At 43.5% G+C, this 115,343-nt stretch carries 92 protein-coding genes, 1 tRNA gene and 1 other RNA gene (1 of these 94 running past the window's edge); 84 read left to right on the top strand and 10 right to left on the bottom strand.

Annotated elements, in window-relative coordinates; all coding sequences use genetic code 11:
* The 32 genes from recA to HMPREF1195_RS08570 form a co-directional block, all read left to right on the top strand.
* Window positions 1-770 carry the 3' portion of a recombinase RecA gene (recA, locus tag HMPREF1195_RS08720; RefSeq protein ID WP_023919893.1) on the top strand. 376 nt of this gene lie to the left of the window's left edge, so only the last 770 of its 1,146 coding nucleotides appear in the window; its start codon lies beyond the left edge, outside the window; it ends in the stop codon at window positions 768-770.
* An 87-nt stretch (window positions 771-857) separates the two neighbouring features.
* Window positions 858-1,256: a transcriptional regulator Spx gene (gene spx, locus HMPREF1195_RS08715; RefSeq protein ID WP_003009108.1), complete on the top strand. Its 399-nt coding sequence runs from the start codon at window positions 858-860 to the stop codon at window positions 1,254-1,256.
* Between the two features lie 135 nt (window positions 1,257-1,391).
* Entirely contained in the window at window positions 1,392-1,988 is a 597-nt protein-coding gene (locus HMPREF1195_RS08710) for an SP0191 family lipoprotein (protein ID WP_023919891.1), read from the top strand.
* A 124-nt stretch (window positions 1,989-2,112) separates the two neighbouring features.
* Window positions 2,113-2,379 carry an IreB family regulatory phosphoprotein gene (locus tag HMPREF1195_RS08705; RefSeq protein WP_003002070.1) on the top strand — a complete coding sequence of 89 codons (267 nt, stop codon included), beginning with the start codon at window positions 2,113-2,115 and terminating at the stop codon, window positions 2,377-2,379.
* Window positions 2,379-2,798, top strand: coding sequence for a Holliday junction resolvase RuvX (gene ruvX / locus HMPREF1195_RS08700; RefSeq protein ID WP_023919889.1), 420 nt, complete (start codon window positions 2,379-2,381; stop codon window positions 2,796-2,798). The genes HMPREF1195_RS08705 and ruvX overlap by 1 nt, the downstream gene beginning before the upstream one ends.
* A 22-nt stretch (window positions 2,799-2,820) precedes the next feature.
* Window positions 2,821-3,126: a DUF1292 domain-containing protein gene (locus HMPREF1195_RS08695; protein ID WP_003001941.1), complete on the top strand. Its 306-nt coding sequence runs from the start codon at window positions 2,821-2,823 to the stop codon at window positions 3,124-3,126.
* A gap of 209 nt (window positions 3,127-3,335) precedes the next feature.
* The gene (locus tag HMPREF1195_RS08690; protein WP_023919887.1) at window positions 3,336-4,568 is read left to right on the top strand and encodes a bifunctional folylpolyglutamate synthase/dihydrofolate synthase; all 1,233 of its coding nucleotides are present in this window, start codon (window positions 3,336-3,338) and stop codon (window positions 4,566-4,568) included.
* A 76-nt stretch (window positions 4,569-4,644) separates the two neighbouring features.
* Window positions 4,645-5,055, top strand: coding sequence for an SP_0198 family lipoprotein (locus HMPREF1195_RS08685; RefSeq protein ID WP_023919885.1), 411 nt, complete (start codon window positions 4,645-4,647; stop codon window positions 5,053-5,055).
* 276 nt (window positions 5,056-5,331) lie between these two features.
* Window positions 5,332-6,867 carry a cardiolipin synthase gene (gene cls / locus HMPREF1195_RS08680; protein WP_023919883.1) on the top strand — a complete coding sequence of 512 codons (1,536 nt, stop codon included), beginning with the start codon at window positions 5,332-5,334 and terminating at the stop codon, window positions 6,865-6,867.
* A gap of 167 nt (window positions 6,868-7,034) precedes the next feature.
* Entirely contained in the window at window positions 7,035-8,873 is a 1,839-nt protein-coding gene (locus tag HMPREF1195_RS08675) for an MFS transporter (RefSeq protein ID WP_023919881.1), read from the top strand.
* A gap of 122 nt (window positions 8,874-8,995) precedes the next feature.
* On the top strand, window positions 8,996-11,206 hold the full coding sequence (gene nrdD, locus HMPREF1195_RS08670; RefSeq protein ID WP_023919879.1) for an anaerobic ribonucleoside-triphosphate reductase: 2,211 nt from the start codon (window positions 8,996-8,998) through the stop codon (window positions 11,204-11,206).
* A gap of 11 nt (window positions 11,207-11,217) precedes the next feature.
* Window positions 11,218-11,358, top strand: a complete 141-nt coding sequence (locus HMPREF1195_RS11170; protein ID WP_003002079.1) for a hypothetical protein — start codon at window positions 11,218-11,220, stop codon at window positions 11,356-11,358.
* A 320-nt stretch (window positions 11,359-11,678) separates the two neighbouring features.
* On the top strand, window positions 11,679-12,179 hold the full coding sequence (locus HMPREF1195_RS08665) for a GNAT family N-acetyltransferase (protein WP_023919877.1): 501 nt from the start codon (window positions 11,679-11,681) through the stop codon (window positions 12,177-12,179).
* A 4-nt stretch (window positions 12,180-12,183) separates the two neighbouring features.
* Window positions 12,184-12,789 (top strand): anaerobic ribonucleoside-triphosphate reductase activating protein, encoded by a 606-nt coding sequence (nrdG, locus tag HMPREF1195_RS08660; RefSeq protein WP_023919875.1) that lies wholly within the window; start codon window positions 12,184-12,186, stop codon window positions 12,787-12,789.
* Window positions 12,790-12,976: 187 nt separating this feature from the next.
* Window positions 12,977-14,446, top strand: coding sequence for an LCP family glycopolymer transferase CpsA (gene cpsA / locus HMPREF1195_RS08655; RefSeq protein ID WP_023919873.1), 1,470 nt, complete (start codon window positions 12,977-12,979; stop codon window positions 14,444-14,446).
* The gene (gene cps4B / locus HMPREF1195_RS08650; RefSeq protein ID WP_023919871.1) at window positions 14,443-15,174 is read left to right on the top strand and encodes a capsular polysaccharide biosynthesis protein Cps4B; all 732 of its coding nucleotides are present in this window, start codon (window positions 14,443-14,445) and stop codon (window positions 15,172-15,174) included. Before cpsA ends, cps4B begins: the two co-directional genes overlap by 4 nt.
* A gap of 44 nt (window positions 15,175-15,218) precedes the next feature.
* A complete protein-coding gene (locus HMPREF1195_RS08645) occupies window positions 15,219-15,914 on the top strand; it encodes a Wzz/FepE/Etk N-terminal domain-containing protein (protein ID WP_023919869.1) in 696 nt (231 codons plus the stop codon).
* Window positions 15,915-15,926: 12 nt separating this feature from the next.
* A complete protein-coding gene (locus HMPREF1195_RS08640) occupies window positions 15,927-16,619 on the top strand; it encodes a tyrosine-protein kinase (RefSeq protein ID WP_023919867.1) in 693 nt (230 codons plus the stop codon).
* A 19-nt stretch (window positions 16,620-16,638) separates the two neighbouring features.
* The gene (locus tag HMPREF1195_RS08635) at window positions 16,639-18,015 is read left to right on the top strand and encodes a sugar transferase (RefSeq protein ID WP_023919865.1); all 1,377 of its coding nucleotides are present in this window, start codon (window positions 16,639-16,641) and stop codon (window positions 18,013-18,015) included.
* A 3-nt stretch (window positions 18,016-18,018) separates the two neighbouring features.
* The gene (locus tag HMPREF1195_RS08630; RefSeq protein ID WP_023919863.1) at window positions 18,019-18,804 is read left to right on the top strand and encodes a LicD family protein; all 786 of its coding nucleotides are present in this window, start codon (window positions 18,019-18,021) and stop codon (window positions 18,802-18,804) included.
* Window positions 18,805-18,821: 17 nt separating this feature from the next.
* Window positions 18,822-19,547, top strand: a complete 726-nt coding sequence (locus HMPREF1195_RS08625) for a WecB/TagA/CpsF family glycosyltransferase (RefSeq protein ID WP_371106568.1) — start codon at window positions 18,822-18,824, stop codon at window positions 19,545-19,547.
* On the top strand, window positions 19,522-20,607 hold the full coding sequence (locus HMPREF1195_RS08620) for a glycosyltransferase family 4 protein (RefSeq protein ID WP_023919857.1): 1,086 nt from the start codon (window positions 19,522-19,524) through the stop codon (window positions 20,605-20,607). The genes HMPREF1195_RS08625 and HMPREF1195_RS08620 overlap by 26 nt, the downstream gene beginning before the upstream one ends.
* On the top strand, window positions 20,604-21,698 hold the full coding sequence (gene wecB, locus HMPREF1195_RS08615) for a non-hydrolyzing UDP-N-acetylglucosamine 2-epimerase (protein ID WP_023919856.1): 1,095 nt from the start codon (window positions 20,604-20,606) through the stop codon (window positions 21,696-21,698). The genes HMPREF1195_RS08620 and wecB overlap by 4 nt, the downstream gene beginning before the upstream one ends.
* Window positions 21,698-22,663: a glycosyltransferase family 2 protein gene (locus HMPREF1195_RS08610; protein ID WP_023919854.1), complete on the top strand. Its 966-nt coding sequence runs from the start codon at window positions 21,698-21,700 to the stop codon at window positions 22,661-22,663. The genes wecB and HMPREF1195_RS08610 overlap by 1 nt, the downstream gene beginning before the upstream one ends.
* A gap of 23 nt (window positions 22,664-22,686) precedes the next feature.
* Window positions 22,687-23,832 (top strand): hypothetical protein, encoded by a 1,146-nt coding sequence (locus tag HMPREF1195_RS08605; RefSeq protein WP_023919852.1) that lies wholly within the window; start codon window positions 22,687-22,689, stop codon window positions 23,830-23,832.
* Window position 23,833: 1 nt separating this feature from the next.
* A complete protein-coding gene (locus tag HMPREF1195_RS08600) occupies window positions 23,834-24,541 on the top strand; it encodes an IspD/TarI family cytidylyltransferase (protein ID WP_003012971.1) in 708 nt (235 codons plus the stop codon).
* Window position 24,542: 1 nt separating this feature from the next.
* Window positions 24,543-25,568 (top strand): zinc-binding dehydrogenase, encoded by a 1,026-nt coding sequence (locus HMPREF1195_RS08595; protein ID WP_023919850.1) that lies wholly within the window; start codon window positions 24,543-24,545, stop codon window positions 25,566-25,568.
* 6 nt (window positions 25,569-25,574) lie between these two features.
* Complete coding sequence (locus tag HMPREF1195_RS08590; protein WP_023919848.1) at window positions 25,575-26,987, top strand: flippase; 1,413 nt, start codon at window positions 25,575-25,577, stop codon at window positions 26,985-26,987.
* A gap of 11 nt (window positions 26,988-26,998) precedes the next feature.
* Complete coding sequence (gene glf / locus HMPREF1195_RS08585; RefSeq protein ID WP_023919846.1) at window positions 26,999-28,096, top strand: UDP-galactopyranose mutase; 1,098 nt, start codon at window positions 26,999-27,001, stop codon at window positions 28,094-28,096.
* 15 nt (window positions 28,097-28,111) lie between these two features.
* Window positions 28,112-29,164: a glycosyltransferase gene (locus HMPREF1195_RS08580; protein WP_023919844.1), complete on the top strand. Its 1,053-nt coding sequence runs from the start codon at window positions 28,112-28,114 to the stop codon at window positions 29,162-29,164.
* Window positions 29,165-29,308: 144 nt separating this feature from the next.
* The gene (locus tag HMPREF1195_RS08575) at window positions 29,309-32,788 is read left to right on the top strand and encodes a GBS Bsp-like repeat-containing protein (RefSeq protein WP_023919842.1); all 3,480 of its coding nucleotides are present in this window, start codon (window positions 29,309-29,311) and stop codon (window positions 32,786-32,788) included.
* A gap of 139 nt (window positions 32,789-32,927) precedes the next feature.
* The gene (locus tag HMPREF1195_RS08570) at window positions 32,928-35,378 is read left to right on the top strand and encodes a GBS Bsp-like repeat-containing protein (protein WP_023919840.1); all 2,451 of its coding nucleotides are present in this window, start codon (window positions 32,928-32,930) and stop codon (window positions 35,376-35,378) included.
* A 468-nt stretch (window positions 35,379-35,846) separates the two neighbouring features.
* Here HMPREF1195_RS08570 and HMPREF1195_RS08565 read toward each other — a convergent pair whose 3' ends face one another.
* Complete coding sequence (locus tag HMPREF1195_RS08565; protein WP_023919838.1) at window positions 35,847-36,710, bottom strand: RluA family pseudouridine synthase; 864 nt, start codon at window positions 36,708-36,710, stop codon at window positions 35,847-35,849.
* Window positions 36,711-36,813: 103 nt separating this feature from the next.
* On the opposite strand from HMPREF1195_RS08565, the gene pbp2a reads away from it, so the two are divergent.
* Complete coding sequence (gene pbp2a, locus HMPREF1195_RS08560) at window positions 36,814-39,048, top strand: penicillin-binding protein PBP2A (RefSeq protein ID WP_023919836.1); 2,235 nt, start codon at window positions 36,814-36,816, stop codon at window positions 39,046-39,048.
* A 492-nt stretch (window positions 39,049-39,540) separates the two neighbouring features.
* Here the strand turns inward: pbp2a and ypfJ are convergent, their stop codons facing one another.
* A complete protein-coding gene (gene ypfJ / locus HMPREF1195_RS08555) occupies window positions 39,541-40,452 on the bottom strand; it encodes a KPN_02809 family neutral zinc metallopeptidase (RefSeq protein WP_023919834.1) in 912 nt (303 codons plus the stop codon).
* Between the two features lie 144 nt (window positions 40,453-40,596).
* Here ypfJ and rpmG point away from each other — a divergent pair, with 144 nt between their 5' ends.
* From rpmG to nusG, 3 genes are all read left to right on the top strand, one after another.
* Window positions 40,597-40,749 (top strand): 50S ribosomal protein L33, encoded by a 153-nt coding sequence (rpmG, locus tag HMPREF1195_RS10825; RefSeq protein WP_003009043.1) that lies wholly within the window; start codon window positions 40,597-40,599, stop codon window positions 40,747-40,749.
* Window positions 40,750-40,758: 9 nt separating this feature from the next.
* Window positions 40,759-40,935 carry a preprotein translocase subunit SecE gene (gene secE, locus HMPREF1195_RS08550; RefSeq protein ID WP_003002261.1) on the top strand — a complete coding sequence of 59 codons (177 nt, stop codon included), beginning with the start codon at window positions 40,759-40,761 and terminating at the stop codon, window positions 40,933-40,935.
* Between the two features lie 187 nt (window positions 40,936-41,122).
* The gene (nusG, locus tag HMPREF1195_RS08545; protein ID WP_003002077.1) at window positions 41,123-41,659 is read left to right on the top strand and encodes a transcription termination/antitermination protein NusG; all 537 of its coding nucleotides are present in this window, start codon (window positions 41,123-41,125) and stop codon (window positions 41,657-41,659) included.
* 251 nt (window positions 41,660-41,910) lie between these two features.
* On the opposite strand, the gene HMPREF1195_RS08540 is transcribed toward nusG, so the two are convergent.
* Together HMPREF1195_RS08540 and HMPREF1195_RS08535 are read right to left on the bottom strand one after the other, a co-directional pair.
* A complete protein-coding gene (locus HMPREF1195_RS08540) occupies window positions 41,911-42,669 on the bottom strand; it encodes a hypothetical protein (protein ID WP_023919832.1) in 759 nt (252 codons plus the stop codon).
* Window positions 42,670-42,816: 147 nt separating this feature from the next.
* Window positions 42,817-42,887: transfer RNA gene (locus HMPREF1195_RS08535), tRNA-Cys, on the bottom strand.
* A gap of 264 nt (window positions 42,888-43,151) precedes the next feature.
* Here HMPREF1195_RS08535 and rpsB point away from each other — a divergent pair.
* Together rpsB and tsf are read left to right on the top strand one after the other, a co-directional pair.
* Window positions 43,152-43,934: a 30S ribosomal protein S2 gene (rpsB, locus tag HMPREF1195_RS08530; protein WP_003002189.1), complete on the top strand. Its 783-nt coding sequence runs from the start codon at window positions 43,152-43,154 to the stop codon at window positions 43,932-43,934.
* Window positions 43,935-44,016: 82 nt separating this feature from the next.
* Window positions 44,017-45,057: a translation elongation factor Ts gene (gene tsf, locus HMPREF1195_RS08525; protein WP_003001949.1), complete on the top strand. Its 1,041-nt coding sequence runs from the start codon at window positions 44,017-44,019 to the stop codon at window positions 45,055-45,057.
* A gap of 329 nt (window positions 45,058-45,386) precedes the next feature.
* Here the strand turns inward: tsf and HMPREF1195_RS08520 are convergent, their stop codons facing one another.
* Window positions 45,387-45,857, bottom strand: coding sequence for a COG2426 family protein (locus HMPREF1195_RS08520; protein WP_003002130.1), 471 nt, complete (start codon window positions 45,855-45,857; stop codon window positions 45,387-45,389).
* A 154-nt stretch (window positions 45,858-46,011) separates the two neighbouring features.
* Here HMPREF1195_RS08520 and HMPREF1195_RS08515 point away from each other — a divergent pair, with 154 nt between their 5' ends.
* The 12 genes from HMPREF1195_RS08515 (at window position 46,012) to HMPREF1195_RS08460 (ending at window position 65,595) form a co-directional block, all read left to right on the top strand.
* Window positions 46,012-46,533 carry a Dps family protein gene (locus HMPREF1195_RS08515; protein WP_003001978.1) on the top strand — a complete coding sequence of 174 codons (522 nt, stop codon included), beginning with the start codon at window positions 46,012-46,014 and terminating at the stop codon, window positions 46,531-46,533.
* 215 nt (window positions 46,534-46,748) lie between these two features.
* Window positions 46,749-53,576, top strand: coding sequence for an Ig-like domain-containing protein (locus tag HMPREF1195_RS08510; protein ID WP_023919830.1), 6,828 nt, complete (start codon window positions 46,749-46,751; stop codon window positions 53,574-53,576).
* A gap of 103 nt (window positions 53,577-53,679) precedes the next feature.
* Window positions 53,680-57,390, top strand: a complete 3,711-nt coding sequence (locus HMPREF1195_RS08505) for an alpha-L-fucosidase (protein ID WP_023919828.1) — start codon at window positions 53,680-53,682, stop codon at window positions 57,388-57,390.
* A 217-nt stretch (window positions 57,391-57,607) separates the two neighbouring features.
* Complete coding sequence (locus HMPREF1195_RS08500) at window positions 57,608-58,072, top strand: CtsR family transcriptional regulator (RefSeq protein ID WP_003009029.1); 465 nt, start codon at window positions 57,608-57,610, stop codon at window positions 58,070-58,072.
* On the top strand, window positions 58,073-60,502 hold the full coding sequence (locus HMPREF1195_RS08495) for an ATP-dependent Clp protease ATP-binding subunit (RefSeq protein WP_023919826.1): 2,430 nt from the start codon (window positions 58,073-58,075) through the stop codon (window positions 60,500-60,502). It abuts the gene before it with no gap.
* A gap of 9 nt (window positions 60,503-60,511) precedes the next feature.
* Window positions 60,512-61,000 (top strand): hypothetical protein, encoded by a 489-nt coding sequence (locus HMPREF1195_RS08490; protein ID WP_003002175.1) that lies wholly within the window; start codon window positions 60,512-60,514, stop codon window positions 60,998-61,000.
* Window positions 60,978-61,385 carry a DUF4430 domain-containing protein gene (locus HMPREF1195_RS08485; protein WP_023919823.1) on the top strand — a complete coding sequence of 136 codons (408 nt, stop codon included), beginning with the start codon at window positions 60,978-60,980 and terminating at the stop codon, window positions 61,383-61,385. The genes HMPREF1195_RS08490 and HMPREF1195_RS08485 overlap by 23 nt, the downstream gene beginning before the upstream one ends.
* Before the next feature lie 439 nt (window positions 61,386-61,824).
* A complete protein-coding gene (locus HMPREF1195_RS08480) occupies window positions 61,825-62,550 on the top strand; it encodes a hypothetical protein (protein ID WP_023919822.1) in 726 nt (241 codons plus the stop codon).
* A 164-nt stretch (window positions 62,551-62,714) separates the two neighbouring features.
* Window positions 62,715-63,776 carry an AAA family ATPase gene (locus HMPREF1195_RS08475; RefSeq protein ID WP_023919820.1) on the top strand — a complete coding sequence of 354 codons (1,062 nt, stop codon included), beginning with the start codon at window positions 62,715-62,717 and terminating at the stop codon, window positions 63,774-63,776.
* A gap of 10 nt (window positions 63,777-63,786) precedes the next feature.
* Complete coding sequence (locus HMPREF1195_RS08470; RefSeq protein ID WP_023919818.1) at window positions 63,787-64,002, top strand: hypothetical protein; 216 nt, start codon at window positions 63,787-63,789, stop codon at window positions 64,000-64,002.
* Window positions 64,003-64,779 (top strand): NUDIX domain-containing protein, encoded by a 777-nt coding sequence (locus HMPREF1195_RS08465; RefSeq protein ID WP_023919815.1) that lies wholly within the window; start codon window positions 64,003-64,005, stop codon window positions 64,777-64,779.
* Between the two features lie 129 nt (window positions 64,780-64,908).
* Window positions 64,909-65,595: a YoaK family protein gene (locus HMPREF1195_RS08460; RefSeq protein ID WP_023919813.1), complete on the top strand. Its 687-nt coding sequence runs from the start codon at window positions 64,909-64,911 to the stop codon at window positions 65,593-65,595.
* A 191-nt stretch (window positions 65,596-65,786) separates the two neighbouring features.
* Here the strand turns inward: HMPREF1195_RS08460 and dusB are convergent, their stop codons facing one another.
* A complete protein-coding gene (gene dusB / locus HMPREF1195_RS08455; RefSeq protein ID WP_003012894.1) occupies window positions 65,787-66,764 on the bottom strand; it encodes a tRNA dihydrouridine synthase DusB in 978 nt (325 codons plus the stop codon).
* Window positions 66,751-67,623, bottom strand: coding sequence for an Hsp33 family molecular chaperone HslO (gene hslO / locus HMPREF1195_RS08450; protein ID WP_023919811.1), 873 nt, complete (start codon window positions 67,621-67,623; stop codon window positions 66,751-66,753). The genes dusB and hslO overlap by 14 nt, the downstream gene beginning before the upstream one ends.
* 375 nt (window positions 67,624-67,998) lie before the next feature.
* Here hslO and HMPREF1195_RS08445 point away from each other — a divergent pair, with 375 nt between their 5' ends.
* The 17 genes from HMPREF1195_RS08445 (at window position 67,999) to HMPREF1195_RS11395 (ending at window position 86,883) form a co-directional block, all read left to right on the top strand.
* Complete coding sequence (locus HMPREF1195_RS08445) at window positions 67,999-69,291, top strand: adenylosuccinate synthase (protein WP_023919809.1); 1,293 nt, start codon at window positions 67,999-68,001, stop codon at window positions 69,289-69,291.
* A gap of 209 nt (window positions 69,292-69,500) precedes the next feature.
* On the top strand, window positions 69,501-70,145 hold the full coding sequence (locus tag HMPREF1195_RS08440) for an HAD family hydrolase (protein WP_023919807.1): 645 nt from the start codon (window positions 69,501-69,503) through the stop codon (window positions 70,143-70,145).
* A gap of 118 nt (window positions 70,146-70,263) precedes the next feature.
* Window positions 70,264-70,542, top strand: coding sequence for a hypothetical protein (locus HMPREF1195_RS08435; protein ID WP_003009004.1), 279 nt, complete (start codon window positions 70,264-70,266; stop codon window positions 70,540-70,542).
* 145 nt (window positions 70,543-70,687) lie between these two features.
* Window positions 70,688-72,265: an ATP-binding cassette domain-containing protein gene (locus tag HMPREF1195_RS08430; protein WP_003016812.1), complete on the top strand. Its 1,578-nt coding sequence runs from the start codon at window positions 70,688-70,690 to the stop codon at window positions 72,263-72,265.
* Window positions 72,266-72,567: 302 nt separating this feature from the next.
* Window positions 72,568-73,035, top strand: a complete 468-nt coding sequence (gene tadA, locus HMPREF1195_RS08425; protein WP_023919805.1) for a tRNA adenosine(34) deaminase TadA — start codon at window positions 72,568-72,570, stop codon at window positions 73,033-73,035.
* Window positions 73,036-73,068: 33 nt separating this feature from the next.
* An RNA gene (gene ffs, locus HMPREF1195_RS10815) (signal recognition particle sRNA small type) lies at window positions 73,069-73,166 on the top strand.
* A gap of 733 nt (window positions 73,167-73,899) precedes the next feature.
* Window positions 73,900-75,249, top strand: a complete 1,350-nt coding sequence (locus HMPREF1195_RS08420; protein WP_023919803.1) for a glucose-6-phosphate isomerase — start codon at window positions 73,900-73,902, stop codon at window positions 75,247-75,249.
* Between the two features lie 276 nt (window positions 75,250-75,525).
* Window positions 75,526-76,614 carry a hypothetical protein gene (locus HMPREF1195_RS08415; protein WP_023919801.1) on the top strand — a complete coding sequence of 363 codons (1,089 nt, stop codon included), beginning with the start codon at window positions 75,526-75,528 and terminating at the stop codon, window positions 76,612-76,614.
* Between the two features lie 108 nt (window positions 76,615-76,722).
* Window positions 76,723-77,430, top strand: coding sequence for a hypothetical protein (locus HMPREF1195_RS08410; protein ID WP_023919799.1), 708 nt, complete (start codon window positions 76,723-76,725; stop codon window positions 77,428-77,430).
* 5 nt (window positions 77,431-77,435) lie between these two features.
* Window positions 77,436-78,125, top strand: a complete 690-nt coding sequence (locus tag HMPREF1195_RS08405) for a hypothetical protein (RefSeq protein ID WP_023919797.1) — start codon at window positions 77,436-77,438, stop codon at window positions 78,123-78,125.
* A 14-nt stretch (window positions 78,126-78,139) separates the two neighbouring features.
* Entirely contained in the window at window positions 78,140-79,045 is a 906-nt protein-coding gene (locus HMPREF1195_RS08400; protein WP_023919795.1) for a hypothetical protein, read from the top strand.
* A 39-nt stretch (window positions 79,046-79,084) separates the two neighbouring features.
* Window positions 79,085-80,326 (top strand): hypothetical protein, encoded by a 1,242-nt coding sequence (locus HMPREF1195_RS08395; protein ID WP_023919793.1) that lies wholly within the window; start codon window positions 79,085-79,087, stop codon window positions 80,324-80,326.
* A 65-nt stretch (window positions 80,327-80,391) separates the two neighbouring features.
* A complete protein-coding gene (dapD, locus tag HMPREF1195_RS08390) occupies window positions 80,392-81,090 on the top strand; it encodes a 2,3,4,5-tetrahydropyridine-2,6-dicarboxylate N-acetyltransferase (RefSeq protein ID WP_023919791.1) in 699 nt (232 codons plus the stop codon).
* 206 nt (window positions 81,091-81,296) lie between these two features.
* Complete coding sequence (locus tag HMPREF1195_RS08385; protein ID WP_023919789.1) at window positions 81,297-82,430, top strand: N-acetyldiaminopimelate deacetylase; 1,134 nt, start codon at window positions 81,297-81,299, stop codon at window positions 82,428-82,430.
* 109 nt (window positions 82,431-82,539) lie between these two features.
* Complete coding sequence (locus tag HMPREF1195_RS08380; protein WP_023919787.1) at window positions 82,540-83,079, top strand: 5-formyltetrahydrofolate cyclo-ligase; 540 nt, start codon at window positions 82,540-82,542, stop codon at window positions 83,077-83,079.
* Window positions 83,063-83,740: a rhomboid family intramembrane serine protease gene (locus HMPREF1195_RS08375; RefSeq protein ID WP_023919785.1), complete on the top strand. Its 678-nt coding sequence runs from the start codon at window positions 83,063-83,065 to the stop codon at window positions 83,738-83,740. The genes HMPREF1195_RS08380 and HMPREF1195_RS08375 overlap by 17 nt, the downstream gene beginning before the upstream one ends.
* A gap of 416 nt (window positions 83,741-84,156) precedes the next feature.
* The gene (locus HMPREF1195_RS11395; protein ID WP_023919783.1) at window positions 84,157-86,883 is read left to right on the top strand and encodes a C69 family dipeptidase; all 2,727 of its coding nucleotides are present in this window, start codon (window positions 84,157-84,159) and stop codon (window positions 86,881-86,883) included.
* Window positions 86,884-86,947: 64 nt separating this feature from the next.
* On the opposite strand, the gene galU is transcribed toward HMPREF1195_RS11395, so the two are convergent.
* Window positions 86,948-87,856: a UTP--glucose-1-phosphate uridylyltransferase GalU gene (gene galU, locus HMPREF1195_RS08365; RefSeq protein WP_023919781.1), complete on the bottom strand. Its 909-nt coding sequence runs from the start codon at window positions 87,854-87,856 to the stop codon at window positions 86,948-86,950.
* A 45-nt stretch (window positions 87,857-87,901) separates the two neighbouring features.
* Entirely contained in the window at window positions 87,902-88,918 is a 1,017-nt protein-coding gene (locus tag HMPREF1195_RS08360; RefSeq protein ID WP_023919779.1) for an NAD(P)H-dependent glycerol-3-phosphate dehydrogenase, read from the bottom strand.
* Between the two features lie 272 nt (window positions 88,919-89,190).
* Here HMPREF1195_RS08360 and HMPREF1195_RS08355 point away from each other — a divergent pair, with 272 nt between their 5' ends.
* From HMPREF1195_RS08355 to pgfM1, 5 genes are all read left to right on the top strand, one after another.
* A complete protein-coding gene (locus HMPREF1195_RS08355; protein ID WP_003012927.1) occupies window positions 89,191-89,880 on the top strand; it encodes a gamma-glutamyl-gamma-aminobutyrate hydrolase family protein in 690 nt (229 codons plus the stop codon).
* A 114-nt stretch (window positions 89,881-89,994) separates the two neighbouring features.
* Complete coding sequence (locus HMPREF1195_RS08350; RefSeq protein ID WP_023919777.1) at window positions 89,995-91,998, top strand: DUF2079 domain-containing protein; 2,004 nt, start codon at window positions 89,995-89,997, stop codon at window positions 91,996-91,998.
* 162 nt (window positions 91,999-92,160) lie between these two features.
* Window positions 92,161-94,149 carry an Ig-like domain-containing protein gene (locus HMPREF1195_RS11155; RefSeq protein WP_023919775.1) on the top strand — a complete coding sequence of 663 codons (1,989 nt, stop codon included), beginning with the start codon at window positions 92,161-92,163 and terminating at the stop codon, window positions 94,147-94,149.
* A 70-nt stretch (window positions 94,150-94,219) separates the two neighbouring features.
* On the top strand, window positions 94,220-95,179 hold the full coding sequence (gene pgfS / locus HMPREF1195_RS08340; RefSeq protein WP_023919773.1) for a glycosyltransferase PgfS: 960 nt from the start codon (window positions 94,220-94,222) through the stop codon (window positions 95,177-95,179).
* Window positions 95,180-95,196: 17 nt separating this feature from the next.
* Complete coding sequence (gene pgfM1, locus HMPREF1195_RS08335; RefSeq protein ID WP_023919771.1) at window positions 95,197-98,124, top strand: glycosyltransferase PgfM1; 2,928 nt, start codon at window positions 95,197-95,199, stop codon at window positions 98,122-98,124.
* A 92-nt stretch (window positions 98,125-98,216) separates the two neighbouring features.
* Here the strand turns inward: pgfM1 and HMPREF1195_RS08330 are convergent, their stop codons facing one another.
* Entirely contained in the window at window positions 98,217-100,037 is a 1,821-nt protein-coding gene (locus HMPREF1195_RS08330) for an LPXTG cell wall anchor domain-containing protein (protein WP_023919769.1), read from the bottom strand.
* Window positions 100,038-100,475: 438 nt separating this feature from the next.
* On the opposite strand from HMPREF1195_RS08330, the gene HMPREF1195_RS08325 reads away from it, so the two are divergent.
* The 12 genes from HMPREF1195_RS08325 to HMPREF1195_RS08270 form a co-directional block, all read left to right on the top strand.
* Window positions 100,476-100,922 (top strand): dUTP diphosphatase, encoded by a 447-nt coding sequence (locus HMPREF1195_RS08325; RefSeq protein ID WP_023919767.1) that lies wholly within the window; start codon window positions 100,476-100,478, stop codon window positions 100,920-100,922.
* Window positions 100,923-100,931: 9 nt separating this feature from the next.
* A complete protein-coding gene (locus tag HMPREF1195_RS11150; RefSeq protein ID WP_023919765.1) occupies window positions 100,932-101,387 on the top strand; it encodes an isochorismatase family protein in 456 nt (151 codons plus the stop codon).
* Window positions 101,388-101,405: 18 nt separating this feature from the next.
* Window positions 101,406-101,921 (top strand): histidine phosphatase family protein, encoded by a 516-nt coding sequence (locus HMPREF1195_RS11145; RefSeq protein ID WP_023919763.1) that lies wholly within the window; start codon window positions 101,406-101,408, stop codon window positions 101,919-101,921.
* 13 nt (window positions 101,922-101,934) lie between these two features.
* Complete coding sequence (radA, locus tag HMPREF1195_RS08310; protein WP_413470489.1) at window positions 101,935-103,293, top strand: DNA repair protein RadA; 1,359 nt, start codon at window positions 101,935-101,937, stop codon at window positions 103,291-103,293.
* Between the two features lie 290 nt (window positions 103,294-103,583).
* Window positions 103,584-104,078, top strand: coding sequence for a beta-class carbonic anhydrase (locus HMPREF1195_RS08305; protein WP_023919759.1), 495 nt, complete (start codon window positions 103,584-103,586; stop codon window positions 104,076-104,078).
* A gap of 719 nt (window positions 104,079-104,797) precedes the next feature.
* Window positions 104,798-105,664 carry an ABC transporter permease gene (locus tag HMPREF1195_RS08300; RefSeq protein ID WP_023919757.1) on the top strand — a complete coding sequence of 289 codons (867 nt, stop codon included), beginning with the start codon at window positions 104,798-104,800 and terminating at the stop codon, window positions 105,662-105,664.
* Window positions 105,661-106,425 carry an ABC transporter ATP-binding protein gene (locus tag HMPREF1195_RS08295; protein WP_023919755.1) on the top strand — a complete coding sequence of 255 codons (765 nt, stop codon included), beginning with the start codon at window positions 105,661-105,663 and terminating at the stop codon, window positions 106,423-106,425. Before HMPREF1195_RS08300 ends, HMPREF1195_RS08295 begins: the two co-directional genes overlap by 4 nt.
* 914 nt (window positions 106,426-107,339) lie before the next feature.
* Window positions 107,340-107,882, top strand: coding sequence for a hypothetical protein (locus HMPREF1195_RS08290; protein ID WP_023919753.1), 543 nt, complete (start codon window positions 107,340-107,342; stop codon window positions 107,880-107,882).
* A gap of 204 nt (window positions 107,883-108,086) precedes the next feature.
* Complete coding sequence (locus tag HMPREF1195_RS08285; RefSeq protein ID WP_023919751.1) at window positions 108,087-109,748, top strand: ribonuclease J; 1,662 nt, start codon at window positions 108,087-108,089, stop codon at window positions 109,746-109,748.
* Between the two features lie 70 nt (window positions 109,749-109,818).
* Window positions 109,819-110,601: an alpha/beta hydrolase gene (locus tag HMPREF1195_RS08280; RefSeq protein WP_023919749.1), complete on the top strand. Its 783-nt coding sequence runs from the start codon at window positions 109,819-109,821 to the stop codon at window positions 110,599-110,601.
* A 434-nt stretch (window positions 110,602-111,035) separates the two neighbouring features.
* Complete coding sequence (gltX, locus tag HMPREF1195_RS08275; RefSeq protein ID WP_023919747.1) at window positions 111,036-112,493, top strand: glutamate--tRNA ligase; 1,458 nt, start codon at window positions 111,036-111,038, stop codon at window positions 112,491-112,493.
* A 235-nt stretch (window positions 112,494-112,728) separates the two neighbouring features.
* On the top strand, window positions 112,729-115,343 hold a 2,615-nt coding region (locus tag HMPREF1195_RS08270), incomplete at its 3' end, for an accessory Sec-dependent serine-rich glycoprotein adhesin (RefSeq protein ID WP_023919745.1).

Below are 115,343 nucleotides of genomic sequence, written 5' to 3'. Positions count from 1 at the left end.
AACTTCTCTTGTCTCAACCAGACTCAGGAGAACAAGGGCTTGAAATTGCCGGTAAATTGATCGACTCTGGTGCGGTTGATTTGGTGGTTGTCGACTCTGTTGCGGCCTTGGTACCTCGTGCGGAAATCGATGGAGATATCGGGGATAGCCACGTTGGTTTGCAAGCGCGGATGATGAGCCAAGCGATGCGTAAGCTTGGAGCTTCGATCAATAAGACCAAGACCATTGCCATCTTTATCAACCAATTGCGTGAAAAAGTTGGAGTCATGTTTGGGAACCCTGAAACCACACCTGGTGGTCGTGCCCTGAAATTCTATGCTTCGGTTCGTTTAGATGTCCGTGGAAATACCCAAATCAAAGGTACTGGGGACCAAAAAGATACCAACGTTGGTAAGGAAACAAAGATCAAGGTTGTGAAGAACAAGGTAGCTCCTCCGTTTAAAGAAGCCATGGTTGAAATCATGTACGGGGAAGGAATTTCACGTACGGGTGAATTGGTGAAGATTGCAACAGATTTGGATATCATCCAAAAAGCGGGTGCGTGGTACTCATATAATGGCGAAAAAATTGGTCAAGGATCTGAAAATGCTAAGAAATTCTTGGCTGACCACCCAGAAATTTTTGACGAAATCGACCGCAAGGTTCGGGTACATTTTGGTTTGATCCAAGAAGACGAAGCGGTGAAAAGCCTTGATAAAACTGAAGAAGCAACTCCTGTCGTAGAAGAGGTAACTCTAGATTTAGATGACGCGATTGAAATTGAAGATTAATTTTTTTTAAAATAGGTCGCTAGACTGATGGTTTTTATGTTATAATTTAATACGATAGTATTATCGTGTAGCGAAAGGAGTGCATGCATGATTAAAATTTATACAGTGTCAAGTTGCACCAGCTGTAAAAAAGCAAAGACTTGGCTCAACGCTCACCAGCTAACTTATAAAGAACAAAACCTCGGTAAGGAAGGGATCACCAAAGAAGAATTATTGGATATCCTTACAAAGACTGAAAATGGAGTGGCAAGTATTGTCTCTTCAAAAAATCGATACGCTAAAAATCTAGGAGTGGACATCGAAGACTTGAGTGTCAATGAAGTCATTGACATCATCATGGAAACACCTCGTATTCTTAAAAGTCCGATCTTGGTAGATGACAAACGTCTCCAAGTGGGCTACAAAGAAGATGATATTCGTGCCTTCTTGCCACGATCAGTTCGAAATGTAGAAAATGCAGAAGCGCGGATGCGTGCAGCTCTTTAAAGAGATTGAAAATCAGAAACAATTTGTTTCTGATTTTTTCTTTTTAAAAATCGGAATGAAAAGCAGTTTACTGCGCCATTTTACGAAATCTATGATACAATATTTTAGAAAACAATAACTAGTAAGGAATGGAAAATGAAAAGGAAAATCTTCTTATTGGGTGCGCTTGCCTTGTGTTTGACGGGATGCGGTCAAAAAAAGCAAGCGAAAACGCCAACCTCAAGTGAACAAAAGGCAATCCAAGCAAAAGCAGAGCAGCTGCAAAAGGATAATAAGAGTATTCTGCAAAAGGCTGAAGAAAATAAAGTCATCACTAGAACCTTTGTCTTTCCAAAAGATGACAAGGGAACACAACAGACGCAAATCGTCACCTATGTGGGGAATACCTTTAAAAAGTTGGAGACCATCAATGTGACGGCAACCGATGAGGAGTTGAAAAAAGGAATCCAACAGGTTGGAGTCGAAGAAGCGCAAAAGCAATTGAGAGAATCCTTTAACAAGGACGATGCCTTTAAGGAAGCTTTGACAGTGCCAGGTTTCACAGCTGATTTGACCTTGGAAAACGAGAATGAATACAAGGTGACCATCACCTATGACTTTGAAGCGATGGATGTGAAGAAGGCAGAAGGCATGACTTATTTCAAAAACAATCACTTGCCAGAGTTGTTGAAGTTGACACCGAGTCAATTTGCGGACAATCTTATCAATGCTGGAGCCAGTGAGCAAAAATAAAAAAACAGTTTAACTGAAATAGCTCAAAAATGCTTGAAAAAGCTGTAAAATCAAGGGCTTGACCGTTGTGGAAAACTCTTGATTATGGTATAATAGTAATATTCTAAGGAAAGAGGGTGTTCTTGTGGGATTTACAGATGAAACAGTACGTTTTAATCTTGATGATTCAAATCGTAAGGAAATTAGCGAGACCTTGAAAGATGTGTACTTATCACTAGATGAAAAAGGCTACAATCCAATTAATCAAATCGTAGGATACGTACTCAGTGGTGATCCTGCCTATGTACCTCGTTATAATAATGCACGGAACCAAATTCGTAAATATGAACGAGATGAAATCGTTGAAGAATTGGTACGTTATTATTTGAAAGGGCAAGGAATAGACCTCTAATGAGAATTATGGGATTGGATGTTGGCTCAAAGACCGTCGGGGTTGCTGTGAGTGATCCTCTCGGTTTTACAGCTCAGGGTCTTGAAATCATCCAAATCGATGAAGACAAAAAAGAATTCGGTTTGGAGCGCTTGGCCGAATTAGTGGCTCAATACAAGGTAGACCGTTTTGTTGTGGGCTTGCCGAAAAACATGAACAACACCAGCGGACCACGTGTGGAAGCCAGTCAGGCTTATGGCGCCATGATTGCTGAAAAGTTTGGGTTGCCAGTCGACTACCAAGACGAACGGTTGACGACAGTTGCTGCAGAGCGGATGTTGATTGAGCAAGCAGATATTAGCCGTAGCAAACGTAAAAAAGTTATTGATAAGTTAGCAGCGCAGCTTATTTTACAAAATTATTTAGATCGCAATTTTTAGAAAGAAAACGAGGAAGAATAGTATGGCACATGATCATAACCACGACCATGAAGAACGTGAATTAATCACATTGGTGGATGAACAAGGAAATGAAACCTTGTTTGAAATTCTTTTGACCATTGATGGCAAAGAAGAATTTGGAAAGAACTATGTCCTTTTGATCCCTGCAAATGCAGAAGAAGATGAAAACGGCGAAGTTGAAATCCAAGCTTATTCATTTACAGAAAACGAAGACGGAACAGAAGGCGACCTTCAACCAATCCCAGAAGACTCAGATGCAGAATGGGATATGATCGAAGAAGTCTTCAACAGCTTTATGGAGGAGTAAAAACATCCAGTGGATGTTTTTACCCTTGCGCTAGAAACAAAGACCGCAAGTAAGTCCGGGGGACGTTTTTAGCCCAGCTCCTTGAAATACGAGAGAGCTGGTAAGTCTGATGGACTTGCTGTAAAAATGAATGTAAATAAATGACTACAAAAGAAAGGAGCGCAAACGTCAGAAGAGGTTTTGTCGCTTTTTTCTTTTAGGAGGAAGATGTGAATAAGATTGAGCAATGGATGAATAGTCGGATCGGTCTGAATTTTCGATCGGGACTGGATCGTATGGAGCAGGCAGTGAGCCTTTTAGGGAGGCCGGATAAGGCTTATCCGATCCTTCATGTGACAGGAACCAATGGGAAGGGATCCACAATCGCCTTTCTGCGTCAATTGTTGATGGCACACGGAAAGAAGGTTGGGACCTTTACCTCTCCTCATATGATCAGTATCCATGATCGGATTTGTATTGGGGATCAGCCGATTTCAGATGAAGATTTTACTCGGATTGGCCAAGAAGTCCAACAAATGGAGCAGACCTTGCTTCAAACCCAGGATCAACTCTCTTATTTTGAGATTATCTGCCTCATGGCCCTCTTGTATTTTAAGGAACAAGCTGTGGACGTGGTCTTATTGGAAGTTGGTATCGGTGGGCTTCTAGATACCACCAATGTAGTGACGGGAGAAATCGCAGTGATCACTTCGGTTGGTCTCGATCACCAGGAAACACTGGGAGGGACGATTGCGGAAATCGCCCAGCAAAAGGCAGGAATCTTTAAGAAGGGCAAGAAAGCTGTGGTGGGTCCCTTGTCGGATGATGCCATAGCTGTTTGTCAAGAAAAAGCGAAGCAATTGGATGTGGATCTCCATGCCTTCCAGAAAGATTTTGGCTTAGAGCAGGACCGTTTTTGGAATGAACGTGTGGATCTTGTCTGGCCGTCTCTGGGCTTGAAGGGTGATTACCAACGGGAAAATGCTGCAGTAGCTCTGGAGACCTTTCTCCTCTATATGGAAGGCCTAGATCAAGAAGTAGATATGGATCAGGTCAAGCACGCCTTGCAAGAGACGCGGTGGCCGGGCCGTCTAGAGTTGTTTGGCGACCAGGTGTATCTGGATGGCGCCCATAATCCTCATGCTATGTTGCGTTTGATCGAGTTTGCCAATAGCTTAGCAGGAAAGCGCGTGAAGATTTTATTTGGAGCCCTCAAGCGAAAAGATTATAGCGGGATGCTCCAAACGCTTCAAACGGGATTGCCAGAAGCTGAATTGATTTTGACAACCTTCCATTACGGAGAAGTGGTGGCACAAGGCGACCGACAAGACCTGCCCTATGTAGCGGACTACAAGGCCTATATCAAAGAGTTTATGGATCAGAGTTCCCCAGATGAAGTCTTATTTGTCACAGGATCCTTGTATTTTATTGCGGAAGTAAGGGCATTTTTATTAGAGGGGTAAACAATTGACCTAAAGACTTTCTTGGCGTATACTGGTGGTAGATAGTATACGGTTATGGCGAAAGGAGCCGATCTTAATGAAAAAAATCATGTCTATACTGACCTTGGCAGTAGCCCTTTTCCTGACTGCTTGTAGCCAGCAAGAACAAGCGACACAGACTTCGAGCAAACAGACGTCTGCTTCATCACAGACTGTGACTTCTGCGAGTAAAGAACAGAAAGAAGGGGTGTCCATAGATGGAAGCTATCGAGGACAGGACGAGGAAAATACGATCCTCTTAGTTGTGACGGGTCAAAAAGGCACGTTTACGGTGCAAGATGCTGATGGAGAAGAAGAGACCAAAGAGGTCAGCATTGATCCGGTCAATCAATCCATGCGTATCGGGGATGAGCCTTATCGCTATCGGATCGAAGGAGATCAGTTGTCGCTAGAAGATCTGGAGCAAGCAGAGGATGATCAAGGGATTATTGTCCTGACCAAGCAATAAGGGACGAAACAAAAGAGAGTGGGACAGAAATCGGTAATTCGTTAGAATTCGATTTCGTCGTCCCACCTCCGCACAGTTGAGTAGGGCTGTAAAAGCTGATGAAATCAGCGTAGTAGAGCCCACTCAACCACTGCGTCTTGCTCGACAATCCAAAAATAATTGAGAGGCTAGGACTTCTGTCCCACTCTCTTTTTGTTTGTCTAGAAGGGGCTTGGTTGGTCGTTGCAACGGGTAAAAAGAATTGGTATACTAGTAGAAAGAAAAAAGGAGGATGCTGTGACCTTTCGAAAATTACGTCTATTAATGTCCAAATATGGATTTAGTATTTTGTTTATGGGCTTTGAACTATGGGCATCCTTTGCGGCCTTCTTCTGGCTTAATAGATGGTTCCCTCATTGGCTATCTGTTGCAGTCATTGGGCTCTTATATGTGTCGACAATCTTAGCTATTGTTAATCGAAATACCCCGCCTGAAAATAAGGTGACCTGGCTCTTGATTGCCGTCATTCCTGTCTTTGGATCGCTTTTATACCTCATGTTTGGAGAGCGACGTTTGTCCAAAAAGGAAATGATCCAGCTGAAAAATATGGAGTCCATGAAGTTTCGAGAGGACAATAGTCATCAGTTGCGTAAGGAGCTCAAGCAAGAAAGCAAGGCGGTTTATGGCTTGGTCAAGTCGATTTTATCCATGGATCACAATGCGGATCTCTACAATGGGACGGCATCAACCTTTTACCCTCTAGGGGAGGAGATGTATGAGCAACTACTAGAGGATCTGAGAGCGGCGAAAAAATTTATCTTCATCGAGTTTTACATCATTGATGAGGGCTTGATGTGGAACAGTATCCTAGAGATTTTAGAGCAGAAAGTGAAAGAGGGGGTCGAAGTCAAACTCCTTTATGACGATATCGGCTGTATGGCGACCTTGGCTGGGAACTATACCAAACGATTGCGAAAGATGGGGATTGATGCCCATAAGTTTAACAAGGTGATCCCCCGTCTAACAGTGGCTTATAATAACCGAGACCACCGAAAGATTCTGGTCATTGATGGGCAGATCGGCTATACGGGTGGTGTCAATTTGGCAGACGAGTATATCAACCATATTGAGCGGTTTGGTCACTGGAAGGACAGTGCCATCCGTTTAGATGGACGAGCTGTTAAGGCCTTGACGCGACTCTTCCTCATGAACTGGTACATCAACCGTGGGGAAATCGAGGATTTTGACCGCTACCATATTGAAAATAAGGCAGTTGAAGGCGAAGGGCTCTACATTCCCTATGGGAGTGGGCCAAAGCCAATTTACAAGTCGCAGGTCGGAAAGACGGTTTATCAAAATATGATCAATCAAGCGACGGATTACGTCTATATCACGACTCCTTATTTGATCATCGATTATGATTTGACAGAAGATATCCGCAATGCTGCCCTTCGTGGGGTGGATGTTCGCATCGTGACCCCGCATATTCCGGATAAAAAATTGATCCAAATTGTTACGCGTGGGGCTTACTTGGATCTGATGGATGCTGGTGTGAAAATCTATGAGTACACGCCTGGTTTTGTCCATAGCAAGCAAGTCCTGGCAGATGACGAAATGGCGGTTGTAGGGTCGATTAACTTTGATTACCGCAGCCTGGTCCATCACTATGAAAATGCTGTCTGGATGTATCGGACGCCTGCCTTGAAAAAGATTCGGGAGGACTTTGACCATATCTTTGAAGTGTCTCAAGAAATTACAGAGGATACCTTCCGCTTTACATGGCACCAAAGCTTAATCAAGGAAATTATGCAATTGTTCGCACCGATGTTGTAATAGGTGTGGGAATACAGAAGAAAGAGTCAGAAGTTGAGAGATCTGACTCTTTTTCCATAGGACTATGTGGCAAGAGGCTGACAGGGTCAGCAGAATTTGGTATACTAGAGAAGATAATGGGCTTTTTTCTAAAAGGAAAGAGCAAAGATCTAGAAAAAGGAAAAAGAATGAGCAAAAAAGAGCAAGAAATGACTTCGAAAAAATTAGGGATTCATGTGGGAGATAGTTTCCAGGATACACGTGAAATTCGCGAAGTGCTGGATAAATCGATTTTTCGTGAAGAAGAACCGACTCATAGCCAGCAGGCAGAAGTCTTGGAGGAGCCGGTTGCAATGGAGGCATCAGAGGAAATTAGTGATGCCAAGCCAGAAGCAATAGCAGAACCTACACAAGAATTGGAACAGGAAGCGGAGCAACCGCTCAGTCGGATGAGTCGTCGTTCGCGTAAGGCGGGAGTTGAAGCGACAAAAGCGGAAGCATCGAAGGTAGAAGAGAATACGGAAGAGCTAGAAGCAGATGTGGCAGTTGAGCCGATCCGTCGTCAAGCTAAGCGTCCAGTCCCCCTAGCGATTCCTTTTGTGTTGAGTCTCTTGATTAGTTTGCTGCATGTCGGGGTGCCATTTTTAACCCGTTTTGCAACCAATCAACAATCGCAAAACTTGTATGCTGGCTGGGCAATGACCAAGGGGCAAGTACCGTTTGGTGATTTTTACGGAACCAATGGTCTGCTCTATTATGCAATCAACTGGTTGGGAAGTTTAGCTGGTGGACATTGGATCTTGATGATCCTCCAAGCGATTGCCCTCTTCTTTGCGGGTACCTATCTCTATCGGGTTGTGCGCTTGCTGGTGTCTGATAAAGATACAGCGAAGAATGTCCAGTTACTCTTTTATTTCTTGGTGCTAGGCCTTGGTTTTGGAGGAACTTATGTGACTCTCTTTAGTCTTCCAATCCTATTTGCCAGCATGAATTTCATTTTGGCTTATTTGATTGGGCATCGTAAGGATGAAGGCTTTATCCTTTATGGTGCGATTGCAGCTGTGGCTTTCTTGATTGATCCGATGACCAGTGCCTTGTTTTATTTGTTGGCCTTCCTTGGATTAACAGCCTTTAACATCAAGCAGAAGAGATGGGCGCGTGGCTTTTATCAACTGCTAGCAGCTCTCCTTGGTTTTTCACTCGTCTTTTATCCAATTGGCTATATCACCGTTTTGAATCAGACTTTTGGCTATGCCATTAACCAAGTAACCTATGTCTTTAATGCCTTGAATTTTAGCAATGGACAGACCTTCAGTAATGCCATTTATTATGGACTGTTGGCGCTGGCCTTTGGCCTAGTCTCTGCCTTTTTGATGTCTTTTACGAAGCAAAATAGCAGTGCTCGCCGGATCTTCCGCTTTATGGGATGGGCAGGTAGCTTGGTGGTCCTCATTGTGTCGATTGGTCTTCCTGAACAAGGCGCTTACCAATTGTTACCGATGTTGCTATTTGTTCTTCCTTTGTTTGCGATCTGGTTCTCACGAGATGGGGAAGAAAACGATGGGATCGAACGTCGTGGTCGGAAGAAGAAAAACAAGGAAGTTTGGGCCGCTTACTTTACGAGCCAAGTTTTCTTACCGCTAGTAGCCCTTGTCTATCTCTTGGCGAATCCAGTGGTTCAAGATGTCGTGCTTCAGTCTGGTCAATCGAGTGAACGGAGCGCTATTGCCAGCTACATTAAACATCACACCAAGTCGAAAGATACCATCTATGCTTGGGATACGACAGCTACTCTCTATCAAGAAAGCGATCGTTTGGCAGCTTCTGCCTTATTGACCCCAATGTCTTATCTGGGAATTAATGAAAATCGGACCAATGTGATCCAACAAATCGATCGGTCTGAACCGAAGTATATTGTGGTCAACAATCAGGTGGAGTTGACCTCCAATATGAAGGACTTGCTCAAAGAAAATTATCGTCTGGTTGAGAAGAAATACCGTCATTTCAAACTCTATCAACGCTCTTAAGAAAATCAATATCTTGTGTTTTAGAAAGTTTTTTAGAATTTTCACCACAAGATATTGATTTTTATTTTTGGAGTGGTATAATACAACTTGTATGTAAATAAATGAAGAGAGGCATGTTTGGTATGATCACCTTGAGAGAAGAAAAACTGAGAATGGCCCCGGATATTTTTGTTGAAAAACGAGATGGCCGTCGTGTTCAATTCGATGTTGAAAAAATTTATAAAGCCTTGTTGAAGGCGACAGAAGAAGTGACTTCTCTCACTCCCGTGATGGAAGCCAAACTAGAAGCTATTGTCGATCGTGTGATCGCAGAGATCTTGGAACGTTTTCCAAATGGCGTGAAGATCTATGAGATCCAAAATGTTGTCGAACATGAATTGCTTCAAGCCAATGAATATGCGATTGCTGAGAGCTACATTACTTATCGGACGCAGCGGGATTTTGAGCGCTCAAAAGCGACGGATATCAACTTTACGATTGGAAAACTCCTCAACAAGGACCAAGCCGTTGTCAATGAAAATGCCAATAAGGACAGCGATGTCTTTAATACGCAAAGGGACTTGACGGCGGGGATTGTTGGTAAGTCTATTGGGCTCAAAATGTTGCCTAAACACGTAGCCAATGCCCATCAAAAAGGGGATATTCACTACCATGATTTGGACTATAGCCCTTATACACCGATGACCAACTGCTGTTTGATCGATTTTGAGGGCATGCTCAGAAATGGCTTTAAGATTGGGAATGCAGAAGTAGAAAGTCCTAAGTCCATCCAAACTGCAACGGCTCAAATCTCGCAGATTATTGCCAATGTAGCCTCTAGCCAGTATGGCGGTTGCTCAGCAGACCGGATCGATGAAGTCTTGGCTCCTTATGCAGAAAAGAATTATCAGAAGCACTTGAAAGATGCAGAGGAGTGGGTTCTCCCTGAAAAACGCGAGGACTATGCTTGGCAAAAAACGAAAAAAGACATCTATGATGCCATGCAATCGCTGGAATATGAGATCAATACCCTCTTTACCTCAAATGGGCAAACGCCCTTTACTTCGCTTGGCTTTGGTCTTGGAACCAATCGCTTCGAACGGGAAATCCAAAAGGCGATTTTGGAAATCCGGATTAAGGGACTTGGATCAGAACATCGGACAGCTATCTTTCCAAAATTGATCTTTACCCTCAAGCGGGGGCTCAACCTAGAACCTGGAACCCCTAACTATGATATCAAGCAATTGGCCTTGGAATGTGCCACTAAGCGCATGTACCCAGATGTTTTGTCTTATGACAAGATTGTCGAATTAACAGGCTCCTTCAAGGTGCCGATGGGATGTCGTTCTTTCCTTCAAGGTTGGAAGGATGAAAATGGCGTAGAAGTCAATTCTGGCCGGATGAACCTAGGGGTTGTGACGGTCAATCTCCCTCGGATTGCCTTGGAATCGGGCGGAGACAAGGAGAAGTTCTGGCAAATCTTTAATGAACGGATGAACATCGCTGAAGATGCCTTGGTTTACCGGGTGGAACGCACCAAAGAAGCGACACCGGCCAATGCGCCGATTCTCTACCAATATGGGGCTTTCGGGAAACGCTTGGGCAAGTATGACCAGGTAGATCAGCTCTTCCGTCATCGCAGAGCAACCGTTTCTCTTGGCTATATCGGACTCTATGAAGTCGCAACCGTCTTTTATGGTCCAAATTGGGAACACAATCCAGAAGCCAAACAATTCACGATCGATATCATCAAGGATATGAAAGCGCGCGTGGAAGAATGGTCTGACCAGTATGATTACCACTTCTCTATCTATTCGACACCGTCAGAAAGCTTGACAGATCGCTTCTGTCGCCTGGATATGGAGAAATTTGGTAAGGTTCCAGATATCACAGACAAGGAATACTACACCAATAGTTTCCACTACGATGTTCGTAAGAACCCAACGCCATTTGAAAAGTTGGATTTTGAAAAAGTTTATCCTGAAGTTGGAGCTTCTGGTGGCTTTATCCACTATTGTGAATACCCTGTGCTCCAACAAAATCCAAAAGCCCTTGAAGCGGTTTGGGATTATGCCTATGACCGGGTCGGTTATCTCGGTACCAATACGCCGATTGACCGTTGTTACAAGTGTGATTTTGAAGGAGATTTCACACCGACTGAGCGCGGATTTGCTTGTCCAAACTGTGGCAATAGCGATCCTAAGACGGTTGATGTGGTCAAACGGACCTGTGGTTATCTAGGAAACCCTCAAGCTCGTCCGATGGTCAATGGCCGTCATAAGGAAATCGCGGCGCGTGTCAAACACATGAATGGATCCACGATCAAATCAGCTGGACACCAAGTGACAGATTAGAAAAGGACATTATGGGAAAATACCAATTAGATGATAAGGGCAAGGCTCAGGTTCAACGATTCCACGAAAAGCATTCAAAGGGTGGAATCAATAAAAAAGACCGAGTAGCCAGCCTGAGAGAACAATTTTTAAATAAGAACAAGAAAAAATAAAGGTGAGAATTCTCGCTTCATATTGAAGATGGAATTCTCTTTTGAGACTTCCTTGGGTGGGGTACGGACGTCAGCGAACTTCTACGAAGTTCCATGACTAATTATTGAGCCTAGGGTCTCAATAATTCCGGATGCCTGAAACTTGTTGGTTTCAGGCATTTTTCCCACGGCGGAAAGTCTCAGTAGATTCTTGAAAAAGTTTAATAAATAAGCGTCATCTTATTGATTCAGTATTTATTAACTCATTTTATTAAAAATGATTGTTTATGTTGTAAAGTGAGAGTCCGCTCTCGCTTTTCTCGTATGGGGGGGAGGTAAAGATGGAATTACGTAGACCAACTTTAGCAGATAAAGAAACCATTCTAAACATGATGGCAGAGTTCGAAGAGACCCAGTCGGCCCACGACGGCGGCTTTTGGGATGCTGAGAACTTTGATTATGAGGAGTGGCTAGAAACTAACCTTAATAAAGAAATGGGAATAAACTTGCCTGAAAATCGCGTTCCATCAATTCAGTTCGTATTGTTTGATGAATCAGGTCATGCTTTAGGTTTTTTGAATCTACGGCTGAGACTAAACGAGGGATTGCTGAATTATGCTGGTCATATCGGCTACTCCATCCGTCCTTCTGAAAGGGGAAAAGGTTATGCCAAGGAAGCTCTCCATCAAGGTCTGCAAGTGGCTAAAGAAAAGAACATCCATCGTGCTCTGGTAACTTGTAGCACGGAAAATCCGGCCAGTCGAGCGGTTATCTTAGCTAATGGCGGTCAATTTGAAGATGTTCGAAATGGAACGGAGCGTTATTGGATAGAAGTGGAGTAGAAGGATGACATGGAATACACCTAAACCAGGCGAATGGAAGAGTGAGGAACTGAGTCAAGGGCGCATCATTGACTATAAGGCTTTTAACTTTGTCGATGGCGAAGGAGTCCGCAACTCCCTTTATGTGGCCGGCTGCATGTTTCACTGTGAGGGCTGTTACAATGTAGCGACCTGGTCTTTCAAGGCGGGTATCCCCTACACCAAAGAGTTGGAAGAACAGATTATGGCAGATCTTGCCCAGCCTTATGTTCAAGGTTTGACCCTACTTGGGGGGGAACCCTTTCTTAATACCGGCATCCTTCTGCCCTTGGTCAAGCGCGTGAGAAAAGAGTTGCCTGATAAAGATATCTGGTCTTGGACCGGCTACACCTGGGAAGAAATGATGCTAGAGACACCAGACAAGCTAGAGCTTCTCTCACTGATTGATATTCTGGTGGATGGCCGCTATGATAAGAGCAAACGCAACCTCATGTTGCAGTTTCGTGGCTCTTCTAATCAACGGATCATTGATGTTCAAAAATCCCTCAAAGAAGGAAAAGTCGTCATCTGGGACAAGCTCAATGATGGCAAGGAAAGTTTTGAGCAGGTCAAACGGGATGATCTTTTGTAGGATCTTCAAAAAACCGGGTTTTTCACTCGGTTTTTTGGATTCTCTGCATAAGTATACAAGGGATTTTGTCTATTTCAGAAAACGCTTACTTTTCAAATGTCCATAATGGACAAAAAAGTGATAATTAATGCATTTTTTGCTAAAAATATGTTACAATAAATATGATTAGGACTAATTGGAGGTATTTATGTCACAAAGGAGACGGAGTCGTCGTTCAGAGCATAAGTGGGGGCAATTGCGAATCGTTAATTCCGTATTGCTTATTTTTTTGCTTATGACCGCGAGTTGGGCGACCTATACCATGTTGGCCAATAACATCTTGGCTTTTCGCTATGTTAATGTTCTCGTGATGGTACTACTAGCTGTTCTCTTGCTCTTGTCAGCTTGGTTTGTGATCAAAAATCAGGCCAAAAAGACAACTTTGGTCCTGCTTCTTGTCGGCTTATTGGCTAGTTCAGGAGTTTTGTTTGCTAGTCAACAGCTACTAAATCTGACCAGTAATGTCAATGGCCATTCTAACTATACAGAGTTTGAGATGGCTGTCTATGTCAAGAAAGACAGTGACATCAAAGATATCAAAGACATCAAGGAAGTGGTGGCACCAAAGGGCAACAATAATGAAGCCAATCTCACGGCCCTCTTGGACAATATCAAAAAGACCAAGGGTCAGGAAATTTCTGTAGTGGATGCACCGACTTATCTAGATGCCTATAAGAGCCTGCAAGAAGGGAATGCTTCTGCCATGGTGCTCAACAGTACCTTTGAAGATACTATCGCTGCTGAAGATGCCGACTATGCGAAGAAGTTGAAGAAAATCTATTCCTACAAGATTCGAAAAGAAGTGGCAGCAACGAGCAAGGTGTCTGCCAATGCGGATGTCTTTAACATCTATGTCAGCGGGATCGATACCTATGGCCCAGTAACTTCGGTTTCTCGATCAGATGTCAATATCATCATGACCGTCAATCGGAAGACCAAGCAAGTTTTGTTGACAACGACGCCGCGGGATGCCTATGTACCGATTGCAGATGGTGGTAACAACCAAAATGATAAGTTGACCCATGCGGGGATCTACGGTGTGGATGCTTCCATTCATACCCTTGAGAATCTCTATGATATCAAGCTCAACTACTATGTTCGTCTCAATTTCACCTCCTTCCTCAAGTTGATTGACCTTCTAGGGGGAATCGATGTGGAAAATGACCAAGAATTCACGAGCTTGCACGGGAAGTTCCATTTCCCAGTAGGAAAGGTTCATTTGAATTCAGAGCAAGCCCTCGGTTTTGTCCGAGAACGCTACTCTCTTCAAGGTGGCGACAATGACCGTGGGAAAAACCAAGAAAAAGTCATTGCGGCCATTATCAAAAAGTTGACCTCTACTAAGGTCTTAAGCAACTACAATGAGATTATCGGAAACCTCCAAGATTCTGTCCAAACCAATATGCAGTTGCCAACTATGATGAACTTGATCAATACCCAGCTAGAAACGGGTGGTTCTTATGAGGTGACCTCACAAGCGATCACCGGACAAGGACGAAATGATTTGCCATCTTATGCCATGCCTGGTTACAACCTCTATGTCATGGAGTTGGATCAAGCGAGCTTGACTAAGGCTAAGGAAACCATTCAAAAAGTGATGGAAGGAAAAGAAAAATGATTGATATCCACTCGCACATCGTCTTTGATGTGGATGATGGACCAAAGACAAGAGAAGATACGCGTACCTTATTGGAAGAAAGTTATCGCCAAGGGGTACGGACCATTATCTCCACTTCTCATCGTCGCAAGGGAATGTTTGAAACTCCCGAAGAAAAGATTTCTGAGAATTTTCAAGAAGTGAAAAAAATTGCGGCAGAGGTCGCGCCAGATTTAACGATTCATTACGGGGCAGAGATCTACTTTACGAATGATGTCTTAAAAAAACTGGAAGAAAAGATCATTCCACGTTTAGCTGAGACGCGCTTTGCGCTGATTGAATTCAGTATGGGAACACCTTACAAGGAGATTCATACCGCCTTGGACCGTTTGCTCCATCTAGGCGTGACACCGGTGGTGGCCCATATCGAGCGCTACAAGTGCTTGGAGAAAAATGAGGAGCGCGTGCAAGAGATGATTGACATGGGCTGCTACATGCAGATCAATAGTTCGAGTGTTCTCAAGCCTCGCCTCTTTGGGGATGAGCAAAAACAACTGAAAAAACGAGCTCGGTACTTCTTAGAAAAAGACTTGGTCCACTTTGTGGCTAGTGATATGCACAATGTGGATAAACGACCGCCTTACATGGCAGAAGCCTATCGCTTGATCAAGGAAGAATACGGAGAACGACGAGCACAAGCTCTCTTTGTCGACAATCAGCAGCTCTTGTTAGCGGATGAATTAATCTAACCAGGAAACAGGTGGAGAGATCCACATGAAGGAGTAATTAGGAAATGAACAATCAAGAAAATCAAGCAGTGGAAATTGATGTTTTCGCTATGCTGAAGACCCTATGGAAACGCAAGTTTTCGATCGTTTTGGTCGCTCTTGTCTTTGCCATTGCAGCATTTGGCTACAGTGCCTTTTTAGCCAAGAAAGAATACCAAAGTACTAGCCGGATCTACGTGGTCAGTCGTCAAAACCAAGATAACAATGCCTTGACAAACTCTGATTTGCAGGCTGGTTCTTACTTGGTTAAGGACTACCGTGAAATCATTCTTTCTCAAAATGTCTTGAGCCAAGCCATCGAAGAATTGAAACTCGATATGACACCTGCTGAGTTGTCGAAAAAGATCAGTGTATCCGTTCCAACAGATACTCGTATCCTTTCGATCACGGCTAAGGACGGAAATCCAAAAGAAGCAGCTCGTATTGCCAACGGCCTTCGGAATGTAGCAGCTGAAAAGATCATTGCTGTGACCAAGGTATCAGATGTTACGACCTTGGATGAAGCAGAAGTGCCTCAATCACCTTCTTCACCAAATATCCGACGCAATGTCCTTCTTGGCTTTATTGCTGGAGCTGGTTTGATGGTGGTTCTCATGGTCGTAGTAGAAGTCTTGGACGATCGTGTCAAGAGACCAGAAGATATCGAAGAGTTGATGGGCTTAACCTTGCTTGGTATTGTGCCAGATATTAAGAAACTGTAGACTGGGGATCGCATGAATACGTTAGAAATTTCAAAAAATAAATTACAAGAAATTCGGAAGGCAGAAGAGTACTTCAATGCCCTAGCGACGAATATCCAATTGAGTGGGGTGGACTTAAAAGTCATCGCCATCTCATCTGTTCAAGAAAATGAAGGGAAATCAACCACTTCAACCAACTTGGCCGTTGCCTTTGCGCGTGCGGGTTACAAGACCCTCTTGGTCGACTGCGATATCCGGAACTCTGTCATGACAGGGGTTTTCCGTAGCCGGGATAAGATCCAAGGCTTGACCGACTTCTTATCTGGTCGTAGCCAATTGGACCAAATCTTGTATGCGACTGATTTTCCAAATTTGGATATCATCGAGTCTGGACAGGTAGCGCCAAACCCAACAGGTCTCTTGCAAAGCAAGAACTTCACTGTGATGATGGATGCCTTGCGTGAGCATTTTGACTACATCATTGTCGATACGCCTCCAATCGGGGTCGTGATTGATGCGGCCATTATCGCCCAACGCTGTGATGGAACTGTCTTGATCACAGAATCTGGTGCCAATGGACGCAAGGCTGTCCAAAAGGCTAAGGAACAATTAGAACAAACAGGCACCCCTTTCTTAGGAGTCGTGCTCAATAAATTTAACATTAAAGCTGCTGAATATGGTTCGTATGGAGGATACGGATCTTACGGAGAGTACGGGAAAAAGTAAAGAATAGGATTGAGGGGAAATGGGAGAAGAAAGAATTGAACTGGAAAAACTAAATATTGTTCTCTTTCAAAGTTTAGCTGTCCTATTTTCAGCTTACATTGTGAGTCTTTTTAAGGATGCAGAATACACGTCACAGACGATCGCCATTCTCTATCTCTTACATTTTGTAGCTTTCTACATTAGCAATATTGCCTATCGTTTTTACAGCAGGGGCTACTTGGATGAGCTCTTTCAGGTTTTGAAATACAATGTGTTTTTCGCTGTTGGGATCACCTTTACCTCTTTTATGCTCGATGGGGTCTTTTCCATCTCTCGTCGGGGGATGATCTACTTCTTTCTTTTGAATACTTTTTCTGTCTATGTCATGGATCTCTTGCTGAAGAGATACCGGAAGTCTGTTTCACCACGGCGAAAAAGCTCGAGAAAGATTTTCCTGATCACAGCGACCAGTCGGATGGAAAAAGTCTTTGATATTCTGCATTCGCCCAGCCTCTATCATGGGGAATTGATCGGTGTCACTGTCATGGACGATACTGATTTTGCTCATTCAGGTGTACGGGTGGTGCAGCCAGATCAAATGATGAACTTTGTGACCAAGGAAGTGGTGGATGAAGTGTTTATCAATCTGCCAAGTGAGGACTACAATATTAGTGACTTGGTCTCGGAGTTTGAGAGTATGGGGATCGATGTATCGGTCAATCTCAATGCCTTTAACTTCGCGTCCTTAGGTAATAAACGGGTTCGAGAAGTCGGAGGGCTAAGTGTCGTTACTTTCTCAACCAATTTCTACAAGCCGAGTCACGTGTTTGCTAAACGTCTCTTAGACATTGCAGGAGCCCTCTTTGGTCTCTTGATTTGTGGACTAGTGAGTATCGTCTTAGTCCCTCTGATTCGTAAGGATGGCGGACCTGCCTTCTTTGTACAAAAACGGGTCGGAAAGAACGGACGGTATTTCAACTTCTATAAATTCCGCTCCATGCGTGTGGATGCCGAAGAAATTAAGAAAGATCTCATGGCACAAAATACCATGACAGGTGGCATGTTCAAGATGGAAAATGATCCGCGGGTAACGCCAATCGGACGCTTTATCCGTAAGACCAGTCTCGATGAATTGCCACAATTTTACAATGTTCTGATCGGTGATATGAGTCTAGTCGGAACTCGTCCCCCAACGGTTGACGAATACCAAGAATATACGCCAGCCCAAAAACGCCGACTCAGTTTCAAGCCAGGGATTACCGGCCTTTGGCAAGTGAGCGGACGCAGTGAGATTACAGATTTTGACGAAGTGGTCAAGCTCGACGTTGCGTATATGGATGGTTGGACGATCTGGAGAGATATTCAGATCCTGCTCAAGACCGTGAAGGTTGTACTTAGAAAAGAAGGAGCGAAGTAGGCTGTGAGTAAAGTTAGACAGATTCAATTAGGAGAACTATCCTTATTAGAAAAGTATATTGAGATTTGCACAAAACACAATCTTCGATACTATGCTTTAGGGGGCACTTTATTGGGAGCCATTCGTCACAAGGGCTTTATCCCTTGGGATGATGATATGGATTTGGGCATGCCTAGAAAAGACTATGAAAAGTTTCTGGAAATTTGCCAAAACGAATTACCAAGCAATGTCATCTTGAGAATCCATGATGATAATTTAGGCAATACATCGATCATGGATACCTCGCTTCAAATTGAATTTGGTGGGGTTGTGTGTAGTCCTTTTATCGATGTGTTTCCTTTAGATGGTTACCCATCAGATGGCTTCCACTATTTCTTACACACCAATAAAATTAAGTATTATCGTGCCCTTTCCAAAATATCTGTCATCAATCGATTGCACAATCGCGACCGAGGTTTCTTTGAAAATTCAATTGTGAAGGTTTCTAAGATCCTTCACCTAGACAAATTACTAAATACTGAAAAAATCAATCAAAAGTTACAAAATACGATTAAAAAATATGACTTTGAGACAAGTGATCTCGTGGGAAATGTCTTAGGATCCTATCGCGAGAGAGAATTGGCCTACAAAGAGGTATTTGGGGAGCCACAACTCCTTGATTTTGAAACTATTAAAATCAGTGGTCATGCTGATCCGGATGCTTATCTGACAAAGATCTATGGCGATTATATGAAGTTGCCAGAAGAGTCAGAGCAAAAAGGTCACTTTGAATCCACTTGGGGAGAATAAGCTTGAAAAGTTTTACAATGATGGGGGTCAGAATTGACCCTTTAACAATGGCAGAAACCGTTGCTGCTACAGAAAAATTTGTACGAGATAAAAAACCACTCCATTTGATGGGGGTCAACGCAGATAAGCTCAATCAGTGTGCGACAGACGAAGCCATCAAGAAGATAGTTAATGAATCTGAAATCATTAATGCAGACGGTGCTTCTGTTGTTCTCGCAGCGCGCTATTTGGGCTATTCTGTACCAGAGCGCGTGGCAGGCATTGATTTGATGCAGGAATTGCTCCATTTGGCCAATGAAAAAGGCTACTCTGTCTACTTCTTCGGGGCAAAAGAGGAAGTCTTGACAGATATGTTAACTATCTTTAAAAAGGATTATCCGAATCTCCGAGTAGTGGGGCATCGCAATGGCTATTTCTCTGCTGAAGAGGAAGAGGCTATTCAAGAAGATATTCGTGAGAAGAATCCAGATTTTGTCTTTGTCGGCATTACCTCTCCTAAAAAAGAGTACTTGATCCAGAAGTTTATGGACAATGGAGTCAACTCTGTCTTTATGGGAGTGGGAGGAAGCTTTGATGTCCTTTCAGGACATATCAAGCGGGCACCTATGTGGATGCAAAAGGCCAATCTGGAATGGTTATTCCGTGTGGCCAATGAACCAAAACGCCTCTTTAAGCGCTATTTTGTAGGAAATGCCACTTTTATTAAGAGAGTAGTACATGAAAAACGGAAAGCAAAAAAATAATATTCTGCACATTTCGCGGACCATGGATATCGGTGGGGCAGAGCGCATTGTCTATCAGTTGGCGACAGACCTCAAGGATGAATTTGACCAGGTTCATGTTGCGTCTACTGGTGGATTGTGGGAAGAAAAACTAGCAGAGAATGGGATTCAACACCATCGGATTCTAGATGTCGATAGCAAACAGCCAGCTACTGTCCTCAAGATTCTTGCTAGTCTTTCCAAGATCATCAAAGAAAATGAGATCACTATTGTTCACACCCATCACCGGATGGCTGCTTTCTATATTCGTTTGCTGCAGATGCGCCATCCAAAATTGATCCATGTCTATACAGCCCATAATGTTTTCAAGGATAAATTACCACTTTATAAATTCGCCCTAGGAAAGGCTCGAACGGTTGCTGTCAGTCAAGCTGTCCAGGGAAATATCCTTAATGATGTAGGGTCAAAAAACTCTATTGTGATTTATAATGGAGTGAAAATGAAACAAAGTGAGCATACAGTAAATGAAATTACTCAGTGTGACGGTATCAAAATAGGCTGTATCGCTCGCCTGTCCGAACAAAAAGGGTTACCCTATCTGATCCAAGCCATGTCACTTGTGACAAATCCAAGTGTATCCTTGTTTCTTATCGGTGACGGAGAATTAAAAAATGATTTGATAAATCAAACAAAAGAGTTGAATCTGGAAGAAAGAATTCATTTTTTGGGCTACCGTAGTGACGTGGTAGAGTGTATCAATAGCTTTGACTTTTGTGTTCTTCCATCGATCTTTGAAGGATTTGGATTGGTTGCAATCGAGGCCTTTATGAACGGCAAAACGATGATTGCAACAGATATTCCAGGTGTGAACGAAGTGGTGAATTCTGGCAATGGGATCCTCGTCCCAGCTGAGGATCCGCAGGCCTTAGCTCAAGCAATTAAAAAATTGGCAGAGGATCCTGAGAAAAGAGCCTCTTTAGCTGCTCGAGCAAAAAGAGATTATGATAACAAGTTTAGCTATCCGATCTTTTTAGACAACTATCGGAACTTTTACCAATCGATGAGGAAGGGTTCAAAATGAAAAAAGTAATGTTAGTGTTTGGGACGCGTCCAGAAGCCATTAAAATGTGTCCTTTGGTCAATGAACTCAAACAACACGATACCATTGAAACCGTAGTCTGTGTAACAGGGCAGCACAAGGAAATGCTGGACCAAGTGTTAGACGTTTTTCGTGTTGTTCCAGACTATAATCTAGGCATTATGAAGGCCAATCAAACATTATTTACCATCACGACCTCTATCTTGGAAAAAATCCAACCGGTATTAGAAGAGGAAAAACCTGATATTGTCCTCGTCCATGGAGATACCACAACCACCTTTGCAACAGCTTTGGCGGCCTTTTATATGGGCATCAAAGTGGGGCATGTGGAAGCAGGGCTTCGGACTTACAATCTTCAAAGCCCATATCCTGAAGAGTTTAACCGTCAAGCTACTTCCATAGTGGCAGATTACAATTTTGCTCCAACCCAGGTTTCAAAAGAGAATCTTCAAAAAGAAGGTCGGACCAATATTTTCGTTACAGGAAATACTGTTATTGATGCCTTAAAAACTACAGTCCAAGAAGACTACGACCACCCTATATTGGAATGGGCAAAAGGAAGCAAGCTCATCATGTTGACGGCCCATCGTCGCGAAAATCTTGGAGAACCTATGGAGCACATGTTCCGTGCGGTCAACCGGATTTTAGAAGAGTTTGAAGATGTCAAGGTGGTCTATCCTATTCACAAAAATCCAAAAGTCAGAGAATTGGCTAGCAAGATTTTTGGAGAGAATGAGCGAATGAAAATCATTGAGCCCTTGGAAGTGATTGATTTTCATAATTTCATGAACCAAAGCTATATGATCTTGACGGACTCAGGTGGCGTCCAAGAAGAAGCGCCTTCTTTAGGGAAGCCCGTCCTTGTCATGCGCGATACGACAGAGCGCCCAGAAGGTGTGGCTGCAGGGACTTTGAATTTGGTCGGAACAGAAGAAGAAAACATCTATCGCAACTTCAAACTCCTTCTGGAAGATCAAGATGAATACGAAAAGATGAGCCAGGCAAGTAATCCTTATGGGGATGGAACAGCTTGTCAACAGATTGTAGAAATTATCATGAAGGGATTAGCATAATGGAAAAGGTTTCGATTGTCATACCGGTCTATAATGTCGAGGAGTATTTACAGTATAGTGTCGGTAGTCTTAGACAACAGACCTATTCAAATATCGAAATCATCCTGGTCGATGATGGCTCAACTGATCGATCAGGAGAAATTTGCGACCAGTATGCTCAGGAAGATGACCGTATTCGAGTGCTCCATCTTCAAAATGGGGGAATATCTTATGCCCGCAACAACGGTGTAAGAGTGGCAACAGCTGATTGGATCATGCTTCTAGATTCAGATGATTATTATGATCGTAGAACTGTTGAATATTTAATGGGATTGAAAGACCAGTATAATGTTGACCTTGTATCGACCCCGGTCATTGAAGTCAGAAATCATGAGGACAAAGATTTTTCAGGAGATCTAAATGAAAAAAGTTCAAGGAAATTAGATCGTCATACAGCCCTCAAAGAAATGTTCTATGGTCACCACGTTGGGACCCATTCAGGAGGTAAACTCTACAAGAAAGAGATCTTACTCCAACATCCCTATCCAGAAGGAATGATTTATGAAGATTTGGCCATTGCCTATGAGCATATTGCAGCTTGTAAGGAGATTGCTGTAAGCAATCTTAATCTTTATAAATACTATCGAAGAGCGGGTAGTACAGTCAATTCGAAGTATAGCGATCGGCTCTTGGATTTCTACAAGGCCATGGAATGGAACAGAGCCTATGTCGAGAGAGACTATCCTGATGATCCGGAAATGAAAAAAGCGCTCAATACCCGCTATGTCTTTAATGGATTTCATGTGGTTCATGCTATGTTAGGTTCTCATATGTACAAAGAAATCAAAAAAATTCGTCGAGATTATAGTCATTATTTTGGAACGATAGTGCTGGATAAACATATTACAACAAAAAACAAGCTAAAATATGTGCTATTTTTATGTTCTCCAAGATTATATGATATTGTTAGGAAAAAGATAGGATAGTTTAGGTATACCTAGGTAAACAAATGAAAATAAAAATTAAATTATCAGAGTTGTTGTATTTTTTAGCTTTCTTTATTTGGTTGCTCTTTAATTTCATAGCTCAAACAAATTTGGTCAATAAGTACCCTAACATATATAGATATCGGATAGTTGCTATGGTGGCTTGTATCCTTATACTTTTTGTCAAACTAGTATTAGAAAAAACCAAAAGTAGATTTTTATTTTTCTTTCTTTTGATGATTTGTTTGGCACTGGCAATTGGTGTTACAACCCATAAATTATTTGACGGACTAACCATCATTTCGACTATTTTGTTAATTATTTCCATTCAAAATGTGAGCTTTAGAAAAATATTGATTCTCTGGTCAAGTTCAATTTTTATATTTATGCTTTTTGTTTTTATGGGATTAAAAGTAGGATTTATAGAGAATACTTTACGAATTCAATTGGGTGGTAGGCTTCGTTTAAGCCAGGGGTACCAATATGTTAGTCTTGGAGCGAATTATTTATTTCATTTCACTCTAGTTTATCTGTATTTGCGAAGAAATAGAATTACATTTTTTGAAACACTCCTTCTTGGATTGGTGAACTATTATTTTTATGTCAACACAGATACAAAATCGGCTTTTTATCTTTCGATTGTAGCATTAGCATTGGTTTACTTATTTAAAAATAAGGTGATTGATCAAAAAATACTGAATAGAACTGGTCACATTGTCCTAACAGCAGGAATGGTTATCCCGATTCTTTTGACTTATTTTTATAATGCAAATAGCAGATTTCTTCAAACGTTAAACATTGCCTTAACCGGGCGACTAAGTTTAGGAAATAAAGCGATGTCCTTATATGGGGTACATCTATTTGGACAAAGAATTGATTGGGAACTTCAACAGAGAGCAACATCAGTTTTTGATAACTACTTATATGTTGATTCCTCTTTTGTAAATATCTTATTGCACTATGGAGTAATACTATTAATCGTTATTTGGTTCAGTTATTATCGATTAATTAAGAGAGGATATTTCAACACAGTTGAAACACTTGTGTTTGTTGTATTGATTATTCATTCAATGTTTGATCCACAATTTTTTGAATTAATGTATAACCCATTATTGTTATTGATTGGGATTGCTTGGAGTGCGGATAGGTATAAGTATCAGGAGGTTTAAAATGATTTATGCAGGAATTTTAGCAGGTGGGACAGGCTCACGGATGGGGATTACGGATATGCCCAAACAATTTTTGGATTTGGGTGGACGTCCTATTTTAATCCACACGGTTGAGAAGTTCTTATTGGTCCATGAGATTCAAAAGATTGTATTGGGGATTCATCCGGACTGGGTGACCTATACGGAAGATCTGGTAGACAAGTACTTGTCTTCTTATAAGGACCGGATCTTGGTTGTAGAGGGAGGAAGTGACCGCAACTCTACCATCGAAAACATCATCCTGGCTATCGATGAGCTGCAGCCTTTGACAGATGAGGATATTATTGTTACGCATGATTCAGTTCGTCCTTTTGTTAGTCTAAAAACCATCCAAGAAAACATTGAACTAGCTAAGAGCCATGACGTTGTGGATACAGTGGTCGAAGCAACCGATACCATTGTTCAAAGCTTGGACAATACCTTTATCACGGATATCCCTGAGCGTCAATACCTCTATCAGGGTCAAACCCCTCAAACCTTTAAAATGAAAGACTTTCTTGCCTTGTATCATGACTTGAGTGATCAGCAAAAAGAAGTCTTGACAGATGCCTGCAAGATCTTTGTCATCAATGGTAAAAAAGTTGCTCTTGCAAAAGGGGAATATTCTAATATTAAAATTACGACGATTACAGATTTGAAAATTGCACGCGGTATGATTGAGGACAATTAATATGTTGAACCAAATCTTTCAGCTGACCCAGCCGAAAAATATTACCATCAAATACCAAGAAGAAGACATGAGCCGTGGAGACAAGGTGTTAATACGCCCTTATTACATGGCTATTTGTCATGCGGACCAACGTTACTATCAAGGGAAACGGGATCCTAAGGTGCTTAAAAAGAAATTACCCATGGCCCTGATCCATGAGTCGTCTGGTATCGTGGTAGCGGATCCTACGGGAACCTATCAACCAGGACAGATTGTGGCCATGGTTCCCAATCAACCTCCTCATCAAACAGAGGGTGTCTTCTTTGAAAATTATTTGGAGGGGACGCACTTCTTGTCTAGTGGCTTTAATGGTTTTATGCAGGAAGTCGTTGCCTTGCCACTGGATCGTGTAGTGGCTTATCCAGAGGAAGTTCGGGGCCCTGTGACAGCCTTAGCGGAATTTAGTAGTGTTGCCATGCATGCCATTCATCGCTTTGATCTCATTGCCCATCAACGAAGAGAGTCTGTTTTGATTTTAGGAGATGGGAGTCTTTCATATGTGGTTGCGACTTCTTTGCACTATCTTTATCCAGAGCTGAAGATTACAGTTGTTGGGCGTAATAGTGATAAACTACAATTGTTTAATTTCATTCATCAGGCCATTTTAACCAGCGAGTTGACAGACGATCAACGGTTTGATCACGCCTTTGAGTGTACTGGTGGCCAAGGAAGTGAACCGGCCATCAATGACATTATCGATCATATCAAGCCCCAAGGAACTGTGATGTTAATGGGGGTTAGTGATAACCGGGTCGCAGTTAATACAAGAGATGTACTTGAAAAGGGCTTGACTTTTGTAGGATCTTCTCGCTCAGGTCGTGAGGATTTTGAGCGGGCTGTAGAGATGCTGGCTAATCGTCGGGTCCAAAGCCGTTTGAAAAACATTATCCACGTTGATGGAGAAGTTCAAACCATTCCAGATATTCATCGAGCTTTTGCGACGGATTTGATCACACCGTTTAAAACGGTCTTCAAGTGGGGATTGTAGACAGTCATGAAAGTGTTAAAAAATTACGCCTATAATCTCTCCTACCAGTTGCTGGTGATTATCTTACCGATTATTACCACTCCGTATGTGACGCGGGTCTTTAGCTCGAATGACTTGGGGACCTATGGCTATTTCAACTCCATCGTCACCTATTTTATCCTTTTGGCGACCTTGGGAGTGGCTAACTACGGGACCAAGGAGATCTCAGGACACCGCAAAGACATTCAAAAGAATTTCTGGGGGATTTATACCCTCCAGTTAGGAGCGACATTTGTGTCCATCCTACTCTATGTCTTGCTGTGCTTGGCGCTTCCTTCCATGCAAAACCCTGTTGCCTATATCTTAGGGCTCAGTTTGGTTTCAAAGGGACTCGATATCTCCTGGCTTTTTCAGGGGTTAGAGGACTTCCGCAAGATTACGGTTCGGAATATCACGGTCAAACTGGTTGGAGTCATCTCCATCTTCTTGTTTGTCAAATCTGCTAATGATCTGTATCTCTATGTATTCTTACTCACTATCTTTGAGCTCTTAGGTCAGCTCAGTATGTGGCTACCTGCTCAGGAATTCATTGGGAAAGCCCATTTTGATATGGCCTATGCACGGGTGCACTTAAAACCGGTCATTCTGCTCTTTTTACCGCAGATTGCTATTTCCCTCTATGTCACCTTGGACCGGACCATGCTGGGAGCTCTCGCCTCTACAAAGGATGTAGGGATTTACGACCAGGCCTTGAAATTGGTTAATATTTTGCTGACCCTTGTGACGTCTTTAGGAAGTGTCATGCTTCCGCGCGTGGCGAGTCTCTTGGCTTCCGGAGATCACAAGGCTGTTAATAAAATGCACCAAATGTCCTTTTTGATCTATAATTTGGTCATTTTCCCAATCATTGCGGGTATGCTGATCGTCAACGATGACTTTGTTCGATTCTTCTTAGGGAAGGATTTCCAAGATGCTCGCTATGCCATCGCTATCATGATCTTCCGCATGTTCTTCATCGGATGGACCAATATCATGGGGATTCAAATTCTCATCCCACATGATAAGAACAAAGAATTTATGCTGTCGACCACGATTCCTGCTATCGTCAGTGTCGGGTTGAATGTGCTCTTCTTACCTCATTTTGGTTTTATCGGTGCAGCCATTGTATCCGTCTTAACAGAATCCTTGGTATGGCTGATTCAACTGTACTATACCCGTCATTACCTCAAGGAAGTTCCAATTATCGGGTCTATGACAAAAATTATTTTCGCATCTGCTCTGATGTATGGCCTCTTGCTCCTTATAAAACCATTCCTACATTTCACCCCTACCCTGAATGTACTCGTGTATGCGGTGCTTGGTGGGATCATTTATCTGATTGCTATCCTATCTCTGAGAGTGGTAGATGTGAAAGAATTAAAACAAATATTTAAGAAATAATGGAGTCTACTATGTACGATTATCTGATTGTTGGTACTGGTTTGTCTGGAGCCATTTTCGCACATGAAGCTACAAAACGTGGTAAAAAAGTAAAAGTGATTGACAAGCGAGATCACATCGGTGGAAATATCTACTGCGAGGAGGTTGAAGGCATCAACGTCCATAAGTACGGTGCCCACATTTTCCATACCTCCAACAAAAAAGTGTGGGATTATGTCAACCAGTTCGCTGAATTCAACAACTATATCAACTCACCAGTAGCTAACTACAAGGGCAGTCTGTACAATCTTCCCTTCAACATGAATACTTTTTATGCTATGTGGGGCACCAAGACTCCTCAAGAAGTCAAGGACAAGATTGCCGAGCAGACAGCTGACATGAAAGATGTTGAACCGAAGAACTTGGAAGAACAAGCTATCAAATTGATCGGTCCAGATATCTACGAAAAGTTGATTAAGGGCTACACTGAAAAACAATGGGGGCGTTCTGCCACAGATCTTCCACCATTTATCATCAAACGTCTACCAGTTCGTTTGACCTTTGATAATAACTACTTTAATGACCGTTACCAAGGAATTCCAATCGGTGGTTACAACGTCATCATTGAAAATATGTTGGGCGATGTAGAAGTAGAACTTGGTGTTGACTTCTTTGCCAATCGTGAAGAGCTAGAAGCTTCAGCTGATAAAGTTGTCTTTACAGGAATGATTGACCAGTACTTTGACTACAAACACGGTGAGTTGGAGTACCGTAGTCTTCGTTTTGAACACGAAATCTTAGATGAAGAAAATCATCAAGGGAATGCCGTGGTCAACTACACAGAGCGTGAGATTCCTTACACTCGGATCATCGAGCATAAGCACTTTGAGTATGGTACACAACCCAAGACAGTTATCACACGTGAGTACCCAGCTGACTGGAAACGTGGGGATGAACCCTACTACCCAATCAATGATGAAAAGAACAACGCCATGTTTGCCAAGTACCAAGAAGAAGCAGCAAAAAATGACAAAGTCATCTTCTGTGGACGGCTAGCAGACTATAAATACTACGACATGCACGTGGTTATTGAGCGTGCTCTAGAAGTCGTAGCAAATGAGTTTGATTAAGAGAAACGATAATCTATGAAATACTACTTAAAAGAAGAATTCCTGCATGATGTCAACGCAAAGAACGCAGGAAATAAAGCACGCAATGACGTAGAAAGTATTGTGAAAGAAGAAGGCTATCATCCCTTGGTCCTTTCTGTCGACAATTGGTATCAGATGAGTACCCTTGCGGCTCAACGCCATAAGGCAAAGGCTTTTGGTCAAGCCTTGGATCAACTAAAGCAAGGAGATGAGTTGCTGATCCAGTTTCCAATGCTTCACCATAGTTTTTTCTCAACCCATTTGGTTAAAAAAGCACAAAAAAGAGGGATTAAAGTCTATCTCTTGATTCATGACCTAGAAGTGCTTCGCCATGCCAACATGACTTCACTACCTTTAAAACACAGAATTCGGATGTACCTTCAAGAAGCAAGTTTTCTCAAAGCAGCTGATGGGATCATCGCCCACAACCCGGTTATGAAATCTGTGTTGGTGGATAAAGGAATTGCGGAAGATAAGATTGTCAGCCTTGGCATTTTCGACTATTTGATTCCAAATTTCCAAGAGAAAAGTGGCCAAACAAAAGACCAGCCGATGATTGTGGCAGGTAATTTGGCCCAGGAAAAAGCTGGTTATCTCTATGGTCTTCCTGCAGAACCTGCCTATAATCTCTATGGTGTTGGTTTTGATGAAAGTAGAGCTTTAGAGAATGAAACTTACTTTGGATCCTTCCTACCGGATGAGCTTCCTGCAGCCCTTGAGGGTGGTTTTGGGCTTGTCTGGGATGGGGATAGTGCGGAAACCTGTAGTGGTGTCTTTGGCGAGTACCTTCGCTACAACAACTCGCACAAGGCTTCGCTTTATTTAGCATCGGGTTTCCCGCTGGTGGTGTGGAAACAGTCAGCCTTGTCTCACTTTGTGCTTGAGAAGGGCTGTGGGATTGCAGTGGAGTCTCTTCATGACTTGAAGGAGACAATCGACAATCTTTCAGATGCCGATTACCAAGATTTGGTAGACAATGCCAAGCATGTTGGTCAGGAAATCCGAGATGGTCACTATTTAAAGACAGCCTTAAAGCATTTATCATAAGATCAAAAGAAGTCAGACAGACTTCTTTTTTAGTTTTTCAAAAAAATATCACTAATTTTAAAAATTTGCCTTATAAAACTTTTCATCGCTGAAACCGTGTGGTAAAATGATTAACGTATAAAATTTGTATAAAGGGAAGTTTATATGAAAAAGAAAGATCTTATTTTTTATGCCGGAGCGGCAGTCTTGATGGCTGTTTCTGCTCAGGGAGTCCGTGCAGATGAGCTGGTTTCAAACGAGGCCGCTACTACTGAAGGCAACCAAGTCCAAGCTGAAAAAGCGCCAGAAGTAGCCGTTGCTGAAAAGTCGGTAGCACCTGTCGCAAGCAACTATGCAGCACCAGCAAATGTGACTGAACAGTCTGTAGCACCTGCGAGCAAGGTCGCGGCTTCAGAAAGTGGAACCTCATCTGTAGAGAAAGCTACAGAAGTATCGACTACTGAGAAAGAGGAAACTCCTCTTCCGTCTGATGCAGGAAGCACGACCTTCTTTAACACAGGCGCTCACGCTCCTGCTGGTCGCTCAACAGATGTAGCGGTTCAGCCAAAATCATTCGTTGATGTGAGTAGCCATAACGGAGACATTAGTATAGGCGACTACCGTACCCTAGCTAATAAAGGTGTAGGCGGTGTCGTTGTCGTTGTCAAATTGACAGAAGACACTTGGTACAAGAACCCGAATGCGGAGAACCAAATTCGTAATGCACAAGCTGCGGGTCTGCAAGTATCGACCTACCACTTCTCACGCTATACTTCTGAGGAAGCAGCGCGTGCAGAAGCACGGTTCTATATCGCAGCAGCGCAACGCTTGAATCTTCCAAAGAACACCCTCATGGTCAATGACTTTGAGGATGCCAAGATGCAGCCAAACATTAACCGCAACACCCAAGCTTGGGCGGACGAAATGCGTAAAAATGGCTACAGCAACTTGATGTTCTACACCAGTGCTAGCTGGTTGGATGAAAACAATCTTCGCAAGAAAGGTCCTGTCAACACCGCTCAATTTGGCCTTCAAAATTTCTGGGTTGCCCAATACCCTTCTCCAAAATTATCTGTAAATGATGCGAAAAGTTTGCGTTACAATGGGAAAGCTGGCGCCTGGCAGTTCACTTCTCAAGCGGAATTGCTTCCAGGAAAACACCTCTTTGACCACAGTGTAGACTATACCGGTCGCTTTACAGCGAACGCAAAACCTGCAGCGGATCCAACAGAAGGCAGCTTAAGTGGGAAGATTGACATTGTCAATAACGATACTATGACGGGCCGCTTTGACGTTGTCATTTCAAATGTCAAGGCACCAAATGGAGTTCGAACCGTTTCTGTACCGATCTGGTCAGAAACAGGCGGTCAAGATGACCTTGTTTGGTATACAGCCAATCGTCAAGCAAATGGGACCTATACCGTCAATGTAAAAGCAGCGGACCATAAAAACTCAACCGGTCTTTACAATGTCCATCTTTACTATGTTCAGAATAATGGACAAATGACGGGTGTGGGCGGAACAACGACGACAGTAGCCATTGGAAAGAAAAATCAGACACCAGTATCAGCTGATTTGACTATTGCAAAATCAGAAAAAGACGGTACCTTCACCATTACAGCTAAGAACCTTCAAGGCTTCGATGGCTACAAGGAAGTGAAGATTCCATTCTGGTCTCATGCGAATGGCATGAAAGACATCATCTGGTACACTCCAAGTCGTCAAGCAGATGGTTCTTATACCGTAACAGCCAAAGCCAGTGACCACGAAAATGCTGATGGCAAGTATGAAGCACAGGTCTTCTATGTGGATGCCCAAGGTCAAAACAAATTTGTGAAAAAGGCCTTTATCGATTATACGGCGACAAAACCGGCCAATGCTGTCGCAGCTGATCTGACCATTACAAAATCAGAAAAAGACGGCACCTTCACCATCACGGCTAAGAATCTTCAAGGCTTCGATGGCTACAAGGAAGTGAAGATTCCATTCTGGTCTCATGCCAATGGGATGAAAGACATCATCTGGTACACGCCAACTCGTCAAGCAGACGGTTCTTATACTGTAACGGCCAAAGCCAGTGACCACGAAAACGCTGATGGCAAATACGAAGCGCAAGTTTTCTATGTGGATGCTAACGGACAAAACAAGTTTGTCAAGAAAGCCTTTATCGATTACACAGCTTCTAAACCATCTGCTGATCTGACCATTACAAAATCAGAAAAAGACGGCACCTTCACCATCACAGCTAAGAACCTTCAAGGCTTCGATGGCTACAAGGAAGTGAAGATTCCATTCTGGTCTCATGCCAATGGGATGAAGGATATCATCTGGTATACTCCGACTCGTCAAGCAGATGGCTCATATACTGTAACGGCCAAGGCTAGTGACCACGAAAACGCTGATGGCAAGTACGAAGCGCAAGTTTTCTATGTGGATGCTAAAGGCCAAAACAAGTTTGTCAAGAAAGCCTTTATTGATTACAAAAATCAATCTCGTCCAACCGGCACTCTCTTGATCCAAAACAACAATAAGGATACAGGAACATTTGATGTTATCATCAAGGATGTCTACAGCCCTAAAGGGGTGCAGACTGTGCAAGTCCCTACTTGGTCTGATAAGGATGGCCAAGACGATATTCGCTGGTATGAAGCAACACGCCAAGCGAACGGAGATTACAAGGTATCAGTCAAAGCAAGCGATCACAAGAACTCTACTGGTAAGTACCATGTTCACCTTTATTACATTCAAAATGATGGATCTCGGATCGGTATTGGTACCACTACTACAGACGTAGAAGTTAGAAATGCCATGACCAAGACGCAAGCTGCTATCAAGAATGTCAATGCAACGAACGGGACTTATACAGTAGCTGTAGATCAAGCACCTCAGGGACGTCAGATTAAGAATATTCGTGTCGCAGCTTGGTCGAAAGCGCACCAAGAAAATCTTTACTGGTATTCCGCAACGCCGACAGGTATGCACACAGAGATCACTGTCTCTGCCAATAATCACGGTAATGAAGCGGGCAACTATACCACTCACGTCTATGTAGACTACAAAGATGGGGGAGTTGAAGGTTTTAACCTCGGTCAGACAGCCTTGTCTCCACGAAATCAAAAGGTGAATCCACAAACAACCTATTATTCTCAACGGGATCCTCGTTGGGCTGGGAAATATTACGGTGTGAGCAATGTCGATCAGTCAGGTTGTGTGCCAACCTCTCTTGCTATGACCTTTACAGATATCCTAGGTAGAACTATTTTGCCAACAACAGTAGCTGATTATCTCTACAACAATACTGATTCATTCAACAAAGGTGAAGCAGGAACAGATTCTGATGGGATTGTAGCTGCCACTCGTAACTGGGGATTGAAGAGCCAATTGATTAATGGAGCTGGAGGCATTGCAGAAGCCCTCATGGCTGGCAAGCATGTACTTGCTGCAGTAGGTAATAGCCAATTTACTAGTGATCCTTATACTCATGAATTGGTCTTGCATGGTTATGATAATGGAAGAACCTATGTTCGCGATCCATATAATAGCGGCAACAACGGCTGGTACTCTATCAATTATCTTCACTCTATTAAGAGTAAGGACCCGATGGATAACAAGCTTGGAGCACCTTTCTTCTCAATTTTTGCATAAGCTAATCAGAAGGCCAATCTGGCCTTCTGTTTTCTTTAAAAATAGGATTCTTCTCACGATATTGTTTCTTGATCCGGCGGTTTGTGCTATAATACTACTATGTGGGTACAATCCGTATAAAAAATTGTAAGGAAGATACATGAAAAAGAAAGATCTTATTTTTTATGCTGGGACAGCCGTTTTGTTGGCTTTCTCGACACAACAAGTCAAAGCCGATGAGCAACATGCGTCTGATCAAATACCAGAAAATACATCAGCTGTCGTTGCAACAACTTCATCAGAAGCACAGAATACCGTGAGCGAAGGAGTAGTAGTTGAGAAAGGTATTCAGACAGAAAATACCGTTGCAACAGAGGCAGCACCTGTCACACCGACTCTTAGCAATAACCAGTCTTCTGACAAGGGCACTAGCGACAAGGTTGTATCAGAGCAACCAGCACCAGCTGTGGTAGCTAGTCGTGCACCATATGGCGCACGCGCACGAGTGGTAGCAGCAAGAAATGAGAGTGTTCCTCAACAGGAATCTCCAGTTTCTGCAGATTTGACTATTGCAAAATCAGAGTCAGACGGCACCTTCACCATTACGGCTAAGAATCTTCAAGGCTTGGATGGTTATGAAGAAGTGAAGATTCCATTCTGGTCTCATGCCAATGGGATGAAAGACATCATCTGGTACACTCCAAGTCGCCAAGCAGATGGTTCTTATACTGTAACAGCCAAAGCTAGTGACCACGAAAACGCTGATGGCAAATATGAAGCGCAAGTTTTCTATGTGGATGCTAAAGGCCAAAACAAGTTTGTTAAGAAAGCCTTTATCGATTACACAGCTCCTAAACCATCTGCTGATCTGACCATTACAAAATCAGAGTCAGACGGCACCTTTACCATTACAGCTAAGAACCTTCAAGGCTTCGACAGCTACAAGGAAGTGAAGATTCCGTTCTGGTCTCATGCCAATGGGATGAAAGATATCATCTGGTACACTCCGACACGTCAAGCAGACGGTTCATATACTGTAACAGCCAAAGCTAGTGACCACGAAAACGCTGATGGCCAGTATGAAGCGCAAGTTTTCTATGTGGATGCCCAAGGCCAAAACAAGTTTGTCAAGAAAGCCTTTATCGATTACACAGCTCCTAAACCATCTGCTGATCTGACCATTACAAAATCAGAGTCAGACGGGACTTTCACTATTACAGCTAAGAACCTCCAAGGTTTCGATGGTTATAAAGAAGTGAAGATTCCATTCTGGTCTCATGCCAATGGGATGAAAGATATCATCTGGTACACTCCGACACGTCAAGCAGACGGTTCATATACTGTAACAGCCAAAGCTAGTGACCACGAAAACGCTGATGGCCAGTATGAAGCGCAAGTTTTCTATGTGGATGCCAAAGGCCAAAACAAGTTTGTCAAAAAAGCCTTTATTGATTTCAAAAATCAATCACGTCCAACTGCTAGTCTCTTAATCCAAAACAACAACAAGGATGCGGGTACTTTTGACGTCATTATCAAGGATGTATACAGCCCTAAAGGTGTGCGAACTGTACAAGTCCCTACTTGGTCTGATAAGGACGGCCAAGACGATATTCGCTGGTATGAAGCGACTCGCCAATCAAATGGAGACTACAAGGTATCGGTCAAAGCGAGCGACCACAAAAACTCTACTGGTAAGTACCATATTCACCTTTACTATATTCAAAATGATGGTTCTCGTGTGGGTGTCGGTTCAACGACTACAGAAGTTGAGTTCCGAAATGCCCAGACGAAGACACAAACAGGGATCAAGAATGTCAATTCTGGTGCTGGAACCTATACGGTAACGGTGGATCAAGCGCCTCAGGGCCGTCGGATTAAGAACATCCGTGTCGCAGCCTGGTCTCAAGCACACCAAGAAAATCTTTTCTGGTATTCAACAGCACCTTCTGGAATGCATACAGAAGTGCAGGTCTCTGCAGCAAATCACCAGTACCAATCAGGCAACTATACCACTCACGTCTATGTGGATTATGTCGATGGTGGCGTTGAAGGCTTTAACCTTGGTCAAACAGCCCTTCATCCCCGTGCGACAGTAGATCAAACTGCTTTTAGTCCTCGTGTAACGAATGGACAACGGGACCGTGTCTTACGGGCAGCAGCTAGTCTAGTGGGCGTTCGTGGCGGAACTGCAGCTCACCAACAATTGGTCAATGATTATAACAGTGTCAAACCGCTTCCGGTTGGTTATGCAGTGAAGACGACCGATGACTGGTGTGATATCTTTGTCACAACAGTCTTCCAGCGGGAAGGTTTGAGTGGTTTGATTGGTCGTGAATGTGGAGTCGAACGTCACATCCAGATCTTCAAACGCTTGGGCATCTGGAATGAAGATGGTACCACTACACCAAAAGCAGGGGACATCATCACCTTTAACTGGGATCAAAATAGCCAACAAAATAATGGCTTTGCGGATCACATAGGAATTGTCGAGAGCGTCTCAAATGGGATCATTCATACCATTGAAGGAAACTCCAACAACCAAGTCCGTCGCAATACCTACCGAATCGGACATGGCAATATCCGTGGATTTGCAACCCCTCGCTATCAATAATAAAAAGGGAGTGGGAAAGAACTCTGACTAGTTAAAAAGAGTTCGTCTTCCCACCCCCGCACAGTTGATTAGGTCATCTTTGGAGCTTAAAAAGCGAACAAAGATGCCAATCAACCACTGCGTCATACAGTTATTTCTATCAAATATAAAAAGGCTGAACAGTTTTTGTCCAGCCTCTTTTTGTGGCTTCTTTTTTGAATGCAGATAAGTTTTTAAAATAAAATGAGAGATTCTGTCAATTGTTTTAAATGATTTTTATCTTTTGAATTATTCGATAATGACTGGAGACTTTACGCAGTGAGTAAAGTGCCTGAAACAATAACGATTCAGGCACTCGGAATTATTGAGACCTTAGGCTCAATAATTAGTCATGGAACTTCGTAGAAGTTCGCTGACGTCCGTACTTACCTAAGGAAAGTTTTTAATATGACTTTGTCTTCAATCTAAAAGAATCCTGTGGCTTCTTTTTTAGTCTCCCAATCCTTCTTCAAAACTCTTGGAAGGCGCCTCAACTTGTATGGTTTCAAGCGTTAATGGATTAGTGAAGGTCAAGCGGTGGGCATGGAGCATGAGTCGCTCTCCGCGTGCAGGGTTATAGAGAGGATCCCCGACAATCGGGTGCCCATGATGGGAGAGATGGACCCGGATCTGATGGGTGCGCCCTGTCTTGAGTTGGCATTTGACCAGGCTGTTTCGCCCGATTTTTTTCAGTTGCGTCACCTGAGTTTCTGCATACTGACCTTTTCGTGGATCGACCAGGCGCTTGCGCCGATCGTGGCGATCGCGTCCGATTTTATCCTTGTAGACGATAGTTTTTTGCGCTAAATTTCCTTGGATCAAGGCCCAGTACTCGCGTTGGATTTTTTTATCTTCCAAAATTCGGTTGAGTATAGGCAGAATAAAAGGATTCTTGGCAAATAAAATCGCTCCGCTGGTTTCCTTATCTAACCGGTGCACGACGTAGCAGGTGGATCCAACATAGCTGGAAACATGGTTGAGAAGAGCAATTTCCATCGGTTCGTTGGCATGGGTTTTCATGCCTTCGGGCTTATTGACGATGATGACGTGCTCATCCTGATAGAGTTCTTCGACGAGACTGGGGTCTCCTTCTGGGAGCTCTTTTTCAGGGTAATCGTCTGCGTCAAAGATCAGCCGGATCTGATCCCCTTTTTGAACGGGGCTCTGCCAGTTGATGGTCTCTCCATTCACCAAGACGTGTTTTTTGACCCGTAAAAAATGCCGGATCTTACGGGGGATGAGGAAGTAGTCTTCAAGGAGCTCTTTCACAGTCATTTGGGGAAAGGATTGTGGAATGGTAAATTGATAGTTCATGACCCTATTGTAGCAAAATCTAAGCTTAAAGAAAACTAAATGAGAAATAGCGAGGAGCTATCTTTTCTTGCTAGGACAAGGATAAGGTGTTACAATAACAGGTATGAATAGAATAAAAGAATTATTTGAAAACCTGATCACTTTTTTTAGAAAGGATCATCCGCCCAAAGCGGTGGCAGAAGAAGTGCCAGACACGGAACTACCGGAAGAGACAGTAGAGCCGACCTATAGTCGCTCAGGCAAGCACAGAAGCAAGCCTCTCTCTCAGCATCCTTTCCGTCGTTTTTGGCGCCGCTTCCATTTGACCAAGATTCTCCTGATCATTGGGCTAGGCTTTAGCCTCTTGACAGGGGGCTATCTCTTCTACCTCGCAAAGACGACCAACGTCAAAGATTTGCAGAATGCACTGAAGGCGACCACCATTATCTATGATAAGAATGGGGACCAGGCGGGAAGTTTGACCGGGCAAAAAGGAACCTATGTCGAACTCGATGCCATTAGTGAGAATCTGCAAAATGCCGTGGTCGCAACAGAGGACCGGAGCTTTTACAAGAATAGCGGGATCAACTATGGTCGCTTCTTCTTAGCGATTTTGACCCTGGGTCGCTCAGGTGGTGGGTCGACCATCACCCAGCAGCTAGCTAAGAATGCTTACCTGTCTCAGGACCAGACGGTGGAGCGTAAGGCCAAGGAATTCTTCCTGGCACTTGAAATTAATAAAAAATACAGTAAAAAAGAGATCCTCACCATGTACCTCAACAATGCCTATTTTGGAAATGGGGTTTGGGGAATTGAGGATGCTTCCAAAAAGTATTTTGGGGTTTCAGCCAGTCAATTAAGCCTAGATCAGTCAGCGGTTCTCGCAGGCATGCTCAAGGGACCGGAGATCTATAACCCGCTCTATTCAGTAGAGAATGCGACCAACCGCCGCAATACGGTCCTCCAAAATATGGTGGCGGCTGGCTATATTGACCAGAAAACGGCTGATCAGTCGGCTGCTGTCGATATCCATGGCCAGCTGGTCGATGCCTATGAAGGCAAGTCGGAGGATTACCGCTACCCATCCTATTTTGATGCGGTCATCAATGAAGCGGTCAATGAATACGGCCTGACCGAAGAAGACATTGTCAAAAATGGCTACCGGATCTACACCGAGCTGGATCAAAATTACCAAGCAAGCATGCAGGTGATCTATGACAATACGGCCCTCTTCCCAGTAGCAGAAGACGGCACGCGCGCGGAATCTGGTAGTGTGGCGCTTGATCCTAAGACCGGAGGGGTTCGGGCTCTCGTAGGGCGTGTCGGCAGCGATCAAAATCCAGGTTTCCGTACTTACAACTACGCTACCCAGGCTGCTCGTAGTCCAGGATCAACCATCAAACCTTTAGTCGTCTATAGCCCAGCTGTTGCTGAAGGTTGGTCGACCAATAAGGAGTTGGACAATAGTACCACCCAATATGGAAGCTATGAGGTCAATAACTATGCGGGAATCCAGTCTAGCCCAACGGTACCGATGTACCAGGCCTTGGCAGAGTCCCTTAACCTTCCAGCCGTAGCGACCGCTAATGATTTGGGTCTCGATACGGTCTTTGAATACGGGAAAAAATTCGGACTCAACATGGACAAGGTGGACAAGTCGCTTGCCGTTGCCTTGGGAGCTGGTGTGACAACTAATCCGATGCAGATGGCTCAGGCCTATGGAACCTTTGCTAACGGCGGGGTCATGAATGATGCTCACCTCATTACCAAGATCGAAAATGCAAGTGGCCAAGTGGTCAAGAGCCACAGCCAGAAATCAACTCGAGTGCTTAGTGGTTCAACGACAGATAAGATGACCAATATGATGCTTGGTACCTTCAGTAATGGTACAGGGGTGAACGCTGCGCCTTATGGCTATACCATGGCAGGGAAAACCGGTACGACAGAGACCAGCTTTAACAAGGACCTCTCTGGAGACCAATGGGTGATCGGCTACACGCCAGATGTGGTCATCAGTCAATGGCTTGGTTTCCCAACGACCGATGAAAATCACTACCTGACGGACAGTAGTGCTGGAACGGCATCAGAGATCTTCCGCAATGTTGCCAATAGTGTCCTGCCTTATACAGACGGTACCCAGTTTGACTCGGTGAAGAACTCTTATGCTGAAAATGGCATTGCGCCAGTCGGAGAAGAAACGACAGAAACAGATAGCAAAGAAGACAAAGGTTTCTTTGAGGATGTCAAAGAGAAGGCGTCGAATATGGTCGATGATGCGAAAAAAGCAATCGATGAGGCCGATATCCCAGGAAAAGCAAAAAACGCTTGGGATACCTTTAAAGGCTGGCTTGGTTTCTAATCAAAAAACGATTCAGAGGAATTTCTGAATCGTTTTTTGCAGATTGAAGACAAAGTCTTCTTAGAAACTTTCCTTAGGTGAGTACGGATGTCAGCGAACTTCGAAGAAGTTCCATGACTAAATTAAGATACAAAGGGCGTTCGCGGATAAAGTCAAAATAGGAAGTTTGACGCAGAATCTTTAGATTCTAGGAAGACTTATCTTTTTGACACGATCCGCAGCCCGTGTTCGATTCGTTTTGAACCCATTCGCTTTTCAAATTTTAGGCTCATGCTAAAACAGTTCCCCGAACTGTTTTACTTCCAAAACTCCCGAGTGCTAGAAACACTAGTGTTTCTAGCACTTTTCTCACGGCGAAAAGTTTCTGTTGAAATGATCCTAATAGTATTAATTATTTTAATTTTTCAACGTCACTTAAGTTGTTTTATGTAAAATGCAATTTATCTATATTCTAAAAGATCTATTCAGAAGGATTTCTGAATAGACCTTTGTTTAAAGTTCACTATCTGACAAGCTAAAGGTATCGCCGTGTTGGAGATCCCCGTACTGGTAGCCCCGTTTGAACCAGCGCATGCGCTGTTCCGAAGTTCCATGGGTAAAGCTATCTGGCACCGAGTAGCCGTAGGCTTGCTCCTGGAGAGTGTCGTCCCCGACGGCATGGGCTGCATTCATGGCTTCTTCGATATCGCCGATATCTAGAAGGTTTCGGTCTTGAATCGAGCGGGCCCAGACACCGGCTAGATAATCGGCTTGTAGCTCAATGCGGACACTGATGGCATTTCGTTCCTTTTCAGAAAGACCTTGTTGCATCCGATGGTATTTGCCAAGGATTCCCAGCTCGTTTTGTACGTGGTGGCCGACTTCGTGGGCGATGACGTAGGCCATAGCAAAGTCACCGCTAGCCTTGTATTTGGTTGTCAATTCCTTGTAGAAGCTCATATCCAAATAAATCTTTTTGTCGGTTGGACAGTAGAAGGGACCAGCCGATGCTTGCCCAACTCCACAGCCTGTCTTTGTCCGTCCGGTATAGAAGACTAGTTTGGGCTCCTGGTAGGTGCGTCCTTCGGCCTGAAAGACCTTGTGCCAATGATCTTCTGTTGTGGCAAGGACCTTGCTGACGAACTCAGCATCTGCATCATCGACATGGGTCTTGTTGGTGCGCGTGACTTGGGTGGACTGGTAAGGTTGAGAAGAAGTCCCATTTCCAAAGAGACCCCCAAGGCTAGCTCCTCCTCCTAGAAAGACTATGAGGAGGATAATGATGATCTTACTCTTGAAGCTTCCAGGCGATAGTAAGATCTGTAAAATCCCCCCGCCAAGGTTACTGTTTCCTGAAGATTGGGAGTAGCTTTGCCCTCGACGGTCTTCGATATTTCTACTTTCTTTTAGGTTATCACTTTTCATATTCGTCTCCTTTTGTTTTATTTTACCAAAAATGAGGAAAAAACCAGAGTGATAACGCTTTAGATTTGCTTTTTTCTTGACAGGAGATTTTCTGTCCTTGTCAAAACGTGGAAAACTTGCTATAATGGGGTGAACGGAGGCGTTATGGCATTAAAAAAAGCAAGTCTAGCGTGTACGGTTTGTGGGTCACGCAATTACTCCATTAAGTTGAGTGGGACGCCAAAACCAACACGTCTAGAAGTCAATAAATTCTGCAAACATTGCAGCAAGTATACCATCCATAAAGAAACACGATAGGAGAGAGTTGTGAAATTCATTAAAGATATTTTCGTCTTACTAAAAGATACAACTTGGCCAAATCGCAAGGAAAGATGGAAAAACTTTATCTCAGTGATTGAGTACACCGCTTTCTTTGTTGCATTGATTTATTTGTTCGACAAAGTCATTGCACGTGGCCTATTGCACATGATCAATTTCTTTTAAGAAAAGAAGCCATGTGGGATCCTCAGGGTCCCACTTTTTGTAGTCTTTTCTTAAAAATAAATCAGCAAACCTCTTTGCATTCCTGCAAAATGTGGTATAATGAAGCTAGGAAAAGGAAAGCCAAGAGGCTTTTTTTAGTATGTTCACAAAAGCTCGAGCAGGCTAAACAGAAAGAAAGGATACCCAAATGGACAGTTTTGATAAAGGCTGGTTTGTACTACAAACCTACTCAGGATATGAAAATAAGGTAAAAGAGAATCTTTTGCAACGTGCGCAAACTTACAATATGTTAGAAAACATCTTGCGCGTAGAGATTCCAACTCAAACCGTACAAGTTGAGAAAAACGGTAAAACCAAAGAAATCGAAGAAAATCGCTTCCCAGGTTATGTCTTGGTAGAAATGGTCATGACAGATGAAGCTTGGTTTGTCGTTCGGAATACACCGAACGTTACAGGTTTCGTCGGATCACACGGGAACCGTTCAAAACCAACTCCATTGTTGGAAGAAGAAATCCGCAGCATCTTGCTCTCTATGGGTCAAACCGTTCAAGAGTTTGATTTGGATGTCAAGGTGGGCGATACGGTTCGTATCATCGACGGTGCCTTCACAGACTATACTGGTAAGATCACTGAAATTGATAACAACAAGGTGAAAATGGTCATTTCTATGTTTGGTAACGATACAGTTGCAGAAGTGAATTTGAACCAAATTGCTGAATTGTAAGAAAGAGAGAGTGGGACAGCTTCAACAGTCTGGGAGACTGTTGAAGGTTGCAGATAAAGGAAACATAGTTTCCGTCAACATAGGGCATCTTTGAAGCTTAAAAAGCGAACAAAGACTTAGGATACTTGCTTCGCAAGTTCTATCCGCCACCTCAAAGCAGTGCTTTGAGCGCTCAACCACTGCGTCTTGCTCGACAATCCAAAAATAATTGAGAGGCTAGGACTTTTGTCCCAGCCTCTTTTGATTGCTTATTATTGATTTTTATCCAGGCCAGTGATCTTTTTTAACTGCTTGGTTTCTGCAGCAGACGTAACATTGAAGATCTTATTTCCTTGTGTAGAAAAGCTAGATTCATCTCCGTTGCTATCTTTATAGACATAGCTGGTCCCATTTTCTGAACGCATAATGGCATAGGGTTTTCCGAGACGTTCGAGGGCCGTTTTTGGTGTATCGGATTTGGAAATGCTGCCAGTAGACTGGTGGTTGGCATCGCCCCCTCTTAGTCGGAAGGTGATATCTGTTAACACATTATTGCGGAAGAAAGCCATGATATCGCCATTGTCTGTTGCCCATACATTGACTCCATCACCAGGATTCGCACTGTCTGTGCTACTTACGGGTTGACCAAAGGCTGCAACTACGTCATCGTAACTGCTTCTTTCTTTTGGCCCACCAACCTCTTGTCCATCTTCGGTTCTTAATACAAAACCGGTGGTAGGGTGGAGGTTCTTGAGCTTTTCGATCTCAGGAATGGATGCAGCTCCTGGCACATATTGGAGAGATGCGCCATCATCTGGATCCAAGCTGAAGCGACCTGAAAAATCATCTGAGCTACTGCTGTCTGAAGAAGTGTTCGACGATTTACTAGATGATGTTTTGGTAGAAGATTGTTTGATCGGTTTTCTAGAACTAGAAGCGGTTTTTGCTGGTTGCGCAGAATTGGCGGGTGAGCAAGCGGCTAGTGTCACTAGTGAAAGAAGGCCGATCGCAAAGAAACGAATGTTTTTCATAAATACCCTTTCTAATGTGTGTGCTTCGCCTATCAGGCGAGGTTTTATTATATCAATAATCAAGGAATGGGGCAAATGGCAACAAAAAACCCCCTATTGCTAGGGGAATTTTTAAAAGATAAAAGATGATAAAAAATTTTATTATCAAGGCGGTAGACGGATTTGAACCGACGATCAAGCTTTTGCAGAGCCGTGCCTTACCACTTGGCTATACCGCCATAACATATAATATTGTAACCTAAAAATAAAGATAGGTCAAGAAAAACTTTTTACGTCAAACAACTTTAGAAAACCATTTCATCGTAGGGATTGAAAAAATCTCTCAAATAGCTTGCGAATTCTAGTGATTTCTGCTATACTTATAGAGTTGTCTAAGACAGCAAATACTCATCTCGGATCCATTGTGGCACCGTTGCCCTTGTGGTCGTGCTGCAAGTTGACGTCTGAGAGAGGAGAAAAAAACAAAAAAGGAGAAACTACTCATGGCAGTAATTTCAATGAAACAACTTCTTGAGGCTGGTGTACACTTCGGTCACCAAACTCGTCGCTGGAACCCTAAGATGGCTAAGTACATCTTCACAGAACGTAACGGAATCCACGTTATCGACTTGCAACAAACTGTAAAATATGCAGACCAAGCATACGACTTCATGCGTGATGCAGCTGCAAACGATGCAGTGATCTTGTTCGTAGGTACTAAGAAACAAGCTGCTGATGCTGTTGCAGAAGAAGCTGTTCGTGCAGGTCAATACTTCATCAACCACCGTTGGTTGGGTGGAACTCTTACTAACTGGGGAACAATCCAAAAACGTATCGCTCGTTTGAAAGAAATCAAACGCATGGAAGAAGATGGAACTTTTGAAGTTCTTCCTAAGAAAGAAGTTGCATTGTTGAACAAACAACGCGCTCGTCTTGAAAAATTCTTGGGCGGTATCGAAGACATGCCTCGTATCCCAGACGTAATGTACGTTGTGGATCCACATAAAGAACAAATCGCTGTTAAAGAAGCTAAGAAATTGGGTATCCCAGTTGTAGCGATGGTCGACACAAACACTGACCCAGATGATATCGATGTTATCATCCCAGCGAACGATGACGCTATCCGCGCTGTTAAATTGATCACTGCGAAAATGGCTGACGCTGTTATCGAAGGACGTCAAGGTGAAGACAGTGTTGCTACAGTAGAAGCTGAATTGGCAGCTACTGAAGGTCAAGCTGATTCAATCGAAGAAATCGTTGAAGTTGTAGAAGGCGACAACGCTTAATTTCATTCAATAAGTAACGAACCTAAGAGGGCAGGGCTCAGCCCGACCCTCTTATTTTATTAAAAAATATAGGAGAACAAAAATGGCAGAAATTACAGCTAAGCTTGTAAAAGAATTGCGTGAAAAATCTGGTGCCGGTGTCATGGACGCTAAAAAGGCATTGGTTGAAGTTGAAGGTGATATCGAAAAAGCGATCGAATTGCTTCGCGAAAAAGGTATGGCTAAAGCAGCTAAGAAAGCTGACCGTGTTGCCGCTGAAGGTTTGACTGGTGTTTATGTCAACGGTAATGTTGCAGCAGTTGTTGAAGTGAATGCTGAAACTGACTTCGTTGCGAAAAACGCTCAATTCGTTGAATTGGTAAACGCAACAGCGAAAGTGATCGCTGAAGGTAAACCAGCTAACAACGAAGAAGCTCTTGCTTTGACAATGCCTTCAGGTGAAACTCTTGAAGCTGCATACGTATCTGCAACAGCTACAATCGGTGAAAAGATTTCATTCCGTCGTTTTGCTTTGCTTGAAAAAACAGATGCACAACACTTCGGTGCTTACCAACACAACGGTGGACGTATCGGTGTTATCTCTGTGATCGAAGGTGGAGACGAAGCACTTGCTAAACAAATCTCAATGCACATCGCTGCAATGAAACCAACTGTTCTTTCATACAAAGAATTGGATGAACAATTCGTGAAAGATGAATTGGCACAATTGAACCACGTCATCGACCAAGATAACGAAAGCCGTGCAATGGTTGGTAAACCAGCTCTTCCACACTTGAAATTCGGTTCAAAAGCACAATTGACTGACGAAGTGGTTGCTCAAGCTGAAGAAGATATCAAAGCTGAATTGGCAGCTGAAGGTAAACCAGAAAAAATCTGGGATAAAATCATCCCAGGTAAAATGGATCGCTTCTTCTTGGACAACACAAAAGTTGACCAAGCCTACACTCTTCTTGCACAAGTCTACATCATGGATGACAGCAAGACAGTTGAAGCTTACCTTGAATCAGTAAATGCTTCAGTTATCGAATTCGTTCGTTTTGAAGTTGGTGAAGGTATTGAAAAAGCTTCAAATGACTTTGAAGCAGAAGTTGCAGCTACAATGGCAGCAGCTCTTAACAACTAAGAATAAAAAAATAAGAGGTTTCGAAGGAAACCTCTTTTTTGTGTGGAAAATATCTTATATCATTGTTTAAGCTGTTTTATAATATTAAACAAACTTTGTTTTCAAAAAATAACAGACGTTACCGAAGATTCATCCAGATACTTTCTGAAACTTTCCGCCGTGAGAAAAGTGCTTGAAACAATGAAGTTTCAAGCACTCGGGAGTTTTGAAACTTTAGGTTCAAAACTAAGTCATGGAACTTCATAGAAGTTCGCTGACGTCCGTACTCACCTAAGGAAAGATTCAGAGAAGATATTATGTGAATTGATATCATGGGCTCATTCATTTGCTTAATGTGCGAAGGTATCGATTCCTAGGAGCAGGGACAGGGTTCCCATGATGAGGCCGGCTAGGATTACTCCGAGCATGACTGCGAGGCTACTGCGTTTGAAGTCCCAGTCGAGGATAGAAGCTGCAAGGGCTCCAGTCCAGGCACCAGTTCCGGGAAGAGGAATTCCCACAAAGAGCAACAAGGCCCAGAAGATACCCTTGTCACCTGCAGCTTTTTCTAATTTCTGTCCGCCTCTATGACCCTTATTGAGACACCAGCTAAAAAAGCCTCCGATAATTGGTTTTTTTGCCCCCCAAGTAAGAATATGGCGGGCGAAAAAGAAGATCAGAGGGACAGGGAGAAGATTTCCGATCACTCCGATCAGGAGCGCTGTCCATAAGGGAATACCATTTGCAATGGCAAAAGGGATGGCCCCGCGCAATTCAACAAGGGGCACCATGGAGATCAGGAAGGTAAAGATATATTTCATTAGTCAAGCCTTTCGATTAGTCTTCTTCATTCTATCGTATCTTTTCTCAATTGACAACTATGATCTTTTTTAATCTTTTATCTTGACTTTCTGGTGGAGGAAGCATATAATAAAGACATAGTTAATTAGAATCATTATAAAAAGGAGAAATGACATGACAACTATGAAACATGAAGCAGCTACTGATGTAGCAACTTTTGCACCTTCAAATAAAGAAACTCTTCCAGAAACAAAAGCTCTCTTGAACCAAGTCGTAGCAGATCTCTACGTGGCTCACATTGCCCTTCACCAAGTACACTGGTATATGCGTGGACGTGGCTTTATGGTTTGGCATCCAAAAATGGACGAATACATGGACAGCTTGGATGCAACCTTAGATGAAGTGAGCGAACGCTTGATCACTCTTGGTGGTGCGCCATATTCTAGCATGACTGAATTTTTGGAACACAGCAATATTGAAGAACGCCGTGGAACATTTACAAAAAATGTAGAAGAAAGCTTGACACGTGTTCTTGAAATCTTCCATTACCTTGATGGCCTTTACCAAAAAGCTTTGGATGTTACCGATGCTGAAGGCGACGATGTAACCAACGATATCTTTGTTGGGGCTAAAGCAGAACTTGAAAAGAACATTTGGATGGTGGCTGCTGAACTTGGTCAAGAACCAGGATTATAAGATCATAAAAAAATAGAAGCCGTGGGCTTCTATTTTTTTGGTTTGTAGGAGATTTCCACTAATTAAAGGAATTCTTAATCTAACTATAGTTGGAGCGAAATCGAGGCCTATCGCTCCTCTTTTTTTGGTATAGTTAATATGTGATTTTCTGGAAGCGTTCGCAGGTATAAGAAAGCGCTTACAAATTTAATTGTTAATCCTAAGAGGAGGTTTTTATGGGAAAGTCTTTTTTTGAAAAGCGTCCTGTTTTTAGTATTCGTAAGCTCTCAGTTGGAGCTTGTTCTGTTGTGATTGGGATTTCTGCCTTGGGTCTTTCAAGGGTCCATGCGGAAGAAAAGCCAGCCCTCGAAAGTGAACCGACTTCGATGGAGACACCAAGTGTTGCGACGAAAAATTCAGAAGCGGAAGTTCCTGAAGCTGGTGCAAGAGTTTCAGAAGCTCCAGCTGTCATCACCCCTACCAGAGCTGAGGGAAAGCCAGCGCCTCAAGGCGAGGAGGGCCAGCCTGTTTCTACTTCATCTGAGCGTGCTACAGGAACGGAAGAAACTGCTGCTCCAGATAAAAATCGTGTAGCGGAGGATATTGTGCAAGATAGAGAACGTGATTTTAATAAAGATTGGTATTTTAAATTAAATGCGGCTCCTGGTGCAGAAGGGCGTCAAGTGGATGTCAAGGATTGGAAAAAATTAGATCTTCCTCATGACTGGTCTATTTTCTTTGATTTCGATCACAACTCTCCTGCTCAAAATGAAGGGGGGCAATTAAACGGTGGGGATGCTTGGTACCGTAAGACCTTCCGTTTGGATGACAAAGATCTAGATAAGAAGGTTCGCTTGGAATTTGGCGGGGTTTACATGGATTCCAAAGTCTATGTAAACGGACAATTCGTCGGTCATTATCCAAATGGCTACAATGCCTTTTCTTATGATATTACTCCTTATTTGAATGCGGATGGAAGCGAGAATACCATCGCCGTTCATGTGGTCAATCAACAACCAAGTAGCCGTTGGTATTCTGGTAGCGGGATTTACCGGGATGTTAAGCTGAGTGTAACGGACAAGGTTCATTTAGCGCAGTATGGGACTACGATTACGACCCCTCAGTTGGAAAAACAGCAAAATGGGGCAGTGGATACGGTGGTGAAGAGCCGCATTGTCAACCAGGATGATCAAGCCCATAGTATTTATGCGGAATATGAAATTGTCGATCAAAATGGCCAAGTGGTGAGCGAAAAAACGCGTAGTGAAGCACAAGCTGTTCTAGCAGGTCAAGCGATCAACCTTTCTCAAACCTTGCATGTTGAAAAACCCACCCTCTGGGATGTGAAAACGGATCATCCAGCTCTCTATACCTTGTATACGCGGGTTTATCGGGATTCGCAGTTGGTCGATGTGCAAAAGGAACGCTTTGGTTATCGCTATCTGAACTGGACGCCAGAAGGTGGCTTCTTCCTCAATGGGGTGGCGACGAAATTCCACGGGGTATCCCTTCACCATGACCACGGGGCTCTTGGAGCTGAGGAAAACTACAAGGCTGAATACCGTCGTCTCAAACAGATGAAGGACATGGGAGTCAATGCGATCCGGACGACCCACAACCCAGCCAGTGAACAAACCTTAAAAATTGCGGCTGAGTTGGGCTTGATGGTCCAAGAAGAAGCCTTTGATACCTGGTATGGTGGCAAGAAGCAATACGATTATGGTCGTTTCTTTGAAAAAGATGCCACTCACCCAGAAGCTCGTAAGGGGGATACTTGGTCAGATTACGATCTACGGACCATGGTAGAGCGGGACAAGAACAATCCAGCCATTGTCATGTGGTCAATCGGTAACGAAGTCGGTGAAGCAGATGGTTCAGACAAATCTGTCGCAACTGTTCGTCGCTTGGTCAAGACCATCAAGGACGTGGATGCAACCCGCTATGTCACCATGGGAGCTGATAAATTCCGCTTTGGTGATGGATCAGGAGGCCATGAAAAGGTAGCAGCAGAGCTTGATGCGGTTGGCTTCAACTATTCAGAAGCCAACTATGAAAGCTTACGGGCGAAACATCCAAACTGGCTCATTTATGGTTCGGAAACCTCTTCTGCGACGCGGACACGGGGTTCATACTACCACCCTGAAAGAGAATGGGTAGGAAGCAACCAAGAAGACCGCCACTATGAACAATCAGATTACGGCAATGACCGGGTTGGTTGGGGTCGGACAGCGACCGCCTCTTGGACCTTTGACCGCGATCATGCCGGCTATGCAGGACAATTCATCTGGACTGGTACGGACTATATCGGTGAGCCAACCCCATGGCACAACCAAAATGACACACCTGTAAAAAGTTCTTATTTCGGTATTGTCGATACGGCTGGCCTTCCAAAGAATGATTTTTACCTTTACCAAAGTCAATGGGTATCGGCTGAGAAACATCCAATGGTGCATCTCTTACCACATTGGAACTGGGACAATCCAGAATTAGCCAATCGTGTCATGGATGAAGAAGGACGGATTCCTGTTCGGACCTTCTCCAATGCCCACAGTGTGGAATTGATTGTCAATGGGGAATCACAAGGAGTCAAGACCTTTACCAAGAAGACTACAGCTGATGGCCGAACTTACAAAGAAGGGGCGAATCCGGATGAACTCTATCTAGAGTGGTTGGTCCCTTATGTACCAGGTAAAGTGGAAGCTATTGCGCGCAACGAAGCAGGAGAAGTGATCGCGAAAGATCAAGTCGAAACAGCCGGCAAGCCTGCGGGTGTCCGTTTGTTGAAAGAAGAACACGCGATCGCAGCGGACGGTAAGGATTTGACCTATATTACCTACGAAATCGTCGATGAAGCAGGTCGTGTGGTGCCAACTGCCAATAATTTGGTGCATTTCCATTTGCATGGACAAGGCCAAATTGTCGGTGTCGATAATGGGGAACAAGCCAGCCGTGAACGCTACAAAGCGCAGGAAAATGGCTCATGGCAACGCAAAGCCTTCAACGGCAAAGGGGTGGTCATTGTCAAATCAACTGAGCAGGCGGGTGCCTTTACCCTGTATGCAGACTCAGATCGCTTGCAATCAGACCAAGTCAGCCTCTTTACAGGTAAGAAGGACCAAGCAGAACGCACTGTATTAGGTGTGGAACCTGTTCGACAAAGTGCTTATCTAGGAGAAAAACCAACCTTACCAAGTAAGGTCAATGTGGTCTATAGCGATGGCAAGGCCCAAGAAGAAGCCGTTGAATGGGATGCGGCAGACTATAGCCGTGCTGGCCAAGTCCGTGTGACAGGTCATGTTCAAGGACGCACGGTCGAAGCTCTGGTCGATGTGATCGGCGTGGAGCAAGTCCTTCCAGTCATCAAACAAATCCCGCAGGGAGCAGATCTAGCGACAGTGGATAAGACTGTGCAATTGGTCTTTACCGATGGGACCACTGCTCACTATGAGGTCGATCACTGGACCTTGGAAGCTGGTCAAGAAGATCAGTTGTCCACACCAGGAGCACGCTTGAAAGCGACAGGACTCCTAGGCAATGGGGAAACGGTCCAAGCGACACTAGTGGTTGCAGGAGGAGATGTAGCCAAGGCTAAGAAACCAACGGTTCAGCTAGATGGAGTAGCTCTTCCAAAATTTGGTAGTGGCAACCATACTATTTTCCGTACCCTCGCTTATGGCCAAGAGCCAGGTCAAGTCACAGCAAGTGCAGAAAATGCTCAAGTGACGGTCCTACAAGCTAATCGCGAAAATGGTTTGAAGGCTCAAATCTTTGTGACTGCTAAGGATACAGGAGCTGTACAGACCTATGTGGTCCAATTCCAAGAAGAAAGTCCACAGATCCAGCGTTTAGAATTGCGTCTGCCAGAAGGACAGGAACTCAAGGAAGACCAAACGGTACCACTTGAAGTCATTGCCCATTACCAAGATGGTAGCCAGGCAAGTCTCAAAGCAGATCAAATCGATGTGAAAACAAGAGCTGGTAGCCAAGGAAAAGCCGTCGCAACCAATAAAGGTTTGGAATTGCGAGAAGCAGGATTGGTTCATTTAGAAGCCAACTACCAAGGACAAACGGGAGAAGTCACCTTTACCATCACGCCAAATCCAGAAGAAAAGACAGTTGTGAAGGTGCGTCCTGTACGGATTAGTACGGATCGAAACGTTTTGCCAGCTCTTCCAGAGACCGTCTTGGTCGAGTATGACAAGGGATTCCCTAAAGAAAAACGTGTGACCTGGGATGCCGTGACAGCAGATCAAGTCAAGGATTACCATAGCTTTACAGTCACAGGTCATGTAGAGGGTGTGGAAAAAGAAGCCCAAGCTCAAGTCACCGTTGAAGGCATTATCGCTGTAGAAGAAGTCAGCACCACCACTCCAGTCGGCGAGAAACCAGCTCTTCCAGAAAGCGTGCGGACTTATCACTCCAATGGCAAGACCTATGCTGCCAAGGTGGCCTGGGATGCGGTCGATCCGCAACTCTTGGCTAAAGAAGGAGAAGTTGTCCTCTCCGGTCGTGTAGAAGGAACCAATCTTCCAACCCGTCTTCATATTCGTGTTTCCGCAAACACAGTCAAGGGTGCCAACGTAGCAGAACAATGGACAGGCTCAGTCTTGCCACTCGCTTTTGCAAGTGACTCTAACGATGCAGATCCAGTTGCTAAGGTCAATGACAAGGTCATCTCCTTTACCGATGCTCCAGCTAACCGTTGGACCAACTGGGGCCGTGACAATGCGGAAGATTCTGTTGGTATCTTGTTTGGGGATTCTGGTATCTTGACCAAGCGAGCAGTGGACAACCTCCATGTTGGTTTCCATGAAGACCACGGCGTTGGGGCTCCAAGTGAGTATGTGATTGAGTACTATACAGGGGAACAAATCCCAACAGTTCCAAGCAATCCAAATCGTGTCAAAGACGAAACAGACCATCCATTTAACAATCCAGCTAACTGGAAAGAAGTCAGCAACCTAACCGTTGAAGAACCGGTAGCAGCTGGTAAGATGAATCATTTCAGTTTTGATAAAGTCGACACCTATGCCGTTCGTATCCGTATGAAGACGCCAAAAGGCAAGCGTGGAAGCTCTATTTCAGAGATTCAGATCTTTGCCAATAAGATTGCGGCAGAAGAAAAGAGCCAGTTGACCATTCGCGTCAATGGCGATGTATTGCCAGGTGTCAACCCAAGTGTGACCGATTACTACATCGATGCGCGTGATCGGGCTTATCCACAAGTGGAAGCGACAGCCAGCCATCACGGCCTTGCAACGGTTGTTCCAAGCGTCCACGAAGGTGAGCCAATCCGCGTCATCCATAAAGCGGAAGATGGTACTATCTTACAAGAATACCGCCTCCATCTCACAAGTGATGCAGAAAAACTGAAACAAGCTGCTCCAGTAGCAGTAGAAGCAGGTAGCCGTTTTGTGAAAGTCGGTCAAGATCTAGTTCTACCATCTACAGTAGGTGTCTACTTTAAAGGGGACACAGGTTATGAACGCAAGGAACTGACGGTGGACTGGCAGGCTGTACCAGCTGATGCGCTTTCTCATGAAGGCAGCTTCACGCTGGAAGGAAAAGTCCTCGGCTATGATCTGACAGCTCAGCTGACCGTCCGGGTATCAGAAAAGACAGGAGAAAACCTCTCTGTGAACCGTGACTACAATGCAGAAGATACAAGAGCATTTGCTAGTGAAACCAATGATCTCGATCCAAATCAAATCGACTATATCGATTACATCAACGATGGTGGCTACAACGAATACTATCGCTGGACCAACTGGAAGAGAGAACCGGATCAAACTGAAGTATTTGCTGGTCTCATCTTCAAGAAAAATGGTCAAGTAACAGAGCGTTTGGTCAATAAAGTAGCGGTCGACTTCTTTGCAGATCAGGAAACAGGTCTGCCAACGAAAACCGTTCTTGAACGCTACATTGGTCCAGACTTTGATGTTCCGGATGATTATGGCAATCTGAAGAATCTTCCAGATCATCCATTTAACCAAGCCTCAAACTGGGAAGAAATTCCTTATAGCGTGGATTATGACTTTGAAGCTGGCTATATCTCTAACCTCAGCTTCAATGAAACCAGAACCAAAGCCATCCGTTTAAGAATGGTCCGTGATGAACATCTTAAAGGAATTGGAATCGTTGAATTGAGTGCCTATGCTCCAACAGAAGAGGCCCAGGCAACAACTGATGTCACGATCCAAGTGAATGGCAAAGACCTAGAAGGCTTTAAACCAGATGTGACAGATTATCATCTAGAGTATGAGGGAGAACGTCCAATCGTTTCAGCACAAGGCAAGAATGGAACAGCCGTTACGGTCGTGGATGCTAAAAGTGTCAATGCTCCAGTTCTTGTCAAGGTTGTCTCAGAAGATGGCAAGCTCGAAAAAGTATATCAACTTTCTCTCTCCGCAAAAGCACCTACAGGCTCAGCCATTCCTGAAGAAGGGGTCAAGAATCTGGTTCATACCAAACCAGAGTTGGTGATTGAGCCAGAAGAGATGGACTTTGAACGCTTAGAACGTCCAAATGCGGAACTTCCAAAAGGTGAGAAACGTGTGGTTCAAGAAGGCCAAAAAGGTCGCAAATTGCGCTTGGTGGAAGTTTCTCAAGAAAATGGTGTGGAAAGCCGGAAGGAACTGGATGCCTTTGTAGAACTAGATCCAGTGGCAGAAATTACAGAGGTAGGCACGAAAGAGGTACTTCCAGACACTCCACAACCAGAGCCACAACCAGAGCCACAGCCACAGCCGCAACCGCAGCCAGAACCACAACCGCTTCCGAACCCAGAGCGCCCTCATGTTTCAGAAGGACCAGTAGCTATCGCAACTCCTCAAGCATCTCTTGAGGTCAAAGCGGTGCGCCAGGAAGGGATAGATGCAGTAGTGAAGGAAGTCGAGAAAGAAACTCAAACACCAGCAGTTTCAGCTGCTCCAGTTTCCGAAGGTAGATTACCAAATACAGGAACGGAAGAAAGCGTCGCAAGCCTCGTTGCTGGAATCCTAGCGGCAGGCCTTGCTAGTGCTGTACTGGACGATCAGAAAAAAAGAGCCAAAAAGGCCAATTAAACAGCTAGAGAAACTAGCAAAAAGCGGTGAAAAGTTCACAGGTAAAAAGAAGGAGGATGGGGAAGCCCCACCCTCTTTACCTGGTGACATAAAGGAATAGAATATGGGAAAAAGATTAGTTGATCAGAGAAATCGATTTGGCATTCGTAAACTCTCAGTAGGCGTCTGCTCGGTAGTCGTAGCGACTTGTTTTTTAGGAGCTACTACCAGTTACGCAGAGGAACAAGCTGAGAATAGTGAACCACGTGAAGAACGGGTCGACACAAGCGATGTCGATCACCAAGGAAAGGAGGAGAAAACTGTGAACGAGCACCAAGAAGAATCAGAGCAGCCCTCAGCAACTACTAGCGAGAAAGAAAATCGCACAGCCAGTCAAGGGACAGAAGCCACTCAACCAGCCACTTCTCTAGATGAGGAGACTGAGATTGCGGATTACGGACCACTTCCAAGCAAGGCTCAGATGCAATACCACCGCGAAGAACTAGCAGCTTTCATCCACTTTGGGATGAATACTTACTACGATCGTGAGTGGGGAGATGGACAAGAAGATCCTTATTATTTCTATCCAGAGCATCTGGATACCGATCAATGGATCAAAACCCTGAAGGATGCTGGCTTTAAACGGACGATCATGGTCGTCAAGCACCACGATGGCTTCCTCTTGTACCCATCCAAATACACTGACCATACCATTGCCAAAAGTGGTTGGAAAGATGGAAAAGGCGATGTCCTAGCCGAGGTTTCTGCTTCTGCCAGCAAGTATGATATGGACATGGGGGTCTATCTCTCTCCTTGGGATGCTCACAGCCCGCTCTACCATGTGGATACAGAGGACAAATACAATGAATACTATCTCAACCAGCTTAAGGAAATCCTTGAAGATCCAAAATATGGGAACAAGGGTAAGTTCGTAGAAGTCTGGATGGATGGAGCGCGTGGCGATGGGGCTCAAAAAGTCACCTATACCTTTGACAAGTGGTTTGAAGCCATTCGCAAGGCCCAAGGGGATATTGCTATCTTCTCAGCTGAGCCGACCAATGTTCGTTGGATCGGAAATGAAAAGGGGGTTGCCGGAGATCCGGTTTGGCAAAAGGTCAATCCAGATAAGATCCGCAACAATCCATCCAATAGCTATCTCAATCACGGGGATCCGGAAGGGAAGCAATACTCAGTGGGAGAAGCCGATGTCTCTATTCGCTCCGGCTGGTTCTACCATGACAATCAAGAGCCTAAGTCCTTGCGCGAATTGATGGACATTTACTTCAAATCGGTCGGCCGTGGAACTCCACTCTTGCTCAATATTCCACCCAATCAAGACGGAAAATTTGCGGATGCCGATGTGGCCCGTTTGAAAGAATTCCGTCAGACCTTGGACCAACTCTACAGTGTGAACTATGCGGCAGGAGCTTTGGTAGAAGCTGACTCGACACGACGCAATTCTCTCTACAAGGCCAGCCATTTGACAGATGGAGATGAAAAGACCAGTTGGGCTCCGGCTGATGATGCCAAGACCGGATCTTTTGTTCTCGATCTTGGAAAAGAACAGCATTTTGATGTGGTAGAGCTCAAAGAAACGATCGAGAAAGGCCAACGGATTTCTGGTTTCACCATTGATGTGGCTGTGAATGGCCAATGGGTTCCATATGGGGCTGGCTCAACCGTAGGATACCGCCGTTTGATCAAAGGGCAACCAGTTGATAGTCGCTATATCCGGGTGTCCATCACTGATGCCCAAGCCACTCCAATCTTGAACGGTGTCTCTGTCTATAAGACACCAGCCAGCATTGAAGAAACCGATGGCTATCCGCTTGGTTTGACTTATCATTCCGACCGGACTGCTGAGCGGGCCAATGGTCAGTGGAATGAAGAGGGAGAAGGCGTCCGAGGCACTTCTATGTGGACCAAGGAAAAGGGGGCTTCGGTGACCTATCAGTTTGAAGGCACCAAGGCCTATGTGGTCGCAACTGTCGACCCTGGTCATGGGGAAATGGATGTCTATGTCGATGGCCAAAAGCTAGCTACCGTCAATACCCAAAGCCCAAGCCGCAAACGCAGCCAAAAGGTCTATGAAACACCGGACTTGGCAGCAGGATCTCACACCTTGACCTTGGTCAATAGCAAGGGAGATGCGATCGCAACAGAAGGGATTTATGCCCTCAATAATCAAGAAAAGGGGCTCTTTGAGTTTGCTCAGCCAACCCTAGCTGTTAAGAAAGGCGACCCAGCGCAAGTCGTTGTCAAGAGAAAAGGTGGCTCTAAAGGAAGTGCCAGTCTTAAATTGATCACAGAACCAGGAACAGGGGTTCATGGCAAGGTCTATAAAGATACCAACGTCACCCTTGAGTTCGCAGATGGCGAGACAGAAAAAACAGTCCAAGTTCCAACCCTTGATTTTGCGGGAAAAGCGACCGACGTCTATGACTTTAAGGTCAAATTGCTCCATCCGGATCAAGGAAGCTTGGTCGGCTTTATTCCAGAACTGACAGTCCAAGTGATGAATGAAGACCAGTTGCCAGAAAATCGCAAAGAAGTGGATGACCAAGATCCAAAACTGCACTATAGCCAAGGCTGGCATCATGAGACAGACAACAAAGACTTCTCAAATGGCACAGAATCTTGGTCTAGCTTTAACCAAGTGACCGATGAGGAAGGCAAGAAACACATTGAAGTGACCATTACCTTTAAGGGCACAGGTGTGGAGGTCCGAGGAGTAGTCGACCCAAGTCATGGGCTCTACAGCGTCACTTTGGATGGAAAAGAAATGGCCTTCGAAGAAGGTCGGGGCCATGATTATGAGATCGACAGCGATCATTATTTCAGTGGCTATGGAGACCAACGCAAGCTCGACCAGAGTTTGGTCAATCTGCAAGGCCTAGCAAAAGGCTACCACCAGCTACGCTTGCACTTAGATCCAGCCCTCAATGATCCTCAGTCATCTCGAGCCATCCAGGTAGACCGATTTATCCTCTCAGGGAAAGATAGTCAGTTGCTCAGTCAAGAGGAGCTGCAACAGATCATCAGAGAAGGAGTAGAAAAGATCAAGGCTACTTCTCTTGATCGCTTGAAAGCAGACCTCAAACCGACGGTTCAAGGACAATTAACGGACTTGACTCAGTTGTTGGATCAAGAGCGCCCAGATTTGGTTGCTGCAGCTAATCAAGTGGAAGCCCTTGAAACCATCTTAGAAGATGCTAAAAATTATGAACCCCTGACGCAGACACGCCCAGATCAAGGTGTTCGGGATTTGATTCTTGAAAAGCCAGAACTTCTCATCGAAGCAGAGGAGATTCCATTTGAGAGTCAAACGCGTGAGAACAAGGACTTGGCCAAGGGCGAGAGCCGAATCCTTCAAGCAGGGAAGGTCGGACGCCGCTTGAAATTAATCGAGGTTCGACAAGAAGAAGGCAAAGAAATTCGGACAGAAGTCGATGCCTTTGTCGAAGTGGAGGCCCAGGACCAGATCACAGAAGTCGGAACGAAGGAAGCGGAAGAAAGTCCGTTGATAGCTGATATGCCGACTCCAACCACTCCTGTCACTCCAAGTAAGGTGCAACCAGAAGTTGCGACTCTTTCTCAAGTTGAAGAGAAAAAAGAAAAAGAAAGACCAGTTCTCTTTCAACCGAAAATCCCAGAAGCAGTTTCTGTTTCGACTTCAGACCATCCGGAAAAAGAAGTGGTTGAAAGTCCTTCTCTACAATCGGAAGGAAAACTACCTCAAACCGGTACAAAAGAAGGTGGTTTCTTTGCTTGGTTAGGCCTTCTTGGTCTAGGTTTCTTGGGCGGAGGCGCCAAATTCGCTCGTCGCAAAGAGTAGTTCATTCTTTGCATAAGAGGTTAGTTCTCGCTAGCCTCTTTTGCTTTGTATTCTTAAGAGATTCCTATTTCCATAGAGTCTTTGCTTTATTTACAGCCGTAAAAATTGTATAATAGTCAAATAAGGTCAATGATGAGAAGGAACACTCCAAGGCCATTTTTTATGGGCCAAAGAGCAGAGCATCCATCTAGAAAAAAACAAGTCAGAAAGGAGCATCATGGCAAATAAGAATACATCTGATAGCATTGAAGCTTATATCAAGGCCTTGCTGGCTCAAGCTGGCATGGCAGAGCTCAAAAGAAGTGAGTTAGCCGATGTCTTTCAGGTCGTACCCAGTCAGATTAACTATGTTATCAAGACTCGCTTTACCGAGAGCCGAGGCTATATTGTAGAGAGCAAGCGCGGTGGTGGGGGCTATATCCGCATTGGCAAGGTCCAGTTTTCAGATCACCATCAGATGCTCCAAGACTTGGCAGCCAATATTGGAGAGACCATCAGCCAGCAGGTCTTCAATGATATCCTCCAGATGCTCTATGAAGAAAAATTATTGACACAACGTGAGACTCAGCTCTTGCTTGCGACGACCTCCGATGAGGTCCTAGGTCGAGATGCTCTCATCCTACGAGCAAGTATGCTGAAAAAAATCATTCAACAAGTAGATAGAAAAGGAAATACCGACTAGATGAACTATTCAACAGCACTGTTAGAAAGTATAGAAGCGGCCCAAATATTAGCAGGCCACTATCAGGGGCATACCTTAGATACTTGGCATCTCCTGACGGCTATGGCCAATAATCCCTATAGCGTGGCAGGTTCTGTACTGAACGATTATCCTATGCAGATCGATGAGTTTCAGGATGCAGCGGAGCATATTACAGGTCAAGCTTTTCAAAGCGACAATCGGTATGAAATCTTCCCATTTTCTTATCGGATGGAAGCCATTATGAAGCACGCAAGAGAGATTGCCCAGGTCCTTCATGCCAAGACCTTGGGAACAGAGCATGTGCTCCTCTCTCTTCTAGCAGACCGTGGGACCTTGGCGAGCCAAGTCATGGAGTTTGCCGGCTTTGCCTTTACAGAGCAAGACAAGGGAGTTCCTATTGCCTCCCTTCGCAAGAATTTAGAAGACAAGGCAGGCTGGGACAAGAATGATATCAAAGCCATCCGGAGCCTCTACCGGGCCCAAAACCCTAACCGCCAAACCATGGGAAATATGATGGGCATGCCCCCAAGCACCAGTGGAGGTCTTGAAGATTATACCCGTGATTTGACAGAAATGGCGCGTGCAGGCCAGCTTGAGCCTGTGATCGGCCGGGATGCAGAGATTTCACGCATGATCCAAATCCTCAGCCGCAAGACCAAGAACAATCCTGTATTGGTGGGAGAAGCAGGGGTCGGAAAAACCGCTCTTGCATTAGGTCTGGCTCAGCGTGTCGCTAGTGGCAATGTTCCAGCTGAAATCGCGCAAATGCGTGTTCTTGAATTGGATCTCATGAATGTCGTTGCAGGGACGCGCTTCCGTGGGGACTTCGAAGAACGGATGAACAATATCATCCAGGACATCGAAGAAGACGGTCACGTGATTCTCTTTATCGATGAACTGCATACCATTATGGGCTCAGGATCCGGTATTGATTCGACCTTAGACGCAGCCAATATTCTAAAACCAGCCCTGGCACGAGGAACCTTGCGCACAGTTGGTGCTACGACTCAAGATGAGTACCAAAAGCATATCGAAAAAGACGCGGCTCTCTCTCGTCGTTTTGCGAAAGTCACCATTGAAGAACCGAGTGTTGCAGATAGCATCCAAATTCTCCAAGGCTTGAAAGAGACCTACCAGGACCACCATCATGTGACCATTACCGATGAAGCGATCGAAACAGCTGTCAAATATTCCCACCGCTATTTGACCAGCCGTCAATTACCAGATTCAGCCATTGATCTCTTGGATGAAGCGGCAGCTACCGTACAAAACCGCGATTCCAACGGTCACGTAAAAGAAGAGTTGACCGCCTTGGACCGGGCTTTGATGGATGGCAAGTGGAAGAAAGCAGCCCAGCTCTTACAAGTAGAGGTTGCTCCCATTGTCTACAAAAAAGAGGTCACTGACCAAGATGTCTTGGTGACCTTGAGCCAATTATCGGGTATTCCAACTCAAAAACTGACCCAAACTGATGCCAAGAAGTACCTAAACTTAGAAACAGAATTGCACAAGCGCGTGATTGGTCAAGATCAAGCCGTTTCGAGTATCAGTCGGGCTATTCGTCGCAATCAATCGGGTATCCGTAGCAATAAACGTCCGATCGGTTCTTTCATGTTCCTAGGACCTACCGGTGTCGGAAAAACGGAGCTAGCCAAAGCCTTGGCAGAAGTTCTGTTTGATGATGAATCGGCCCTCATCCGTTTTGATATGAGTGAGTACATGGAAAAATTCGCCGCTAGCCGCCTCAACGGTGCCCCTCCAGGCTATGTGGGCTACGAAGAAGGGGGCGAGTTGACCGAGAAAGTCCGCAACAAACCGTATTCTGTCCTCTTATTTGATGAGGTGGAAAAAGCCCACCCAGACATTTTCAATGTCCTTTTGCAAGTCTTAGATGACGGAGTCTTAACCGATAGCAAAGGCCGGAAGATCGACTTCTCTAATACCATTATCATCATGACCTCAAACCTGGGAGCAACAGCTCTTCGGGATGATAAGACAGTTGGTTTTGGTGCCAAAGATATCCGCTTTGACCAGGCCAATATGGAAAAACGCATGTTTGAAGAGTTGAAGAAGACCTATCGTCCAGAGTTTATCAACCGGATTGATGAAAAGGTAGTCTTCCATAGTCTCTCAAGCGAGGACATGCAGCAGGTGGTGAAAGTCATGGTCAAACCGCTCATTGCGACCTTGGCAGAACAAGGCATGACCCTCAAATTCCAGCCTTCAGCGCTCAAGTTGCTAGCAACCAAAGGCTACGATCCAGAAATGGGAGCTCGCCCACTCCGTCGCGTTTTGCAGACCGAAGTGGAAGATCAACTAGCAGAGCTATTGCTAAAAGGCCAAGTCCAAGAAGGGCAAACCATCAAGGTTGGAACAACAGCCGGAACGATCAAGTTCGAGATTGTCTAGGAGGACGTCATGACGCTTCAGCGATTAACCCGTATTTCGCTTTTGGCGGCCCTTTGTGTCGCTCTACGTCAGGCTTTTGCCCCTTTTCCAAATGTCCAACCTATTTCTGCCATCTTCTTTCTCTTGGTGATATTTGAAGGGTATAGCTTTGCTTTTCTTGTGATGATGATCACCATGTTTGTCTCCGCCTTTTTCCTGGGGATGAGCCTGATTGTGTTCTTTCAGATTGTCGCCTTTGGCTGTTTGATGCTCATTTGGCGCATCAGTTACAAGTGGTTGCCCTTTGTCCTTCAGATCCTTTTTGTGGGCCTACTGTCCTTTGCTTATGGGGTCTTGATTGATAGTGTTTATGCCTTGATATACCATATTCCTTGGTGGACCTATGCTTTGGTCAATGGTTTTAGTTTTAACCTTGCCCATGCTCTGTCGACGATCATTTTCTATCCCATTATCTATCAAATCTTTAGGAGATTTTATGTTGAAAAAAACCATTTCTAGCTTGATGACCTTACTTGCAGCTCTTCTTTTAGCGAGTTGCGCTTCGTCTCATAGCACAAACCATCAAACAACAGCTTCTAGCACAGAAGTTGCCAAGAAAAACGAAATTTTGATTACGATTAGCGTGACGCCAGAAGGTCAAAAAGCGCAATCAAAAACCTTGAAAGTAGCAGAAGAGAGCAACCTTATGAAAGTGCTCAAAGACAACTACAAGATTGAAGAAAAAAATGGCCTGATCACCTCGATTGACGGTCACAGCCAAGATGAAGCCAAAGGCCTTTACTGGATGTACAAGATTAATGGAGAGATGGCTCCAAAAGGTGCTGCTGAAACCACCGTTAAAAAAGGGGATAAGATCGAATTCTATCAAGAAGTGTATAAATAAGAAAAGCTGGACAGTGTGTCCGGCTTCAGATTAAAGATAAAGTTATCTTAGAAACTTTCCTTAGGTGAGTACGGACGTCAGCGAACTTCGAAGAAGTTCCATGACTTAGTTTTGGACCTAAGGTTCCAAAACTCCCGAGTGCTAGAAACAATAGTGTTTCTAGCACTTTTCTCACAGCGGAAAGTTTCAGTAGATCATTGAGTACCCCTAACGAATAAAATTATTTTATCTTTATAGGAGGTATTATATTTGTATAAAAGAACAGTTTGTCTATGTGCTCTAGTCGGCTAGTTTGTCCGACTTTTTTGCTAAAGTTTAGGAACTTGCCTAAAACTTCTTTCAAATTAGAAAAATATTTGAGAAACTATTGACAGCCTCATATAACAGTGTTACAATAATGTTACAAAATATTACAAATGTTACAAAAAGAGGTTCTGTTATGAAAAACAAAAAAATCATTTCCCTAGCAGCGCTAGCTCTTACAGCTAGTCTTTTCCTAGGAGCTTGTGGCGGGAATAAAGAAGAAAAAACTTCAGAAGCAAGCAGTTCAAAGACCAGTCAGGTTAAACAAACAAGTTCTTCTTCTAAGAAAAAAGTGATCACTAGTAAAGATCCGATTGCCTCTTCATCCTCTGATAGCAAATCAGAAGAAAGTCATACTGTTGGTAGCAAAAATAACCAAGCAGCAGCTAGTCAAACACCTGCTCCAGCTAAAGAAGCGACACCAGCAGCACCCGTAACAAAAGAAACAAAAGAAGTAGCCACTCCAGCAACACCAGCGAAAGCAAAATTGCCAAGTCTAGAAGACGGCCATGCCCATGCTAAGAAGCAAGCTTCTGCTACAGAGAATGCCCAATACAAGGGAGTCTATTCTGTAGCAGCAGGGGATTTCTCTGCAGCAGCTGGGAATTGGTCTGACAAACGCGACACTGGAGTCACTATTGGCCAAGGTGGTCAAGTGACCATCCAACTTCCTGGGGGCCAACCCGTAGCCTATGGTATCAGTGCTTATAACTATACCTTGGATGATGGTCATTACCATGCTAATCTCTCAGCAGGCGATGGGTCTGCAGCGACTCTAGATATCGTAGTTGGAAAAGATGGCTCTGTATCTAGTGTGACGGTTCTGAAAGATGGTGTCAGCCACTCCCTCACTCGTGAATAAAATTCGAAAGATCTGAAAGGAGAAACTTCTCTTTTCAGATCTTTTTTTGTTGACTTGAAGAAAAATATATTTTTTTATAAAAAACTATTGACAGATAGAAAATATAGTTTATAATAAAAACATAAAGAAAATCTATTTATAAAAAATTATAAAAAGGAGTTTATATGAAAAAAGAAAGAATTGCCCTGGTTTTTGGAACCTTTGCGCCTCTTCATCAAGGGCATATTGACCTGATCCAGCGGGCCAAGCGTCAGTGTGATCGCGTTCGTGTCATCGTATCTGGTTATGAAGGGGACCGTGGCGAAGAAGTGGGATTGACCTTACAAAAACGCTTCCGTTATATCCGGGAAGCCTTCTCTAATGATGAGTTGACCCAAGTCTATAAGCTAGATGAAACAGAACTTCCTCGTTATCCCTTGGGCTGGGAGCCTTGGTTACAAACAGCCCTTGACACCATCCAGTATCAAACAGAGACAGAAGAGTTGATCTTTTATGTAGGGGAGAAAGCCTACAAGGAAGAGTTGGAAGCTAGAGGGTTTGAAGTTCACTTAGAAGAGCGCCGCTTCGGGATCTCTGCTACCATGATCCGGGAAAATCCCAGCAAATACTGGAAATACATTGCCCAGCCCTTCCGTCGCCAGTTCACGAAAAAAGTCTTGATCATGGGGAGCGCCAGCAACGGGAAAACGACCCTTGCAAAGGACTTGGCTCGCTTTTACGATGCACCTGTTAGTCTTGAGTATGCCCGTGAATACCAGATCAAGAACAATGTTCGAGATGATGAGCTCACGCCAAAAGATTACTATTACCTACTCTTAGGACAGTATGATCAAACCTCTAAGCTCATCGATAGTAGTGCCAATCGAGGCCTTGTCATCGCCGATACCAATTCCCTGGTGACCAAGGGTTATTACGACTACTATATGGAAGTCGAAGGCCAGGATACCAGCATGACCGATACCTTTGACAACCTCTTTGTCAGTATTTTGTCCAAAGAAAAATGGGATTTGATCCTCTTTGTACAGCCGATCGGCTCTTATGTCAATGATGGTTTCCGAGATATGACCATGGCTGACGAAGAGATCCGCACCAGCTTTTCAAATTACCTGGACCAATTGCGCCAGCAATACCTAGGAAACATTCCGACCACTTTCCTCGCATCAGACTACCTCGGCAACTACGAAGAAGCCAAGAAGGTGATCGATGCCATTTACCAAGCCGACTAAGGAGCCGCTTATGAAAAATCTATCTGAAAAATTAGCAACTTTTAGCCAAGACTTTAGAAATGTTCACCAAGAAGCGAAAAAGCAAGGCTTTGTCAATATTATGAAACTCCTGTGGAAGGACCTTTTTGTGGGACGTACAGCCTTTCAATGGATCTATCTCCTGCTTCTTTCCAGCGTTCCCTTCTTCTTAGAATGGACCAAAGCCCTCAAGAAGGAGGTGGCTTAGATGGCAAGTCTCTCAATTCCAGCAGGAATGACGGAGAAAGAGTATTTTGAGACGGTCGCTAGTGAAGCAGACTTTCTCAAGTGGTACAAGGAGCAAGATCTGCCAACTTATGAAACTCCAAGTGTCACAGCGGACATGGTGGCTTACTGTTTTGTTGAAGGCCAGCTCAAGCTCTTAGCCATTCGCCGCAAGGCCCACCCTTATCAACACCGCCTCGCCTTGGTGGGGGGCTTTGTGAACAAGGATGAAGATGCGACTCATGCCTGCATCCGAGAAGTCAAAGAAGAAGTCGGGCTCGATCTTCCAGTGAATAAGGTGGAACAACTCATGACAGTTTCCACCCCTGGGCGGGATCCCAGAGGCTGGGTCATTACCATCGCCCATTTGGTCTATCTGCCGGCAGAAGCAGTGGACTTAGCCCATGCAGGGGATGATGCCAAGGAAGTTATTTTTCTCGATGTCGATTTCAAGAAGTCTCAGTGTTTACTTGATGGAGAACCTTTAGCTGCTTCTGATTTTGCCTTTGACCACTATCAAATTATTCAAGAATCGATCAAGCGGATTCAGGGACGTCTCGACTGGAATCCAACCTTCCTCTATCTGTTAGAGGAGCCTTTCACCGTTTATGAAGCAACCGAATTGGTCAATTTGATCAATCCAGGACGTCCCATCGTTAGCAATAACTTCCTCGTAAAATTCGGAGAATTCGTGGAAGAAGTGGGTGTCAAGCGAGTACCTAAGAAAAAACCGCGCAAGACCTACCGTCTAAAACAGTAGATCGAGCGAGGTTCATTCTATCAGCCCTCCCATACTTTTAGTAACGGAAGGGCTTTTTCTGATTTTTCCTGCTCCACTTGTGTGCAAAGTGGTATAATAAAAATAATTGAAATCAAAAGGGATACGACTATGGAAGAAAAAATCATCTTACCACAAAATACACGACTGATGGGGGCTCTGCTTGGTTTTATCGGAGGGGGCCTCGATGTTTTTTGCCACATGCACTACCGGAGTTTGGTCGCGACCCAAACTGGGAACCTCCTGCTTCTCATCGCTGATTGGCACGATCCCCGTGTCGAAAATACCATCATGCGTTTTTCATCTATTTTATTTTTCTCGATCGGCTTTTTGGTTGCCCTCCATATCAAAGAATATCGCAAGACAGCCTTTTGGCGGACCAAGATGTTGATTCCTTTGTTTGTGGTGACACTCCTGATTCCCTTGGTGTCTGTCATACCACCTGTAGAAGTTCCCTTTATTGCTTTTGGGACAGGGATGATGATGTTGACCTTTACAGGGAGCCTCATCGAAAATCACCCTTATGTGATCTTTATGACTTCCGGAAATTACCGCAAGATGCTGACGGCCTTGTACCGAATCACTCGAAGAAAGGGAGATTTGGACGAGTATCGGCGTCAGGCTATGAATTACGGAATCGTTGTTGGAAGCTTTGTTGCAGGAGCGATTAGTGTAGCCATCCTCATGCATTTCATTCACCAATGGGCCATCTGGCTGATCACAGCCAACCTCTTTTTGATCATGACCTACTACACCGCCAGAGTCAAACAACTCGGCCTGCAGACAGACAATCTATAAAAAGAGGCTGGGACAAAAGTCCTAGCCTTTCAATTATTTTTGGATTGTCGAGCAAGACGCAGTGGTTGAGTGGGCTCTACTACGCTGATTTCATCAGCTTTTACAGCCCTACTCAACTGTGCGGAGGTGGGACGACGAAATCGAATTCTAACGAATTACCGATTTCTGTCCCACTCTCGCTTTTTGTATTTCTATGCTTTTAATTGTAAGAGTTCTTCAATCTCAGCCAGAGTGCTAGCTTGCGAGATGGCGCCACGGAGTTTGGCTGCGCCTGAGGTACCACGGAGGTAGTGAGGGGCGAGGCCACGGAATTCACGAACGGCAATGTGCTCACCTTTGAGATCGATCAAGCGTTTCAAGTGTTCGTAAGCAATCTTCATCTTGTCTTCAAAAGTCAAATCAGGCAGGATTTCTCCTGTTTCAAAGTAGTGATTGATTTGGTTGAAGAGATAAGGATTGCCCATAGCAGCGCGACCAATCATGACCGCATCAGCACCGACTTCTTCGATCCGTTGTTTGGCGTCTTGAACCGTACGGATATCTCCGTTTGCGATAAATGGAATCTTAGTTAGGGCCTGTGCAACCTTGTGAAGGGTCTCAAGATCCGCATGCCCCGTATACATTTGCTCCCGAGTTCGCCCATGCATGGCAAGGGCAGAGACACCCGCAGCTTCGGCAGCGAGGGCGTTCTCAACTGCTAGGGAAGGGTCCGACCAACCCGTCCGCATCTTGACCGTCAATGGAATATCAAGGACAGATTGAACCTTATTGATGATGGAGTAGATTTTGTCTGGGTCCTTGAGCCACATAGCACCAGCTTCGTTCTTGACGATTTTATTCACCGGGCAACCCATGTTGATATCGACGATATCGGTCTTGGTATTTTCTTGGATAAATTCAGCTGCGCGTGCGAGGCTATCTTCGTCACTTCCAAAGAGTTGGATCGATACAGGATTTTCTCCTTCATCGATATGGAGCATGTGAAGCGTCTTTTCATTGTTGTACTGGATTCCCTTGTCAGAGACCATTTCCATCACAACGAGCCCTGCCCCCAGTTCTTTGGCAATGGTCCGGAAAGCTGAGTTGGTCACTCCGGCCATTGGGGCTAGGACGGTACGGTTAGGGATTTCGACATCCCCGATCATAAATGGCGTATTAAGATTTGTCACGAATGAGTTCCTCCAAGTCATTTTCGTCAAAGTGGTAGTGAGTTTGGCAGAATTGGCAGGTAATCTCTGCACCGTGATCTTCATCTTTCATCTCTTTCAGATCACTAGCTGGCAGACTCGCTAAAGCGTTCAAGAAACGCTCACGGCTGCAGTCGCACTGGAAGCGAAGTTCTTCTTCAGAGAGGCGTTTGAAAGGTTCATCCCCATAGATAGCAGAAAGAAGGGCTTCAATATGGTCTTCAGATTCCAAAAGTGTGGAGATGGCAGGCATTTCTTGGATGCGTTTTTCAAAGCGCGCGATTTCCTCTTCCTTGGCATTTGGCAAGACCTGAAGCAAGAAACCACCAGCCACCTTGACCTTGTCTTCGTCATCCAACAGAACATTGAGTCCAACTGCAGAAGGTGTTTGTTGGCTTTCTGTCAGATAAAAGGCCAGGTCTTCTCCGATTTCACCGGTTATAAGAGGGGTCATGGAGTTATAAGGATTTCCTGTACCATAATCTGTGATGACCAAGAATTCTCCGTTTCCGACAAATGGTCCCACCAGGACTTCACCAGTCGCGGTCTTCTTGATATCCACTCCAGGATTTTGCACGTAGCCTTTCACATTTCCCTTGGTATCTGCCACGGTGATGATGGCTCCGAGTGAGCTAGTCCCAAGGACTTTGACCGTAATTTTAGTATCTCCTTTCTCGTTTGCTGCCAAGATTTGACTGGCAATGAGGGTACGGCCAAGTGCGACCGTGGAGCTAGCTTGTGTGTGATGTTTTTCTTGGGCTGTTCGTACAGTTTCTGTACTGTCTAGTACATAGGCACGAAAAGCGCCACTTTCTGAGATAGTTTTAATAATTTTGTCCATAGCTTCTATTTTAGCATAAAAAAGGGAAAGAGGTGAAGGGAGTAACTTGATTTATTTAGACGGTGAAGGGATAAAATCTTTCAGGGGAGAGCTTCGCTTAGAAACTGAATAGAATAGGATCTGTTTTAGGAAGTAAAGAAGGCAAAAGACGAACAATCATTCTTTAACGTTTAAAATGACGATCAAAAGATGGATGTTCGGAAAATGAGAAGCGGATTTTAAGGGTAAAAAACCAAGTAAAGAAATAGCCGACCTTGAAAAAAACGAGGAAATTTCTTATAATAGAGTGTAAGACAAACTTGCAGGTGAGACTCCTGCCCCTAGTTTGAAGAAAGGCATAGATAGGGAACTATCTATGGTATATGAAAAAGAATTATGACATCAGTTGTTGTAGTAGGAACCCAATGGGGTGATGAAGGAAAAGGGAAGATTACAGACTTCCTATCAGCCAATGCAGAAGTCATTGCTCGCTATCAAGGTGGGGACAATGCCGGACACACCATCGTAATCGACGGCAAAAAGTTCAAGTTGCACTTGATTCCTTCTGGTATCTTCTTCCCTGAAAAGATCTCTGTCATCGGAAACGGCGTGGTGGTCAACCCTAAATCATTGGTCAAAGAGTTGGCTTATCTCCATGAAGAAGGAGTATCAACGGACAGCCTTCGCATCTCTGACCGTGCCCATGTCATCCTTCCTTACCATATCGAATTGGACCGTCTCCAAGAAGAGTCTAAAGGCGACAACAAAATCGGAACGACCATCAAAGGGATTGGACCAGCCTACATGGACAAGGCTGCGCGTGTGGGAATCCGGATTGCGGACCTTTTGGACCGCGACGTCTTTGCGGAACGTCTTCGTATCAACTTGGAAGAAAAGAACCGTCAATTTACCAAACTCTATGATGCAGAGGCTCTGTCATTTGACGATATCTTCGAAGAATACTATGAATATGGTCAACAAATCAAGCAATATGTAACCGATACTTCTGTCATCTTGAACGATGCTTTGGATAACGGCAAGCGCGTGCTCTTCGAAGGAGCTCAAGGGGTTATGCTGGATATCGACCAAGGAACTTATCCGTTTGTTACTTCATCAAACCCTGTTGCAGGTGGGGTGACCATCGGATCAGGTGTCGGCCCAAGCAAGATCGACAAGGTTGTCGGTGTATGTAAAGCCTACACTAGCCGTGTCGGTGATGGACCATTCCCAACAGAGCTGTTTGATGAAGTGGGCGAGCGCATCCGTGAAGTGGGGCATGAATACGGTACAACGACTGGCCGTCCGCGTCGGGTGGGCTGGTTTGACTCCGTTGTTATGCGCCACAGCCGTCGTGTTTCAGGAATTACTAACCTAAGCTTGAACTCGATCGACGTTCTATCAGGCTTGGATACAGTGAAAATCTGTGTGGCCTACGACTTAGATGGCGAACGCATTGATCACTATCCAGCCAGCTTGGAGCAACTCAAACGTTGCAAACCAATCTATGAAGAATTGCCAGGTTGGTCAGAAGACATCACCGGTGTGCGCCACTTGGATGAGCTTCCAGAAAATGCCCGCAACTATGTCCGCCGGATCGGTGAATTGGTTGGTGTGCGCATTTCAACCTTCTCAGTCGGACCAGATCGTGACCAAACCAATATCCTTGAAAGTGTCTGGTCAAGTAAATAATTTAAAAAAGAGAGTGAGACAGAAATCGGTCATTCGTTAGAATTCGATTTCATCGTCCCACCTCCGCACAGTTGAGTAGGGCTGTAAAAGCTGATGAAATCAGCGTAGTAGAGCCCACTCAACCACTGCGTCTTGCTCGACAATCCAAAGACAATTGAGAGGCTAGGACTTTTGTCCCAGCCTCTTTTTGAAAGCAGAAAGAGGAAAAAATGTATCAAACGATTTTATTTGACCTAGACGGCACCTTGACCAATTCAGAACTAGGGATTACCAACTCGGTGGCCTATGCCTTAGGAAAATATGGGATTCAAGTGCCAGACAAGAAAGCATTGAGAGTTTTCATCGGTCCGCCCTTGCAGGAGTCTTTTGAGCGCTTTTATGGATTTTCTAAGGAAGAATGTTTAAAGGCCATTGACTACTATCATGAGTATTTTTCCGAAAAAGACCTTTATGAAAATGAGGTCTATCTAGGCGTTCCTGACTTGCTGGCTTCTCTCAAGCAGGCTGGCAAACAGTTGATTGTAGCTACGTCAAAGCCTGAAGAATTTTCCATTCAAATTCTCAAACACTTTGGTTTGTATGATTATTTTGACTTTGTCGCTGGTGCGACCATGGATAGAAAACGTAGTAAAAAAAGCGATGTTATCCAGTATGCCTTGGAGCAAAATGGGATTACAGATTTGGCGCATACCATCATGATTGGAGACAGGGAGCACGATGTGCTTGGCGCTCAAGCGCAAAAGCTTGATTCTATCGGTGTCCTTTATGGCTTTGGAAGCAGGGAAGAATTGGAAGAAGCCGGCGCCACCTATATTGCTCAAGAAGTTGGCGAAATTGCAGCTTTTATAGGATAACCTTTTCCAAAATATTAAAAGTTGGAACTTTTCTAATCTGCTGAATATTGCTTTATTTAATATTTCTATCGGTGTATACTTACTGTAGGTTAAGTCACACAGATTAAGAGGTGATAATATGAATTTGTCACGATATATATTAAAATATAGTACTGATGATGGTACGTTGTATTTTAATACTAAAACCAATCATTCATTTTTTCTTACGAATGAATTGAATAGAGTAGTCGACAGCAATGATGTGATTAGGAAAGAGTTTCATGCTTATCTTGATAAAAATAAATATTTAAGTGAGGGTGAGTATGAGGTCGAAAAGTATCTATCTAAAATAAGCGATACAGATGCTGAATTATTGGAACTAACAATTTTGACACATGGAGATTGTAATTTTCGGTGAAGGTTAAAGTGAATAACAAATTCGATGACAAAATGAATGCTAAACCTAGAGTATTTAACTATAATTGTGATTGTAAATAATCACGATTTTAAATAAATTTAGAGAAGAGGGTTGTGCTAGCCCTCTATTTTGATGGATGATAATTATGAGAAATATTTATAAGTACATTGATAAGAAGTATCTTTTTCCTATTTTTTTAGGGCGTATTGTGAATAGTGGTTTGGTGTTGGCGCAACCTCTGATTTTAACGAAGGCCTTGAAGTTAGATCAAGACGGCCTTTCTTATGGAAAAATTCTCAATTTTGTTTTATTTGGTTTGTCTGTCTATCTTGTTATTTATAGTCTGATGCTGTTTTCAAACTATTCGCACAATATATTCCGAAGAGAAATCAACAAAAGTGTCCGTGCCCTTTTATTTAAGAAAGTCATATTGAATCCTAAATTTTCCAATGATGAAAAAGTTAGTCTGCTAACTCAAGATATGGAATATGTGGGCGATAATTATTTGGAAAATATAAATGTTATGGTGAGTTGGGGATTTGTCGCCCTTGTTACAGCCATTTATATTGTTTCACAAAATTTTCTCTTAGGACTTATTTTTGTCATTTTTACGATTATGAGACCTATTCCTCAGTTCATCATGAATCGTCGTTTACAAGATTCGGGAGACAGCTGGTCCAAGCTTAGAACGAAATTACATGGGCTTGTCTCGGATAGTATGCAAGGCAGCCAAACCTTACGGATTAATCAGGCCATGAGGCTGAATGAAGAGCGCGTGAATGATTTAAACGGAGAATATCAAAAAGCCATCCAAAGATTTTGTTTCACACATAATATTATTTTTTTCTTTAATGGATTTATGGTCTTTTTTAGTCAGGTTGTTCCTCTTGCTTTAGGCTTTTATTTGAGTTTACAGGGAAATTCTATTTCTATTACAAGCCTCATCTCTATGTATGTTGCTGCGGGGATGCTGGTAGAACCGATCCAAACTCTGATGTACAGTGCAGCCAATCTCCAAGGTGCCTTGCCGACTGCGAACCGCCTGTTTAAGATTATCGAGGAAGAACCTGATTTCGAAGAGACAAAGGATCAATTTGTTGAAAATCTCGAATCGTTGCGCTTAAATCATATTTCAAAAAGTTTTGCTGAACGTCAGCTTTTTTCTGATTTGACGGCGACGATTTCAGTAGGTCAGAAGGTCTTAATCAAAGGACCGAGCGGGTCTGGAAAGACGACTCTTTTTCGCTTGATTTTAGGAGAAGAAGTATGTGATGAGGGTGACATTTTCGTTCAGTATGATGGAAATCAAATAACGAGTCATTTCCAAGGGAATATCGGTTTAATTAGCCAGCATCCCTTCCTGTTTAACGATACTATCCGCTATAATCTAACTTTTGGTCAGCCTTTTCAGGACCATGAATTATTGGAGGTATTGGACCGAGTTGGCTTAATAGATGAATTTCAGGATATTTTGAATGTAGAAATTCATAATAATGGTGAAAACATTTCAGGAGGTCAGCGTGTCAGATTAGAGTTGGCTCGTTTTCTCTTACGCGAGAAGGATATTTTATTAGCGGACGAAGTGACATCAGCTTTGGACGAAAAAAATAGTCGTCTGGTTAGAGACCTAATCTTTTCTTTGCCGATCACGGTACTAGAAATAGCCCATCATATTGATGAAGAAGAGCGCTATGACCAAATCCTTGAGTTACGTAAAGGATGAGCGATGCCACAATAGTTGGTTCTGCGACAAAGCGGATAGTAGTAAGCCAGCAATTTGTCAGATATTTTTGAGATTCTAAGTGGTGATATTTCCAAAATCATCAATACTCAGAGAACTTAAGCTTTATTTAAGATAGGCCAGCTATACTAGAAGCATAAACAAAGACCTCCTAACTTTGTTTAAACCTCCTAAACTTTTTCATAATAATCTCCCATAAGAGTCGCCCAATCGGCGGCTTTTTTTGTGAGTCGTAAGCTGCCTATGGTATAATGAACAAAGAAACTAAAAGGAAGAAGGAAGAGATGGACTACACGATAGAGGAAAAAGCGATGTTTATGAGGGAAGCCCTGAAGGAGGCGGAGATTGCCCTCGCCAATGATGAAATACCGATTGGCTGTGTCTTGGTCAAGGATGGTCAGATTATCGGGCGTGGACATAATGCGCGTGAGGAGCTGCAGCGGGCGGTCATGCATGCGGAAATCATGGCGATCGAGGAGGCCAATCAGCGTGAAAATAGCTGGCGCCTGCTGGATACGACGCTTTTTGTCACGATTGAGCCCTGTGTCATGTGCAGTGGCGCCATCGGTCTGGCTCGCATTCCCAAGGTAATCTATGGGGCGAAAAACCAGAAATTCGGTGCTGGGGGCAGTCTCTACGATATCCTGACGGATGAGCGGTTGAATCATCGCGTAGAGGTTGAAAGCGGCCTTTTAGAAGAAGAATGTGCGGCGATTATGCAGAACTTTTTCAGAAATCGCAGGAAAAAGTAAAGAAAATTAGCCAAAAAAGAAAGTTTGTGTTATACTAATTAGTGGAGCAACAGTTCTGCGTGAAGCGGGTCAGGGGAGGAATCCAGCAGCCCTAAGCGAGGTGAACTGTGTGCTCTTTTTCTATAGCTCTTAGTGAGGTAAGCCTGTAAGGCGCAACCGAACTTAGAGATATTGATCCTGAGGAGCGAAGCGACGTGAGGGCTATAGCGTAACATGAAATTAGCCTATAAGGCGCAACCGAGCTTAGAGATATTGATCCTGAGGAGCGAAGCGACGTGAGGGCTATAGCGTAACATGAAATTAGCCTGTAAGGCGCAACCGAGTTTAGAGATATTGATCCTGAGGAGCGAAGCGACGTGAGGGCTATAGCGTAACATGAAATTAGCCTATAAGGCGCAACCGAGCATAGAGATATTGACCCTGAGGAGCGAAGCGACGTGAGGGCTATAGCGTAACATGAAATTAGCCTGTAAGGCGCAACCGAGTTTAGAGATATTGATCCTGAGGAGCGAAGCGACGTGAGGGCTATAGCGTAACATGAAATTAGCCTATAAGGCGCAACCGAGCATAGAGATATTGACCCTGAGGAGCGAAGCGACGTGAGGGCTATAGCTCACCAGAGTCATGTAGAAATGACTTTGATATCCAAAGAATAAAAGAGAAAAAATAGAGTTTCGTGAGAAGCTTCTTTTTTTGATTTTCTAGCCAAAAATAGTGCAAATATGCAAACGATTGCTATTGCGTCGTTGCTTGATTTGTGAAAATAAAAAAATTAGCAAATGAAAACGTTTTATAGATTGGTTTCCCTTGATTAAATCCGTGTAAAGCGATATCATATAGAAGAACAAAATTTGGAGGAATAACATGTCTCATATTAAATTTGACTACTCAAAAGTTTTGGGTAAATTTGTTGCCCCACATGAAGTGGAATACATGCAACCACAAGTGACTGCAGCTGATGAATTGATCCGTAAAGGAACAGGTGCTGGTAGTGACTTCCTAGGTTGGTTGGACCTTCCTGAAAATTATGACCGTGAAGAATTTGACCGCATCTTGAAAGCTGCTGAACAAATCAAATCAGACAGCGATATTTTGGTCGTTATCGGTATCGGTGGATCATACCTTGGTGCGAAAGCAGCGATTGACTTCTTGAACCACCACTTTGCAAACTTGCAAACCAAAGAAGAACGCAAAGCGCCACAAATCCTTTACGCTGGAAACTCAATCTCATCAACTTACCTTGCTGACTTGGTAGAGTACGTAGCAGACAAAGACTTCTCAGTCAATGTGATTTCTAAATCAGGTACAACAACTGAACCAGCGATCGCTTTCCGTGTCTTCAAAGAACTCTTGGTGAAGAAATACGGCCAAGAAGAAGCTAACAAACGGATCTACGCAACAACTGACCGTGCCAAAGGTGCTGTAAAAGTGGAAGCAGATGCCAATGGTTGGGAAACATTTGTAGTTCCAGATGATATCGGTGGACGCTTCTCAGTCTTGACACCAGTTGGATTGCTTCCAATTGCTGCATCAGGTGCAGATATCAAAGCCCTTATGGAAGGTGCGAATGCTGCCCGTAAAGACTACACTTCAGACAAACTTTCTGAAAACGAAGCTTACCAATATGCAGCTGTTCGTAACATCCTTTACCGTAAAGGATATGCAACTGAAATTTTGGTAAACTACGAGCCATCACTTCAATACTTCTCAGAATGGTGGAAACAATTGGCTGGTGAGTCAGAGGGGAAAGACCAAAAAGGGATCTACCCAACTTCAGCTAACTTCTCAACTGACTTGCACTCATTGGGTCAATTTATCCAAGAAGGAACTCGTATCATGTTTGAAACAGTTGTCCGCGTTGACAAACCTCGTAAGAACTTGATTATCCCTACTTTGGAAGAAGACCTTGACGGACTTGGATACCTTCAAGGAAAAGACGTTGACTTCGTAAACAAAAAAGCAACTGACGGTGTTCTTCTTGCCCACACAGACGGTGATGTACCAAACATGTACGTAACTCTTCCTGAGCAAGATGCCTTCACTCTTGGTTATGCCATCTACTTCTTCGAATTGGCGATCGCCCTTTCAGGTTACTTGAACGCGATTAACCCATTTGACCAACCAGGTGTTGAAGCCTACAAGAAAAATATGTTTGCCCTTCTTGGTAAACCAGGATTTGAAGAACTTGGAGCAGAACTCAACGCTCGTCTTTAATCAATAGACAAAACGATCTCGCCAGAGGTCGTTTTTTTACTTGCTAAACAAATTTATATTTTTGTCCCTTAGAATCAATTATAAAAATACGATCTAGTTATATTTCTCGATCATACGGTAATCTAATTGCAATTGTCGCCTTTCGCAAGAAATTTTAAGATCAGTGTCTAAAAGGTCGGATATCTCTCCGATCTTTTTTAGTCTATCAAGACAGGAGTTGGTCCCTGCTTGGTTTTATGTTATAGTAGAAGAGAAGAATAAAAAGGAGAATTCAAAATGTCAGAGAAAGATCAAGAACAATTTATGAAACAGACTCCCGTAGAGGGTACGCCTCAATTTGATGTGGCTGCGCCAGCCTTTGTCCCGAAAGAAGAAGCTAAAGACTTGGTCGTTCCAGAAGCTAGTGGCCTTTCAGTAACGGAGACAGAAGTAATGAAAGAAGAGGCAGACGAGTCAGTTATTTCAGAAACGGTGGAGCTTCCAAAGGTGGATGAAGCAACTGTTGGAGAACATTCGGATGTAGTTGCTGCTCCCCAACCGACTCCTCCATTCCAGCCTGCACCTCAAGCTCCTCAAAACATGGCAGCTGAACCAATTGGTCCGCAAACAGTGCCTGTTCCTGAGACACCTATTCCACAAGCTCCTCTTTCTCCTGTTGGAAGACCGATGGATACTGCAGACAAGAAGGCGATTCGTTTTGCCCTTGGGATTTTAGTTGGGCTTCTTATCGGTGGTGTCAGCGGCTATTTAATTGGTCATGCCAGCCCTAGCACGTCACCATCTAGAAAGCACACTTCTTGGTCAGGCAACCAGTCTGGTTCTTCATCCAATATTGATTTGGACCAGTTGACCGCAGAAGATGCGGAAGCCGATTTTAGCTGGGAGCAGTCTGATATCGAGCAACTTCAATTTTTGACTGGAAAGGATGATGGGGAGAGTCCTGAGGAAATGGTCGACGCTTATGGAAAGGCTAGTTCTGTTCAATTTGATAGTGGAGAATTGAAATTATTCTGGGATGATAACTCTTATAATAAAGAGGTCAAAGCGACCTACTCTAAGAAAGGAAAAGAATTTCAGCTTGTCAAATTTGAATTTAATCAATTTGGGAAAAATCTTAGCGTCGAGGATAACTTCGCAGATGGGTTCAAGGTTGGAGATAGTGAGACCGGTGCTGGAGGGACCTCTTACAAAGAGCTTTTAAAAAAATACGGTGATGCAGTCAATCTGACGGTGAGTTCATCTGATGATTCAGACAAGATAGAATTGGTCATGGACTTCCAAAAGAAAAACGGGGACTATGTAGATTTGACCTTTATTCGCCAAGAAAATGGAGATTTTCTCTTGAGCAGTAAAGACAGCTACTAAATCACTGAATAAAAGAAAGAGGCAAGCGCCTCTTTTTTGGGATAAGACGAGACAAATACGCTAATTTTCTATACAATAGAAAGAGTTTGAATAGAAAGAGCATGAAGGATGGAAGAATTGAAACAGTGGATAGAACATCATAAGCGGATCCTCCAAAAAGCTGCAAGTGCTTTGCTGGCTTTTATGGTTGGTGTTTGCTTGGTGTTTATGATTCATCCAGTGAAAACCTTGCCCAAAGATCGCTTGTTGAGTTTGTCTCGCATGCAAGAAGACAGCCAGCAATTTGTTGCGTCTTCTTCCAAAGAGCCGGCTTTAGAAGACTTGTTGTCATTGGACCTTGCAAGGGGAGAAGGAAAGGTACAAAAAAGTTGGGTGACTTTGTCTGCATTCGTCAAAAAATTTGGAAAAGCAGCGAGTTTTACACAAGAAGATACGAGTTTTGGAGCGCAAGTCCAGCTAGGCTATGGGGCTCCTGTGCAGGGGATTCATCCTTATACCATAGAATTTCAAAAGCAGGATGATACCTTTTATTTGAGCTCGATTCAAGGCTTTGCGCCCAAGTCGGCTCATTATCAGAGCAAAAAGAACTTAAAATTGGCAGATTTTACAGGCTATCAGACGCTAGATGGAAAAAATGAAAAGGGGACAGCAGTAGAAGATGTCTTGAAAAAATCAGGTCTTCCCAATTCTCTTAGTTTGACCTCTGCAAAGGACAAGCAAGTCTTAGCCTTGTCTTATCAGGTGACAGATGGACTGGTCTCTTTGACCTTTGAACGCGAACAGACTGGTCAGTATCGTTTGACGAAGAAGGGGTGAAGCAGATGATCGAGTGGATGAAAAAGAATCGAAAAGAACTCTTGCTGCCGTTTTTGTGTTTTGTTTTAGGACTCTTACTTGCGATTGCAAGCATCCAGGTGCAGGAGCAGGGAACCGATACCAAGGAGGACCAAACACTGACTCATTTCCAGCCAAAGGATTACAAGAATTTGGTCAGCAAGGAACAAGAAATCAAACAGTTTAAATGGACCATCGAAGCTGTGGCGAATTTAAAAGTTCGTCTCAAGCAGAGTCAGCAACCAGGAACCCGCTTGGAAACAGTTGTGACGGAATGGGGAAAAGCTCAAAAAGTTCGCTACACTAAGACAGCCCAAGGGGATAAAACCGTTCTCGTTTTAACCTATGCGGCTAAGCAAACCGATCAGGGCAAGAAAAGTGTGACCTTGTGGTTTGAACAAGAGCAAGACCAGGGGTATCGCTTGACGACAGTGGATGCGACGAATTTGTTGGACGCAAAAGAGAAGACAATCAGTGAGAAAGAAATCACTACTGAAAAAGAGAAAAAAGGTACAGAATTCGCCCAGCTTATTCAGCAACTAGGAAATCCTCAACGCTTGGTCTGGGGGGAAATGCCAGATGGCGGAATGGGCTATCGCGCGACTTACCAGATATCAGGGCAGCCAGAAGTGGTGATGGAATTCAAGAAAAAAGGCAAGAAATTAGTGTTGGTATAAGAAGGGAGACAACATTGGACGATCATCGGACAGATATCAAGGCAGATTCATCTCACCAGGGTGGGAGCCGCTTGATTTCAGAAGCCGATCTGGCTTCAATAGGGATGGACAATCATCAGGATACTAGAAGCCATTCAGATACGATGGCGTCTTCCCCTTCTTCCTCAAAAGAGGGGATTGGTTCGCTTTTGCGATTTTTTGGGTGGTTCGCCTTGTTAATGGCTTTTGTGTTTGTGCTTCAAAACGAAGTTAATAAAAGCTCTTCTTCATCTTCTTCGAGTGAGGGAATCAATGGTTTATCACGTGATGGTATCAGAACGGAATATCTGACCAGTGAAAATAGTTCTTATATCGCCTCAGCTAATGAATTTCAATTTCAGCCAATCTATGAAAAGGCCATGTCTCTTATTCCTAATTTTGCAGTGGAAGAAAAAAAGACCTCTTTTGGGACGGTAGACCCACAAGATGTCGTTGCAGCATTAGGTAAAGCAAGGAGTGGGGAAGCAACGTATAGTGATAGCAGTTCCAGTCCCTTTTTGCTGACATTAGATTACCAATCAAAGGATGCAGATGGGAAGGTTCTTCTTGAAAAAACAGGTGCCTTTTACAGGATCTCTCTTTTAAGTTTGAAACACTTAAAAAGTGACCGATTTGCGAATAAGAATGGGAGCTTGACGAAGGACGATTTTGCCACTATCAAGGTCGGAATGCCTTATTTAGACCTACTCAATACGGTAGGGATTCCGGATGAAATATATGTATCTGGGCTTTTAGGTTACGGGGAAGCGCCTTCCTTTACCTATCGATTATCGGATTCTCAAACGGTTCAAATCCATTTTGATAGCCGGCAAACCATCAAGGATATCAAATCGAAAGAGGTAGCGACCACACCAGCTTCCTCTACATCTACAGCACAGTAAAAAAATCAGCCGAAGCATTTTAAATAAAAGGAGAGGACAATGGGAAATAAAGACTGGTCGCATCTACGAAATGAGCACCAGAGTCGGTTTTCGAAAGGCCAGCCGAAAGAAGCACCCTTAGAAAAAGGAAGTCCTGAGAAGCTAGAAGATACGCTCACAAAAGAGCCAGAAGTGGTAGAAGTCCCTACTTTTCAGGAAGAGGTGAAACAAGAAGAGGAACGAAAAGACGAACCAGCGATTAGTGTGAAGGAGGAATCGTATGATCCAAAGGAAGGCTCATTTGCTACACCTGAAGACGAATCAGCTCAGGTCGTTCTTGCTACACCACTAACAGAAGAAGCAAGGTCAGAAACACCAGCACAAGATACAATAGGGCAGTCTCCTTCAGCTGAGAAAAAAGTAGAGCACCAGGGTGGGAGCCGCTTGATTTCAGAAGCTGACCTGGCTTCAATAGGGGGAAGCAGGCATTCAGAACCAAGACAAACGGTACTAGACTCCCAATCGGATAGGGCGAAAACCTACTCTCCTTCCTCTAATAGTGGAGGGTCTTCGCTGGCAGCCTTTTTTGGATTATTGGCCATGCTGGGATTATTTGCCTATCTGGCTTCAGGAGGTATCCATAGTGAGGAAAATCCTTCTTCTACTACTAGTGAATATGGAAGCACTGGTCGGTCTTATGGAACTAGAAAGGAAACCTTGAAGAGTGGTACGAGTACCTTGATTGCACCGGAAGGTGAATTTCAGTTTCAAGTGACCTATGAGAAGGCGATTTCCCTGATTCCTGGTTTAAGTGAGGGGGATCAAGGCCGTACCTCTTCAACTTATCTGTCTCCGCAGGATGTGGTAGCTGTACTGGGCAAGGCTAGTAGTGGGGAAGAAACCTACCAAGAGGGTAGTGTCGGTCCTTTCATGACAAGCTTGGATTATGAGGCTGAAGGATCCCCTTCTTCTGTATCTGTTTTGCTTTCAAATATGATTAGTAGCCGTCTATCTTCTCTTAATTTTGAGAACTTAAACAGTGAGCGTTTAGCCAATAAAAATGGCAGTTTGAACAGAGAGGATTTTGCCAATATTAAAATAGGAACCAGCTATTCAGATCTTGTGAATACAGTAGGAATTCCTAGCCGTGTTTCTTGGTCGAGTATGATGAGTTCAGAGTCCTTCCTAATCTTTTACTACAAACTGTCTGATGCGCATTTAGTTACGATTCACTTTGGAAGCAATCGCACCATCAGTGAAATGACAGGCCTGAAGGATTCGGCTACAAGCACGTCGCCTTAGGTGTTCATCTCTTTGGGATTGTGGTATAATATGGATACCTTTAATTGAAATGAATGGAGAATCTTATGACAGCACAAAAAATGTCTGCTCAAGAAATTATCGCTTTTATTGGAAATGCAGAAAAGAAAACAAATGTGAAAGTAACCTTTGAAGGGGAATTGGCAACGGCTGTTCCTGCTTCTGTCACAAAACTAGGTAATGTGTTGTTCGGTGACTGGAAAGATATCGAGCCCCTTCTTGCCAACTTGACAGAGAACAAGGATTATGTGGTGGAACAAGATGGCCGGAATTCAGCTGTTCCTTTGCTTGATAAGCGCTACCTGAATGCGCGTATCGAACCGGGTGCTATTATCCGTGACCAAGTGACCATCGAAGACAATGCTGTCGTGATGATGGGTGCTATCATCAATATTGGTGCTGAAATCGGTGCTGGTACTATGATTGATATGGGAGCTATCCTTGGTGGCCGTGCAACAGTTGGTAAAAACAGCCACATCGGTGCAGGTGCCGTTCTTGCGGGTGTCATTGAGCCAGCTTCTGCTGAGCCGGTTCGGATCGGTGATAATGTCTTGGTCGGTGCCAATGCTGTTGTGATTGAAGGGGTTCAAGTAGGGAACGGTTCAGTCGTTGCCGCTGGCGCTATCGTTACTCAAGATGTCCCTGAAAATGTGGTCGTAGCTGGTGTTCCAGCTCGCATCATCAAGGAAATTGACGAAAAAACACAACAAAAAACAGCCTTGGAAGACGCTTTGCGCAATTTGTAAGATAGAAATGAGAGTGGGACAGAAATCGGTAATTCGTTAGAATTCGATTTCGTCGTCCCACCTCCGCACAGTTGAGTAGGGCTGTAAAAGCTGATGAAATCAGCGTAGTAGAGCCCACTCAACCACTGCGTCTTGCTTGACAATCCAAAAACAATTGAGAGGCTAAGACTTTTGTCTCAGCCTCTTCTAATAGAAAGAAGACAACGATGACATTGGACTTAATTAAAATCAGACGGGATTTGCACCAAATCCCTGAAATTGGATTGGAAGAATTTGAAACCCAAGCCTACCTCTTAGAGCGAATCGCAGAGATCACAGCAGACAAGGACTTTGTAGAGCAACGGACTTGGCGGACCGGGATCATGGTTTATCTCCATGGGTCTGCTCCTGAAAAAACCATTGGTTGGCGGACAGATATCGATGGCTTACCGATAGTGGAACAAACGGGCCTTGATTTTGCCTCCAAGCACGAAGGACGGATGCATGCTTGTGGTCATGATATGCACATGACGACAGCCCTTGGGCTTTTGGATCAACTGGTTCAAGTGCAACCAAAAAATAACCTGCTCTTTCTCTTCCAACCGGCTGAAGAAAACGAGGCTGGTGGGATGCTCATGTATAAGGACAATGCTTTTGGCGACTGGCTCCCTGATGAATTTTATGGTCTGCATGTGCGCCCTGATTTGAAGGTGGGAGACATTGCGACTAATACGGGTACCCTTTTTGCGGGGACCTGTGAAGTCAAGATTACCTTTACAGGTAAGGGAGGGCATGCTGCCTTTCCACATGAGGCCAATGATGCTCTTGTAGCAGCTTCTTACTTCATTACCCAAGTCCAATCGGTCGTGAGTCGAAATGTCGATCCAATTGAAGGTGCTGTGGTGACCTTTGGTTCCATGCATGCAGGAACCACCAATAATGTGATCGCTGAGACGGCCTTCCTTCATGGGACCATCCGGACCTTGACCATGGAGATGAACCTCCTGACTCAAAAACGGGTCAAAACGATTGCGGAAGGGGTTGCAGCCGCTTTTGATGTAGAATTAGATCTGGAACTCAAGCAAGGAGGTTACCTGCCTGTGGAAAACCAACCAGAGTTAGCCAAAGAACTCATGGACTTTTTCACAGCTGAGGAAGACGTGAACCTGATTGATATCTTGCCAGCGATGACAGGAGAAGACTTTGGCTTTCTCTTGAGCAAGGTCCCTGGAGTCATGTTCTGGCTGGGAATTGATACCCCTTATGCCCTGCACCATCCGAAGATGAGCCCAAATGAGGCTGCCCTTCCCTTTGCTGTGGATAACATTGGCAAATTTTTGAAAATGAAGGCCAACCAATAAGGGATTGATTCAACTCCGTCTGGAGTTGGATTTTTATTTTCTTGTGTGCAAACTGTTCGGATGTTTCATAAAAAATGATACAATTAAAGCTATACAAAAGGAGTAGGGAATGAAGAAAACACTACGAAAAGAAACCATAGCAGCCATGAAACGGTTGCCAGAATCCGTGAAAACTCAAGCAGATGAACAGCTCACTCAACGTCTCTTGGAGCTTCCAGCCTTTCAGGAGGCAAAGACCCTTGCGACCTATCTGTCCTTTGACCACGAATTTTCCACAGCTGGCTTGATCCAAGCTGCTCTTCAACTTGGAAAACGCGTCTGTGTTCCCCGTACCTATCCACAAGGTCGGATGGAATTTGTGGAATACGATCCTGAAATTTTGGAAGAGAGTCGCTTTGGTTTGCTGGAGCCTAATGAAAGGGGGCAGGTTGTGGATAAAGCAGAGATTGATCTGATCCATGTACCGGGCTTGGTCTTCCAGTCAAAAGGCTACCGAATTGGCTATGGCGGTGGCTATTATGATCGTTATTTAGCAGATTATACTGGGAGAACGGTGAGTACGATTTATTCCATCCAGCAGAAGGAGTTTCAACCAGATGTTTTTGATCAGGCCGTTCAGGAGGTGCTAGTCTATGAAGTTACTCTTTGATCGTCGTTATCCTGTGACCAGCCTCTTGTTGCTCGTCACAACGGCAGTCTTTCTTTCTATGTTTATCCGATTTGGAGGCGACTACCAAACGGGTGCTGCTGTTTACTATAGCGGTGGTATTATTGGAGAGGCTGTGAAAGTCGATCCTAGCCAGTTATGGCGAATAGTGACAGCTACTTTTGTTCATATCGGCCTAGAACATTTTGTGCTCAATATGATCACCCTCTATTACTTGGGACGTTTGGCAGAAGATCTCTTTGGTTCCAAGGCTTTCTTAGCTCTTTATCTCTTATCAGGCATGATGGGTAATGTCTTTGTTGCTATTTTTACACCAGATGTGATTGCGGCAGGCGCTTCTACAGCCCTCTTTGGACTGTTTGGGACCATTGGCGCTCTGCGCTTTATTGTCCAAAGTCCCTATATTCGCCACTTGAGTCAGTCCTATACCAGCTTGATTGTGGTCAATCTGATCTTTAGTTTTATGCCAGACATCAGTATGGCGGGTCACATTGGTGGCTTAGTAGCTGGGGTCATGTTGGCTTATGTCTTTCCAATAAGAGGAGAGGCTCGCTTTATGAACCGAACCTATCAGATTAGTGCAGCCTTATCTTATCTCCTGCTTTTCCTTTATTTCTTAGGTAAAATCTTGAATCTATTTTAAGAGAGAGTGGGACAGAAATCGGTAATTCGTTAGAATTCGATTTCGTCGTCCCACCTCCGCACAGTTGAGTAGGGCTGTAAAAGCTGATGAAATCAGCGTAGTAGAGCCCACTCAACCACTGCGTCTTGCTCGACAATCCAAAAACAATTGAGAGGCCAGGACTTTTGTCCCAGCCTCTTTTTTTCCTAAAAAATGTAGCGCAATCGTAAACTAACAGAAAATTGTTTGAAATCTCAATAAATATATATAATTTACATAGAAATGAGTTGATAGAAAGATAATTTAGTAAAAAATAGAATAAAAACAAGTCTGGTAAGCGTTTGCAAAAATGAACAAAAAGATGTAAACTGGAGGTATAAAAAATCGGGAATGCTATCTTTTTTTACTAAAAGGAGTATTCGAAAAGGAGATTTGCCATGAAGAAATGGTTGTTTAAACTTTCATTGGTAGCAATGACATTTTTGCTCCTACCAGTTCAAGCAGTTCAAGCCTGTTGTGGCTTTATCATTGGTCGGCAATTGACCAAGGATGGGACCACTCTCTTTGGTCGGACAGAAGATTACCCATACTATCCAAATGGTGGCAAGCACAACAAGAACTATGTGGTGGTTGATGCGAAGAACTATAAGGAAGGGGATCAACTGGAAGACGAATCCAATGGTTTTACCTATCCACATGCTGCTAGTGAAATGAAATACACAGCGACTTATGACTCTGCTCGTGGAGATGGTAGTAACGGTGCTTTTGGTGAACACGGATTTAACGAAGCCGGTGTATCCATGACTGCGACAGTAACAGCTATCCCGAATAAGAAAGTCTTGAAGACGGACCCATTGACAGAAAACGGAATTCCAGAAGCTGCTATGTTGGACGTAGTGTTACCACGCGTTAAGTCAGCTCGTGAAGGGGTTGAATTTCTAGCTAAAGTCATCGAAGAAAAAGGTTCAGCTGAAGGAAATGTGGTTGTCTTTGCAGACCAAAATGAAACTTGGTATATGGAAATTCTTTCTGGCCACCAATATGTAGCGGTTAAAGTTCCAGAAGATAAATATGCAGTTTTTGCCAATACCTACTACCTAGGTCATGTTGATTTGAATGACACTGAAAATGTCATTGCCTCTAAAGATGTCGAAAAAGTAGCCAAGGAATCTGGTAACTACAAGACAGACAAAGATGGCAATTTCCATATCGCTAAATCTTATGGACCAGAAAAATATGCTGAAGGAGACCGCTCACGGACCTATGCAGGAATCACCTTGCTAGATCCAGACTCTAAAGTCACCTATGAGGATGATGAGTATGAACTTTTCCGTTCACCAACCGATCCAAACAAAAAATACACCTTAGAAGATGCGTTTGCCTTGCAACGCAACCGTTTTGAACACTTGAATGGACGCTTTGTACCAGATGATCAAATTGGTGTTAAGAAACAAGGTGATGATGGTAGCAACGATACTGTTCGTAAAGACCAATACAAATATGCTTTAGGAAACGAAAATGTGATCGATGCCCATGTCTATCAAATCAATCCAAACCTTCCAAAATCATTTGGTGGAACTGTATGGCTCGGCATGGGACCTTCACGGAATACCCCTTATGTTCCATTCTATGGAAATGTAAAAGATACTTACGAAGCTTTTAAACCTCAAACGGCTACTTATGATCCAAATTCATGGTATTGGACAGTATGGCACATCGACCAAATGGCCATCAATAACCAAGATCTCTTTGGAAAATCTATCCAAAATCACTGGAAAGCACTAGAAGAACAGCTCATTATCGAACAAAAAGTGAGCGATGCAAAATACGCTGCCTTGAAAGCTGATGAAGCTGCAGCAAAAGCAGTTGAAGATAAGGTGACTGAGGATGCTTTAGCTCGTTCTGAACGTCTTTTCAAACAATTCAAGCAATATGAGTCTGAATTGTCTGCAACTCTAAAAGAAGCAGGTCGTACAGATGATCCATACCGAGCATCTTTACCAGATGACTACAAGGATCCAACAGAGTCAAGTACGGAGCCAAGCAAGGCAGAAACAACCCCAAGCACCGAAGCAAGCACGGAGCCAAGCAAGGCAGAAACGACCCCAAGCACCGAAGCAAGTACGGAGCCAAGCAAGGAAGAAACGAAACCAAGCACTGAGTCAAGTATAGAACCAAGCAAGGCAGAAACGAAACCAAGCACTGAGTCAAGTACAGAACCAAGCAAGGTAGAAACGACCCCAAGCACTGAGTCAAGTACAGAACCAAGTAAGGAAGAAACGAAACCAAGCACAGAATCAAGTACAGAACCAAGCAAGGCAGAAACGAAACCAAGCACTGAGTCAAGTACAGAACCAAGCAAGGTAGAAACGACCCCAAGCACAGAGTCAAGTACAGAACCAAGTAAGGAAGAAACGAAACCAAGCACAGAATCAAGTACAGAACCAAGCAAGGCAGAAACGAAACCAAGCACTGAGTCAAGTACAGAACCAAGCAAGGTAGAAACGACCCCAAGCACAGAGTCAAGTACAGAACCAAGTAAGGCAGAAACGAAACCAAGCACAGAATCAAGTACAGAACCAAGCAAGGCAGAAACAACACCAAGTAGTACAACTACTGTTGTTCCTACAAATAGTAACAGTGTTAGTACCGTTGGTCGCCCAGTTTTACCAACAAATTCATATATTTTAGTAGACCAGGCAACAGGTATCGTCTTGCAAAACCCTGATTTTGCTCAAGGTGGCTATAGTCTTCTTGTTGAAGTTTTGAAAGATGTCAAAGAACTAGCTGGTAAAGAGTACAAGGCATATAATATTCAATTATCGAACCAAAATAATCCTGTACATCAAATTAGTCCAACTGTTGTGACCATTCCAGTAAATAGCCAAAAAGAAGTAGAAGCAGTTTATGGTATCGGTGAAAATGGTCAATTGGAATCCTTCCAATTCCAACTAAATGAAGATAAGTCAGCCGTAACATTTACAACCTCTCATTTCTCAACTTATGGTGTAGTTTATAAATCTGTAGCAAAAATTGAAGAGAAGAAAGGTGAGAAAAAATTACCATCAACCGGTCAAAGTATTTCCATTGCGACAATGGTAGGCGGAGTTCTTTTGATAGTTTTTGGATTTGGCTACTACATCGAAAAACGTAGAACTCATTAAACGATACAGTTTATAATATATAACAAAAAAAGGAAGTGAGAATGAAATCTCTCTTCCTTCTTTTTTAGTCTGCAGTTTGTTCAGATTCTTCTAATTGTTTTCCAAGATCAATAATATACTGTTTGAGATCCTCTTTAACCTGCGGATGCTTCAAAGCATAATCAATCGATGTTTTCATAAAACCAAACTTGTCACCTACATCGTAGCGTTGGCCTTTAAATTCACGGGCAAAGACTCGTTGGGTCTTATTGAGGGTGTCGATCGCATCCGTCAATTGAATTTCATTGCCAGCACCTGGTTCTTGATTTGCAAGAATATCAAAGATTTCAGGAGTCAAGAGGTAGCGTCCGATAATAGCGAGATCACTCGGTGCATCTTCTGGAGCTGGTTTTTCGACAAAAGTCTCAACGCTATAGAGACCATTGATGCCCTCTCCTTGAGGTGCGATCACACCGTAAGAAGAAACCTCTTCGTGAGGGACTTCCATCACAGCGATAGTGGATGCATGGGTTTCATCGTAGTCGTTCATCAATTGTTTGGTCAATGGCAAGGCATCGTCATTGGTGATGTCCATCAGGTCATCTCCCAACATGACAACAAAAGGTTCATTTCCAACAAAAGCTTTCGCCTGCAGAACAGCGTCTCCTAAACCTCGAGGGTGACTTTGGCGGATGAAATGAAGATTGATCGCTGTTGTATCATTGACCAACTTGAGTAAGTCAGTCTTACCTTTTTGCTCGAGGTTGTATTCCAATTCAAAGTTAGAATCGAAATGGTCTTCGATCGAACGTTTGGCCTTCCCTGTTACGACTAGGATTTCCTCAATTCCAGATTTCAGAGCCTCTTCTACGATGAATTGGATCGTAGGTTTGTCAACGATTGGCAACATTTCCTTTGCCAAAGCTTTGGTAGCTGGGAGGAAGCGTGTCCCCAAACCAGCCGCAGGAATGACTGCTTTTCTAACTTTAGTCATATAGTTTCCTTTCTAAAAGGTAGGATTGATGTTAGGGTGGTTGACTTATTTCCACTCGTTTTCTTCTTTAAATTCATTGCTCATCATGTGGTGGATGGCTTCGCGGATATCTTTTCCTTCGTAGATGACTTGGTAAATGGCCTGTGTAATCGGCATGTAGACATCCAATTCTTGCGCCAGTTCATGGGCGACTTTGGTCGTAGAGATCCCTTCAATGATCATGCCCATGTTGGCTTCGATGTCTTCCAATTTTTCACCACGTCCGAGAGCATCCCCAGCTCGCCAGTTGCGGGAGTGAACAGAAGTTCCGGTAACGATCAAGTCACCAACCCCAGACAAACCGCTATAGGTCAAGGGGCTAGCTCCTAGCTTAACGCCAAGGCGCGTGATTTCAGCGAGACCGCGCGTGATGATAGCTGCTTTGGCATTGTCACCATAACCAAGACCGTGCAGGGCTCCAGCTCCGACTGCGATAATATTTTTCAGGGCTCCAGCAGTTTCCACTCCGATAACATCTGTATTGGTATAGAGGCGGAAGTAGTGATTGCTAAAGAGTTCTTGAACATAACGTGCAGCTTCTAAATCTATTGAGGCAGCTGTAATGAGGGTGATGTCCCGTACGATGGTTTCTTCCGCGTGACTAGGTCCAGAAACGACCACCACCTCGCTGCGAAGAGAAGCAGGAATTTCTTCTTCAAGGATTTGAGAAATCCGATCGTGTGTACCAGGTTCTAGTCCCTTGGAAGCGTGCATGACTGTTACAGGGTGATCCAGTGTTTCAGCGACTTGTTTCGCCACCAAACGGGTCACCTTTGTAGGAACGACAAAGAGGATAGCGTCCACACCGTCCAAAGCTGCTTTCAAATCAGTCGTAGCAGTGATGTCTTCGCTAATAACGATATCTTTGAAATAGCGTTGATTGGTATGAGCGGTATTGATTTCATCGATTTGTTCTTGGATATTTCCCCAGAGACGGACTTCATGGCCGTTATCATTGAGGACTTGTGAAAGGGCTGTTCCCCATGAACCAGGACCCAATACTGCAACGGTTTGTTTTTCCATTGTATCTTCCATTTCTATGTCTATTTTTCAACAAGGCTAGAAATCTAGCGCTTGCGCCTTCGAAACGGCCAAATGTGTGCCTTGAAGGACGATTCTATTTTCCTCTCTATTTTAACATAATATAGGTAAAAAAACTTGTATGATCATCAATTGTTTTGTGAGGAAGGTGAGGGTGATAAATAAAATCTATCACGGTTTTAAAAAATACATATTAGACACTATCACTAATGGGTGGTAACATAAGTATTAGTAAAAATGAAGGAGGAATGAATATGTGCAGAACAATTGTTGGAGTATCCGCTAATCTCTGTCCGGTGGACCCGGAAGGGAAAAACCTTCATTCCTCTGTATCTAGTCAGTTTGCGGAAGGGATTCGTCAAGCAGGTGGACTTCCAATGGTCATCCCGATGGGAGATCCTTCCTTGGTTAAGGACTATGTTGAAACGATTGACAAATTGATCTTAAGTGGAGGCCAAAATGTTGATCCTAGTCTTTATGGCGAAGAAAAAACCATCGAGAGCGATGATTACAATATCGAACGGGATCAATTTGAGCTTGCCTTACTGAAGGAAGCAGTACGCCAAAACAAACCGGTTCTAGGAATTTGCCGTGGAGTTCAGTTGATCAATGTGGCTTTTGGAGGAACACTCAACCAAGAGATCGAAGGGCATTGGCAAGGACTTCCGTTTGGGACTTCCCATTCTATCCAGACTAAAAAAGGCAGTGTGGTAGAGCAGCTTTTTGGACAGGCCAGTCGGATTAATTCCGTGCACCGTCAAAGCATCAAGGATCTCGCACCGAATTTCCGTGCGACCGCCTTTGATCCGCGCGATCACACCATCGAAGCCATTGAAGCTGTAGATGGTCATCGCATTATGGGCTTGCAGTGGCATCCAGAATACTTGGTCAATGAAGAAAAAGGGAATTTAGAACTCTTCCGTTATTTATTACAGGAATTATAAGAAAAAGAGAGGTTGAATTGGTATCAGCCTCTCTTTTGGTATGGTTATTACTATCTAGAAATAGTAAGGGTTTTGTGCTAGAATAGGAACTATAATTGGGAGGTATTGATAGAAATGAAACTTGCTAAGACAATGAACCTTAACTATTTATGGTTGCTTCTAGGTTCTTATTTTGTGGCCATGATGGTCAATCTATTAAGTTTTTCAACAAAGGAATTATTTCTAGAACTTGGTAAAGTGGGATGGACCCATACGGTCCTTGCTTTGTTCATTAGTTATCCTATTCTTTGGTTTTTGACGGAGAGCAAGAAGTATATCTGCATACAAAAATTGAATCTCTGGTTCGCGGCAGGTATCCTATTTATTTCTATTTTGAAAAGTCCGAGTCTCTTTATGTCATTGGGCCTAGTGTTGCTCTCACTGGTCTTGTTTCTATATTTTTATTTAGGAAAAGAAAAAATCGCTTATATCTTCTTAGCGGTAGATGTCTTGTCTTTTCCGAAATTGTTGCTACAAACCAGTGCCAATCTTCAAGATAAGGAACTGGGAATCTTTACGTTTACGATTTCTGAATCGAAGTTGCCTACCTTGATTTGGCCAGTATTAGTAGCCGTTATCGTTGCCGTCCTGATCGGTTTTCTTCTCTCCAAGGTTTCTTTGGCTAAAGTTAATGAAACCTGGGTTCGAAGACTCACAGTGGTGACACTAATCGGTGGTATTTTCTATGTGCTCTATCTATCGATTGTTGCCTATTATAAGATTAAAGCCAATGCGGTCTCTTCTTTTGATATTGGAATCTTTTCACAGATGTTTGAGAGAATGAGACATGATTTTTCACAAGTTACCACCCTTGAAAGAGATAGGGCCTTATCGCATTTTGGAGTCCATATTTCTCCTATTTATTATTTGATCTTGCCCTTTTATATGCTATTTCCTTATGTGGAAACATTAGATATCGCTCAAACAGTGATTGTATTTTCAGCAGTTATCCCGCTTTGTTTGATTCTAAAGAAAATACAATTGCCAAAAGTCATGGCGCCGCTCGTGCTTGCCCTCTTTTTTGTGACTCCGGTCATGACAACGAGTGGTGGATTCCATTTGCATGAAAATTGTTTTTTGCCTCCATTGATACTTTGGTTGTTCTACAGCCTGATTTCTCAGTGGCGTGGAAGAACTATCTTGTTCACCTTGTTGCTCCTTTTTGTGAAAGAGGATGCCTTTGTCTACGTGCTGTCCTTAGGACTTTATTTTGCGTTTCAACATCGTTTTACCTTCGAGGCCAAGTTTAAAAAGTGGTTGTATCTCAGCCTGTTTGCCTTACCGATACTTTATTTTGCATTTGCCATGTTCCTCTTAGCAAGATATGGTGAGGGAGCTATGGTTTCTCGATACAATAATCTATTATTGAGTGGCGAAAACGGCCTTTTGATGGTTGTGAAAAATGTAGTCCTAAATCCGCTTTATGTTTTGGGAAGTTTATTTACAGCGAAAAGGCTTGGCTACATCTTTTTGGTCCTATTTCCTTTTAGCTTTTTGCCACTGATTCAGCGACGTTGGTCTACCTATTTTCTGATGCTGCCCCTTTTTCTCATTAATTTATTGATGGATTGGCCTTATCAATATGATATTGGTTTTCAGTATAGCTATGGTTCGGTCACGCTTCTATTTTTGATGGCTTTATTGTCTATCGATCAATTAAGCAAGAACCAGTTGGCATCAGATAATGTATTGGTGGCTCTACTAGCTTCTTCCATCATTTTTTCAAGCGCCATTCTATATAGTTTCACGCATAATTGGAATTTTGAAATCCAATACTATCAAACACGCAAAGACTATTTTGATGGGCTCGAAAAGACCCTGCAGGCCATCCCTAAAGATAAAGCGGTCTTAGCAGCAGGTGGCTATACGCCGAGTCTTCGCAGCCATGAAAAATTGTATGATATTTTCTACCATAATGACAAAAAGCTTGATTCTAAGATTGACATAGTGGTAGTTCCTAGGGAAATGCAAGAGGAAAAAAATGGTTATTCTGAAACAGCCACTCTAAACCTCTATAAAGAATCAGGGTATAAAGAAAGCAACTTATCTACAAAAGATGTGTTGATTTTGGAAAAATAACTGTTTGAAAGAGGAAGAGTTACTTAGAAAAAATTCACAAGCCAAATAGCTCTTAAATATACAAAAGATGGATTTTTTGTTCAATAATCTTGACTTCTTCACTATGTTTTGCTATATTATATGCGTTGATTTATAAAAAATCAGCCTAGAAAGGGAGAAAAAATGAAAAAGTTAGCAGTTTTTTTGTCAATAGTTTGTTCGCTATTGATTGTGTCATTGACACTTTTTTCTAAAACTGTACAGGCGGAAACGTCTAAAAAAGTCGATGTGATTACGGAAGTTAAGATTCAAAATGATCAAGGTGGAGAATTGACAGGACCGGTTGGCCGATTTGACACTTTCCGTCTGAATGCAAAATTTGCTATCGGGAAAAGAGGAACAGTCAAAGCCGGAGACACAACAGAGGTTAAAATCGACTCACCAATTGATATCAAATCACAGGATTTTGAGATTAAAGATCCAAGTGATAACTTGGTTGCCAAGGCAAAAGTTGATGCAGCTACTGGTAAAATTATCTTGACCTTTACAAAATATGTAGAAACAAAAGACGATGTATCCGGTTCATTCTTCTTCTATGCTCAAGTCAATAAAGTGAAATTTCCAAATGATGGAGAAGTTCCGGTTAAAGTCTCTGTAAATGATAAGGAGAAATTCACTGGTAAAGTTACAAGTGGAACAATTGGTGGAGGAAACCGCTACTCTATCATTAAATCAGGTTGGAGCGAAGCAGGCAACAAAGAGCTTGGCTTCCGAATTTCTGTAAATAGAACCAACGAAGTTATCAACGATGCTGTTGTTACAGATACCTTGAAATCAGCAGGTATCACATACAAACAAGGAAGCTTCAAGATTAAAAAAGGAACTTGGGAATATACCAATGGTAAATGGGTACTCAAGAACGCAAAAGATGTTACAGCTGACTATAAAGTAAATATCAATGGTAATTCATTTTCTATTAACCTAGGGAACATTGCTGCAGACGACCAATTTGCAATTGAATATTCGGCAGATGTGAACTATACTGCTGTTGATGGTGAAAAAATTCTTAACCAAGCTACTATTAAGGGAAGCAATAAGGATGAATACGCATCAAACAGTACAGTGAAAATCCAAATTGCTGGTGGTGAAGGGATTGGTTACGAATTCAGTATCAAGGTCACTAAGGTAGACGAGCAAAACGGACCTCTTAAAGGTGCGAAATTCCAAGTTATCCGTGCAACTAACCAAGATATCATTGGTGAGTTTGAGTCAGATGCTAATGGTGAATTCACTGTTAAGAACATCTTGCGTGACAAATACATCATTAAAGAAGTTAAAGCTCCAGAAGGTTATGAGTTGGCAGCTGATACTGTAGTTGAAGCTGGTGAATTCAAAACACCAAAAGCTCCTGTAGCTAAGAATATTGTAGACCAAAAAACAACTACAACAACTACAACAACCACCACGACTACAACAACCACAACAACTACTGCAGAACCAACAACCACCACCACGACTACTGCAGAACCAACGACAACGACAACAACTACTGCAGAGCCAACAACCACAACGACGACTACTGCAGAGCCAACGACAACCACAACGACGACTACTGCAGAGCCAACGACAACCACAACGACTACTGCAGAGCCAACGACAACCACAACGACTACTGCAGAGCCAACGACAACCACAACGACTACTGCAGAGCCGACGACTACTACAACTACGACAACAGAAGAGCCGACGACTACTACAACTACGACAACAGAAGAGCCGACGACTACTACAACTACGACAACAGAAGAGCCGACGACTACTTCGACTACAACAACAGAAGAGCCAACGACTACTTCGACTACAACAACAGAAGAGCCAACGACTACTTCAACGACCACTGCAGAACCAACAACCACCACAACGACAACTGCAGAACCAACGCCAACCACTACAACCACGCCAACTCCAGAGAAACCGGTGACTCCAGGAAATGAAGAATCAACAACGACGACCACGACTGGACAACCAGGACCAAAAGGTGGAAACAATGGAGGAGGGCGTAAAGCGCTTCTTCCTAATACAGGTGAAGTTGCAGCAACTGGATTTGTATTCTCAGGAGCCTTTGTGTTAGCAGGTGCAGTCGTATTGAAACGAAAATTGTCTATTAAATAAACAATGAGTTTCTATATAAGGGGAGAGCATGAGCTCTCTCTTTTTTGGGAATGTATTATGGAGAAAAGGGATGAAATTATCAATCTTAATAACCCTCTTGAATGAGGAGCTGGTACTTCCTCAAACCCATCGTGAAATTTCTAATCAGCTTGAGCAAATGTTAGGGAAAGAGCTCTCTGATTATGAAATCCTCTACATCGATGATGGAAGTAGTGACAAGACCTTTGAGTTAATTGAAGAATTTGCAAGAGAAAACGACCGCATCAAATATATCCGTTTCAGTCGAAATTTTGGACGAGAGAGTGGTATCTTGGCTGGTTTTAAATATGCCAGTGGGGATGCGGTGATGGTCATGGACGGGGATCTCCAGCATCCACCATACTTGATTCCCTTATTCTTAGAAGCTTATAATGAGGGCTATGATATTGTTAGTGGCCAACGAACTCGTGAAGGAGAATCTTTTGTAGGAAGTTCCTTTGCACGTTTGTTTTACTTCTTGTCAAATCGTTCCATGGATGTGCATCTAACAGATGGAAAATCTGAATTAAGACTGCTTAGCCGAAAAGCCATGGAAGCCTTTGTGTCAATGCCAGAGTACAATCGCTTTAATAAAGGTTTGTATGAATGGATTGGTTTTAAAGAGAAAGTAATTCCTTATAAGAATGAAACCCGTAAGGCTGGAAAGAGTAAGTTTGGTTTTAAGAAATCTTTGAATTATGCGATTCAAGGAATTATTTCTTTTAATGATCGTCCTCTCCGTGTTTGTATTCAATTCGGTTTCATCTGTTTAGGGCTGGCTCTTTTATATCTAGTTTTTGAGTTGATGAAATATATCTTCGCTGCTGGGAATTATGTAAGTGGTTATTTCACAACGATTGCGGCTATTATATTATTTAGCGGAGTGCAACTCATCTTCATCGGAATTCTTGGAGAGTATATTGGCAAGATCTATTACGAAGTGAAGCGTCGTCCTCATTTCATCATTGAAGAGACCAATATCGAACAAGCGAAGAAAAATCATATTGGCTAAAGAAGATAGGAGAAAACATGTTAATCTGGTTCATGCGTTGGCAAGAGTTTTGGAAAAAACATCCAAAGAAAGTTCTCTATGCTGCAAGTGCCCTGCTCCCAATGACCATCATGCTCATTGTGTGGGCTTTTATAGGGATGTATCCTTTTGGAAGCAAGAGTCTGATGGCTGTTGACTTTGGACAGCAATATATCAGTTTCTTTGGCTTATTAAAAAATGCCATCTTGACGGGGGATCTATCTAGTTTGAGTTATTCTTTCACCAAGTCTCTTGGTGGAGATATGATCGGTGTGCTCGGCTACTATTTAATGAGTCCCTTCAACATCATCTATATTCTAGCTCCCCTCAAATATTTTGGAGCAGCAGTATTTTTAACCATTTGGCTCCGCTACGGGGCAATCGGTCTATCCTTTGCTTTCCTTTTAATCAAGCGCTACAAAGGATTAGAATCTAGAAAATGGTTGGTTCCATTATTCTCGACAGCCTATGCCTTGTCAGGAATGTTGGTTTCTTATCAGATGAACGTCATCTTCTATGATGCCATGATCATGCTTCCTATTGTGATTGTGTATTTGGAAGAATTATTAGATGGGAAATCTCCTTATCGCTATGCTTTTGCTCTGGGATTGACGGTCTTACTTCAGTTTTACATGGGCTATATGATCTCCATTTTCATCGCTCTGTATGCCTGCTACTATGTATCACCAAGATTGCTGATTGAGGGAGATCTAAAGGCAAAGATTAAAAACTTTAGTATCCCTTTGCTGCAAGCAGTGATCTATTCGATTATTGGGATTGCGACAGCCTCAGTCTTGCTCTTGCCAGTATTTTTCAACCTGATTGAAAGTAAGGGGCAAGTTGGCGGAGGCATGACCTTCTCATTTGCCTTCCAAATTAACCCTTTAGATATTCTTTCTAAGTTGGTTGTTGGTGGCTTTGATACAACCTCAGGCTGGTCAGCGGGTCCCAACCTTCCCAATATTTATATTGGAGCGCTCGGCTTTCTTGGTTTTATCTTTTATTTCCTATCGCAAAAAGTTGGAAAAGCCAAAAAATGGGCTGCAGGGATTGTTACCCTCATTTTCCTGATTTCCTTTGTCAATGAATTTGTCAGTAAGATATGGCATATGGGACAAAACCCAGCCGGTTTCTTCTTCCGTTTTTCTTGGCTGTTTTCATTCTTTATGCTAGTCCTAGCTTATCAAGCGATGAAGCAGAAGATCGTTATTTCCAAACGAACCAACTGCATCATTGGCTTGGGCTTGCTCTTGTCGGTAGTCTATCTCTATTTCCATCAGTATAGTTTTATCTCAAAGACTCAACCGCAAGCGATCAGCCGTTTCCTCTCTAAGTTCTCTATTCTAAGTGTTCTGGGAATAGCAGCGGTGACCTGCTTCATCTTCTATGCGTATTGGGAAAAATCTCAGAAGAGCCAATTGGAAAAAATGATTCGAATGGCTCTAGCAGCGGTCATCTTAGTGTTGGCTGCAGTCTTGTTAAAGACAGGCTATCTCTTGTCGCAAGTGGGGATTACAGCGATGCTCTACTTGAGCATTCTCTTTATCCTAAACTTTAAGATCTCACGTTTATCCATGATTGTCGTATCTGTGCTGACAATCTTTGAGTTTGGCTATAATGCGTATTTGTCCCAAGTAACATTTGGGTATGATGATGTGCACAAGTTTGCAGATGCGACCGTTTCGGTCAAGCGCGTGACAGACAATATCCAAGAAAATGCAGATCAAAAATTCTATCGGATTGCCACAGATTTTGCCTATTCCAGAACAGTTCCTTCCTTGGTGTCCTATCCGGGTCTAAGTACCTTTAGCTCGAGTTTGGAACGTAGCACCATGGATCACTTTGCTTTCATGGGAGATCTGGGTGTCAATGCGGCGACTCAATATTCAAATGGGACACCTTTGACAGATGCTTTATATGGTGTTCGTTACTTTATGAGTGCCAAGGATTTTGACCCCAAAGAGATTGAAGCCAATCCAGATAAGATGTACTTTTATCGATTTACAGACCGCTTTGATCTGCATCGCTATTTCACAGACAAGGTCTATGAGGATAAGCGTTATGTCGTCTATAAGAATCCAAATTCCTTCCCACTTGCATACGGGACGAACAGTCTGGTAAGGAATATTCAATTTGGTGCCAATAATGCCTTTGCTAACCAGAATATTATTTTGAACTCCATGGAGGGACATCAAAAGGCCAATAATGATACCGTTGAGTACTTTAAACCGTTGGCGTTCAGCTCGATCGAGACAGAAAATGTGATCGAAGAAAAGGTTAATAAGGAAACGGGAGAAGCCATCTATAAGAGAGCGGATTCGTCAAAAGATGCCATTATTCGTTATAAGGTCACTCCACGTACCAATTACACCTATTATTTCTTTACTCCTGTATCTTTGATCCAAAACCAAGATTACTCGGTTTTACTCAATAATAAATGGTTGCTCAATGCTAAAATTTTCACGCAAAGACAAATTTGGCAGTTGACAGATCAAACTGAAAACCAAGAAACCGTTATTGAATTTAGATTTAGAACAGATCACATCGATATGAGCAATGCAGGTGTTTATCGCGCCGACGTTGATCAGATTCAACAGGTATTAGAAAACCGGAAGAAACAAGGTTTACAAGTAACCAAGTTTTCAAATACCCATATTGTTGGCGATGTGTCTATCACAGATGATAGTAACTATATGATGACTTCCATTCCATACAGCGATGGCTGGAAAGTGAAAGTGGATGGGAAGTTTGTCAAAACCGAAAAAGCATGGAATGCATTCTTATCCTTCCCAATCTCAAAGGGAAATCATAAGGTTGAATTCGTCTTTAGACAAAAAGGCGTGATCCTGGGTGCCTTGCTATCTATTGTTTCTGTTGCTTACCTCGTCATTCAAATGAGACGAAGCAGAAGTAATGAAGGACAATAAGGTGTGAGAGTATCAAAAACTGTGATCAACACAAAAAAGGATCGCATCCAATGGGATGCGATCCTTTTTTATATGATCCGCAATGCAAACGATTAGTTATTAGAAATCTTGCGTTTCAAGATGACGGCTCCTGATAGGATAGCAACACCGATCAAGATGACACCAGTAGCGACTGCTTCACCTGTTTTTGGCAGGAATGTCTTGCGACCTCCGTTTGAAGTTGTGGTGCCAGAATCATCTGGGTTACCAGGTTTGGTCGTATTCGTTGTTGGCCCTTCTGGAGTTGTTGTCGTAGTGGTCGTTGGAGTCGGCACTGGTTTTTCAGACGTGGTTGTAGTCGTCGTTGTAGTTGTTGTCGTAGTCGGCGTAGGTTTTGGACCTTCTGTCGTCGTTGTTGTAGTTGTTGGCTCTTGAGTCGTCGTAGTCGTTGTTGTAGGTTCTTCAGTTGTTGTTGAAGTTGTTGTTGACTCTGGAGTTGTTGTAGTGGTAGTAGGTGTAGGTTCCTCAGTTGTTGTCGTAGTCGTTGTTGGCTCTTGAGTCGTCGTAGTAGTTGTTGTCGGCTCTTGAGTCGTTGTAGAGGTTGTTGTCGTAGTAGTAGTTGTAGTGGTTGTCGTAGTCGTTGTCTGTTCTTTTGGATTGACGATCGTCTTCGTAACCTTATGATCCTTACCAAAATCTTCAGCATTTACGACGGTGTCAGCCTCCTTGATCGTATAACCCGCAGGGGCCTCGGTTTCTGTTAAGATGTATTTATCTTTTAAGAGCGCATTAACCGTAATATCTCCGTTCTCATCTGTAACGTATTCCCCAATCACTTGGTTGTTGGCTTGACGAACGATTTTAAACTTAGCTCCAGCAAGTGGCTGACTTTCATCGTTTACCTTGTGGACATGAATTGTAAAGACATAACCGACACCAGATCCTCCTGCGACTTGGACAGCGGCTGTGTTTGTCACATCTTTTGTTTCAAACTGCTTTCCTTTAAGGGTAGCATCGTTTTTAAGAAGTTCCCCGTCTACAGGCTCGTAATTTAAGCGAACATCATAATCAATCCGATATTGATCGTTTTCGCTAATGTCCCCCAGATTGACAACAAAAGATTGACCATCTTCACTGATGGTAACAGGGTGTTGATCCGTTACATCAACACGATTTGAAAAGACCCATTCACCTGCTTCAAATGAGAACTTCCCTTTGATGACTTTGATGCTGTCTTTTACATAGGAAGCATTTGTAAATCTCAAATGATCTTCAATAGTGACTTCTTTGATATTTTGTTTACTTTTATTAACAGAAATAGTATAGGTGACTGTTTTATGGTCGTTGTCATTCACCCAACTAGTTTTTGATAATGGAGTTGGGTTACCGTCTCCGACTCCTTTAAAGGTAACCTTCCCGCCGATCTTGGTTTCTCCATTGACGGTAATTTCAACAGGGACTTCCCCTTGTTGAGGGTGTTTCTTAAAGTCGATCCGCGCATAGAAGAAGAAGGATCCCTGGGTATCTGAGTGTTTTTCGACATAGTCAGTGTAAGTCAATGACAATTTCTTATTGTCTTTGTCAACCGTTGCGTGGGCAATGACCTCATTCGTATTGACATCACGAATTTCAAAACTTTGCGACGTAATGATCAAAGCATCTGGAACGGTGAGATCAGTCGTATCACCTTTTTTGACATTCTTACCAGCTAAGTCGAAATCAGCATTGATACGAAATGTTGCCCATTGTCCTAATTCCCAATCAAGGTTGCCACCTTCATTATTGGTAACTTTGATATTTTTGATTGTATCGACCAATTTTCCGCTTACTGTCACTCCAGGAGTTTCTGCTGAAGTGCGATTCAGACCTAAAGCGAAAAGCATGGCCACTAAACAAAGGACAAATGAGAAAATTTTGATATTCCTATTCTTCATCTTATCTTCCCTTTTCATAAAAAAATTAGTGCCTAATCATCAATACCTGATTACTTTTAACGATATGGACCTTTCAAATCCTATCTGTTGGTAATTAGAATTGAGTGCTGAGACACGACCTCCATTAAATAATTTTATAGGGTAAAATATTTTATTTTTAAAATTATTCCCTACACAGGGAATTATAGCAAAAATAATAATTAGCTTCAAGCTAAAATTGGTAAAATTAGGCAGGAATTATGGTTATTTAAGCCGTTTCATTAACTTTCACTTTCTTTTAGAAAACAACCATGAAAGTGCCATACAATTTACAAATAATGAAGGTGAAAAAGGAGGTTTTTACTCAAAAAATACGAATAGTAGTATAGGGGAGACGCTAGGGCAAAGTGATGGTATAATAGAAGAGATGGAAACTATTTAGATAAAAGAGGAATTATGATGACAAAAATTCGCGGATTTGAGCTTGTATCAAGCTATACCAATCAGGACTTACTGCCAAAACGGGAAACGGCCCACGCGGCTGGTTACGACTTAAAGGTGGCAGAGCGCACGGTGATTGCTCCAGGGGAAATCGTCCTCGTGCCAACTGGGGTCAAGGCCTATATGCAAGCGGGTGAAGTGCTTTATCTTTACGATCGCTCGTCCAACCCTCGCAAAAAAGGCCTGGTCTTGATCAACTCTGTGGGGGTCATTGATGGAGACTACTATGGCAATCCAGGAAATGAAGGCCATATCTTTGCTCAGATGAAAAATATTACCGACCAGGAAGTTGTTCTTGAAGTTGGAGAACGTGTGGTTCAGGCTGTCTTTGCACCATTCTTGATTGCCGATGGAGATGAAGCAGACGGCGTGCGTACTGGTGGATTTGGTTCGACAGGGAAATAGAGGAATAAAATGGCAGACTATTTATTAGTTGTAGACATGCAGTCAGATTATGTTGCTGTAGGAAAAGCATATCATGAAGAACTGACTGCAGCTGTAAATGACAAAATTGCTACCTATCCTAGCGAACGAGTTATCTATATTCTCAATCGTTTTTTCTGGGAGAGAAAAGATAGAAAGAAGAAATTTGCGACCGGCTTGCTGCTTGTATCTTCTCGTATTTTTGAAAAGCGTCGGGCTTCTTGCTTTACTAATCCAGATTTAAAAGATTTTTTAGAGGAAAACGGTGCTAAAAGTATAGAGTTTATAGGGGTAGATGGCAATGGCTGTGTTAAGGCTTCCGTTTTGGCAGCTACCAAGGAGAATTATCAGGTTTCTGTCGATTTGTCTGCTGTCGGAGTTGCCAACCAGAAGAAATTCTCTAAAACACTGAAGCAGTGGCAAGATTGCGGAATCAAGATTGGATAGTTTTATGGGGATCTTAATATGAAAATTATTTTTATCCGTCATGGGGAGCCAGATTACCGTGAGTTAGAGGAGCGTTCCTATACTGGGTTCGGGATAGATTTGGCTCCCTTATCTGAGAAGGGGAGGAAACAGGCTCAGGACCTTTGCCAAAACCCCTTGTTAAAATCAGCTGATCTGCTAGTAGCTTCAGCAGTGACGCGAGCTTTAGAAACAGCTTCTTATCTGGCCTGTGCTACTGGCCTTCCTTTGAGGGTAGAGCCATTATTGCATGAATGGCAGGTTTATGAAACAGGTATAGAGAACTTTGAAACAGCTAGATGTCTGTTTTTAGAAAACAAGGGGGAGTTGCTCCCAAATTCTCCTGTTCAATATGAGACAGCTGTAGAGATGAAGTCTCGTTTTCTAGAATGCATGGCTAAGTATCGGGAACATCAAACTGTGGTAGTTGTAGCCCATCGCATGCTCATGCGCCAGTTTGTGCCAAATGAGAAGATTGATTTTTGCCAAGTGATTGAGTGTGAGATAGAGATTTAGAAAGAGGTTTATCATCGCAAAGAAAAAAACGACATTTATTTGTCAAAATTGTGCCTATAATTCACCCAAATACCTAGGGCGCTGTCCTAACTGTGGATCTTGGTCTTCCTTTGTGGAGGAAGTCGAAGTTGCAGAGGTCAAGAATGCCCGGGTATCCTTGACAGGTGAAAAGACCAAACCCATGAAATTGGCGGATGTGACCTCCATCAATGTCCATCGGACCAAGACCGAGATGGAAGAATTCAACCGCGTCCTTGGTGGAGGAGTGGTCCCAGGGAGTCTCGTTCTCATCGGTGGAGATCCAGGGATTGGGAAATCGACCCTGCTCCTCCAAGTATCGACCCAGTTGTCTCAAGTAGGAACGGTTCTCTATGTCAGTGGAGAGGAGTCGGCCCAGCAGATCAAACTCCGTGCAGAGCGATTGGGAGATATCGATAGCGAGTTTTACCTTTATGCCGAGACCAATATGCAGAGCGTGCGAGCAGAAGTAGAGCGCCTCCAGCCTAACTTTCTCATCATCGACTCGATCCAGACCATTATGTCTCCTGAGATTTCAGGGGTGCAGGGATCCGTTTCCCAAGTGCGAGAGGTAACAGCCGAGCTCATGCAGCTGGCTAAGACCAATAACATTGCTATCTTTATCGTGGGGCATGTAACTAAGGAAGGAACCTTGGCAGGTCCTCGGATGCTGGAACACATGGTGGATACGGTGCTTTACTTTGAAGGGGAACGCCATCACACCTTCCGGATCCTGAGAGCAGTCAAAAATCGTTTTGGTTCCACTAATGAAATCGGGATTTTCGAGATGCAATCAGGTGGACTGGTTGAGGTCCTCAATCCGAGCCAGGTCTTTCTGGAAGAACGCTTGGATGGGGCGACTGGCTCGTCCATCGTTGTGACAATGGAAGGGACGCGTCCGATTTTGGCGGAGGTGCAGGCCTTGGTGACACCAACCATGTTTGGAAATGCCAAGCGGACGACGACAGGGCTTGATTTCAATCGGGCCAGTCTCATCATGGCGGTGCTAGAAAAACGCGCAGGTTTACTCCTTCAAAATCAGGATGCCTACCTCAAGTCTGCAGGTGGTGTCAAGTTGGATGAGCCAGCTATCGACCTAGCGGTTGCAGTTGCCATTGCCTCGAGCTACAAGGACAAGCCAACCAACCCGCAGGAATGTTTTGTCGGAGAGCTGGGCTTAACAGGAGAAGTTCGCCGGGTCAATCGGATCGAACAACGGATCAATGAAGCTGCAAAACTTGGTTTTACCAAGATTTATGTTCCGAAAAATTCTCTGACGGGGATTTCGACACCATCAGGGATCGAAGTTGTCGGTGTGAGTACACTGTCTGAAGTCTTGAAGAAAGTATTTTAATAGTAGAAAAGAGGCTGGGACAAAAGTCCTAGCCTCTCAATTGTTTTTGGATTGCCGAACAAGACGCAGTGGTTGAGTGGGCTCTACTACGCTGATTTCATCAGCTTTTACAGCCCTACTCAACTGTACGGAAGCGGGACGACGAAATTGAATTCTAACGAATGACCGATTTCTGTCCCACTCCCTTTTTTTTCAGATGTGACAGATGACGGGAGATCCTCTCTGACAGAAATAGTGAGATGTGGTAAAATAATAGATGATTTGAATTTCAAAGGAACAAAGGAGAGACCGTGTCTTATTTTGATAATTTTTTAACAGCCAACCAAGCTTATGTGGCGCTACATGGGGACCTCCGTCTTCCGATTAAGCCCAAAACACAAGTAGCCATTGTGACCTGTATGGATTCTCGTCTTCACGTGGCGCCTGCACTAGGGCTGGCTCTTGGAGATGCTCATATTTTGCGAAATGCTGGAGGGCGCGTGACCGACGACATGATCCGGTCTTTGGTCATCTCCCAGCAGCAAATGGGAACCCGTGAAATCGTCGTCTTGCACCATACAGATTGTGGCGCACAAACCTTTGAAAACGAAGCTTTCCAGCAGCATCTAAAGAAAGAGCTGGGAGTAGATGTGGGAGATCGCGATTTCCTCCCCTTTCAAGACATTGAAGAAAGTGTCCGCGATGATATGAAGCTTCTCAAGGCTTCCCCTTTGATTCCAGAGGATGTCATTATCTCAGGAGCTGTGTACGATGTGGATACTGGTTTGATCTCAGAAGTGAAATGAATTAAGATAGGAAAGCGGTAAAAAATCCTCTACGGCTCAGAAAAATATGCATATATATTATAAAAAATAGAAATATATGTTGTTAGATAATCATTCTGTTACTAGTTTCAGAAAATTTTCATTGACTTGATTTACATAAAACAGTATACTAGTAAGGCAATTTGATCTTTCAAACTGCCGGCAACAAGGGGAATGAATCCGCTTTGAATTGGAAAAAAACAGTAGGGTTTGGAGTGGAGAACTTCACGCCCTTGTTGTCGTTAGTTACTCCATTAAGATAAGCCTGAGTTCTGAAAAATGTATAAATATAAAAACTTCCTTAGGAAAGAAAGCCAAAGGAAGTTTTTTGTGATTGGGATTTCATTGTATTTGTTTGTAACTGACAAAATTTGCAAGAAGATGGATTCGAAAGAGAGTAATTTTGTTGACTTGTCTAAGGTTGATAGGTTTCTGTTTGTCTCATCCTTCTGAAAAATTTATCACTTTTTGGTGAATGTAGAAATGGTTTATGGATTTTAAAAAATAGGCTTTGCTCAGAAGAGGGCTTATCTCCTTGCTTTTGTAAATGCGGTCTAACCAATTTTATAGATCGCTCGCTAGAACAAGAATGAAAGAATGATAGGGGAAAATAAAGGGTGGGAGGAGAGATGTGAATTTTCCTATAGGTTCTCCTCTATATTTGTGATACAATTAAACTACTATTATCGAAGGGAGAAACTATGATTAATTCAATTGTTTCACAAGGTTTAATTTGGGCCATTTTAGGGTTAGGAATCTTTATGACCTTCCGAATTCTAGATTTTCCAGATATGACGACAGAAGGGTCCTTCCCGCTTGGAGGAGCGGTGGCGGTGACCTTGATCACAAAAGGGGTCAACCCACTCTTTGCGACGCTGGCTGCTATTGGAGCAGGATGCTTGGCGGGCCTTGCGACGGGTCTTCTCTACACAAAAGGGAAAATCCCCACGCTTTTGTCAGGGATCCTTGTGATGACGTCCTGTAACTCGGTTATTCTCTTTGTCATGCAACGGGCTAATCTGGGACTTTTAGGCTATAAAAAAATTCAGGAATTTCTTCCTTTTGCCAGTGGGTTCAATGAGATCCTGATTGGTTTGATTTTCGTAACGCTTGTGATCCTTGGTTTGATTTTCTTCTTGGATACGCGCTTAGGTCAAGCTTATATTGCGACAGGGGACAATCCAGATATGGCTAGAAGTTTTGGAATCAACACCGACCGGATGGAATTGATGGGCTTGGTCATTTCAAATGGGATTATTGCTCTTTCTGGTGCACTGATGGCCCAACAAGAAGGCTATGCGGACGCTTCACGTGGGATTGGTGTCATCGTTATTGGGCTTGCCAGCCTCATTATTGGAGAGGTTCTCTTTTCAAATGTCACCTTGACAGAGCGCTTGCTCAGTATTGCGATCGGTTCAATCGCCTACCAATTTTTGATTTGGGCCGTGATTGCGCTTGGCATCAATACCAGCTATATTCGAATCTTTAGTGCCTTGATCTTGGCTATCTGCCTGATGATTCCAACCTTTAAGGGAAAAATCATGAAAGGAGCGAAACTCAGTAAATGACAGCAATTGTAGAATTAAAAAATGTAACCAAATCCGTGAGCAATGGGATTAACGAAGAAAAAGTCATTTTGGATGATGTCTCCTTGGAAATTCGAGAGCATGATTTTATCACAATTTTGGGGGGCAATGGAGCTGGAAAATCAACCCTCTTTAATACCATTGCTGGGACACTTCCAGTTAGTAGCGGGAAGATCTATATTCTAGGTGAAGATGTGACCAACTATTCTCCTGAAAAGAGAGCCAAGTACCTATCGCGGGTCTTTCAAGATCCTAAAATGGGGACAGCGCCTCGCATGACAGTAGCGGAAAACCTCTTGGTAGCGAAGTTTCGCGGAGAAAAACGTGGCTTGATTCCGCGTCACTTGGCCAGCTATAAAGAAGAGTTTCAAACAGTCCTTGCTAAGATCGGCAATGGTTTGGAAAATCATATCGACACAGCAGTTGAGTTTCTATCAGGGGGACAACGCCAGGCTTTGAGTCTGTTGATGGCGACACTGAAACGTCCAGAACTCTTGCTTTTAGACGAACACACCGCAGCCTTGGATCCAAAAACTAGCCAGGCTCTCATGACCTTGACCGATGAGTTTGTGAAACAAGATGCTCTCACTGCCCTTATGATCACCCACCATATGGAAGATGCTTTGAAATATGGCAATCGCTTGATTGTCATGAAAGACGGACACATCGTCCAAGACCTCAGTCGAGAAGAAAAAGCCCAAATGACCATCGCAGACTACTATGAATTGTTTGAGAAAGAATAAGATACAAAGGGCGTAAAATGCAAAGTGAAAATAGGAAATTCTTGCAGTGAGCGATGCTCACAAGAGAATTTATCTTTTTCACACAGCATTTAGGGCGTGTTCATTTAATAAAATACAAAGGGCGTAAAATGCAAAGTGAAAATAGGGAGTAGGACAGAAGCGATATGATTTATGAACGCTTCGTCGTCCTACCCCCACAAGGCTGATTAGGTTTTCTTCTGAGCTAATCAAGCGAGAAAAGAAGCCAATCAGCTACTGTGCCTTGTCTACATGCTAAGCTAGAGAGCTTGTTCTCTAGCTTTTTCTCTTTCTAAAACACAAGCTATTGTTTATAAATATACGTCGTCCTTTCAATGACTGCCTTATACAACAAAAAAGCTTAGAAAGAGGTCAGAAGAAAACTGCATAAAAATAGGAACTAGTTTCAGGTGGAATCGCTTGCAATCGCTAAGGGGGTTGAGTATAATATAGATAGAAAGATGAAGAAGGGATTGATTCCAATGCCTTATCGAGTTAAAAGTTAGGTTACTTCGTTTTAGGCCTGTTTTGCTGATAGTTGTTCATGCTCTTATCGTAAAAGAGCAGTCATGTCGTGTGTGTCGGATCGGTTGGACGGCCGGGCAAACCTGCTTAGTTTGTCTGGAGACATAAGAAAACGTGGAAATAGTAGGTAGAAGCTTTTTTGTAAAGGTTTTCAAACTTCAATGCGTCCAGTCGAAAACTCATCATTTGGATTTGGAATAGCAAAGAAAACCTCTGGTATTTTACGCAAATACTATTAAATGAAATCAACATCATAAACATTGTTTTGTTAGCCAAAAGGTTAATTGCACCAAGTCAGTAAAGCAGACCAGGCCTCTAGTCCCGTAAGACTGGAGGCCATTTTTATAAAATACTCAGGAGGAGGTGAGAGTATGGGATTGTCGTATGCGCAAGAATATAGTTGCCGTGACCATTTCCGGCAGAGAGCTTTTGAGCGATTTGGCGTAGATGATCAGCACCTGAACCGGTGGATTAACCAACATCTCCCCTCTCTCTCCCCTTATGATAGTGACGTGGTTCAGCCGGCTAATACAAAAACTTATGTAGCTAGTGACGGTGTCATCTTTGTTTGCAATGTCAAAAGTCGGGAATTCATCACCTGTTTTAAGGCGGTAAATTACCAAGAGCCCAAGGAAGAAGAGGAAGCTTATACGGATATTCACGAAAACAATGTCGCTTCCTTCAAAAAAGATGTGAACTACCTAGTCAATCGCTACCGACTCAAGGAAGCCAAAGAGCTGTTTGAAAACATTGGGGAGGACTTGGATGACTTTTATCGCCTGTCCCAAGCGGTCAAGAACGGCCAATTGAGCGAGCGAAATAGTAAACGCCTAGAGGAATTATTAGGCAAGTTTCATGTGATCAAGGCAGCTATGCGGATTATTGAAAATAAACGGGGAGATTACCATCTTTAGGGTCTTTTCCCCCTAAAAATAGGCGCCTAGAAGCCCTTTCATCTACTTCAGATGAGAGGGCTTTTTTTGCTGTGGAAAGCTTTTTGAAAAAAAGAGAAAAAAATTGTATAATAGAGTGGATATGCAAGTATTTGCAAAACTGTAATTCGACTTGGGCGACCAAGGACCGTAAGTATTAAAATAATCACACTAAAGGAGACAACAGTGAGTAGTATTAAATTAGTCACTTTGGGCGGTGTTCGAGAAAATGGGAAAAATCTCTACGTTGCCGAAGTGAACGATTCGATTTTTGTCTTGGATGCAGGTTTGAAGTATCCAGAAAATGAGCAACTTGGGGTGGATGTCGTTATCCCCAACATGGACTATCTATTTGAAAACAAGGACCGCATTGCGGGTGTTTTCTTGAGCCATGGTCACGCGGATGCCATTGGGGCTTTGCCTTATCTTTTGGCTGAAGCCAAAGTTCCTGTATTCGGGACAGAGTTGACCATTGAGTTGGCTAAACTCTTTGTCAAAAGCAATGACAGTGTGAAGAAATTCAACGACTTCCATGTCATCGATCAAAATTCTGAGATTGATTTTGGCGATGCCGTCGTCTCTTTCTTTCAAACTACCCACTCCATCCCTGAAAGTATCGGGATTGTGATTGGCACTCCTGAGGGCAATATCGTCTACACAGGAGACTTTAAATTTGACCAAACTGCCAGCGAGTCTTATGCGACAGACTTTGCTCGCCTAGCTGAGATTGGACGCGAAGGTGTGCTTGCCCTCTTGAGTGATTCAGCCAATGCGGATAGCAAGATTCAAGTTGCCAGTGAGCAAGAAGTGGGCGATGCCATCTTAGATACGATTGCAGACTGGGATGGTCGTGTGATCGTGGCGGCGGTAGCCAGCAACCTTTCTCGGATCCAGCAGGTCTTTGACGCTGCAGCTGAGACTGGCCGTCGTGTGGTCTTGACAGGGTTCGATGTGGAAAACATCGTCCGCACAGCCATTCGCTTGAATAAATTATCTCTTGCTAATGAAAAACTCTTGATCAAGCCAAAAGAAATGAGCCGTTTCGAGGATCATGAATTGATCATTTTGGAAACAGGCCGAATGGGTGAGCCGATCAATGGTTTGCGCAAGATGTCGATTGGTCGTCACCGCTATGTGGAAATCAAAGATGGGGACTTGGTCTACATCGTTACAACGCCATCGATTGCCAAAGAAGCAGTGGTAGCTCGTGTAGAAAACATGATCTACCAAGCAGGTGGAGTTGTCAAATTGATCACGTCCAGCTTGCGCGTATCTGGTCACGGAAACGCACGGGACTTGCAGTTGATGATCAACCTTCTTCGTCCTAAATATCTCTTCCCGATCCAAGGGGAATACCGTGAATTGGATGCTCATGCGCGGGTGGCGATGGAAGTCGGTATCTTGCCTGAAAATATCTTTATTCCAAAACGCGGATCGGTGATGGAGTATGAAAAGGGTGACTTTGTTCCTGCCGGTAGCGTCTCAGCAGGAGATGTCATGATTGATGGGAATGCCATTGGGGATGTGGGCAATATCGTCCTTCGTGACCGCAAGGTCTTGTCAGAAGACGGGATCTTTATCGTGGCGATCACGGTGAACCGCAAAGAGAAGAAAATTATTTCCAAAGCGCGCGTGCACACTCGTGGTTTTGTCTATGTCAAGAAAAGTCGGGATATTCTTCGTGAAAGTTGCGAATTGGTCAACCAAAGCGTCGAAGATTATTTGAATCAAGATAGCTTTGACTGGGGTGAGTTAAAAGGTTTGGTACGCGACAACTTGTCTAAGTTCTTATTTGAACAAACCAAACGCCGTCCAGCCATCCTACCAGTCGTGATGGAAGTAAAATAATAGAAGAAATGGAAACGCTTGGTAGCCGAAGGCTTGCCGAGTGTTTTTAACAGTAGAAAGAGGAAAGCAAATGGCAGTTATGCAGATTGAGTATTATTCAGAAGTTTTGAAGATGGAGTGGGGGGTGTCCGTCCTTTATCCCGATGCATCGCGCGTGGAAGATCCAGCGGATACGGATATTCCGGTTCTCTATCTCTTACACGGGATGAATGGCAATCACCACTCTTGGTTGAAGCGGACCAATGTGGAGCGCATCCTGCGCAATACCAATCTGATCGTGGTCCTACCCAACACCAATAATGGCTTTTACACCGATACCCAGTATGGCTACAACTACTACACGGCCATTGCGAAAGAATTGCCAGAGACTCTTTCTCGCTTCTTCCCGAATATGACTAAGAAACGGGAGAAAACCTTTATTGCGGGTCTATCCATGGGTGGCTATGGCTCGATGCTCTTGGCCCTCAAGACAAATCGTTTCTCTCGAGCTGCGAGTTTCTCTGGAGCACTTAGTTTCCATGATAGAGACTTTGAAAACAATGACTTGGAACAACCAGCTTTTTGGAAGGGAATTTTTGGAGAGATTGAGGATTGGACGACCAGTTCCTATTCGCTAGAGACTGCTGCCAAGAAGTTTTCAGATAAGAAGACCAAGCTCTGGATCTGGTGTGGGGAGCAGGATTTCCTTTATGAAGCCAATAATTTTGAAGTCAAGGAACTAGAAAAGTTAGGCTTGGATGTCACCTATACCCACAGCCCAGGCAAGCACGAATGGTTCTACTGGGAACGTGAGTTGGAGCACTTTTTACAAACCCTACCCATCGACTTTGAATTAGAAGAAAGACTAAGTTAAGATACAAAGGGCGTAAAATGCAAAGTGAAAAAAGGAAATTGTCGCAGGGAGCGATGCTCACAAGAGACTTTATCTTTTTCACATAGCATTTAGGGTTTGTTCATTTATTAAGATTGAAACAATCATCATATGGAGGCTGGGACAAAAGTCCTAGCCTCTTAATTGTTTTTGGATTGTCGAGCAAGACGCAGTGGTTGAGTGGGCTCTAATACGCTGATTTCATCAGCTTATACAGCCCTACTCAACTGTGCGGAGGTGGGACGACGAAATCGAATTCTAACGAATGACCGATTTCTGTCCCACTCTCTTTTCTTATATATAGGAAGAAAAGCTAGAAAGGCCACTTATTCATTTCAGTCCTGCTTTCTTTGTGGTATAATAGGAACGATTGAAAAATGAGCTAGAAATAGCGAACAAGATAAGAGGAGAGAAATATGGCAAAAGATATTCGTGTGCGTTATGCACCAAGTCCAACTGGACTACTACACATCGGAAATGCTCGTACAGCATTGTTTAACTACTTGTATGCACGCCACCATGGTGGAACCTTTATCATCCGTATCGAAGATACGGACCGCAAGCGTCACGTTGAAGACGGCGAACGTTCACAGCTTGAAAACCTTCGTTGGTTGGGCATGGACTGGGATGAAAGTCCTGAGACGCATGAAAACTACCGCCAGTCTGAACGTTTGGAACTCTATCAAACATACATTGACCAACTCTTGGCGGAAGGAAAAGCCTACAAGTCTTATGTGACAGAAGAAGAGTTAGCAGCAGAACGTGAACGCCAAGAAGCAGCAGGTGAAACACCTCGCTACATCAACGAATACCTTGGCATGAGCGAAGAAGAAAAAGCAGCTTATATCGCAGAACGTGAAGCAGCAGGAATCATTCCAACGGTTCGTTTGGCAGTGAATGAGTCAGGTATCTACAAATGGCATGATATGGTCAAAGGTGATATCGAGTTTGAAGGTGGCAATATCGGTGGGGACTGGGTTATCCAAAAGAAAGATGGCTACCCAACATATAACTTTGCCGTTGTCATCGATGACCACGACATGCAAATCTCTCATGTTATCCGTGGGGATGACCACATTGCCAATACACCAAAACAGCTCATGGTCTATGAAGCTCTTGGTTGGGATGCACCTGAGTTTGGTCACATGACACTTATCATCAATTCTGAAACTGGTAAGAAGTTGTCTAAACGGGACACCAACACTCTTCAATTTATCGAAGATTACCGTAAGAAGGGCTACCTTCCAGAAGCAGTCTTTAACTTCATCGCTCTGCTTGGTTGGAACCCTGGTGGGGAAGACGAAATCTTCTCTCGTGAAGAACTCATCCAGCTCTTTGATGAAAACCGCCTCAGCAAGTCTCCAGCAGCCTTCGATCAGAAGAAACTAGACTGGATGAGCAATGACTATATCAAGAATGCGGATCTTGCGACCATCTTTGAAATGGCCAAACCATTCCTTGAAGCAGCAGGTCGTTTGACAGACAAGGCTGAGAAATTGGTGGAACTTTACAAACCACAAATGAAGTCAGTGGACGAAATCGTTCCATTGACAGACCTCTTCTTTGCAGACTTCCCAGAATTGACGGAAGCTGAGCGAGAAGTCATGGCTGGTGAAACAGTGCCAACGGTACTTGAAGCCTTCAAAGCGAAACTCGAAGCCATGTCAGACGATGAGTTTGTAGTAGAAAATATCTTCCCACAAATCAAAGCGGTCCAAAAAGAAACTGGGATCAAAGGGAAGAATCTCTTTATGCCAATCCGTATTGCCGTTTCAGGTGAAATGCATGGTCCTGAATTGCCAGATACCATCTACTTGCTTGGTCGCGAAAAATCCATCCAACACATTGAAAAAATGTTGGAAGAAATCAGATAATTATCAGAAAAGCCCCTATTAAAAGGGGCTTTTTGTTTTAGCTCTAAAGTCGAAGTATTATAGGAATTTATCAAAAAATTGCCCCGGTTTGACAAAAAAGAACATGAAAACGGATTTCTTTATGTAAAGAAAAATTTTTTTAAAAAAAATACTAATAATTGAGGATAATTGCTTGAAATATTTCCAAAGTAGTCTATAATATAAAGGAAATAGAAAATGTATTAAGGAGACAGAAATGTTTTTTAAGCGTTCGAACGGTGAGTTCCGTGAAACGGATCGTGTGACTCGTTTTAAATTGATCAAGTCAGGTAAGAACTGGTTGCGTGCAGCAACTTCTAACTTTGGTCTTTTGAAAGTTATCCGCGGTCAGGTCGAAGAAACTGTTGTAGCTGAGGTTCGTGAAAATGAAGTATCAGCAACAGAAATGACAAGCAGAGGCTTGCTCAAAGGGATTGTAGCAGCAGGTGCTGTTCTTGGTGCAGCTACAGTAGCGAATACTGCTAAAGCTGACGAAGCTGGATCAGCTGTAGCAACTGCATCTGAACTTTCTAGTGAAGCTCTTGTAGAGCAAGGAAGTACTGTACTTGGTACAACTTCAACTACTGAATCAACTACTGAATCTACAACAGAATCAGCAAGTGCATCAACATCAGCAAGCACTTCAACATCTGTAAGTGTCTCTGTATCTGAGTCAGCTTCATTGAGCGAACAAGGATCTGCAGAACTTTCAGCAGCTCTTAGCGAATCAGCTGTAGCAACTGCATCTGAAGCAACTTCAGAAACAACTACAACTGTATCTAAATCTGAAGACAAGGTTGTCTTAGAACAAAATTCTTCAGAAGCAGCATTGTTGAACAAGATTGCAGGGGACTACTCAGCTACTGTTTCAGCCCCAGAAAAGAAAGCAGCACTTGATGCGGCCATCGCTAAAGTTCAAACAGAATTGACAGCAAGCAACAGCTTGATCAACGCCAATGCATCAGCTCAAGCTTATGCTGATCAACGCGAACGTTTGAGCAAGTCAGTAGATGACATGATGGCAACCTTGACTGCGGCAGGATTTACTGGTAACACAACAGTAAATGGTTCTCCAGCAGTTTATGCACAATTGGATGCAATCTCTACTTCAAACACACTTTCAGCAGGTGTTAATGCAACTCCTGGAATGACTGATCCAAATGGTGCGAGCCTTACAGATCGTACACAAACGATTCCTTCAGGATATACAGCTGACCCTGCTGCAAATCGCATGACATTTGGTGTATGGAATCTTTCTTCATACAACCAACTTTACAGCAAAAACTACTATGTGACGCTATCTGTAGATAAAACAAATAGCTCAAACAACCCTGAGGTTTATGTACGCTTGGTAGATAAAACTACAGGTAATGAAGTTGCTAATACAACTTTGAATTCTGCACTCTCAGGTAAAGAAGTAAATCTTGGTGACCTTTCATCTCAGAAATACTATCCATACCTTGTTTATAACAAGTCAACGGATGGTGGATCTGCAAGTGTGGATATCATTATCAAACATAACGAAGAGTTGAATCCTAGTGGTTTTGATTACAAGACAGAACAAGTATATGACTACCTTTCACCTGCTAACCAAGGTGAAACGAAACCAAACGTAGAGATTGGTGTCCCATCGACTAAGATGAATCAAACAACTCACTATAAAGTAGTTGATACAGCTTCATCAACTTATGATGCAAACCGTTCAAGTGCAGATACAACCACTCAAAGCTACAAACCAACTGGTAATGAAACTGAACTTGCTTCATACACTCAAACAGGTATTCAAGGTCAAAACTACACTGCATCAAATCCGCGTTCATTTGATGGTTATGTTTTGTACCAACAAGCAGATGCTTCAACTACATCTGGTGAACTTGGTAACTCTGTAGGTACTAAGTATGCGGAACTTAAGGGTACGCGTCAACATTACTATGTGAAACGTATTCGTGAAGTGGTTGCCAACGATGGTTCGACAGTAACAAAACTCTATGTTCTGGATCCTTCAGCAGTTTCAACTTATAATGAAGCTACAATGGGGAACAACACAGATACAAATGGTTACACACTTGTTTACACCACTCCAGTAATTAAATCGGGTGACAAGTATATTCCATCTGCTACAAACATGGAAACCGATAAGGTAGTTGTCAATAGTAAGAATGGTGATTATCAATTAACAGTTTCTCCATGGCACAACCCAGATGAGCCAAATGAAGGTCTTGTCTACATTACAGGTTGGTATGCGGCTGGACATGTGGGTGAAGCAGACTACATGTATACTGATGAGCCAAAAGGAACTGCAAACTCAACACCTGGAGGGAACACTCAAAACGTTATTGGTGGACGTACGAAGTATGCCTTGTTAGCAGATGGTAAGACACTTAAGAAAGATTCTTCAGGTAATCCAGTGAAGACTACTGGTGGATTTGGTAACCAATACTCACTTCCATCAGCAAGTGAAAAACCATCTGGTGATACTGTACACTATTACCGTAAGGTGACAGATTCTGAGTCACAATCACAATCACAATCTAACTCTGTATCACAATCACAATCAGAATCAGAAGTAGTATCTAAGTCACAATCTGTTTCACAATCTGAGTCAGAAGTTGTATCTAAGTCACAATCTGTTTCACAATCAGAATCAGAAGTGGTTTCTAAATCACAATCAGTGTCACAATCACAATCTGTTTCAGCATCTAAATCTGCATCTGAATCAGCATCTAAATCATTGTCTGAATCAAATACTGAATCAGCTTCACAATCTATTTCAGAATCACGATCTGAATCAGCATCAGTATCAGTGTCTGAATCACGATCTGAATCAGCATC

The sequence above is a fragment of the Streptococcus parasanguinis CC87K genome (genome assembly GCF_000507765.1).
Taxonomy (GTDB): Bacteria; Bacillota; Bacilli; order Lactobacillales; family Streptococcaceae; genus Streptococcus; species Streptococcus parasanguinis_J.
Note: the sequence above shows the minus strand (reverse complement) of the source record. Positions and strands in the feature narration are given on the sequence as shown.

Bases quoted from the DNA above. Each gene is read 5' to 3' on its own strand.
- spx (WP_003009108.1), top strand. From the start codon at position 858: ATGATTAAAATTTATACAGTGTCAAGTTGCACCAGCTGTAAAAAAGCA.
- HMPREF1195_RS08710 (WP_023919891.1), top strand. From the start codon at position 1,392: ATGAAAAGGAAAATCTTCTTATTGGGTGCGCTTGCCTTGTGTTTGACG.
- ruvX (WP_023919889.1), top strand. From the start codon at position 2,379: ATGAGAATTATGGGATTGGATGTTGGCTCAAAGACCGTCGGGGTTGCT.
- HMPREF1195_RS08695 (WP_003001941.1), top strand. From the start codon at position 2,821: ATGGCACATGATCATAACCACGACCATGAAGAACGTGAATTAATCACA.
- HMPREF1195_RS08685 (WP_023919885.1), top strand. From the start codon at position 4,645: ATGAAAAAAATCATGTCTATACTGACCTTGGCAGTAGCCCTTTTCCTG.
- HMPREF1195_RS08675 (WP_023919881.1), top strand. From the start codon at position 7,035: ATGAGCAAAAAAGAGCAAGAAATGACTTCGAAAAAATTAGGGATTCAT.
- nrdD (WP_023919879.1), top strand. From the start codon at position 8,996: ATGATCACCTTGAGAGAAGAAAAACTGAGAATGGCCCCGGATATTTTT.
- HMPREF1195_RS11170 (WP_003002079.1), top strand. From the start codon at position 11,218: ATGGGAAAATACCAATTAGATGATAAGGGCAAGGCTCAGGTTCAACGA.
- HMPREF1195_RS08665 (WP_023919877.1), top strand. From the start codon at position 11,679: ATGGAATTACGTAGACCAACTTTAGCAGATAAAGAAACCATTCTAAAC.
- nrdG (WP_023919875.1), top strand. From the start codon at position 12,184: ATGACATGGAATACACCTAAACCAGGCGAATGGAAGAGTGAGGAACTG.
- cpsA (WP_023919873.1), top strand. From the start codon at position 12,977: ATGTCACAAAGGAGACGGAGTCGTCGTTCAGAGCATAAGTGGGGGCAA.
- cps4B (WP_023919871.1), top strand. From the start codon at position 14,443: ATGATTGATATCCACTCGCACATCGTCTTTGATGTGGATGATGGACCA.
- HMPREF1195_RS08645 (WP_023919869.1), top strand. From the start codon at position 15,219: ATGAACAATCAAGAAAATCAAGCAGTGGAAATTGATGTTTTCGCTATG.
- HMPREF1195_RS08640 (WP_023919867.1), top strand. From the start codon at position 15,927: ATGAATACGTTAGAAATTTCAAAAAATAAATTACAAGAAATTCGGAAG.
- HMPREF1195_RS08635 (WP_023919865.1), top strand. From the start codon at position 16,639: ATGGGAGAAGAAAGAATTGAACTGGAAAAACTAAATATTGTTCTCTTT.
- HMPREF1195_RS08625 (WP_371106568.1), top strand. From the start codon at position 18,822: ATGATGGGGGTCAGAATTGACCCTTTAACAATGGCAGAAACCGTTGCT.
- HMPREF1195_RS08620 (WP_023919857.1), top strand. From the start codon at position 19,522: ATGAAAAACGGAAAGCAAAAAAATAATATTCTGCACATTTCGCGGACC.
- wecB (WP_023919856.1), top strand. From the start codon at position 20,604: ATGAAAAAAGTAATGTTAGTGTTTGGGACGCGTCCAGAAGCCATTAAA.
- HMPREF1195_RS08610 (WP_023919854.1), top strand. From the start codon at position 21,698: ATGGAAAAGGTTTCGATTGTCATACCGGTCTATAATGTCGAGGAGTAT.
- HMPREF1195_RS08605 (WP_023919852.1), top strand. From the start codon at position 22,687: ATGAAAATAAAAATTAAATTATCAGAGTTGTTGTATTTTTTAGCTTTC.
- HMPREF1195_RS08600 (WP_003012971.1), top strand. From the start codon at position 23,834: ATGATTTATGCAGGAATTTTAGCAGGTGGGACAGGCTCACGGATGGGG.
- HMPREF1195_RS08595 (WP_023919850.1), top strand. From the start codon at position 24,543: ATGTTGAACCAAATCTTTCAGCTGACCCAGCCGAAAAATATTACCATC.
- HMPREF1195_RS08590 (WP_023919848.1), top strand. From the start codon at position 25,575: ATGAAAGTGTTAAAAAATTACGCCTATAATCTCTCCTACCAGTTGCTG.
- glf (WP_023919846.1), top strand. From the start codon at position 26,999: ATGTACGATTATCTGATTGTTGGTACTGGTTTGTCTGGAGCCATTTTC.
- HMPREF1195_RS08580 (WP_023919844.1), top strand. From the start codon at position 28,112: ATGAAATACTACTTAAAAGAAGAATTCCTGCATGATGTCAACGCAAAG.
- HMPREF1195_RS08575 (WP_023919842.1), top strand. From the start codon at position 29,309: ATGAAAAAGAAAGATCTTATTTTTTATGCCGGAGCGGCAGTCTTGATG.
- HMPREF1195_RS08570 (WP_023919840.1), top strand. From the start codon at position 32,928: ATGAAAAAGAAAGATCTTATTTTTTATGCTGGGACAGCCGTTTTGTTG.
- HMPREF1195_RS08565 (WP_023919838.1), bottom strand. From the start codon at position 36,710: ATGAACTATCAATTTACCATTCCACAATCCTTTCCCCAAATGACTGTG.
- pbp2a (WP_023919836.1), top strand. From the start codon at position 36,814: ATGAATAGAATAAAAGAATTATTTGAAAACCTGATCACTTTTTTTAGA.
- ypfJ (WP_023919834.1), bottom strand. From the start codon at position 40,452: ATGAAAAGTGATAACCTAAAAGAAAGTAGAAATATCGAAGACCGTCGA.
- rpmG (WP_003009043.1), top strand. From the start codon at position 40,597: ATGGCATTAAAAAAAGCAAGTCTAGCGTGTACGGTTTGTGGGTCACGC.
- nusG (WP_003002077.1), top strand. From the start codon at position 41,123: ATGGACAGTTTTGATAAAGGCTGGTTTGTACTACAAACCTACTCAGGA.
- HMPREF1195_RS08540 (WP_023919832.1), bottom strand. From the start codon at position 42,669: ATGAAAAACATTCGTTTCTTTGCGATCGGCCTTCTTTCACTAGTGACA.
- rpsB (WP_003002189.1), top strand. From the start codon at position 43,152: ATGGCAGTAATTTCAATGAAACAACTTCTTGAGGCTGGTGTACACTTC.
- tsf (WP_003001949.1), top strand. From the start codon at position 44,017: ATGGCAGAAATTACAGCTAAGCTTGTAAAAGAATTGCGTGAAAAATCT.
- HMPREF1195_RS08520 (WP_003002130.1), bottom strand. From the start codon at position 45,857: ATGAAATATATCTTTACCTTCCTGATCTCCATGGTGCCCCTTGTTGAA.
- HMPREF1195_RS08515 (WP_003001978.1), top strand. From the start codon at position 46,012: ATGACAACTATGAAACATGAAGCAGCTACTGATGTAGCAACTTTTGCA.
- HMPREF1195_RS08510 (WP_023919830.1), top strand. From the start codon at position 46,749: ATGGGAAAGTCTTTTTTTGAAAAGCGTCCTGTTTTTAGTATTCGTAAG.
- HMPREF1195_RS08505 (WP_023919828.1), top strand. From the start codon at position 53,680: ATGGGAAAAAGATTAGTTGATCAGAGAAATCGATTTGGCATTCGTAAA.
- HMPREF1195_RS08500 (WP_003009029.1), top strand. From the start codon at position 57,608: ATGGCAAATAAGAATACATCTGATAGCATTGAAGCTTATATCAAGGCC.
- HMPREF1195_RS08495 (WP_023919826.1), top strand. From the start codon at position 58,073: ATGAACTATTCAACAGCACTGTTAGAAAGTATAGAAGCGGCCCAAATA.
- HMPREF1195_RS08490 (WP_003002175.1), top strand. From the start codon at position 60,512: ATGACGCTTCAGCGATTAACCCGTATTTCGCTTTTGGCGGCCCTTTGT.
- HMPREF1195_RS08485 (WP_023919823.1), top strand. From the start codon at position 60,978: ATGTTGAAAAAAACCATTTCTAGCTTGATGACCTTACTTGCAGCTCTT.
- HMPREF1195_RS08480 (WP_023919822.1), top strand. From the start codon at position 61,825: ATGAAAAACAAAAAAATCATTTCCCTAGCAGCGCTAGCTCTTACAGCT.
- HMPREF1195_RS08475 (WP_023919820.1), top strand. From the start codon at position 62,715: ATGAAAAAAGAAAGAATTGCCCTGGTTTTTGGAACCTTTGCGCCTCTT.
- HMPREF1195_RS08470 (WP_023919818.1), top strand. From the start codon at position 63,787: ATGAAAAATCTATCTGAAAAATTAGCAACTTTTAGCCAAGACTTTAGA.
- HMPREF1195_RS08465 (WP_023919815.1), top strand. From the start codon at position 64,003: ATGGCAAGTCTCTCAATTCCAGCAGGAATGACGGAGAAAGAGTATTTT.
- HMPREF1195_RS08460 (WP_023919813.1), top strand. From the start codon at position 64,909: ATGGAAGAAAAAATCATCTTACCACAAAATACACGACTGATGGGGGCT.
- hslO (WP_023919811.1), bottom strand. From the start codon at position 67,623: ATGGACAAAATTATTAAAACTATCTCAGAAAGTGGCGCTTTTCGTGCC.
- HMPREF1195_RS08445 (WP_023919809.1), top strand. From the start codon at position 67,999: ATGACATCAGTTGTTGTAGTAGGAACCCAATGGGGTGATGAAGGAAAA.
- HMPREF1195_RS08440 (WP_023919807.1), top strand. From the start codon at position 69,501: ATGTATCAAACGATTTTATTTGACCTAGACGGCACCTTGACCAATTCA.
- HMPREF1195_RS08435 (WP_003009004.1), top strand. From the start codon at position 70,264: ATGAATTTGTCACGATATATATTAAAATATAGTACTGATGATGGTACG.
- HMPREF1195_RS08430 (WP_003016812.1), top strand. From the start codon at position 70,688: ATGAGAAATATTTATAAGTACATTGATAAGAAGTATCTTTTTCCTATT.
- tadA (WP_023919805.1), top strand. From the start codon at position 72,568: ATGGACTACACGATAGAGGAAAAAGCGATGTTTATGAGGGAAGCCCTG.
- HMPREF1195_RS08420 (WP_023919803.1), top strand. From the start codon at position 73,900: ATGTCTCATATTAAATTTGACTACTCAAAAGTTTTGGGTAAATTTGTT.
- HMPREF1195_RS08415 (WP_023919801.1), top strand. From the start codon at position 75,526: ATGTCAGAGAAAGATCAAGAACAATTTATGAAACAGACTCCCGTAGAG.
- HMPREF1195_RS08410 (WP_023919799.1), top strand. From the start codon at position 76,723: ATGGAAGAATTGAAACAGTGGATAGAACATCATAAGCGGATCCTCCAA.
- HMPREF1195_RS08405 (WP_023919797.1), top strand. From the start codon at position 77,436: ATGATCGAGTGGATGAAAAAGAATCGAAAAGAACTCTTGCTGCCGTTT.
- HMPREF1195_RS08395 (WP_023919793.1), top strand. From the start codon at position 79,085: ATGGGAAATAAAGACTGGTCGCATCTACGAAATGAGCACCAGAGTCGG.
- dapD (WP_023919791.1), top strand. From the start codon at position 80,392: ATGACAGCACAAAAAATGTCTGCTCAAGAAATTATCGCTTTTATTGGA.
- HMPREF1195_RS08385 (WP_023919789.1), top strand. From the start codon at position 81,297: ATGACATTGGACTTAATTAAAATCAGACGGGATTTGCACCAAATCCCT.
- HMPREF1195_RS08380 (WP_023919787.1), top strand. From the start codon at position 82,540: ATGAAGAAAACACTACGAAAAGAAACCATAGCAGCCATGAAACGGTTG.
- HMPREF1195_RS08375 (WP_023919785.1), top strand. From the start codon at position 83,063: ATGAAGTTACTCTTTGATCGTCGTTATCCTGTGACCAGCCTCTTGTTG.
- HMPREF1195_RS11395 (WP_023919783.1), top strand. From the start codon at position 84,157: ATGAAGAAATGGTTGTTTAAACTTTCATTGGTAGCAATGACATTTTTG.
- galU (WP_023919781.1), bottom strand. From the start codon at position 87,856: ATGACTAAAGTTAGAAAAGCAGTCATTCCTGCGGCTGGTTTGGGGACA.
- HMPREF1195_RS08360 (WP_023919779.1), bottom strand. From the start codon at position 88,918: ATGGAAAAACAAACCGTTGCAGTATTGGGTCCTGGTTCATGGGGAACA.
- HMPREF1195_RS08355 (WP_003012927.1), top strand. From the start codon at position 89,191: ATGTGCAGAACAATTGTTGGAGTATCCGCTAATCTCTGTCCGGTGGAC.
- HMPREF1195_RS08350 (WP_023919777.1), top strand. From the start codon at position 89,995: ATGAAACTTGCTAAGACAATGAACCTTAACTATTTATGGTTGCTTCTA.
- HMPREF1195_RS11155 (WP_023919775.1), top strand. From the start codon at position 92,161: ATGAAAAAGTTAGCAGTTTTTTTGTCAATAGTTTGTTCGCTATTGATT.
- pgfS (WP_023919773.1), top strand. From the start codon at position 94,220: ATGAAATTATCAATCTTAATAACCCTCTTGAATGAGGAGCTGGTACTT.
- pgfM1 (WP_023919771.1), top strand. From the start codon at position 95,197: ATGTTAATCTGGTTCATGCGTTGGCAAGAGTTTTGGAAAAAACATCCA.
- HMPREF1195_RS08330 (WP_023919769.1), bottom strand. From the start codon at position 100,037: ATGAAGAATAGGAATATCAAAATTTTCTCATTTGTCCTTTGTTTAGTG.
- HMPREF1195_RS08325 (WP_023919767.1), top strand. From the start codon at position 100,476: ATGACAAAAATTCGCGGATTTGAGCTTGTATCAAGCTATACCAATCAG.
- HMPREF1195_RS11150 (WP_023919765.1), top strand. From the start codon at position 100,932: ATGGCAGACTATTTATTAGTTGTAGACATGCAGTCAGATTATGTTGCT.
- HMPREF1195_RS11145 (WP_023919763.1), top strand. From the start codon at position 101,406: ATGAAAATTATTTTTATCCGTCATGGGGAGCCAGATTACCGTGAGTTA.
- HMPREF1195_RS08300 (WP_023919757.1), top strand. From the start codon at position 104,798: ATGATTAATTCAATTGTTTCACAAGGTTTAATTTGGGCCATTTTAGGG.
- HMPREF1195_RS08295 (WP_023919755.1), top strand. From the start codon at position 105,661: ATGACAGCAATTGTAGAATTAAAAAATGTAACCAAATCCGTGAGCAAT.
- HMPREF1195_RS08290 (WP_023919753.1), top strand. From the start codon at position 107,340: ATGGGATTGTCGTATGCGCAAGAATATAGTTGCCGTGACCATTTCCGG.
- HMPREF1195_RS08280 (WP_023919749.1), top strand. From the start codon at position 109,819: ATGGCAGTTATGCAGATTGAGTATTATTCAGAAGTTTTGAAGATGGAG.
- gltX (WP_023919747.1), top strand. From the start codon at position 111,036: ATGGCAAAAGATATTCGTGTGCGTTATGCACCAAGTCCAACTGGACTA.